Origin of the sequence: Burkholderia sp. BCC1998 (assembly GCF_905339875.1) — a bacterium.
In the GTDB taxonomy this organism is placed as follows: domain Bacteria; phylum Pseudomonadota; class Gammaproteobacteria; order Burkholderiales; family Burkholderiaceae; genus Burkholderia.
The window spans coordinates 113,887-226,337 of the sequence record NZ_CAJPHE010000010.1 but is presented as its reverse complement, the minus strand read 5'-3'; the positions used below and the strand labels follow the sequence as shown (position 1 = coordinate 226,337).

At 68.3% G+C, this 112,451-nt stretch carries 103 protein-coding genes, 2 tRNA genes and 3 riboswitches (2 of these 108 only partly in view); of the genes, 38 read left to right on the top strand and 67 right to left on the bottom strand.

What is annotated here, in order from left to right:
* A protein-coding gene (locus U5A56_RS19560) for a Mut7-C RNAse domain-containing protein (protein ID WP_124668272.1) crosses the window boundary here: on the top strand, positions 1–425 show its 3' portion. 343 nt of this gene lie to the left of the window's left edge; only the last 425 of its 768 coding nucleotides appear in the window; its start codon lies off the left edge, out of view; it ends in the stop codon at positions 423–425.
* 203 nt (positions 426–628) lie between these two features.
* Here the strand turns inward: U5A56_RS19560 and U5A56_RS19555 are convergent, their stop codons facing one another.
* A complete protein-coding gene (locus U5A56_RS19555; protein WP_044846339.1) occupies positions 629–862 on the bottom strand; it encodes a hypothetical protein in 234 nt (77 codons plus the stop codon).
* A gap of 368 nt (positions 863–1,230) precedes the next feature.
* On the opposite strand from U5A56_RS19555, the gene U5A56_RS19550 reads away from it, so the two are divergent.
* Genes U5A56_RS19550 through U5A56_RS19535 form a run of 4 tightly spaced genes read left to right on the top strand, consistent with a single transcriptional unit; the run spans position 1,231 to position 5,497 of the window.
* Positions 1,231–2,436: an efflux RND transporter periplasmic adaptor subunit gene (locus U5A56_RS19550; RefSeq protein WP_321924049.1), complete on the top strand. Its 1,206-nt coding sequence runs from the start codon at positions 1,231–1,233 to the stop codon at positions 2,434–2,436.
* 10 nt (positions 2,437–2,446) lie between these two features.
* Positions 2,447–3,145 carry an ABC transporter ATP-binding protein gene (locus U5A56_RS19545; protein WP_124520499.1) on the top strand — a complete coding sequence of 233 codons (699 nt, stop codon included), beginning with the start codon at positions 2,447–2,449 and terminating at the stop codon, positions 3,143–3,145.
* Positions 3,146–3,163: 18 nt separating this feature from the next.
* Positions 3,164–4,318: an ABC transporter permease gene (locus U5A56_RS19540; RefSeq protein WP_124571402.1), complete on the top strand. Its 1,155-nt coding sequence runs from the start codon at positions 3,164–3,166 to the stop codon at positions 4,316–4,318.
* Between the two features lie 12 nt (positions 4,319–4,330).
* Positions 4,331–5,497: an ABC transporter permease gene (locus U5A56_RS19535; protein ID WP_321821656.1), complete on the top strand. Its 1,167-nt coding sequence runs from the start codon at positions 4,331–4,333 to the stop codon at positions 5,495–5,497.
* A 13-nt stretch (positions 5,498–5,510) separates the two neighbouring features.
* Here the strand turns inward: U5A56_RS19535 and U5A56_RS19530 are convergent, their stop codons facing one another.
* The 3 genes from U5A56_RS19530 to U5A56_RS19520 all read right to left on the bottom strand — a co-directional run bounded on the left by U5A56_RS19530 (position 5,511) and on the right by U5A56_RS19520 (position 8,350).
* A complete protein-coding gene (locus tag U5A56_RS19530; protein WP_321924045.1) occupies positions 5,511–6,848 on the bottom strand; it encodes a carotenoid oxygenase family protein in 1,338 nt (445 codons plus the stop codon).
* A 16-nt stretch (positions 6,849–6,864) separates the two neighbouring features.
* Positions 6,865–7,491 carry a DUF2239 family protein gene (locus U5A56_RS19525; protein WP_321924043.1) on the bottom strand — a complete coding sequence of 209 codons (627 nt, stop codon included), beginning with the start codon at positions 7,489–7,491 and terminating at the stop codon, positions 6,865–6,867.
* Positions 7,492–7,618: 127 nt separating this feature from the next.
* On the bottom strand, positions 7,619–8,350 hold the full coding sequence (locus tag U5A56_RS19520) for a glutathione S-transferase (RefSeq protein WP_321924041.1): 732 nt from the start codon (positions 8,348–8,350) through the stop codon (positions 7,619–7,621).
* Between the two features lie 38 nt (positions 8,351–8,388).
* Between U5A56_RS19520 and U5A56_RS19515 the strand changes: the two genes are divergently transcribed.
* The 3 genes from U5A56_RS19515 to U5A56_RS19505 all read left to right on the top strand — a co-directional run bounded on the left by U5A56_RS19515 (position 8,389) and on the right by U5A56_RS19505 (position 12,411).
* A complete protein-coding gene (locus U5A56_RS19515; protein WP_321924039.1) occupies positions 8,389–9,363 on the top strand; it encodes a LysR substrate-binding domain-containing protein in 975 nt (324 codons plus the stop codon).
* Positions 9,364–9,610: 247 nt separating this feature from the next.
* Positions 9,611–10,951: an MFS transporter gene (locus tag U5A56_RS19510; RefSeq protein WP_321924037.1), complete on the top strand. Its 1,341-nt coding sequence runs from the start codon at positions 9,611–9,613 to the stop codon at positions 10,949–10,951.
* Between the two features lie 62 nt (positions 10,952–11,013).
* Positions 11,014–12,411 carry an enolase C-terminal domain-like protein gene (locus tag U5A56_RS19505; RefSeq protein ID WP_321924035.1) on the top strand — a complete coding sequence of 466 codons (1,398 nt, stop codon included), beginning with the start codon at positions 11,014–11,016 and terminating at the stop codon, positions 12,409–12,411.
* A gap of 69 nt (positions 12,412–12,480) precedes the next feature.
* Here U5A56_RS19505 and U5A56_RS19500 read toward each other — a convergent pair.
* The 5 genes from U5A56_RS19500 to U5A56_RS19480 all read right to left on the bottom strand — a co-directional run bounded on the left by U5A56_RS19500 (position 12,481) and on the right by U5A56_RS19480 (position 14,933).
* Positions 12,481–12,556, bottom strand: a tRNA-Ala gene (locus tag U5A56_RS19500).
* Between the two features lie 65 nt (positions 12,557–12,621).
* A complete protein-coding gene (locus U5A56_RS19495) occupies positions 12,622–12,981 on the bottom strand; it encodes a c-type cytochrome (protein ID WP_044846348.1) in 360 nt (119 codons plus the stop codon).
* On the bottom strand, positions 12,978–13,775 hold the full coding sequence (locus U5A56_RS19490; protein ID WP_044846349.1) for a BON domain-containing protein: 798 nt from the start codon (positions 13,773–13,775) through the stop codon (positions 12,978–12,980). Before U5A56_RS19490 ends, U5A56_RS19495 begins: the two co-directional genes overlap by 4 nt.
* Positions 13,776–13,792: 17 nt before the next feature.
* Positions 13,793–14,377, bottom strand: coding sequence for an SIS domain-containing protein (locus U5A56_RS19485; RefSeq protein WP_124520491.1), 585 nt, complete (start codon positions 14,375–14,377; stop codon positions 13,793–13,795).
* 127 nt (positions 14,378–14,504) lie between these two features.
* Positions 14,505–14,933 carry a YraN family protein gene (locus U5A56_RS19480; protein ID WP_124486891.1) on the bottom strand — a complete coding sequence of 143 codons (429 nt, stop codon included), beginning with the start codon at positions 14,931–14,933 and terminating at the stop codon, positions 14,505–14,507.
* Between the two features lie 46 nt (positions 14,934–14,979).
* Here U5A56_RS19480 and rsmI point away from each other — a divergent pair, with 46 nt between their 5' ends.
* Positions 14,980–15,858, top strand: coding sequence for a 16S rRNA (cytidine(1402)-2'-O)-methyltransferase (gene rsmI, locus U5A56_RS19475; RefSeq protein ID WP_044846352.1), 879 nt, complete (start codon positions 14,980–14,982; stop codon positions 15,856–15,858).
* A gap of 95 nt (positions 15,859–15,953) precedes the next feature.
* Here the strand turns inward: rsmI and U5A56_RS19470 are convergent, their stop codons facing one another.
* Positions 15,954–16,565, bottom strand: a complete 612-nt coding sequence (locus tag U5A56_RS19470; protein ID WP_321924032.1) for a septal ring lytic transglycosylase RlpA family protein — start codon at positions 16,563–16,565, stop codon at positions 15,954–15,956.
* A 662-nt stretch (positions 16,566–17,227) separates the two neighbouring features.
* Between U5A56_RS19470 and U5A56_RS19465 the strand changes: the two genes are divergently transcribed.
* From U5A56_RS19465 to U5A56_RS19455, 3 genes are all read left to right on the top strand, one after another.
* Positions 17,228–17,872 (top strand): MBL fold metallo-hydrolase, encoded by a 645-nt coding sequence (locus U5A56_RS19465; RefSeq protein ID WP_044846354.1) that lies wholly within the window; start codon positions 17,228–17,230, stop codon positions 17,870–17,872.
* Entirely contained in the window at positions 17,869–18,528 is a 660-nt protein-coding gene (locus U5A56_RS19460; RefSeq protein ID WP_044846355.1) for an exonuclease, read from the top strand. Before U5A56_RS19465 ends, U5A56_RS19460 begins: the two co-directional genes overlap by 4 nt.
* Positions 18,529–18,607: 79 nt before the next feature.
* Positions 18,608–19,078, top strand: a complete 471-nt coding sequence (locus U5A56_RS19455) for an Lrp/AsnC family transcriptional regulator (protein ID WP_006477376.1) — start codon at positions 18,608–18,610, stop codon at positions 19,076–19,078.
* A 27-nt stretch (positions 19,079–19,105) separates the two neighbouring features.
* Here the strand turns inward: U5A56_RS19455 and U5A56_RS19450 are convergent, their stop codons facing one another.
* From U5A56_RS19450 to U5A56_RS19435, 4 genes are all read right to left on the bottom strand, one after another.
* A complete protein-coding gene (locus tag U5A56_RS19450; protein WP_044846356.1) occupies positions 19,106–20,263 on the bottom strand; it encodes a cation diffusion facilitator family transporter in 1,158 nt (385 codons plus the stop codon).
* A gap of 238 nt (positions 20,264–20,501) precedes the next feature.
* A complete protein-coding gene (locus U5A56_RS19445; RefSeq protein ID WP_096508184.1) occupies positions 20,502–20,795 on the bottom strand; it encodes an H-NS family nucleoid-associated regulatory protein in 294 nt (97 codons plus the stop codon).
* Between the two features lie 353 nt (positions 20,796–21,148).
* Positions 21,149–21,808 (bottom strand): HugZ family protein, encoded by a 660-nt coding sequence (locus U5A56_RS19440; protein WP_321924031.1) that lies wholly within the window; start codon positions 21,806–21,808, stop codon positions 21,149–21,151.
* Complete coding sequence (locus U5A56_RS19435) at positions 21,805–22,062, bottom strand: hypothetical protein (RefSeq protein WP_044846359.1); 258 nt, start codon at positions 22,060–22,062, stop codon at positions 21,805–21,807. Before U5A56_RS19435 ends, U5A56_RS19440 begins: the two co-directional genes overlap by 4 nt.
* Positions 22,063–22,082: 20 nt before the next feature.
* On the opposite strand from U5A56_RS19435, the gene U5A56_RS19430 reads away from it, so the two are divergent.
* Positions 22,083–23,297 carry an MFS transporter gene (locus U5A56_RS19430; protein ID WP_321924029.1) on the top strand — a complete coding sequence of 405 codons (1,215 nt, stop codon included), beginning with the start codon at positions 22,083–22,085 and terminating at the stop codon, positions 23,295–23,297.
* Between the two features lie 83 nt (positions 23,298–23,380).
* Here the strand turns inward: U5A56_RS19430 and U5A56_RS19425 are convergent, their stop codons facing one another.
* Positions 23,381–24,523, bottom strand: a complete 1,143-nt coding sequence (locus tag U5A56_RS19425; RefSeq protein WP_044846361.1) for a branched-chain amino acid ABC transporter substrate-binding protein — start codon at positions 24,521–24,523, stop codon at positions 23,381–23,383.
* A 439-nt stretch (positions 24,524–24,962) separates the two neighbouring features.
* The gene (locus U5A56_RS19420) at positions 24,963–26,042 is read right to left on the bottom strand and encodes an NAD(P)H-dependent flavin oxidoreductase (RefSeq protein ID WP_321924027.1); all 1,080 of its coding nucleotides are present in this window, start codon (positions 26,040–26,042) and stop codon (positions 24,963–24,965) included.
* A gap of 270 nt (positions 26,043–26,312) precedes the next feature.
* Between U5A56_RS19420 and U5A56_RS19415 the strand changes: the two genes are divergently transcribed.
* Complete coding sequence (locus U5A56_RS19415; protein ID WP_044846363.1) at positions 26,313–27,005, top strand: dienelactone hydrolase family protein; 693 nt, start codon at positions 26,313–26,315, stop codon at positions 27,003–27,005.
* Positions 27,006–27,086: 81 nt separating this feature from the next.
* Positions 27,087–28,565, top strand: a complete 1,479-nt coding sequence (locus tag U5A56_RS19410; protein WP_321924084.1) for an amidase — start codon at positions 27,087–27,089, stop codon at positions 28,563–28,565.
* Positions 28,566–28,663: 98 nt separating this feature from the next.
* Here the strand turns inward: U5A56_RS19410 and metF are convergent, their stop codons facing one another.
* From metF to flhD, 25 genes are all read right to left on the bottom strand, one after another.
* A complete protein-coding gene (metF, locus tag U5A56_RS19405; RefSeq protein ID WP_044846364.1) occupies positions 28,664–29,494 on the bottom strand; it encodes a methylenetetrahydrofolate reductase [NAD(P)H] in 831 nt (276 codons plus the stop codon).
* Positions 29,495–29,518: 24 nt separating this feature from the next.
* Positions 29,519–29,872, bottom strand: a complete 354-nt coding sequence (locus U5A56_RS19400) for a phage holin family protein (RefSeq protein ID WP_006477367.1) — start codon at positions 29,870–29,872, stop codon at positions 29,519–29,521.
* Between the two features lie 182 nt (positions 29,873–30,054).
* A complete protein-coding gene (gene ahcY, locus U5A56_RS19395) occupies positions 30,055–31,473 on the bottom strand; it encodes an adenosylhomocysteinase (protein ID WP_044846365.1) in 1,419 nt (472 codons plus the stop codon).
* A gap of 34 nt (positions 31,474–31,507) precedes the next feature.
* Positions 31,508–31,624, bottom strand: a riboswitch (S-adenosyl-L-homocysteine riboswitch).
* Between the two features lie 77 nt (positions 31,625–31,701).
* A complete protein-coding gene (locus U5A56_RS19390; RefSeq protein WP_044846366.1) occupies positions 31,702–32,436 on the bottom strand; it encodes an RNA polymerase sigma factor FliA in 735 nt (244 codons plus the stop codon).
* Between the two features lie 22 nt (positions 32,437–32,458).
* Positions 32,459–33,277, bottom strand: a complete 819-nt coding sequence (locus U5A56_RS19385; protein WP_321924025.1) for an AAA family ATPase — start codon at positions 33,275–33,277, stop codon at positions 32,459–32,461.
* Positions 33,270–35,051, bottom strand: coding sequence for a flagellar biosynthesis protein FlhF (gene flhF / locus U5A56_RS19380; RefSeq protein ID WP_321924023.1), 1,782 nt, complete (start codon positions 35,049–35,051; stop codon positions 33,270–33,272). The genes U5A56_RS19385 and flhF overlap by 8 nt, the downstream gene beginning before the upstream one ends.
* Entirely contained in the window at positions 35,048–37,150 is a 2,103-nt protein-coding gene (flhA, locus tag U5A56_RS19375) for a flagellar biosynthesis protein FlhA (RefSeq protein ID WP_044846369.1), read from the bottom strand. Before flhA ends, flhF begins: the two co-directional genes overlap by 4 nt.
* Positions 37,147–38,346 carry a flagellar biosynthesis protein FlhB gene (gene flhB, locus U5A56_RS19370; RefSeq protein ID WP_321924021.1) on the bottom strand — a complete coding sequence of 400 codons (1,200 nt, stop codon included), beginning with the start codon at positions 38,344–38,346 and terminating at the stop codon, positions 37,147–37,149. The genes flhA and flhB overlap by 4 nt, the downstream gene beginning before the upstream one ends.
* 477 nt (positions 38,347–38,823) lie before the next feature.
* Positions 38,824–39,204 carry a DUF805 domain-containing protein gene (locus U5A56_RS19365; protein WP_321802078.1) on the bottom strand — a complete coding sequence of 127 codons (381 nt, stop codon included), beginning with the start codon at positions 39,202–39,204 and terminating at the stop codon, positions 38,824–38,826.
* A 362-nt stretch (positions 39,205–39,566) separates the two neighbouring features.
* A complete protein-coding gene (locus U5A56_RS19360) occupies positions 39,567–40,064 on the bottom strand; it encodes a VOC family protein (protein ID WP_044846372.1) in 498 nt (165 codons plus the stop codon).
* 146 nt (positions 40,065–40,210) lie between these two features.
* The gene (locus tag U5A56_RS19355) at positions 40,211–41,470 is read right to left on the bottom strand and encodes a DUF3443 domain-containing protein (protein WP_124893681.1); all 1,260 of its coding nucleotides are present in this window, start codon (positions 41,468–41,470) and stop codon (positions 40,211–40,213) included.
* Between the two features lie 16 nt (positions 41,471–41,486).
* A complete protein-coding gene (locus U5A56_RS19350) occupies positions 41,487–41,990 on the bottom strand; it encodes a DUF2844 domain-containing protein (protein ID WP_124486866.1) in 504 nt (167 codons plus the stop codon).
* A 281-nt stretch (positions 41,991–42,271) separates the two neighbouring features.
* Positions 42,272–43,003, bottom strand: a complete 732-nt coding sequence (cheZ, locus tag U5A56_RS19345) for a protein phosphatase CheZ (RefSeq protein WP_321802076.1) — start codon at positions 43,001–43,003, stop codon at positions 42,272–42,274.
* A 1-nt stretch (position 43,004) separates the two neighbouring features.
* Complete coding sequence (cheY, locus tag U5A56_RS19340; protein WP_006754880.1) at positions 43,005–43,400, bottom strand: chemotaxis response regulator CheY; 396 nt, start codon at positions 43,398–43,400, stop codon at positions 43,005–43,007.
* 67 nt (positions 43,401–43,467) lie between these two features.
* Positions 43,468–44,562: a protein-glutamate methylesterase/protein-glutamine glutaminase gene (locus U5A56_RS19335; protein WP_044846376.1), complete on the bottom strand. Its 1,095-nt coding sequence runs from the start codon at positions 44,560–44,562 to the stop codon at positions 43,468–43,470.
* On the bottom strand, positions 44,559–45,320 hold the full coding sequence (gene cheD / locus U5A56_RS19330) for a chemoreceptor glutamine deamidase CheD (protein WP_321802075.1): 762 nt from the start codon (positions 45,318–45,320) through the stop codon (positions 44,559–44,561). The genes U5A56_RS19335 and cheD overlap by 4 nt, the downstream gene beginning before the upstream one ends.
* Positions 45,317–46,330, bottom strand: coding sequence for a CheR family methyltransferase (locus tag U5A56_RS19325; protein ID WP_321924017.1), 1,014 nt, complete (start codon positions 46,328–46,330; stop codon positions 45,317–45,319). The genes cheD and U5A56_RS19325 overlap by 4 nt, the downstream gene beginning before the upstream one ends.
* A 3-nt stretch (positions 46,331–46,333) precedes the next feature.
* Positions 46,334–48,289 carry a methyl-accepting chemotaxis protein gene (locus U5A56_RS19320; protein ID WP_321924015.1) on the bottom strand — a complete coding sequence of 652 codons (1,956 nt, stop codon included), beginning with the start codon at positions 48,287–48,289 and terminating at the stop codon, positions 46,334–46,336.
* A gap of 37 nt (positions 48,290–48,326) precedes the next feature.
* Positions 48,327–48,842 carry a chemotaxis protein CheW gene (gene cheW / locus U5A56_RS19315; protein ID WP_031397017.1) on the bottom strand — a complete coding sequence of 172 codons (516 nt, stop codon included), beginning with the start codon at positions 48,840–48,842 and terminating at the stop codon, positions 48,327–48,329.
* Between the two features lie 48 nt (positions 48,843–48,890).
* Entirely contained in the window at positions 48,891–51,185 is a 2,295-nt protein-coding gene (gene cheA, locus U5A56_RS19310) for a chemotaxis protein CheA (RefSeq protein ID WP_321924014.1), read from the bottom strand.
* Positions 51,186–51,218: 33 nt separating this feature from the next.
* Complete coding sequence (locus U5A56_RS19305) at positions 51,219–51,596, bottom strand: response regulator (protein ID WP_044849175.1); 378 nt, start codon at positions 51,594–51,596, stop codon at positions 51,219–51,221.
* A gap of 107 nt (positions 51,597–51,703) precedes the next feature.
* A complete protein-coding gene (gene motB / locus U5A56_RS19300; RefSeq protein WP_044849176.1) occupies positions 51,704–52,723 on the bottom strand; it encodes a flagellar motor protein MotB in 1,020 nt (339 codons plus the stop codon).
* Positions 52,724–52,736: 13 nt separating this feature from the next.
* Positions 52,737–53,597, bottom strand: coding sequence for a flagellar motor stator protein MotA (gene motA, locus U5A56_RS19295; protein WP_124486860.1), 861 nt, complete (start codon positions 53,595–53,597; stop codon positions 52,737–52,739).
* A 189-nt stretch (positions 53,598–53,786) separates the two neighbouring features.
* Positions 53,787–54,341 carry a flagellar transcriptional regulator FlhC gene (gene flhC, locus U5A56_RS19290; protein WP_124520474.1) on the bottom strand — a complete coding sequence of 185 codons (555 nt, stop codon included), beginning with the start codon at positions 54,339–54,341 and terminating at the stop codon, positions 53,787–53,789.
* Between the two features lie 94 nt (positions 54,342–54,435).
* Positions 54,436–54,756: a flagellar transcriptional regulator FlhD gene (flhD, locus tag U5A56_RS19285; RefSeq protein ID WP_014895554.1), complete on the bottom strand. Its 321-nt coding sequence runs from the start codon at positions 54,754–54,756 to the stop codon at positions 54,436–54,438.
* A 665-nt stretch (positions 54,757–55,421) separates the two neighbouring features.
* Between flhD and U5A56_RS19280 the strand changes: the two genes are divergently transcribed.
* Positions 55,422–56,486: a glycosyltransferase family 4 protein gene (locus tag U5A56_RS19280; RefSeq protein ID WP_321924012.1), complete on the top strand. Its 1,065-nt coding sequence runs from the start codon at positions 55,422–55,424 to the stop codon at positions 56,484–56,486.
* 107 nt (positions 56,487–56,593) lie between these two features.
* Here the strand turns inward: U5A56_RS19280 and U5A56_RS19275 are convergent, their stop codons facing one another.
* The gene (locus U5A56_RS19275) at positions 56,594–56,890 is read right to left on the bottom strand and encodes an H-NS histone family protein (RefSeq protein WP_006489320.1); all 297 of its coding nucleotides are present in this window, start codon (positions 56,888–56,890) and stop codon (positions 56,594–56,596) included.
* A gap of 298 nt (positions 56,891–57,188) precedes the next feature.
* On the opposite strand from U5A56_RS19275, the gene aqpZ reads away from it, so the two are divergent.
* The gene (aqpZ, locus tag U5A56_RS19270) at positions 57,189–57,929 is read left to right on the top strand and encodes an aquaporin Z (RefSeq protein ID WP_044849180.1); all 741 of its coding nucleotides are present in this window, start codon (positions 57,189–57,191) and stop codon (positions 57,927–57,929) included.
* A 110-nt stretch (positions 57,930–58,039) separates the two neighbouring features.
* Here aqpZ and U5A56_RS19265 read toward each other — a convergent pair whose 3' ends face one another.
* Entirely contained in the window at positions 58,040–58,873 is an 834-nt protein-coding gene (locus tag U5A56_RS19265) for a Cof-type HAD-IIB family hydrolase (RefSeq protein ID WP_321924010.1), read from the bottom strand.
* A gap of 302 nt (positions 58,874–59,175) precedes the next feature.
* On the bottom strand, positions 59,176–60,057 hold the full coding sequence (locus U5A56_RS19260) for a BadF/BadG/BcrA/BcrD ATPase family protein (RefSeq protein WP_321802068.1): 882 nt from the start codon (positions 60,055–60,057) through the stop codon (positions 59,176–59,178).
* A gap of 141 nt (positions 60,058–60,198) precedes the next feature.
* On the opposite strand from U5A56_RS19260, the gene U5A56_RS19255 reads away from it, so the two are divergent.
* Positions 60,199–60,804: a DNA-3-methyladenine glycosylase I gene (locus U5A56_RS19255; RefSeq protein ID WP_124486856.1), complete on the top strand. Its 606-nt coding sequence runs from the start codon at positions 60,199–60,201 to the stop codon at positions 60,802–60,804.
* 289 nt (positions 60,805–61,093) lie between these two features.
* Here the strand turns inward: U5A56_RS19255 and rpsU are convergent, their stop codons facing one another.
* Positions 61,094–61,306 carry a 30S ribosomal protein S21 gene (rpsU, locus tag U5A56_RS19250; RefSeq protein WP_006401410.1) on the bottom strand — a complete coding sequence of 71 codons (213 nt, stop codon included), beginning with the start codon at positions 61,304–61,306 and terminating at the stop codon, positions 61,094–61,096.
* A 587-nt stretch (positions 61,307–61,893) separates the two neighbouring features.
* Here rpsU and U5A56_RS19245 point away from each other — a divergent pair.
* The 4 genes from U5A56_RS19245 (at position 61,894) to U5A56_RS19230 (ending at position 65,583) form a co-directional block, all read left to right on the top strand.
* Positions 61,894–62,721, top strand: a complete 828-nt coding sequence (locus U5A56_RS19245; RefSeq protein WP_321924008.1) for a flagellin — start codon at positions 61,894–61,896, stop codon at positions 62,719–62,721.
* 171 nt (positions 62,722–62,892) lie between these two features.
* Positions 62,893–64,359 (top strand): flagellar filament capping protein FliD, encoded by a 1,467-nt coding sequence (gene fliD / locus U5A56_RS19240; RefSeq protein ID WP_044849185.1) that lies wholly within the window; start codon positions 62,893–62,895, stop codon positions 64,357–64,359.
* 40 nt (positions 64,360–64,399) lie between these two features.
* Positions 64,400–64,705 carry a flagellar protein FliT gene (locus U5A56_RS19235; protein WP_044849186.1) on the top strand — a complete coding sequence of 102 codons (306 nt, stop codon included), beginning with the start codon at positions 64,400–64,402 and terminating at the stop codon, positions 64,703–64,705.
* A 98-nt stretch (positions 64,706–64,803) separates the two neighbouring features.
* Positions 64,804–65,583 carry a glycosyltransferase family A protein gene (locus U5A56_RS19230; protein WP_321924006.1) on the top strand — a complete coding sequence of 260 codons (780 nt, stop codon included), beginning with the start codon at positions 64,804–64,806 and terminating at the stop codon, positions 65,581–65,583.
* A gap of 57 nt (positions 65,584–65,640) precedes the next feature.
* On the opposite strand, the gene U5A56_RS19225 is transcribed toward U5A56_RS19230, so the two are convergent.
* The 3 genes from U5A56_RS19225 to U5A56_RS19215 form a co-directional block, all read right to left on the bottom strand.
* Positions 65,641–67,392 carry a tetratricopeptide repeat protein gene (locus U5A56_RS19225; RefSeq protein ID WP_321924082.1) on the bottom strand — a complete coding sequence of 584 codons (1,752 nt, stop codon included), beginning with the start codon at positions 67,390–67,392 and terminating at the stop codon, positions 65,641–65,643.
* Positions 67,393–67,679: 287 nt separating this feature from the next.
* Positions 67,680–71,249, bottom strand: coding sequence for a heme utilization protein (locus U5A56_RS19220; RefSeq protein WP_321924004.1), 3,570 nt, complete (start codon positions 71,247–71,249; stop codon positions 67,680–67,682).
* Between the two features lie 574 nt (positions 71,250–71,823).
* Positions 71,824–71,899: transfer RNA gene (locus U5A56_RS19215), tRNA-Arg, on the bottom strand.
* 265 nt (positions 71,900–72,164) lie between these two features.
* Here U5A56_RS19215 and U5A56_RS19210 point away from each other — a divergent pair.
* A complete protein-coding gene (locus tag U5A56_RS19210) occupies positions 72,165–73,064 on the top strand; it encodes a c-type cytochrome (RefSeq protein WP_321924002.1) in 900 nt (299 codons plus the stop codon).
* Between the two features lie 97 nt (positions 73,065–73,161).
* Here U5A56_RS19210 and U5A56_RS19205 read toward each other — a convergent pair whose 3' ends face one another.
* The gene (locus U5A56_RS19205) at positions 73,162–75,249 is read right to left on the bottom strand and encodes a UvrD-helicase domain-containing protein (protein WP_124486852.1); all 2,088 of its coding nucleotides are present in this window, start codon (positions 75,247–75,249) and stop codon (positions 73,162–73,164) included.
* 541 nt (positions 75,250–75,790) lie between these two features.
* Between U5A56_RS19205 and U5A56_RS19200 the strand changes: the two genes are divergently transcribed.
* The 7 genes from U5A56_RS19200 (at position 75,791) to U5A56_RS19170 (ending at position 85,205) form a co-directional block, all read left to right on the top strand.
* Positions 75,791–76,843, top strand: a complete 1,053-nt coding sequence (locus U5A56_RS19200; protein WP_321924001.1) for an oxidoreductase — start codon at positions 75,791–75,793, stop codon at positions 76,841–76,843.
* Positions 76,844–77,039: 196 nt separating this feature from the next.
* Positions 77,040–77,408, top strand: a complete 369-nt coding sequence (locus U5A56_RS19195; protein ID WP_044848372.1) for a hypothetical protein — start codon at positions 77,040–77,042, stop codon at positions 77,406–77,408.
* A 121-nt stretch (positions 77,409–77,529) separates the two neighbouring features.
* Positions 77,530–77,633, top strand: a riboswitch (glycine riboswitch).
* Positions 77,634–77,664: 31 nt separating this feature from the next.
* Positions 77,665–77,798: riboswitch (glycine riboswitch) on the top strand.
* Between the two features lie 86 nt (positions 77,799–77,884).
* Complete coding sequence (gene gcvT, locus U5A56_RS19190) at positions 77,885–79,003, top strand: glycine cleavage system aminomethyltransferase GcvT (RefSeq protein WP_321924000.1); 1,119 nt, start codon at positions 77,885–77,887, stop codon at positions 79,001–79,003.
* A gap of 126 nt (positions 79,004–79,129) precedes the next feature.
* Positions 79,130–79,510 carry a glycine cleavage system protein GcvH gene (gcvH, locus tag U5A56_RS19185; RefSeq protein ID WP_044848374.1) on the top strand — a complete coding sequence of 127 codons (381 nt, stop codon included), beginning with the start codon at positions 79,130–79,132 and terminating at the stop codon, positions 79,508–79,510.
* A 59-nt stretch (positions 79,511–79,569) separates the two neighbouring features.
* Positions 79,570–82,497 (top strand): aminomethyl-transferring glycine dehydrogenase, encoded by a 2,928-nt coding sequence (gcvP, locus tag U5A56_RS19180; RefSeq protein ID WP_321923998.1) that lies wholly within the window; start codon positions 79,570–79,572, stop codon positions 82,495–82,497.
* A 152-nt stretch (positions 82,498–82,649) separates the two neighbouring features.
* Positions 82,650–83,786, top strand: coding sequence for an alginate lyase family protein (locus U5A56_RS19175; protein ID WP_321923996.1), 1,137 nt, complete (start codon positions 82,650–82,652; stop codon positions 83,784–83,786).
* A gap of 30 nt (positions 83,787–83,816) precedes the next feature.
* Positions 83,817–85,205 (top strand): L-serine ammonia-lyase, encoded by a 1,389-nt coding sequence (locus tag U5A56_RS19170; RefSeq protein ID WP_321923994.1) that lies wholly within the window; start codon positions 83,817–83,819, stop codon positions 85,203–85,205.
* Positions 85,206–85,271: 66 nt separating this feature from the next.
* On the opposite strand, the gene U5A56_RS19165 is transcribed toward U5A56_RS19170, so the two are convergent.
* The 4 genes from U5A56_RS19165 to U5A56_RS19150 form a co-directional block, all read right to left on the bottom strand.
* The gene (locus U5A56_RS19165; RefSeq protein WP_321810766.1) at positions 85,272–85,673 is read right to left on the bottom strand and encodes a type II toxin-antitoxin system VapC family toxin; all 402 of its coding nucleotides are present in this window, start codon (positions 85,671–85,673) and stop codon (positions 85,272–85,274) included.
* Positions 85,673–85,909: a type II toxin-antitoxin system VapB family antitoxin gene (locus U5A56_RS19160; RefSeq protein ID WP_321924080.1), complete on the bottom strand. Its 237-nt coding sequence runs from the start codon at positions 85,907–85,909 to the stop codon at positions 85,673–85,675. Before U5A56_RS19160 ends, U5A56_RS19165 begins: the two co-directional genes overlap by 1 nt.
* Positions 85,910–86,045: 136 nt before the next feature.
* Positions 86,046–86,330, bottom strand: a complete 285-nt coding sequence (locus tag U5A56_RS19155; RefSeq protein WP_321923993.1) for a type II toxin-antitoxin system RelE/ParE family toxin — start codon at positions 86,328–86,330, stop codon at positions 86,046–86,048.
* A complete protein-coding gene (locus U5A56_RS19150; RefSeq protein ID WP_321923990.1) occupies positions 86,327–86,788 on the bottom strand; it encodes a hypothetical protein in 462 nt (153 codons plus the stop codon). Before U5A56_RS19150 ends, U5A56_RS19155 begins: the two co-directional genes overlap by 4 nt.
* 305 nt (positions 86,789–87,093) lie before the next feature.
* Here U5A56_RS19150 and U5A56_RS19145 point away from each other — a divergent pair, with 305 nt between their 5' ends.
* Entirely contained in the window at positions 87,094–88,797 is a 1,704-nt protein-coding gene (locus U5A56_RS19145; protein WP_321802057.1) for a thiamine pyrophosphate-binding protein, read from the top strand.
* Positions 88,798–88,799: 2 nt separating this feature from the next.
* Positions 88,800–89,888, top strand: coding sequence for an ADP-heptose--LPS heptosyltransferase (locus tag U5A56_RS19140; protein WP_321923988.1), 1,089 nt, complete (start codon positions 88,800–88,802; stop codon positions 89,886–89,888).
* Between the two features lie 66 nt (positions 89,889–89,954).
* On the opposite strand, the gene U5A56_RS19135 is transcribed toward U5A56_RS19140, so the two are convergent.
* The 3 genes from U5A56_RS19135 to U5A56_RS19125 form a co-directional block, all read right to left on the bottom strand.
* Positions 89,955–90,989 (bottom strand): helix-turn-helix domain-containing protein, encoded by a 1,035-nt coding sequence (locus U5A56_RS19135; protein ID WP_044848383.1) that lies wholly within the window; start codon positions 90,987–90,989, stop codon positions 89,955–89,957.
* Between the two features lie 185 nt (positions 90,990–91,174).
* Entirely contained in the window at positions 91,175–91,720 is a 546-nt protein-coding gene (locus U5A56_RS19130) for a hypothetical protein (protein WP_321923986.1), read from the bottom strand.
* A 330-nt stretch (positions 91,721–92,050) separates the two neighbouring features.
* Positions 92,051–93,577 carry an aldehyde dehydrogenase family protein gene (locus U5A56_RS19125; RefSeq protein WP_124486843.1) on the bottom strand — a complete coding sequence of 509 codons (1,527 nt, stop codon included), beginning with the start codon at positions 93,575–93,577 and terminating at the stop codon, positions 92,051–92,053.
* Positions 93,578–93,894: 317 nt separating this feature from the next.
* On the opposite strand from U5A56_RS19125, the gene U5A56_RS19120 reads away from it, so the two are divergent.
* Entirely contained in the window at positions 93,895–94,323 is a 429-nt protein-coding gene (locus tag U5A56_RS19120) for a pyridoxamine 5'-phosphate oxidase family protein (protein WP_321821689.1), read from the top strand.
* A 95-nt stretch (positions 94,324–94,418) separates the two neighbouring features.
* On the opposite strand, the gene U5A56_RS19115 is transcribed toward U5A56_RS19120, so the two are convergent.
* Positions 94,419–96,026 (bottom strand): MFS transporter, encoded by a 1,608-nt coding sequence (locus U5A56_RS19115; RefSeq protein ID WP_321923984.1) that lies wholly within the window; start codon positions 96,024–96,026, stop codon positions 94,419–94,421.
* A 150-nt stretch (positions 96,027–96,176) separates the two neighbouring features.
* On the opposite strand from U5A56_RS19115, the gene U5A56_RS19110 reads away from it, so the two are divergent.
* The gene (locus U5A56_RS19110) at positions 96,177–97,061 is read left to right on the top strand and encodes a LysR family transcriptional regulator (RefSeq protein WP_321923982.1); all 885 of its coding nucleotides are present in this window, start codon (positions 96,177–96,179) and stop codon (positions 97,059–97,061) included.
* 51 nt (positions 97,062–97,112) lie between these two features.
* Here the strand turns inward: U5A56_RS19110 and eutC are convergent, their stop codons facing one another.
* The 4 genes from eutC to U5A56_RS19090 all read right to left on the bottom strand — a co-directional run bounded on the left by eutC (position 97,113) and on the right by U5A56_RS19090 (position 102,499).
* Positions 97,113–97,904 (bottom strand): ethanolamine ammonia-lyase subunit EutC, encoded by a 792-nt coding sequence (gene eutC, locus U5A56_RS19105; protein ID WP_321923980.1) that lies wholly within the window; start codon positions 97,902–97,904, stop codon positions 97,113–97,115.
* A complete protein-coding gene (locus U5A56_RS19100) occupies positions 97,901–99,298 on the bottom strand; it encodes an ethanolamine ammonia-lyase subunit EutB (RefSeq protein ID WP_321923978.1) in 1,398 nt (465 codons plus the stop codon). Before U5A56_RS19100 ends, eutC begins: the two co-directional genes overlap by 4 nt.
* 106 nt (positions 99,299–99,404) lie before the next feature.
* Positions 99,405–100,817 (bottom strand): ethanolamine permease, encoded by a 1,413-nt coding sequence (eat, locus tag U5A56_RS19095; RefSeq protein WP_257775458.1) that lies wholly within the window; start codon positions 100,815–100,817, stop codon positions 99,405–99,407.
* 218 nt (positions 100,818–101,035) lie between these two features.
* Complete coding sequence (locus tag U5A56_RS19090; RefSeq protein ID WP_044848392.1) at positions 101,036–102,499, bottom strand: mechanosensitive ion channel; 1,464 nt, start codon at positions 102,497–102,499, stop codon at positions 101,036–101,038.
* A gap of 278 nt (positions 102,500–102,777) precedes the next feature.
* Here U5A56_RS19090 and U5A56_RS19085 point away from each other — a divergent pair, with 278 nt between their 5' ends.
* The gene (locus U5A56_RS19085; RefSeq protein WP_321923975.1) at positions 102,778–103,656 is read left to right on the top strand and encodes an AraC family transcriptional regulator; all 879 of its coding nucleotides are present in this window, start codon (positions 102,778–102,780) and stop codon (positions 103,654–103,656) included.
* 334 nt (positions 103,657–103,990) lie between these two features.
* Here the strand turns inward: U5A56_RS19085 and U5A56_RS19080 are convergent, their stop codons facing one another.
* Positions 103,991–104,356 carry a zinc ribbon domain-containing protein gene (locus tag U5A56_RS19080; RefSeq protein WP_321923974.1) on the bottom strand — a complete coding sequence of 122 codons (366 nt, stop codon included), beginning with the start codon at positions 104,354–104,356 and terminating at the stop codon, positions 103,991–103,993.
* A gap of 13 nt (positions 104,357–104,369) precedes the next feature.
* The gene (locus U5A56_RS19075) at positions 104,370–106,481 is read right to left on the bottom strand and encodes a heavy metal translocating P-type ATPase (protein WP_321923973.1); all 2,112 of its coding nucleotides are present in this window, start codon (positions 106,479–106,481) and stop codon (positions 104,370–104,372) included.
* Positions 106,482–106,586: 105 nt separating this feature from the next.
* On the opposite strand from U5A56_RS19075, the gene U5A56_RS19070 reads away from it, so the two are divergent.
* From U5A56_RS19070 to U5A56_RS19060, 3 genes are all read left to right on the top strand, one after another.
* Entirely contained in the window at positions 106,587–107,039 is a 453-nt protein-coding gene (locus tag U5A56_RS19070) for a hypothetical protein (RefSeq protein WP_321923972.1), read from the top strand.
* Positions 107,040–107,084: 45 nt separating this feature from the next.
* A complete protein-coding gene (gene cadR, locus U5A56_RS19065; protein WP_014895515.1) occupies positions 107,085–107,516 on the top strand; it encodes a Cd(II)/Pb(II)-responsive transcriptional regulator in 432 nt (143 codons plus the stop codon).
* Between the two features lie 68 nt (positions 107,517–107,584).
* Positions 107,585–108,157, top strand: coding sequence for a PadR family transcriptional regulator (locus tag U5A56_RS19060; protein WP_321923971.1), 573 nt, complete (start codon positions 107,585–107,587; stop codon positions 108,155–108,157).
* A gap of 24 nt (positions 108,158–108,181) precedes the next feature.
* On the opposite strand, the gene U5A56_RS19055 is transcribed toward U5A56_RS19060, so the two are convergent.
* The 4 genes from U5A56_RS19055 to U5A56_RS19040 form a co-directional block, all read right to left on the bottom strand.
* Positions 108,182–109,612: an FAD-binding oxidoreductase gene (locus tag U5A56_RS19055; protein ID WP_321923969.1), complete on the bottom strand. Its 1,431-nt coding sequence runs from the start codon at positions 109,610–109,612 to the stop codon at positions 108,182–108,184.
* Positions 109,613–109,625: 13 nt separating this feature from the next.
* On the bottom strand, positions 109,626–110,414 hold the full coding sequence (locus tag U5A56_RS19050; protein ID WP_044849065.1) for an ABC transporter substrate-binding protein: 789 nt from the start codon (positions 110,412–110,414) through the stop codon (positions 109,626–109,628).
* Positions 110,415–110,526: 112 nt separating this feature from the next.
* Positions 110,527–111,681, bottom strand: a complete 1,155-nt coding sequence (locus U5A56_RS19045) for a pyridoxal phosphate-dependent aminotransferase (RefSeq protein WP_321923967.1) — start codon at positions 111,679–111,681, stop codon at positions 110,527–110,529.
* Between the two features lie 227 nt (positions 111,682–111,908).
* On the bottom strand, positions 111,909–112,451 hold the 3' portion of the coding sequence (locus U5A56_RS19040; protein WP_321923965.1) for a TetR/AcrR family transcriptional regulator. The gene runs 126 nt beyond the window's last position; only the last 543 of its 669 coding nucleotides appear in the window; its start codon lies off the right edge, out of view; the stop codon is at positions 111,909–111,911.

Genomic DNA, 112,451 nt, shown 5'->3' with positions numbered 1-112,451 from the left:
GCTACGACAACCACTACCGCGACGACGAACTCGCGGCGCTCGCCGCGCGCGAAGGCCGGATCGTGCTGACCCGCGACCGCGAGCTGCTGAAGCGCCGCGCGGTCGTGCGCGGCTGCTACCTGCATGCGCAGCAGCCGGACGCGCAGCTGCGCGAGCTGTTCGCGCGGCTCGATCTCGCGCCGCACATGCGGCCGTTCCGGCTGTGCCTGCGCTGCAACGCGCCGCTGCACGCGCTCGATGCGGCGGACGCCGCGCCGCGCGTGCCGCCTGGCGTGCGCCAGCGGCACCGGCGCTTTGCCGCGTGCGACGTGTGCCGGCGCGTGTTCTGGGAAGGGTCGCACTGGCGGCGCATGCGCGCGGTGGTCGATGCGATGCGCGCGCCGCCGCCCGATGCCCTCGAGTTTCCGGACGTGGCGGACGCCTGAAAAAACAAAACCCCGCAGGCCGAAGCATGCGGGGTTTCGCGACGGCCGGCCGGCAGCGGCGACCCCGGCGGAGCGTGCTTAGTTCTGCGCGCCTGCGTCGTTCCCGACGTGGCTGACGCCCCTGAGAAAAACAAAACCCCGCAGGCCGGAGCGTGCGGGGTTTCGCGACAGGGGGCCGGCAGCGCCGGCCCGGTGAAGCGTGCTTAGTTCTGCGTGCCTGCGTCGTTCGTGCCGGCGGCCGAAGCGGCTGCAGCCTTCGCCTTGCCCTTGGCCGAACCGTGCTGCTTCAGCTGGTGCTTCGGCTTGCTGTGATCCTTCTTGGCCGGTGCCGGTGCAGCGGCCGACGTGTCGGCTGCCGGCGCCGACGCCTGTGCGAATGCCGAAACCGATGCGAGAGCGAATGCTGCGGTCATGATCGAAGCGAGCGTCTTCTTCATTGTTCTTCCTTTAGCGGAGAAAAAGTCAAACGTACCGGTAAGAGATGCGAGGCATCCGCATCGGAACATCAGTCGCGCCGGGTTGCCGGTCGCCGCCGGACGGGTCGGCTCTCGCCTTTCCGCCTCGGCAAATACTGACGCACAGGCTCCATAACGCATCGCCCGCGCGGCGAGTTGACATGCAGCTTGCATCGTTCGGGTTTCCCCGGGGGCACGGGTTTCGCGCCCGCGCGACGCGCCGCCGGGACCTGCGTCAATCGTCCGACAAACCGGCTCTCGCGCCCGTCGCCCCGACGCTATACTGGCCACCTTCCGTCCCAACCGGACGCGGCCGGTCACGAGACCGCCGCCGTCGCAAGGCGCCCAAATTGCCCGATCACAATCTGGACAAACTGAAAATCGACCGGCGTCCGATCGCACCCGCGCCACGCCGGCGCCGGTGGGTCCGCTACGCGGTCGCCGCCGCACTCGTCATCGTCGCGATCGTCGCCGCGCTGGCGCTCACCGGCCGGCCGACGGTCGACATGACCTCCGTCACGTCCGCCTACCCGTACCAGAACGACACCCAGCTCAACGCGACCGGCTACGTCGTGCCGCAGCGCAAGGCGGCGGTCGCGTCGAAGGGCCAGGGTCGCGTCGAGTGGCTCGGCGTGCTCGAGGGCACGCGCGTGAAGAAGGACGAGATCATCGCGCGGCTCGAAAGCCGCGACGTGCAGGCGTCGCTGGCACAGGCACGCGCGCAGGCGCAGGTCTCCCGTGCGAACCTCGGCGTCGCGCAGGCAGAGCTGAAGGATGCGGAGATCGCGCTGCGCCGCACCGCCGTGCTCGCGCCGAAGGGCGCGGTGCCGGCCGCGCAGCTCGACATCGACACGGCCCGCGTGAACAAGGCACGCGCGTCGGTCAACAGCGACGAAGCCGCGATCGCGTCCGCCGAAGCCAATGCGCAGGCCGCGCAAGTCGCGGTCGACCAGACGGTGATCCGCGCGCCGTTCGACGGGATCGTGCTCGCGAAGCACGCGAACGTCGGCGACAACATCACGCCGTTCTCGTCCGCGTCGGACAGCAAGGGCGCGGTCGTGACCATCGCCGACATGGACACGCTCGAGGTCGAGGCCGACGTCGCCGAATCGAACATCGCGAAGATCCGCGCGGAGCAGCCGTGCGAGATCCAGCTCGACGCGCTGCCCGACATGCGCTTCGCGGGCCGCGTGTCGCGCATCGTGCCGACCGTCGACCGCTCGAAGGCGACCGTGCTGGTGAAGGTGCGTTTCGTCGACCGCGACGAGCGCGTGCTGCCCGACATGAGCGCGAAGATCGCGTTCCTGTCGAAGCCGGCGTCGCCGCAGGACCGGCAGCCGGTGACGGCCGTGCAGGCGAGCGCGGTGGTCGAGCGCGACGGCCGCCCGGTCGTGTTCGTCGTGAAGGACGAAACGGTGCGTGCGACGGCGGTGACCCGAGGCGCGCGGATCGGCGAACTCGTCGCAATCCGCGGCGTGAAGCCCGGCGACACGGTCGTGCTCGCGCCAGGCGCGAAGCTGAAGGACGGCGCGAAAGTCGCCGTCGCGAAGAAGTAGCGTGGCGCGCGTGAACGACGCCTCGCCGCCCCTCGTCGAGATCAGCCACGTCGCAAAGTCGTACCGGCGCGGCAACCAGGTCGTGCCGGTACTGACCGACATCACGCTCGACATCGGCGCAGGCGACTTCGTCGCGCTGATGGGGCCGTCGGGTTCCGGCAAGAGCACGCTGCTCAATCTCGTCGCCGGCATCGACCGGCCCGACAGCGGCGAGCTGCGCGTGGGCGGCCTCGACATCTCGCGGCTCGAGGAAGCGCAACTGGCCGAATGGCGCGCGGCGAACGTCGGCTTCATCTTCCAGTTCTACAACCTGATGCCGGTGCTCACCGCGTTCGAGAACGTCGAGCTGCCGCTGATGCTCACGCACCTGTCGCGCCGCGAACGGCGCGAGCGCGTCGAGCTGGTGCTCGACATGGTGAATCTCGGCGACCGGACCAGCCATTACCCGTCCGAGCTGTCGGGCGGCCAGCAGCAGCGCGTCGCGATCGCGCGCGCGCTGATCACCGACCCGGTGCTGATCGTCGCCGACGAGCCGACCGGCGACCTCGACCGCGCGTCGGCCACCGACGTGCTCGCGATGCTGCAGCGGATGAACGCGGAGCTCGGCAAGACGATCATCATGGTGACCCACGATGCGCACGCGGCTGCCGCCGCGCAGTCGCTCGTGCATCTGGAGAAAGGAGAGTTGATCGATGGGCACGCCGTCTGACGGACGGGAGCGCGCACGATGATGGTGTTCAAGCTGATCGCGCGCAACGCGCTGCGGCACCGGCTGCGCACGCTGCTGACCGTGCTCGGGCTGACCATCGCGGTGCTGGCGTTCGGGCTGCTGCACACCGTCGTCGACGCGTGGTACGCGGGCGCGGCCGCCGCGTCGAGCGGCCGGCTCGTCACGCGCAACGCGATCTCGCTCGTGTTCCCGCTGCCGGTCAGCTACGAGAACCGGATCCGCGGCGTCGACGGCGTGACGGCCGTGGTCCGCTCGAACTGGTTCGGCGGCATATACCGCGACCCGAAGAACTTCTTCGCGAGCTTCGCGGTGTCGGAGAACTACCTCGACCTGTATCCGGAATTCATCCTCCCGGCACAGCAGCGCGCCGACTACGTCCGCGACCGCCGCGGCTGCCTGGTCGGGCGCCAGCTCGCGACGCAGTTCGGCTTCAAGGTCGGCGACGTGATTCCGCTGAAGGGCACGATCTATCCGGGTACGTGGGACTTCGTCGTGCGCGGCATTCTCGACGGCCGCGACGACTCGACGATCACGCGCCAGCTGGTGTTCCACTGGGACTACCTTAACGAGACGGTGCGCAAGCGCACGCCGAAGCAGGCCGACCAGGTCGGCGTGTTCGTGCTCGGCGTCGCGCACCCGGACGACGGCGCCGCGATCGCGCGCAACGTCGACGCGGTGTTCAGGAACTCGCTCGCCGAAACGCTGACCGAGACCGAACAGGCGTTCCAGCTCGGCTTCGTCGCGATGTCGAACCAGATCATCGCGGCGATCCGCGTCGTGTCGTACGTGGTGATCCTGATCATCATGGCCGTGATGGCGAACGCGATGGCGATGAGCGCGCGCGAACGCACCGCCGAATATGCGACGCTGAAGGCGCTCGGCTTCGGCCCCGGTTTTCTCGCGCTGCTCGTGTTCGGCGAATCGGTCGTGATCGCGGTGGCGGGCGGCGGGCTCGGGATGCTCGCGACGCCGCCGGCCGCGAGCCTCTTCAAGCAGGCCGCGGGCGGCATCTTTCCGGTGTTCAGGGTGTCGGACGGGACGATGGCGCTGCAGGCCGCGTGCTCGATCGCGGTCGGCTTCGCGGCCGCACTGGTGCCGGCGTGGCAGGCGGCACGCGTGCGCGTGGTCGAAGGCCTGCGGGCGATCGGCTAGAGGCGCGCATCGATGGCCATTCCGCTCACCTACATCGCGCGCAACCTGTGGACCCGGCGGCTCACCACCGCGCTCACCGCGGGCGGGATGGCGCTGGTGATCTTCGTGTTCGCGACCGTGCAGATGCTCGACGCGGGGCTCACGCAGACGCTCGTGTCGACCGGCGAACCGGACAACGCCGTGGTGATCCGCAAGGGCGCGGAAACCGAGATCCAGAGCGCGATCGACCACCAGCAGGCCAACGCGCTCGAGATGCATCCGGCCGTCGCGCTCGGCCCCGACGGCCGGCCGCAGGTGTCGAAGGAAGCCGTCGTGCTGATCTCGCTCGTGAAGACGTCGACCGGCAAGCCGTCCAACGTCGTGATCCGCGGCGTGTCGCCGGCCGGCCTCGCGCTGCGGCCGCGCGTGAAGCTGGTCGCCGGCCGCACGTTCGCGCCGGGCTCGTCGGAGATCGTCGTCGGCAGCGCGATCGCGAGAGGCTTCAGCGGCACGCAGCTCGGCGACCGCCTGCATTTCGCGCAGCGCGACTGGACCGTCGTCGGCATCTTCGACGCGGGCGGCAGCGGCTTCGATTCGGAGATCTGGGGCGACGTCGACCAGCTGATGCAGTCGTTCCGGCGCACCAGCTATTCGTCGATGGTGCTGCGCATCCCGAGCGCCGACGGTTTCGCGCGCTTCAAGGCCGACATCGACGTCGACCCGCGCCTCACCGACGAAGCGAAGCGCGAGCAGACGTTTTACGGCGACCAGTCGAAGGCGCTGTCGACCTTCATCAACATTCTCGGCATCACGCTGTCGACGATCTTCTCGATCGCCGCGATGATCGGCGCGATGATCACGATGTATGCATCGGTCGCGAACCGCACCGCCGAGATCGGCACGCTGCGCGCGCTCGGCTTCAAGCGCATGAACGTGCTTGCCGCGTTCCTGCTGGAGGCGCTGCTGCTCGGCTTCGTCGGCGGCGTCGCGGGGCTCGCGTGCGCGTCGCTGATGGAGTTCGCGTCGTTCTCGACGACCAACTTCCAGACTTTCTCCGACCTGTCGTTCCGTTTCGTGCTGACGCCCGCGATCGTCGTGAAGACGCTGCTGTTCTCGCTCGTGATGGGGCTCGTCGGCGGGTTCCTGCCGGCGATGCGCGCCGCGCGGCTGAGCATCGTCGACGCGCTGCGCGCGCAGTGACGCGCGCGGCCGCTCACGCGCGGCGCTCGCGCGGCACCCACGCGCCGTGGAACCCGGCCGGCACGCGGCGCGGCAGGTGCACGGTCGCGACCGGCGCCGCGTCGATCGCGCGCGCATCGAGGATCACGACGTCGCTCGTATCCGTCGCCGCGCGGTAGACCACAACCAGCAGCCAGCCGTCGTCCTCGTCGGTGCCGCCCGGGCGCGGCACGAACACCGGCTCGCCGTTCTGGTCGCCGGCCGGTACCGCGTAACGCGTCGTCGTGCCGCGCATGTGATCGAAGCGCATCACGCCGCGCATCTCGGTATGGTTCGGCTGCTCGGCCGCATACAGGTAACGGTAGCGGCGCCCGGTCCGGCTTTCGTTGATGCGCGGCAGCTCGATGCCCCCATCGGCGAGCGGCCCCTCGTCGACCAGCCCGTTCGCGGTATCGATCACGTAGCGCCACAGTTCGCCGACCGGGTTGTCGGCGAACCGGCCGGTGCGCGCGTCGAGACGCAGGAACCACGGATAGCGCACCGCATCGAGCACGATGCACGACGCATCGCAGTCGTACGCGTTCACCACGTGCTGGATAAAGCACGGCTCGATCCCGAACCAGCGCACGTCGCCGCCGTGGCGCGGCATCACGCCGATCCGCGCGTCGCGGTCGTCGTGCCAGCGCAGCGGCATCCGGTGCCCGTGCTTCAGCATCGCGAAGTCGTAACCCACGTTCAGGTCGAGCAGCAGGCTGCGGGTCTCGGTGATCGCGAGGTCGTGCATCATCGACGGCGCGCGCACGTCGACCGCGAGGTCGACGCGCTGCACGCCCTGCGCGTCCGCGACACCGTAGCGCAGCCACGGCGCGCGCCAGTCCGCGCGAAACAGGATCAGTTCGCCGGTCACCGGATCGACCTTCGGATGCGCGGTCATCGCGCCGCCGAACGCCGCGTGCCGCGCGGGCGCACCGAGCGTGTCGAGCGCGGCCGTGATCGCGAGCGGCGCGCCGCCTTCGGCCAGCGCGAGCAATTCGCCCGCGTGCTGCAGCACGTTCACGTTCGGATTCGTGTCGGGCAGATGCGGCGCCTGCTCCGGCGCGTGAACATCGGCCCAGCGGCGCGTGCGGGCCCAGCGGTTCCGGTAACCCGCGGCGCGGCCGCGTTCGAACGCGATCGCGTGCAGCATCGCCGCTTCCGGCCACCACGACAGCACGTCGTTGCCTTCGAAACGGCCGCCCGGCGGATTCGGGCCGTTGCGCAGCAGCGTGCCGTCGAGTTCGGGCGGGATCGTGCCGGTCACGCGCAGGTCGACGAGGTCGGCTTCGTCGACGACCGGCGCGATCGCGCCGTGGTTCAGATCGAACGTCGTCATCGCGTCGTGTGCTCCTTCAGCAGTCTTCGGTCGACGGCGGCAGATCGCCGCGCGCCAGCGCGAGCGCATGGTCGCGCACGTCGTCCGGCCAGCCGGCGACCCACTCGGCCAGCCGCGCGAGGTCGTTCGCATACAGCGCGCGCGCGGCCTCCTCGAAACCGGGCAGGTCGCCCGCGATCGCGGACATGAAGTGATAGGCGCGCGCCTGCGCGTCGCGGCGCCGGTCGGCCGCCGCATGCGTGCGCCGCGCGTCCTCGACGAGCTTGCGCAGCGCGACGGACGCGCCGCCCGGCTGCGCGGCGAGCCACTCCCAGTGACGCGGCAGCAACGTGACCTCGCGCGAGACGACGCCGAGCTTCGGACGGCCGCGGCCGCGTTGTTCGCCCGCCTCGCCTCCCTCCGCGGCGGGCGCGGATGCATCGCCCGGCGCAGCCGCGTAACGCGCGCGGATATCGTCCGCCGTGCCGCGCAGGTCGAGGTCGATCGAGCGGCCGGTCGCGTCGTCGAAGATCACGATCGTGCCGGACATGGCGTCGCCGGCCGCCTGCCGGACCGCGACCGCCACCGCCGCGAGCGGGCCCGACGCGACGCGCCGGTGGCCGTCGAACGCCGTGTAGGAAGGGAGAAGTGTGGAGAGCGTCATCGTGGTCGCCCGTGGGCAGAAATCGGAATGACGCTATTTTTATCCGGGTATAAATTGAATGTCAATATCACCCGGGTAAAAATTTGCCGACGCCGTGCGCGCGTCGGGTGAGCGCGCTGTCCGGTCTTCAGGGCGTCGCTGCCGGCATCGCGGTCACGCGCGCGCTGGCGAGCGCATCGTCGAGCGACACGTGTCCTTCGAAGGCCGACGACGCCGGTAGCGGCCGGTTTTCCTCGATCGCGTGAGCGAACTGCACGCCGGCGTCGTCGGCGAGCCGTGCGCGCAGCGCGGCGACGCGCGGAAACGCATCCTGCTCGAACACCGCGTGATAGTCGGCCCAGCGGGCGATTCCCGCGAAATACGCGTCGGCCAGCGTGCGTTGCGCGCCGAGCAACCACGGACCGTCGCCGCGCTCGAGCAGCGCTTCCAGGTGACGGTGCGCCTTCAGCACCTTGCCGCGACCGTATGCCTGCAGCACGGCTTTCTCGGCGCCTTCGGCGCCGTGTTCGTACACGTACCAGAGCGCGCCGAACGCGCTGAAGAACGTCGTGTTCAACCACGCGAGCATGCGGTTCAGACGGTCGAAATCCGCGCTGCCCTGGCGGAACGCGAGGCCGCTGTCGAGCGCCTGTGCGCCGACATGGCCGAGGATCGCGACGCTTTCGGTCAGCACGTCGCCGTTCGCGGTCACGAACGCCGGCGTCTCGGCGGCGGGGTTCAGCGCGAGGAACGCGTCGCTCGTCACGAGGCCCGGCATCGTGATGCGCGACAGCCGGTAAGGCCGGCCTGCCCATTCGAGCGCGACGATCGAGCCGAACGAGCAGCCGGCGGGAATGCCGTAGAGAAGGATCGGAGACATGGGGATTTCGCAGAAGTGGATCGAGCAATCATGCTCCCATGACGAACGATCGCGCAGTAGCCGCTAGAATCGAAACCCGTCGTTTCTTCTGGTGGACGCTGACAGTGAATCTGAACGATCTCTACCTCTTCGTACAGGCGGTCGACGCGGGCAGCATGTCGGCGGCCGCACGTCGGCTCGACCTGCCGAAATCAACGGTCAGCAAGCGCGTGGCCGAGCTCGAGCGCACGCTCGGCGCGCGGCTCGTGCATCGCACGTCGCGCAGCTTCCGGCTGACGCCGGTCGGCGCCGAATTCTTCGAGCATGCGCGCGCGGCGGTGATCGAGGCCGAAAGCGCGCGCGACGCCGTGCTGCGGCAGGCGGCCGAACCGGCCGGCGTCGTGCGGATCACGAGTTCGGTGCCGGTGGCGCAGCACATCCTCGCGCCATGCCTGCCGGCGCTGGCGATCGCGCACCCGAAGCTGCTGCTGCAGATTCACGCGAGCGACCGGCTCGTCGACATCGCGCAGGAAGGCTTCGACATCGCGGTCCGCAGTCATTTCGCGCCGCTCCCCGATTCCGCACTCGTGCAACGGCCGCTGGCCACGTCGCCGATCGTCGCCGTTGCGTCGCCGGCATATCTCGCGCGTGCCGGCACACCGGACGCGCCGACCGACCTCGCGCGGCACGACGGGCTTCATCCAGGTCCTCAACCATGGCGGCTGCAGCGCGCCGGCGACACCGTCGACGTCGCCCCGCGCATCCGAATGCAGGCGGACGAGTCGACGCTGCTGCTGCAGGCCGCGACGGCCGGCCTCGGGATCGCATGCCTGCCCGACTGGATCGCCGGCGCCGCGCTCGCGTCGGGCGCGCTCGTGCGCGTGCTGCCCGGCTGGCGGGCCGGCACCGTCACGACCACACTGCTGATGCCGCACCGGCGCGGCCAGTTGCCTGGCGTGCGCGCCGCGGTCGAGTTTCTCGCGGAACACGTCGCGGCCCACCACGGCACCGCCCCGGGCGACGCGCACGCGTGAACGAACCTTCCGGCGATTCACGCTCACAATTCTTCGCGCCCACATCCAATCGATTCAATTCCTGAATCGATCAAGTCAGTAATTGGCATGAAAGCGCATATTTCGCCGTGACAGAATGATCCGGACGCCGTGCCCCGGGCATCGGCGTCCAACGTCCGGCTTCAGGCCGGCAACACCGCCACGAAAAACGCGCGCACCCGACGCGCAGCCGCACGACGGCACCTTCCGCCCTTCGGAGGAGACACTGATGAATCCGCTTCACGCATTGCCGGCGTCCGCGTCGGCAACGGCCCGGCGCACCCGCGTGCGCTGGCTCGTGCTGACCGTGCTGTTCGCGGTCACGACGATCAACTACGCGGATCGCGCGGCGATCGCGATCGCGGGCCCGGCGCTGGCCCGCGCGCTGCACCTGAGCCACGTGCAGATGGGCTTCATCTTCTCGGCGTTCGGCTGGTCGTACGTGATCGCGCAACTGCCGGGCGGCTGGCTGCTCGACCGCTTCGGGTCGCGCATCGTCTATGCGTTCAGCATCTTCTTCTGGTCGCTGTTCACGCTGCTGCAGGGCGGCATCGGCTTTTTCGGCGGCGCGGCCGCGTTCGCGCTGCTGTTCGGATTGCGCTTCCTGGTCGGCGCGGCCGAGGCGCCGTCGTTCCCGGCCAACAGCCGGATCGTGTCCACCTGGTTCCCGGCCGCGGAGCGCGGCACCGCGTCGGCGATCTTCAATGCCGCGCAGTACGCGGCGACCGTCGTGTTCGCGCCGCTGATGGGCTGGCTGGTGCACGCGTACGGCTGGCAGTCGGTGTTCGCGGTGATGGGCGTGCTCGGCTTCGCCTTCGTGCTGGTGTGGAACCGCACGATATACGACCCGAAGGCGCACCCGCGTATCAACGATGCGGAGCTCGACTACCTCGCCGAAGGCGGCGCGCTCGTCAACATCGACCAGGCGACCGGCGCGCGCGACGGCGGGCCGTCGATGCGTCACGTGAAGGCGCTGCTGAGGAACCGGATGCTCGTCGGCGTGTACGTCGCGCAGTACTGCATCAACGCGCTCACCTACTTCTTCATCACGTGGTTCCCCGTCTATCTCGTGCAGGCGCGCGGGATGTCGATCCTCAACGCGGGGCTCGTCGCGTCGATCCCCGCCGTGTGCGGCTTCCTCGGCGGGATTCTCGGCGGCATCGTGTCCGACGCGCTGCTCAAGCAGGGCCAGTCGCTGTCGGTCGCGCGCAAGGTGCCGATCGTGATCGGCATGCTGCTGTCGATGTCGATGATCGTCTGCAACTACACCGACTCGCACGTGCTGGTCGTGCTGTTCATGGCGCTGTCGTTCTTCGGCAAGGGGCTCGGCGCGCTCGGCTGGGCCGTCAACGCCGACACCGCGCCGCGCCAGATCGCCGGCCTGAGCGGCGCGCTGCTCAACACGTGCGGCAATCTTTCCAGCATCACCACGCCGATCGCGATCGGCTATATCGTCGACCGCAGCGGCTCGTTCAACGGCGCGCTGGTGTACGTCGTCGCGCACGCGCTGGTCGCCGTGATCTGCTACCTGTTCGTCGTCGGCGAGATCCGCCGCGTCGAGCTGAACTGAACGGCGCGGGCCGCGCCGGCGGGTCCGGCGGCCCGTGCATCACCGGAACCAGGAGCGAACCGATGTCCGAATCCCGCCGTGCCGGCACGCCGCGCGTCACGCGCATGCAGGTGATCCCCGTCGCCGGCCGCGACAGCATGCTGCTGAACCTGTGCGGCGCGCACGCACCGTATTTCACGCGCAACCTCGTGATCCTCGACGACAGCAGCGGCCACACGGGCGTCGGCGAAGTGCCCGGCGGCGAAGGCATCCGCCAGGCGCTCGAGCGGATGACCGGCCCCGTGGTCGGCCAGTCGATCGGGCGTTACCAGGCGACGCTCAACGCGGTGCGCGCGGCGTTGTCCGGCGCCGGTGCGACGGCCGGCCGGACGATCCGGCACGAGGTGACGTCGGCCGGCGAGGCGGCCGTGCTGCGCCAGCCGCACGAGATCAACCTGCGGCTCGACAACGTGATCACCGCGATCGAGGCCGCGCTGCTGGACCTGCTCGGCCAGCATCTCGACGTGCCGGTCGCGGCGCTGCTCGGCGAAGGCCAGCAGCGCGACGCGGTGCCGATGCTCGCGTACCTGTTCTACATCGGCGAGCGGCGCCGCACCGACCTGCCGTATCGCGACGAGACGCACGCCGCCGATCCGTGGTTCCGGCTGCGCAACGAAGCCGCGCTCACGCCGGCCGCGATCGCGCAGCAGGCCGAGGCCGCGGTCGAGCGCTACGGCTTCGCCGATTTCAAGCTGAAGGGCGGCGTGATGGCCGGCGCGGACGAGATGGAAGCGATCGCGGCGATCAAGGCGCGCTTTCCCGACGCGCGCGCGACGCTCGACCCGAACGGCGCGTGGTCGCTCGACGAAGCGGTCGCGCTGTGTCGCGGGCAAGGTCATCTGCTCGCGTACGCGGAGGATCCGTGCGGGCCGGAAGCCGGTTATTCGGGCCGCGAGGTGATGGCCGAGTTCCGGCGCGCGACCGGCATTCCGACCGCGACCAACATGATCGCGACCGACTGGCGGCAGATGGATCATGCGGTGCGGCTGCAGGCGGTCGACATCCCGCTCGCCGATCCGCACTTCTGGACGATGCAGGGCTCGGTGCGGCTCGCGCAACTGTGCCGCGACTGGGGGCTCACGTGGGGTTCGCACTCGAACAACCACTTCGACGTGTCGCTGGCGATGTTCACGCAAGCGGCCGCGGCGGCGCCCGGCACGATCACCGCGATCGACACGCACTGGATCTGGCAGGAAGGCGACGCGCGGCTCACGCGCGAGCCGCTCGAGATCGTCGGCGGCCAGGTGGCCGTGCCGGAGCGGCCGGGGCTCGGGATCGAGCTCGACATGGCGCAGGTCGAGGCCGCGCATGCGCTGTATCGCGAGGTCGGCGGCACGGCGCGCGACGATGCGATGGCGATGCGGTATCTGGTGCCGGGCTGGACGTACGATCCGAAGCGGCCGAGTTTCGGGCGGGGGTGACGGCGGCGGAGCGGGACACGCGGAAAAACAAAAGGGCCCGGTCTTGCGACCGGGCCCTTCGGAATCCGTTGGTGGAGCGGAGGAGGATCGAACTCCCGACCTTCGCATTGCGAACGCGACGCTCTCCCAGCTGAGCTACCGCCCCAACAGACAACCATCATACACATGCATTTCCGCGCTTGGCAATAGGGGTTCCGTCACCCCGGCGCGTCACTTCGACGGCGCGCCGGCCAGCACCCATTCGACCACGGCGCGCAGATCCGCGTCGCTCATGCGCGGGTGTGCCGGCATCGGAATCGCGCCCCACACGCCGGAGCCGCCGTCCTTCACCTTCTTCGACAGCTTCGCGACGGCCTGCGGATCGGACTTGTAGCGCGCGGCGATGTCCTTGAACGACGGACCGACGAGCTTGCGGTCCACTGCGTGGCAGCCCATGCAGGCATTGCCGCGCGCGACCTTCAGGCCGTCGCCGACGTCCGCATGCGCCGTGCCGAGCGCGCCGGCCGCGAGCGCGGCCGCCGCGGCGCCCTGCACCATCCATTGCTTCAACTTCATCTGCGTCGACTTCATTGCGGCGTGGCCTTCGGGTTACCCGGATGCACGCTCGACGAATTCGAGATCGGCGCCGGCGGTTGCAGCGGCGTGGACTGGACCGACGCATCGGGCACGGCACCGACCGTCGCGGCATCCGCGGGCGCGGCGGCGGGCTGCGCGCCGGATGCCCCGCTCGGCGACGCGGCCTGCAATGCCTGCGCGTCCTGCGGCTGGATGTACTGGAACACCTTCACGACCTTCTCGACGCCCGGCACCTGGCTCGCCGCATCCGCGCCGCGATTGCCTTCGTCGACCGTCACGAGACCCAGCAGGTAGATGTTGCCGCGCTCGCTGACGACCTTGTAGTAGTTCGCCGACAGCCCCTTCGTCGCGATGAACTCGGACTTCACGCGTCCTTCGAGATACGAGTCGTTCGCGCGCGACGACAGCGACGATGCCGGCTCGACCGACAGCTCGTTGACGATGCCGTTCACGTTGTTGATGCCGCGCACGATTTCCTCGGCGCGCTGCTTCGATGCGTCGTTCGGCACTTCGCCCGTCAGCAGCACACGGCGGTTGAACACCGTCACGTTCACGTGCGACTGGTCCGGCAGCCCGTTGTTGATCTGCGTGAGCGACTTGACCTGGATCTCGCGATCCTCGGTCTGCGCGCCGAGCGTGCGGCGATCGGTCGCGATCAGCGCGCCGCCGCCGGCCGCCGCACCCAGCACGCCGAGCACGCAACCCTGCAGCGACATCGCGAGGCCCGCCGTCAGCGCGGCGAGCAACGTGGTTCTGACGAGCGTCTGTTTGACGCGGCTTTGGTTCATCGACGGCTCTCCTTCGTTCAATCCTCACCCAGCAGCATCGCGTCGATGCCGTCGCACAGGCAGTGGATGGTCAGCAGATGGACTTCATGGACGCGCGCCGCGCGCGAGGCGGGCACGCTGATCGGAATATCGGTATCGGACAGCGCGGCCGCGACGGCTTGGCCGTCGCCACCCGTCAGCGCGACGACGGTCATCTCGCGCTCGTGTGCTTCGTCGATCGCGGCCAGCACGCGCGGCGACGCGCCGCTCGCGTCGAGCACCAGCAGGATGTCGCCGGTCTGCCCGAGCACGCGCACCTGTTGCGCGAACAGCTGGTCGACGGCGGATGCCCCCATGAGGCCGCCCTGCGACGCATCGGTGGCCAGCGCGATCGCGGGCAGGCCCGGGCGCTCGCGCTCGAAGCCTCCGACGAGCGACACGGCGAGGTAGTGCGCGGCAGCGGCCGATGGGCCGTCGCCGCACGCGACGATCTTGTTGCCGTTCGCCAGCGCGGCGAACATCGCATCGACCGCGGCTGCGATCGGCAGCGACAGCGCGTCGGCCGCTTCGGCGTGTAGCGCGGCGCTGTCACGGAAATGTTGCTGAATACGTTCGACTGACATCGATTCCTGGTGAACTGGGCGCGTGGGCACACCGCGCGCAACGTCATGGGTGCGGCGAGTTTACCGCACTCCGGCACCCTCTCCGGGGGTATGACGAGAACTCTTTACATCTCGTCACAGCTCGCGGCTACGCATCGTCGGCACGAAATGCATCGCGCAGCCACTCGAGCCGGCCGGCCTCGAACGCGACGACGTCGAAACGGCACGCGGCCCCCGCGCCATGCCGTACCCAGAAATGAAGCGCGGCCGCGACCAGACGCCGCCGCTTACGCCAGCCGATGCTCGCGGCCGCGCCGCCGTGCCGCGTGCTGCGCCGCGCGCGCACCTCGACGAACACGAGCGTGCCGTCGGGCGTGCGCATCACGAGGTCGAGTTCGCCGCCGCGCATCGTCACGTTCGCCGCGACGAACGCGAGACCGCGGCGCTCCAGGAACTGCCGCGCGCGCTGCTCGAACGTCGCGCCGACCGACCTGGATCGCGTCGTGCCGGAAAAATTGCCGCCGCCGCGCGGCAAACCGCGCTCGCCGCCCGGCGCGGCCGGCGCCGCGTGGCACAATGCCGTCCTTGTTCCGCTTGCGCCGCGATTGCGCGCATTGCCTGCCATGACTGCCCTCCTCGAACTCGCGCAAACACAGCACTACCCGGACGCCGCGCTCTACGTGGTCGCGACGCCGATCGGCAACACCGCCGACATCACGCTGCGCGCGCTGCACGTGCTCGGCCTCGCCGACCGCATCGCGGCCGAAGACACGCGCAACACGGGCCAGCTGCTGGCCCGCTACGGGATCTCGAAGCCGCTCGTTGCCGTGCACGAGCACAACGAACGCGAAGCCGCGCTGCGCGTGATCGAGCTGCTGCGCGCCGGCGAACGCGTCGCGTACGTGTCGGACGCCGGCACGCCCGGCATTTCGGACCCGGGCGCGCGGCTCGTCGACGCCGTGCGCGCGGCCGGCTTCGCGGTGATTCCGCTGCCGGGCGCGAGCGCGGCCGTGACCGCGCTGAGCGTGGCGGGCGACTGGGCCGGCACGTTCACGTTCGCGGGCTTCCTGCCGCCGAAGGCGAAGCAGCGTGCGAGCGCGCTGCAGGCGCTCGTCCAGCACCCGTACGCGCTGGTGTTCTACGAAGCGCCGCACCGGATCGCGGACACCGTCGCCGCCCTCGCCGACGTGTTCGGCCCCGCGCGCCGGCTGCTGATTGCGCGCGAGCTCACCAAGCTACACGAGCAGCTGTTCCAGGGCACCCTGGCCGAAGGACAGAGCTGGCTCGACGGCGATGCGAACCGGCAGCGCGGCGAGTTCGTGCTGGTCGTGGAAGGCGCGCCGGCCGACGGCGGCGAAGCCGACGACACCGCGCACGACGCGCTGCTCAAGCTGCTGCTGGAAGAAGTGCCGGTGAAGAGCGCGGCGAAGCTCGCGGCCGCGCTGACGGGCGCGTCGCGCAACGCGCTGTATGCGCGCGCGCTGGTGCTGAAGGAAGGCTGACGCGCGAGCACGGACGGCCTCCGCCGCCCGGCACGCGGAAATGCAAAAGGGCTGCCCGAAGGCAGCCCTTTTGCGTAGGCGGACGAACCGCCGCGTTACCTCGCCGAGACCGACGCCAACATTTCGTCGCGTGCCTCGCGCGCTTCCTGCGGCGACAGCCCTTCGATCTTCACGCGGCCCGTGCCGGCGTGCACGAGGCCGATCATCCGGGCAGCGGCATACGACAGGTCGAGCACGCGGCCGCGCTTGTACGGCCCGCGATCGTTGACCTTCACGACGACCCACTTGCCGGTCGACGCGTTCGTCACCCTGATGTACGACGACAGCGGCAGCGTGCGGTGCGCGGCGGTCAGCGCGTTCATGTTGAAGCGCTCGCCGTTCGCGGTGCGGCGGCCGTGGAAATCCCGGCCGTACCACGATGCCCGGCCCGTCTGGCGGAAGTCGGACACATCCTTGCCGTCGATCGGCTCGGCGTCCGCCAGCGACGACTTCTTCGCGTCCTTGCTGTCGGCAGCCGGCATCGATGCCAGCGCGGAATCGAAATTCAGTTGCTGCTTGTCGTCATCCGCTTTCGCGGCCGCGGCCGTCTTGTTGGCCGCGTTCTTCTGGTTGGCGCTGCCGGTGGTCTGGCTGGGTGGCACCGCACAGCCCGTCAGCGCAAAAAATAAAGCAATGGTCCCGAATCGAGTCGGAAATCGAAAATTCATCGACGTGTCGCCTTCTGGTTCGGGCCGCACCGATACAACGCTGCTCAACAACGCAGATATGCGGCCCGGACGGCAAATGCGTGCACGCCCCGCTCGGCTACGCGAGCAGGCGGCTAGCATGGGCGCGGCTTTCGTCTCTGCCGCAACCGTCCTGATTAGTTTTCACGTCTGGCGCAACCTGTCCCCGGCAGCCTGACCAGACCCCACATGCCGCCATCGAACATGGCTTTCACGTTCGCGCGCGTCGCGTACGGCCAACGCACAGGAACGGCGGCACAGGCCTCATCCGGCGGCGCGGCAGCAGGGCCGCAGACGGGCGCGCAGCACCCGGCCGGACAAGACGTGAGCACCGAATGCTCGGTGCTGGATACACCGCCGGACTCCCCGGCGGTCGATGCTTGACGGTGAATCCGATACCCCATTTAACGGGGTCGAAACACCAGCGAATTGCGTGAAATTCACGCGCAATGGGGCGCATTATACATAAACCAAAAGCCTGTCTCGAAAAGGCCCCCGTCCGGACCATTGATTCTCGCTATGGCTGTAACAATCGGGATGCTCCGGGATTGCCCGCACGAGCGGCGTCCGACACCGCACCGCAGGGCCGGCATGCCGCGCGCGCGACCGGTACAATCGCTCCTTTCAGCCGCCGCGGTGCCTCCATGAAAGTCACGCTCATTCCGGTCACGCCGTTCCAGCAGAACTGCTCGCTGCTCGTCTGCGAAAAGACCGGCCGCGCCGCCGTCGTCGATCCGGGCGGCGATCTCGAACGGATCGAACAGGAGATCGCGCGGCAGAACGTTCAGGTCGAGAAGGTGCTGCTCACGCACGGCCACGTCGATCACTGCGCGGGCGCGAAGGCACTCGCGACGCACTACGGCGTGCCGATCGTGGGACCGCAGGAAGATGAGCGCTTCTGGATCGAGCAACTGCCGATGCAGAGCCAGCGCTTCGGCTTTCCGGCCGCCGAAACGTTCGAGCCGGACCACTGGCTGAACGACGGCGACACCGTGCAGTTCGGCGACGAGACGCTCGAGGTCTATCACTGCCCCGGCCACACGCCCGGCCACGTCGTGTTCTTCAGCCGCGCGCATCGGGTCGCGATCGTCGGCGACGTGCTGTTCGCCGGCTCGATCGGCCGCACCGATTTCCCGCGCGGCAACCACGCGGACCTCGTGCGCTCGATCAAGGAGAAGCTGTGGCCGCTCGGCGACGACGTCACGTTCGTGCCGGGCCACGGCCCGGTGTCGACCTTCGGCGACGAGCGCCGCACGAATCCGTTCGTGTCCGACAAGGTGTTCGGATGAACCAGACCGCCATCCCCGAAATCTACGTCAGCACCGACGTCGAGGCCGACGGGCCGATTCCCGGCCCGCACTCGATGCTGAGCTTCGCGTCGGCTGCCTATACGGAGGACAAGCAGCTGATCGCGACGTTCTCCGCGAACCTCGAGACGCTGCCCGGCGCGCAGGCCCATCCGGTGCAGGAAGCGTGGTGGAAGACGGAGCCGCAAGCGTGGGCCGCGTGCCGGCGCGACCTGCAGGCGCCGGCGGCCGCGCTCGTCGCGTACGTCGAATGGGTCGAGGCGCTGCCCGGCAAGCCGGTGTTCGTCGCGATGCCGGCCGGCTTCGATTTCACGTTCATGTTCTGGTACATGATGCACTTCGCCGGACGCTGCCCGTTCTCGTGGTCGGCGCTCGACATCAAGACGCTCGCGTTCGCGATGACGGGCCTGCCGTACCGCAAGGCGATCAAGCCGCGCTTTCCGAAGCACTGGTTCGACGATCATCCGCACACGCACGTCGCGCTCGACGACGCGATCGAGCAAGGCGCGCTGTTCTGCAACATGCTCGCCGACCTGCGCCGCCAGCAAGCCGCGCTCGCGGGCCTCGCGGTGGCCGACACCGACCGGTCGGAACAGGCGGGAGCGGGACAAAACCCAACGGATCCGCGGGCAAATTAGCGAATCTCGCTCAACGGCGCGCCGCCAGATTGCCTTTCCTTTCCCGGGCCTCTAACATTCAGCGTGTTGTAGCTGCCGCATGGAGGCGCAGGTGACGCTCGATTCCTTTTCGCAAAAAATCCTTCGCCTGTTGCAGCTCGACGCGCGCCGTTCCGTGCAGGAAATCTCCGACCAGGTCGGCCTGTCGAGTACGCCGTGCTGGCGCCGCATCAAGGACATGGAACAGTCCGGCGTGATCCAGCGCTACACCGCGCTGCTCGATCGCGAGAAGCTCGGCCTGCACGTCTGTGCGCTCGCGCACGTGCACCTGACCCGCCACAACGAAGGCGGCGTCGAACAGTTCGAGCGCGAGATCGCGACCTGCCCGGAAGTCACCGAGTGCTACAGCACGACGGGCGAAGCCGATTACATCCTCAAGATCGTCGCCCCCGACATCAAGGCCTACGACGTCTTCCTGCACGAACGGATCTTCAAGATCCCGGCCGTGTCGCAGGTGCGCACGAGCGTCGTGCTGCGCGAAATCAAGTTCGACACGCAACTGCCGCTGTAACGCGCGGCCCGCGGTCGCGGGCGCCGCTCACGCCTGCGCCGGCAGCCCGCGCGTGAAGCCGATCCGGCGCGCGCCGAACTGGCGCTTCAGCGCGTCGACATCGAGCCGGCCGGCCAGCGCCGCGTCGGTATCGCCCGCGCCGGCGTCGAGCGTCACGTCGATCTCGAGCCCCGTACTCAGGTAGTGCAGGTTGATCGCGGCCGGATGCAGCCCGCGCTGCGCGAGCGCGGCCTCGAGCCGCGCCGCGATCTCGGCGCGCGGCGGCAGCGCGAGCGCCGGACGGCGCGCCACATCGTTCTCGGGGTCGACGTGGATCAGCGCGTCGAGCACGCGCGGGTCACGCAGCACGCGCGCTCGTGCGGTTTCCGCGATGTAATGCCCTTCGGAGACGGAGATCATCGGATCGACGAGGATGTGCGCGTCGACGAGCGCCGCATCGCCCATCTTGCGCGTGCGCAGGTCGTGCACGTCGCGCACGCCCGGCGTCGCGGCGAGCAGCGCGCGGATCTCGGCCGTGTCGGTGGTGTCGAGTGCGCGATCCGACAGGTCCTGCAGCGCGTCATAGCCGAACGTCCAGCCCATGCGCGCGACCATGAAGCCGACGATCGCGGCGGCGATCGGGTCGAGCAGCCGCACGCCGGCGAGACTGCCGACGATGCCGATCGCGACGACGAGCGACGATGCGGCGTCCGAGCGCGCATGCCATGCGTTCGCGACGAGCATCGCCGAACGCACGCGCCGCGCCTCGCGCAGCATGTAGCGGAACAGCGCCTCTTTCGACACGAGCACCGTGAGCGCGACGATCAGCGCGGAAAAATGGACGGCCGGGATGTTTTCGAGATTCACGAGACGGTTGCCGGCGCGCCAGAGCATGCCGATGCCGACCGCGATCAGGATCGCGCCGAGAAACAGCGACGCGACGGTCTCGTAGCGGCTGTGTCCGTAATTGTGATCGGCATCCGGCGATGCGCCACTATGGCGATTCGCAACCAGTACGACAAAATCCGAGATCAAATCGGAAATCGAATGGATACCATCGGCAATCAATGCCTGCGAATGCGCAACCACGCCGACGACGATCTGAAACGTCGCAAGCACCACATTCAGCACGATACTGACGAGGGTGCTCTTGCGCGCGACCGCGTGCTTATCTGCGCTTTGTGCGTCGTCGGAAAACGTGGACATGAAATACGAGATATCGGTTGGGATACGTAATTCTACCAAACGACCCTCGCGGGGCATTCCGATAACCCCAAATTTTCCATTTAAATCAATCGCTTATGCGAACGGGTCGCATTTTCATTCACGCGCCGTTTCTGACATTTTCATGACAGAACGCATACATTCCGATCCCGCGATACAAAAAAGCCGCGCTCCTGCACGGATACGCGGCTCTTTTCGAGGCAATGATTTAAACAGTCGTTTAAATCGAGAACTGTTCGCGGTCCTTGCCGGCGATCCAGCGCGGCGGCTTGCCACGGCCCGACCACGTCGCGCCCGTTTCCGGATCGCGGTACTTCGCTGCCACGCCTGCGCGCGGACGACCGACCTTGCCTGCCTTCGCGCGGCTGAGGCCGAGTTCGGCGAGCGAAAAGCCGTAGTCGGCAATTTTCTGCTTCACGTCATTCAGCACTTCGGCGTATTCGCGCGACTTCGCTTCTTCGATTTGCTTCTCCAGCTTCTCCCGCTGGGCCAGCAGGTCCTTGTAAGAAGACATAGTTTCCCTTTCGATATGACCAATGGCGCCGATCTGCTGCCGGCTCACCATTCATGAAATATTTGTGCCTCGGATTTTGAAGGCAGAGATTAGCACAAAAAAGATTTGATAGAAGCAGGATTCATGAAAATCCCGAGACCAATTGTAATTCACGCATGTCATTTTGACCGGCCACGGCCTTTTCTCAAATTTTTACGCGCTTGCATAGAGATTAGGACATTACCGATCTGGAAATAGGTCTATCAACATACGCAATTACCCGCATTCGGAAAAATCAAAGCTTTCATCCGGCGACATGTTTGCGAAAATCGTACGGCGCGTGACGCTAAACAGACAAAGCTGAATCCGCGGCCTCACGTCACATCCCGCGCGCAGGCCATCAGCCGCTCGCGCAGCGCGCCGGCATCGCCGGGCACCGGGTCGAACGGCGTGCGCACACGGCGGCCGTCGCAGCGCCAGTCGGCGCCGTGGCGGTCGACGCCGAGCAGGTCGAGCCCGGCGCGGCGCGCAGCGCTCGAGTCGTATGCGTCCCACAGCGCCCGTTCGTCGTCGAACCCGAGCGGCGGCAGCGCATCGAGGCCGGCGCCGTCCACCCAGCCCATCCGGCCGAATCCGCCGATATAGCGCAGCCGCTCGATCTCGAGCGCCCAGAACGTGAAATCGCCGAGCGCGAGATAGCGCGCGGCGTCGGGTTCGTAGCGCAGGTAGCGCGCGGCGACATGCGGCGCGTCGCCGAGCGGCACGAAGCGGCCGAGCAGCGTCGCGCGCTCGGCGTTCAGCACGTCGCCGTCCGGCGCGTCGACGACCAGGAAGCCCGCGCGCGGATCGGCGGCGAGGTTGCGTGTGTGCTCGGCGAGGCCGCTCACGAGAATCACGGGCCGATGATCCGCATCGGGTGCGAACGGCACGACCGTCGGATAGGGAAAGCCTTGCGGGTCGCGCGCGTGGGTCGCGAGCGTGCCGAGCGCGCAGCGATGCAGCAGGTGCAAGGCAAGGACGGGATCGATGTTCACGGTGACTCCTGCGTTCGGAAGGCCTGGTGGCAAGGGTGGCGAAGGCGGGCCGCGCCGGAACGCGTCGGGCACGCCGCCTGCGCATCGATGTTACCCGCGGCGGCGGCTTGCCGGGCATCGGCCGGATGGCCGACGCGCCGCGTGAAGGCGAAGTGCGCGCCGATCACGACCGGCCGCACGGCCAGCGCGCCGGCAAGACCGTAAACGGTTCGATAGAATCGGACGAATCCGACGGGCGCGACGCGCCCGCGCATCGTCCATTCAAGAGCGTTCCGTGTCCGAATCCTCCTCCCGATCCTCGTCCGACTTTTCCGCGCCGCCCGACGCGCATCGCGTGCTGGCGTTGCCGGTCCGCCAGCGCGCACGCACGGCCACGATGGCGCTGTTCTTCGTCGCCGGCATGATGTACGCGTCGTGGGGCGTGCACGTGCCGACCGTGCGCGACAAGTTCGCGTTGAGCCCGGGCCTGCTGTCGATCGCGCTGTTCGCGGTCGCGGGCGGCTCCATCGCCGCGATGCTGACGATCGCGCGCTGGATCGCGCGCGTCGGCTCGCGCACCGCGTGCCTCGCGGGCGGGCTCGTGATGTCCGCCTGCGCGGCGCTGATCCTCGTGGTCCCCGATTACTGGATGCTGCTCGTCGTGCTCGCGCTGTTCGGCTTCTCGATGGCGACGCTCGACGTCGCGATGAATGCCGAGGCGAGCGCGGTCGAGATCGCGCTCGGCAAGCCGATCATGTCGTCGCTGCACGGGATGTTCAGCATCGGCGGGATGTCGGGGGCGGCGGCCGGCGGCGCGCTGCTGTCGGCCGGCATGGCGCCGGCCGTGCATCTCGCGCTCGCGGCGGCCGTCAGCGCCGCGGTGCTGCTCGCCGCGAGCCCGTCCGTGCTGCCGCACGTGCCGCATCACGAACACGCGCACGGCGGCGGCAACCGCTGGCGCTCGCCCGCGCTGTGGATGCTCGGCGGCATCGCGCTGATCGCACTGATCGCCGAAGGCGCGATGTACGACTGGGCGACCGTCTACATGCGCGACGTCGTCGCGGCGAGCCCCGCGCTCGCGAGCGCCGCGTATGCGGCGTTCTCCGGCGGGATGGCGGTCGCGCGTTTCGCCGGCGACGCGGTGCGCGCGCGCTTCGGCGCGCCGCAGCTCGTGTTCGCGAGCGCGTCGCTCGCGTGCGCCGGGATGATCGGCGCACTGCTGCTGCCGAACCCGATCGCCGTGCTGACGGGCTTCACGCTGATGGGTCTCGGCCTCGCGAACATGATGCCCGTGCTGTTCGCCGCCGCCGCGCGCGTGAAAGGCATCCACGCGGCCGAAGGCCTCGCGCACGTGGCCGGGCTCGCGTATTTCGGACTGCTGTTCGGTCCGGTCGTGATCGGCGCGGTCGCGCAGACGGCGAACCTGACCGTCGGGCTGGCGGTCGTCGCGCTGTGCGCGGCGCTCGTCGCGGCCGTCGCACCGAAGGTCCTCGCACACCTGAAGATCTGACCACGCGGCGGGCGCGCCAAAAAGAAAGCGCGCCTGCGTTGCCGCAGGCGCGCTTTCACCCCTTCTGTCGACCGCTGTTCAGCTTACATCTTCACTTCGTCGAGCAGCGTCTTCTTGCCGCTCTTGTAGTTGTACAGCGAGATCACGCCGTGCTGCAGGTCGCCCTTCGAGTCGAAGGTCGTCGTGCCGATCACGCCCGAGTAGTTCGTCGCCGGCATCGCAGCGAGAATCTTCGCCGGATCCGTCGAGTTCGAGCGCTTCATCGCATCGACGATGATGTACACGGCGTCGTACGTGAACGGTGCGTAGATCTGGATCGGCTGGCCGAAGCGCTTCTCGTACTTCGCCTTGAACGCCGCGCCGCCCGCCATCTTCTCGAGCGAAGCACCGGCTTCCGAGCACACGACGTTGTCGGTCGCGTCACCGGCCAGGTCGGCCAGCTTCTCCGTGCACACGCCGTCGCCCGCGAGGATCTTCGCGCGCAGGCCGAGCTGCTTCGCCTGTTTCGCGAACGGGCCGCCGGTGGCGTCCATGCCGCCGTACATGATCGCGTCCGGGTTCTCGCCCTTGATCTTGGTCAGAATCGCGCGGAAGTCGACCGCCTTGTCGTTGGTCGCGTCGTGCGACATCACCTTCAGGCCGAGCGCCTTCGCCTTCTTCTCGAACTCGTTCGCGAGACCCTGGCCGTAGGCGGTCGAATCGTCGACCACCGCGACGCTCTTGATGCCCTTCGAGTGCGCGTAGTTCGCGAGTGCCGGGCCTTGCTGCGCATCGGTCGCCACCACGCGATACGTGGTCTTGAAGCCTTGCTGCGTGTACGCCGGGTTGGTCGCCGACGGCGAGATCTGCACGATGCCCGAATCGCTGTAGATCTTCGAGGCCGGGATCGACGTGCCCGAGTTCAGGTGGCCGACCACCGCGACGACCTTGTCGTCGACGAGCTTCTGCGCAACCTGCGTGGCCTGGCGCGGGTCGGCCGCGTCATCCTGCGCGTCGAGTTGCAGCGTGATTTTCTGGCCGCCGATCGTGAGACCCTTGGCGTTGATCTCCTCGACTGCGAGACGTGCACCGTTTTCGTTGTCCTTGCCCAGGTGTGCAATACCGCCCGTCAAGGGCGCGACGTGGCCGATCTTGACGACTTGATCGGCGGCCGCGTTGCTTGCCGCTGCAACGCACAGCATCGCCGCTGCGGTGATAGGCAACAGCTTTTGCATCTTGATATTCATGTAAGTCTCCAGTTTCGGTCCCAATAAACGCCATCGCCCGGTGCCCCGCTGCCATCCCTGTGTTTGCATTCACTGGACGATTCGCCGGTTGCATCGTTCATGCACTTGGCCTCAAGCACGTGGGAAGCAACCGCTTTTAGCAGCCGCCCGCCCGTACTTGCGCGCAAGTGTAGGTGATCAAATTAATTTGTGGGACTTTTTTGGGGTAGTGGTAACACTACCGATACGGGCGCTTTGGAATGACTGCTCGAATGTCGCCGCAAGCCCCGCCGGATAAGGGTTTCCGCTAGTTCCACGCGGCCTGGCGAAAGGTTGATTTAAAGCATTCCCGTGTCATTTCGATTCGGTATTTTGTGCGCGGGATCATTGAATGAAACGCGCGTGACAACGCGCGCGTTTCGTGTGCCGACGCGAGCCGCTCCGGCGGCCGTCGAATCGTTTACGCAGGCACCGCGCGCCATTCGGCGTCGAGCGCGTCGACGAGCTGCGACGTCGTCAGCGCGGCGTCGCGCCGCCTGGCGAGCGGCGCGCCCTGCCCGGCCCACAGCGACAGGTAGTCGCCGTCATTCGCGCGCGCGGCGGCCTGGCGCAGCGGCTGCGTCAGCGCGTTCTGCACCGGATACGGCGCGGCATCGGCCACGCGCTCGCCGAGCCGCATCATCAGCGCATTGCGCAAGCCACGCGCATGGCGGCCGGTGATCGCTCGCGTGACCTGCGTCGACGTATCGGCGCTCGCGAGCAGCCGCGCCTTCCAGTCCGCCGCGATCGCGCTTTCCGCACACGTCAGGAAGGCGGTGCCGAGCTGCGCGCCCTGCGCGCCGAGCGCGAGCGCGGCGGCGATCCCGCGGCCGTCCATGATGCCGCCCGCGGCGAGCACGGGCAGCCCGGTCGCATCGACGAGCTGCGGCACCAGCGCGAGCGTGCCGATCAGCGCATCGTCGGCCGGGCCGATGAAGGTACCGCGATGGCCGCCGGCTTCGGCGCCCTGCGCGGACAGCGCGTCGGCGCCGGCCGCCCGCCACGCGAGCCCTTCGGCGACGTGCGTCGCGGTGCCGATCACGTAAGTGCCGGCGGCCTTCAGGCGCGCGACGTCGGCCGCGTCGAGCACGCCGAACGTGAAACTCGCGACCGGCACGCGCAGCGCGACGAGCGCGTCGAGCTGCGCGCGGAAGTCGGGTGCGTAACGCGCGGGCGCGCTGCCCGGCGGCAGCCCGAGCGTCGCGTTCAACGGATCGATCGCGGCGAGCGCGCGAGCGACGGTCGCCGCGTCGGGCGCGGCGTCGGGCAACACGAACAGGTTCACGGCGAACGGACGCGACGTCGCCGCGCGAATCGCGGCGACTTCGGTCGCGAGACGGTCCGGCTCGAACGCGCCGGCGCCGAGACTGCCGAGCGCGCCGGCATTGGACGCGGCCGCGACCATCGCGGCCGTGGTCGCGCCGACCATCGGCGCCTGCACGAGCGGCAGGCGCAGGCCGAAGCGTTCGGAAAACGGGGTGGAAAATGCAGGGGCTGGCATGGCGAATCCTTCGGGGCCGATGCGCGAAAGCGCTTTGTAAAGGCCGACACTTCGACTCTATCGAAGCCGCACACCGCCGAAAAATGAATAATCGAGATCGAAACGATCGCTGCGCGAGAAGCGGGTTCGGCACGCGGGTTCGAGCCGCGCACACCCGGCCGGCGCGCCCCTTGCGCGCGCTGCAGCGTCGCAGGATTGGTGGCACACTGGGCCGCCCCTTTTTCCATCCGCGGCGCGCATGTCGCGCGCCCGTTCGCCAGGAGTTCCAACGTGACAGCCCAATGGATCGACATCCCGACCGGTAACGACAGCTTCGGCGGCTATCTCGCGCTGCCCAAGCGCGGCAAGGGCCCCGCCGTCATCATCATCCAGGAAATCTTCGGCGTGAACGCGCACATTCGCGCGGTCGCCGACCAGTACGCGGCCGACGGCTTCGTCGCGCTCGCGCCGGACGTGTTCTGGCGCACGCAGCCGCGCGTCGAACTGACCTACGAAGGCGCCGATCGCGACAAGGGCATCGAGCTGATGAAGAAGACCGACGTCGGCCTCGCGGTCGCGGACATCGGCGCGGCCGCCGACGCGTTGCGCGCGCGCCCCGAAGTCGCCGGCAAGGTCGCCGCGATCGGCTACTGCTTCGGCGGCCAGCTCGCGTACCGCGCGGCCGCGGCCGGCAAGGTCGATGCGGCGGTCGCCTACTACGGCGGCGGCATCCAGAATGCGCTCGACCTCGCCGGCAAGATCACGCAGCCGATCCTGTTCCACTACGCGGAGAACGACCACGCGATCCCGCTCGCCGCCGTCGAGCAGGTGAAGGCCGCGTTCGCGGGCGGCCACAACGCGTCGTTCCACCTGTACCCGGGCGCCGAACACGGCTTCAACTGCACCGACCGCGCGTCGTACAACCAGCGCGCCGCGGCGCTCGCGCACGGCCGCACGCTGACGTTCCTCGCCGAACACCTGTAAAGGCCGCCGGCGGCGGATCCGGCGCGCCGGGCCCGCGTTATCCTCCTTTCATCGCCACGAGTCACAACGGGGGTGACTGCGATGCACTCGGACTATCTCGCGCATGACGCGATCGGCCTCGCCACGCTCGTGCGCGAACGCAAGGCGAGCCCGCGCGAACTGCTCGACGCCGCGATCGGCCAGGCCGAAGCGGTGAACGGCGCGATCAACGCGATCGTGCTGCAGGACTACGACGCCGCGCGCAAGCGGGCCGAGCAGGCCGGCGACACCGGCACCGACGCGCCGTTCGCGGGCGTCCCGTATCTCGTCAAGGATCTGGGCGCGGCGGTCGCCGGGCTGCCGCTGTCGATGGGCAGCCGGCACTACCGCTACTTCGCCCCCGCCGACGATTCGCCGCTGATCGCGCGCAGCCGCGCGGCAGGGCTCAACGTATTCGGCAAGACCAACACGTCGGAAATCGGCCAGATGCCGTACACCGAACCCGAGCTGTTCGGCGCGTGCCGCAATCCGTGGGACATCGATCACACGCCCGGCGGCTCGAGCGGCGGCGCGGCCGCGGCCGTCGCGGCCGGCATCGTGCCGCTCGCGCATGCGTCCGACGGCGGCGGCTCGATCCGGATCCCCGCGTCGTGCTGCGGGCTGTTCGGCCTGAAGCCGAGCCGCAATCCGGTGCTGGTCGACCTGCCGTCGAACGGCGAGCTGGTCGTCCAGCATGCGGTGTCGCGCAGCGTGCGCGACAGTGCGCTGCTGCTCGACGTGACGACCGGCCAGACGCTGCCGCCCGGCGCGCCCGGCACCTTTCTGGGCGCGCTCGACGCGCCGCCCGGCCCGCTGCGGATCGGCCTCGTCGTCGACCCGATGCTCGCGCCGGCGCTCGCCGGCGACACGCGCGCGGCGCTCGACGACGCGGCCGCGCTGGTCGAATCGCTCGGCCATCACGTCGAACCGGCGACGCTGCACATCGACTACGCGCGCGCGGCCGAAACCTTTCTCACGCTGTGGGCGACGATCGCCGAGGAGCTGGTGCTGGGTGCGCGCGCGCTGACCGGACGCACGCCGAAGCGCGCGGAGTTCGAGCCGGCGACGTGGGCGATGGCCGTCGTCGGCAGGCGCGTCGCCCGCGCGCGCCTGCCGGACGTGCTCGAATGGCAGCGCCAGCTCACCGTGCAGGTCGCGGGCCTCGTGTCGCGCTACGACGCGATCCTGTGCGCGACGCTCGCGGGGCCGCCGGTCAAGATCGGCGAGCTGCAGCCGACGCCGCTCGAAGCCGCGCAGATGAAGCTGCTCGGCGCGCTGCCGGTGAAACCGCTGCTGCGCGAGATGCTCGCGAAGGCGTCGGAGAAGGCGTTCGCGTGGGCCGGCTGCACCGAGCTGTTCAACCTGACGGGGCAGCCGGCGATGTCGGTGCCGCTCTGGTGGAACGCGCGCGGGCTGCCGATCGGCGTGCAGTTCGTCGCGCGCCACGCCGACGATGCGTTGCTGCTGAAACTCGCGCGCCAGCTCGAACAGGCGCGGCCGTGGTTCGACCGGCGCCCGCCGCTGATGCAGGCGCAGCGCTGACGCCGGCGCGGCGGGCGGACCGGCCGACCGGCAGCGAAAAAAAAAGCCCAGCCGGTTTTGCCGGCGGGGCTTTGACGCATGCAAGCGCGTGATGACGCTTACATGGAGAGCCGTTCGCAGATCGTCCGCGTCGCGGCCGCCGCGTTCAGCGTATAGAAGTGCAGGCCCGGCACGCCCGCGTCGATCAGGCGCTGGCACAGGCTCGTGACGACGTCCGCGCCGAACGCACGGATCGCGTCGCGATCGTCGCCGAAGCTCTCGAGCCGGCGCGCGACCCAGCGCGGCACTTCCGCGCCGCACATTTCCGAGAAGCGCATCAGCTGCGAGAAGTTCGTGATCGGCATGATGCCCGGCACGATCGGCACGTCCACCCCCAGCTTGCGCGCATCCTCGACGAAGCGGAAATACGCATCCGCGTTGAAGAAGTATTGCGTGATCGCGGAATTCGCGCCGGCTTTCACCTTGCGCGCGAAGTTCTCGAGATCGGCCTTCGGCGAGCGCGATTGCGGGTGGTATTCCGGATAGCCGGCGACTTCGATGTGGAACCAGTCGCCATGCTCGGCGCGGATGAAGCTGACGAGCTCGGACGCATAGCGCAGCTCGCCGACCGCGCCCATCCCCGACGGCAGGTCGCCGCGCAGCGCGACGATATGCCGGATGCCGTGCGAGCGGTACTGGTCGAGGATCGCGCGCAGGTTGTCGCGCGACGAGCCGATGCACGACAGGTGCGGCGCGGCCTCGAGGCCGTCCTTCTGCATGTCGAGCACGGTATCGAGCGTGCCCTGCTGCGTCGAGCCGCCGGCGCCGAACGTCACGGAGACGAATTTCGGCTTCAGCGGCAGCAGCTGCGCACGCGTCGCGCGCAGCTTCTCGACGCCCTCCGCCGTCTTCGGCGGGAAGAATTCAAACGAGAGTTCGATCGGTTTCATGATTCGCAAGAGTGGGCCCGGCCGTCAGCCGATGTCGCGCTGCCCGAAGATCAGTGCGGACAGCAGCCACGACACGATGCTGTACAGGATCGAACCGAAGAACGCCGACCAGAAACCCGACACCTCGAACCCTTTCAGCAGCGACGACGCGAACCAGAAGCACAGCGCGTTCACGACGAGGATGAACACCCCGAGCGTGACGATCGTGACGGGCAGCGTCAGCAGGATCAGCACCGGCCGGATCACCGTATTGATCAGGCCGAGCACGACCGCGATGATCAGCGCGGTGCCGAAGCTCTTGATGTGGATCGACGGCACGAGGTACGTGATGATCAGCAGCGCGAGGGCGTTGATGACCCAGGTGAGGATGACGCTCATGGAGGGCTCCGGTTCGGTTGTCGATCTGGTCGATCTGGTCGGTCAATGCTCGGTGACCGCCGCCGGCCGCCATGCGAGCCCGCGCAGCGGCGGACATGACGCGGCGGCCGGCGATCCGGCACCGTGCCGCCGTACCGCGCCCGCCCGATGCGGGACGCCCGCGGCACGGCGGCGACGGCGCATCAGTAGCGGTAGTGGTTCGGCTTGAACGGGCCGTCCTTCTGCACGCCGATGTACGCAGCCTGCTCGTCCGACAGCACGGACAGGTTCGCGCCGATGCGCGCGAGGTGCAGGCGCGCGACCTTTTCGTCGAGATGCTTCGGCAGCACGTACACCTTGTTCTCGTACTCGTTGCCGCGCACGAACAGCTCGATCTGCGCGAGCGTCTGGTTCGCGAACGAGTTCGACATCACGAACGACGGGTGGCCGGTCGCGCAGCCGAGGTTCACGAGGCGGCCTTCGGCCAGCAGGATCACGCGCTTGCCGTCCGGGAAGATGATGTGGTCGACCTGCGGCTTGATGTTTTCCCACTGGTACTGGCGGGTCGACGCGACGTCGATTTCCGAGTCGAAGTGGCCGATGTTGCAGACGATCGCGTTGTGGCGCATCGCCTTCATGTGATCGTGGTTGATCACGTGGTAGTTGCCGGTCGCCGTCACGAAGATGTCGGCCTTGTCGGCCGCGTATTCCATCGTCACGACGCGGTAGCCTTCCATCGCCGCCTGCAGCGCGCAGATCGGGTCGATTTCGGTGACCCACACGGTCGCGCCCAGGCCGCGCAGCGACTGCGCGCAGCCCTTGCCCACGTCGCCGTAGCCCGCGACGACCGCGACCTTGCCCGCGATCATCACGTCGGTCGCGCGCTTGATGCCGTCGACGAGCGATTCGCGGCAGCCGTACAGGTTGTCGAACTTCGACTTCGTGACCGAGTCGTTCACGTTGAACGCCGGGAACGGCAGGCGGCCGTCCTTTTCCATCTGGTACAGGCGGTGCACGCCGGTCGTGGTTTCCTCGGTCACGCCCTTGATGTGCGCGAGGCGCGTCGAGTACCAGGTCGGGTCCGCGTCGAGGTGCTTCGCGATCGACTTGTACAGCGCGACTTCTTCCTCGTTGGTCGGCTTCGCGATCACCGAACGGTCCTTCTCGGCCTTCGAGCCGAGGATCAGCAGCAGCGTTGCGTCGCCGCCGTCGTCCAGGATCATGTTCGCGAATTCGCCATTCGGCCATTCGAAGATGCGGTGCGAGAACTCCCAGTATTCGTCGAGCGACTCGCCCTTGAACGCGAACACCGGCGTGCCGGCTTCGACGATCGCCGCTGCAGCGTGGTCCTGCGTCGAGAAGATGTTGCACGACGCCCAGCGGACATCGGCGCCGAGCGCCTTCAGCGTCTCGATCAGCACGCCGGTCTGGATCGTCATGTGCAGCGAACCGGCGATGCGCGCGCCCTTCAGCGGCTGCTGCGCCTTGTATTCGTCGCGGATCTGCACGAGGCCCGGCATTTCGGTCTCGGCGATGTTCAGTTCCTTGCGGCCCCAGCCTGCAAGCGCCATGTCGGCGACGATGTAATCGGTGGAAGCCTTGGAATCGATAATGGCGTTCATCACGCCCTCCTTTCTAAAAAAGTTCTAGAAATTGGTGACGTGAGCGCCGTTCAGGAAGCGGGGCCGGTGCAAATATCGCCGCACGGCTGCTTGGTGAAGCTTTCCGAGCCTGGCGGACGCAGGATGGTCCGTCGCAACGCTCCTCGGAAAACGGGAGGGATTGTAGCAAATCGGCGCGGGAAATGCGCGCCGCGCGCGGCATCGGCGCGCGTGGGCGCAATGAAAGGGTCAGTTCTCCGCGCCGACCCACGCCTGTTCGCGCAACCGCGCGCGCAGGCGCGCGACGGCCTGGCTGTGCAGCTGGCACACGCGCGACTCGCTGACCTCGAGCACCGCACCGATCTCGCGCAGGTTCAGCCCGCGCTCGTAGTACAGCGACATCAGCAGCTTCTCGCGCTCGGGCAGCCGGTCGATCGCGTCGACGAGCGCCTCGCGCAGGTGGTCGTCGAGCAGCGCCGACAGCGGATCGGCGTGATCGACGCGATAGCGGTCGAGGAACGGCTCGTCGTCGGCCGCGCGGTCGAAATCCTCGTAATAGATGAGCTGGCTGCCGTGCAGGTCCTGCAGCATCCCCTGGTATTCGTCGAGCGGCATCTTCAGGTGCTGCGCGATCTCGGTCTCGCTCGCCGAGCGGCCGAGCTGCTGCTCGACCTGGTGCACCGCGTGCTCGACCTCGCGCGACGTCTTGCGCAGGCTGCGCGGCAGCCAGTCGTTGCTGCGCAGCTCGTCGAGCATCGCGCCGCGGATGCGCTGGGTCGCATAGGTCTCGAACTGCGCGCCCTGGTCTTCCTTGTAGCGGCCGGCCGCGTCCATCAGGCCGATCATGCCGGCCTGGATCAGGTCGTCGAGGTCGACACTCGCCGGCATCTTCGCGACGAGCTGCAGCCCCAGGCGCCGCACGAGCGGCGCGTATTGCGCGAGCACGTCGGCCTGGGTCATCTTTCCCTGAGCGTTGTACATCATGGCTCTCTCCTTGCGGTGGCGCTCACGCGGCGTGCGCCGCACCCGCCTCGTAAGACGGCTTGCCGCCCGCATGCACGGCGCGCCCCGCGCCCGTGCCCGGGCGCATCGGCCAGTACAGCAGGTCGGCGGCAATCTGCCGGTAATCGCGCGCGGCGGCCGACGACGGAAACGCGTCGACCGCGGTATGCATCAGGTCGCGCGCATGCTCGACGAGCGGATCGGCGTTCACGCAGCCGGCGTCGGCGATCGACACCGTCAGGTAGCGGCTCGCGACGCCCGCGAGGTTGTCGAATGCGGTCCTCGCGTCGGCGTGGCTGCCGACGTGATTGGTCAGCACGCGGAACTGCGCGACCGCGTGCGCGAAATGCAGCCGCTTCATGCACGCGTACGCCTCGGTGATCGCCTGCGCGGCGACCCGCGTGACGATCAGCACGTCGTGCGCTTCGCGCGCGAGCGCGGAGAACCCGCCGTCGGCGCCGAGCTGCGCGTCGACCAGCACGATGTCGGCCTGGCCGTCGATGAAGTCGCTCAGCTCCGTATCGTCGTAGCCGTCGCGTGCGAGCCGCGCGGCCGCGCACAGGCCGAAGCCGGCGGCGACGCGCGTGCGTTCGCCGTCGCGCAGCCACGCGCCCGCGAGCGTCGCCGTGGCCGACTGCACGTCGGCGCGCTCGTCGACGACGAGCACGTCCTTGCCGAGCGCGGTCAGCGCCGCCGCGAGGTTCACGACGGTGGACGTGCAGCCGACGCCCGCCGGCCCGCCCGTCACCGCGACGATGCGCGACGCGCGCCCGGCCAGCAGGCGCCGCAGCCCTTCGGCCTGATCGATGATCCGTTTATCCAAATCGCACCTCGTGCAGCTCGGCGGTGGAACGTGCGGTCAGTGCGGACAGCAGCGTCGGCATGTCTTCGTCTTGCGGCACGAAGGGCGAGCCGTCGCGCGGCACACAGAACGCGCTCTTCAGCAGGAATTTGGTCGACGCGACGTACAGGTTCTCCGGCACCTTCTGGCCGGTCGACACGTAGTGGACCGGCAGCTTGTAGCGGATCACCGTGTCGAGCACGCCGCCGAGGTGGGTCGCCTCGTCGAGCTTGGTCAGGATGCAGCCGGCGAGATCGGGATGTGCCGCGTGCGGATGGTCGGCCGCGCTGCGGTAGGCCTGGACGACCTCGTTGAGCGTGTCGCCGTGGCTCGTCGCGTTGAGCAGCAGCAGGCGCTGCACCGGCGCGTTCGCACCGTGCAGCATCGCGATCTGGTCGGACAGCGCGCGGTCGCGCTGGCTCATGCCGATCGTGTCGATCAGCACGATGTGCTTGTTGCGCAGCTCGGACAGCGCGAGCTCGAGATCGCCCGCATCCTTCACCGCATGCACGGGGACGCCGAGGATCTTGCCGAAGATGCGCAGCTGCTCGTGGCCGCCGATCCGGTAGCTGTCGGTGGTCAGCAGCGCGACCTTGCTCGCGCCGAAGCGCATCACGCAACGCGCGGCGAGCTTCGCGGTGGTCGTCGTCTTGCCGACGCCGGTCGGCCCCATCAGCGCGAACACGCCGCCGCGCTCCATCAGCGCGTCTTCGCTCTCGAGCACCGGCAGGTTCGCCGCGAGCACCGACTGCGCCCAGTCGGCGGCCTGCTCGAAGGTCTGCGCGCCGTCGCCGGACGGCAGGTTGTCGACCAGCATGCGCACCAGCTGCGCGGAGAAGCCGGCCGAGAACAGGTGCCGGGTCAGCGCGCCGTGCACCGGGCTGCGGCGCTGGCGGTCGTGCCACATCAGGCTGTCGAACTGCGCTTCCATCATCCCGCGCATCGCGCCGAGCTCGTGCATCACCGTGTCGTTGACGATGCTCTCGACGCGCGCCTTCACCGCGTCGGCCACCGCGGCGGCAGCCTCGGCGGACAGGCGCGTGCGTTCGGCCGGCTTCGCGGCGCCCGTTTCGCCCTGGCGGGCCGTCGCGGCGGCGGCCGGCGGCATCCGGCGCTCGGCGTCGCGCACGATGTCGCGCGCCCAAGCGGCCGGCGTCGCGGGTGCGGCGTCCTGCTGCATGCGGGCCGGCGCTTGCGGGGCGGCCGGGGCGCGGGCGATCAGCGCTTCGCGCTGCTGGGTCAGGCGTTTCGCGTGCTCGACGAGCCACGGCGCGGGTTCGGACGCTGCCGACGGCGTGCCGGCAGCGGTGATCGGCGCAACGGGCGCAACCGGCGCAGGCGATGCCGCGGCCGTTGCGTGCGCGTCGGCATCCGCGTCGAAGGCGGTCGATTCCGCGGCCGGCTCCGTCGCTTCGGCGCGCGCGCCGAACACCGAGGAAAACACGTCCGGGAGCCCGCCCTCGCCTGCCGCATACGGATTGACGGCCGGGCGCGCGAGCCCGGCACCCGGGCGCGACACGATGCCCGGCACGGCTGCGGCCGGCACGGATTCCGGCGTGCGCGGCGGAAGGCTGCGCGCCCGGGCCGCGGCCGGCGGCGCGACCGCGGCGAGATCCGAATCGGCGAGCGCGACGATTTCGACACTGCCGTCATCGAGCGTGCGGTTCGACAGCACGACGGCGTCGGCACCCAGTGCCTCGCGCACGAGGCGAAGCGCGTCGCGGCTGGTCGCGCCGGTGAATTTGCGAATGTTCAAGCGGAACCCCCGATGACGTTAACGACTTTGATCGTGCGCGTGTCCGGCACTTCGGCATACGACAGCACTTTCAGTTGCGGCAGGCTGCGGCGCAGGAAACGCGCGAGCATCGCGCGCAGCGCGTGCTGCACCAGCAGCACGGGCGGCAGCCCGAGATTCTGTTGACGCAGCATCGCTTGCTGCGTGCCGGTCAGAAGGTTGTGCGCGAGGCCGGGTTCGAGGCCCGGATTCGCGCCGGTGGCGAGCGCCTGCGACAGCACGCGCTCGAGATTCGAATCGAGGCCCATCACCTGCATCTCGCCCGCGCCCGGATACCACTGCTGCGTGATCGCCCGGCCGAGCGACAGCCGCACCGCGGCGGTGATCTCGTACGCGTCGCCGCGGCCCGCGTGTTCGGACACGGCCTCGAGGATCGTGCGCATGTCGCGGATCGGCACGCCTTCCTCGAGCAGGTTCTGCAGCACTTTCTGCAGCGTCGTCAGCGAGATCGTCTTCGGCACGAGGTCCTCGACGAGCGACGGCGCATCCTTGCCGGTGCGCTCGACGAGCGACTGCACTTCCTGGCGGCCGAGCAGCTCGGCCGCGTGCTGCACGACCAGATGGTTCAGGTGGGTCGCGACGACCGTGCTCGCATCGACGACCGTGTAGCCGTACACCTGCGCCTGCTCGCGCATCGCGACGTCGATCCACACGGCCGGCAACCCGAACGCCGGATCCTGCGTCGTGGCGCCCGGCAGCGCGGCCGTCACCTGGCCCGGGTTGATCGCGAGCCACTGGCCCGGGAACACTTCGCCCGTGCCGATCTCGACGCCCTTCAGCGCGATCCGGTAAGCATTCGGCCGCAGCTCGAGGTTGTCGCGGATGTGGATCACCGGCGGCAGGAAGCCGATTTCCTGCGCGAATTTCTTGCGGATGCTCTTGATGCGCTTGAGCAGCTCGCCGTCGCTGTTCTTGTCGACGAGCGGGATCAGCCGGTAGCCGACTTCGAGGCCGAGCGGATCGATCAGCTGCACGTCGTCCCAGGTCGCCTCGTGGCTGTCGCCCGGCAGCGCGGCGGGCGGTGCGATCTCGGTCACGTCGCCGGCCGCCACGCGGGCCGCCGCGCGACGCGTCTGCGTGCGGGCCAGCCAGATCGCGCCGCCGCCGAGCGCGAGGAACGCGACGTGCGGCATGCCCGGGATCAGCCCCATCAGCACGATGATCGCGCCGGTGATGTTGAGCACGCGCGGGTTGGTGAACAGCTGGCCGGTGATCTGCGTGCCGATGTCCTCGTCGGTCGCGACGCGCGACACGATCACGCCGGCCGCGGTCGAGATCACGAGCGACGGGATCTGCGCGACGAGGCCGTCGCCGATCGTCAGCAGCGTGTAGTTGGTGCCGGCCGCGGCGAAGCTCATGTCGTGCTGCACCATCCCGACGATCAGCCCGCCGATCACGTTGATCGCCATGATGATCAGGCCCGCGATCGCGTCGCCGCGCACGAACTTCGACGCGCCGTCCATCGACCCGTAGAACTCGGCTTCCTGCGACACGGCGAGGCGGCGCTTGCGGGCCTGCTCCTCGTTGATGAGGCCGGCGTTCAGGTCGGCGTCGATCGCCATCTGCTTGCCGGGCATCGCGTCGAGCGTGAAGCGCGCGGAGACTTCGGCGATCCGCCCCGCGCCCTTCGTGATCACCATGAAGTTGATGATCATCAGGATCACGAACACGACGATGCCGACCGCGAAGTTGCCGCCGACGAGGAAGTGACCGAACGCCTCGATCACCTGGCCGGCCGCGTCGGGGCCGGTGTGGCCTTCGAGCAGCACGACGCGCGTCGACGCGACGTTCAGCGACAGCCGCAACAGCGTCGAGAACAGCAGCACGCTCGGGAACGCCGCGAAGTCGAGCGGCTTCATCGTGTACATGCTGACGAGCAGCACCATCACCGACAGCGCGATGTTGAACGTGAACAGCAGATCCAGCAGCAGCGGCGGCAGCGGCAGGATCATCATCCCCAGGATCATGCAGATGAGGATCGGGCCCGCGAGCGCGCGCAGGTTGGTGCCCGCGAACGGGTTCGGGCGTTTGGCGAACAGGCCGGTGGTCGGGGTGCTCATGCTGCGTTCCCTTGCTTGCCGAGCGTGTCTTCGGCTTCTTCACGCTCGTCGTCGGCGGCGACCGACGACCCCTTGTCGAGGTCGGCCGGCACGTCGAGATCGACCGGCGCGGCCGGGAACGCGCCGCCTTCCGAGCGGAAACGCTTGAGCTGGTAGACCCACGCGAGCACTTCGGCGACGGCCGAGTACAGCGAGCCGGGAATCTCGCGTTCGAGTTCGACGTTGTGATACAGCGCACGCGCGAGCGGCGGCGCCTCGAGCAGCGGCACGTTGTGCTCGGCCGCGAGTTCGCGGATGCGCGCGGCGACGAGGTTCACGCCCTTCGCGACGACCTTCGGCGCACGCATCTCGCCGTCCGTGTACTGCAGCGCGACGGCGAAGTGCGTCGGGTTCGTGACGACCACGTCGGCCTTCGGCACGGCGGCCATCATCCGGCGCCGCGCGATCGCGCGCTGCTGCTGGCGGATGCGGCCCTTCACGTGCGGATCGCCTTCGTTCTCGCGATGCTCGCGCTTCACTTCTTCCTTCGTCATGCGCAACTTCTTGTTGTACTGCCAGAGTTGGTAAGGCACATCGAGCGCGGCGACCACCAGCATCCCGGCGACCGTCGTGCCGCAGCACACGGCGACCAGGTGCAGCGCATCGGCGAGCGCCGAGCCGAGCGGCTGGGTCGCGAGACCGAGCAGCTCGTCCTTGCTGCGCCAGATCGCGATCCCGCCGATCCCGCCGACGACGAGCGTCTTCGCGAGCGACATCCCGAGCTGGATCGGCCCCTGGATCGAGAACATCCGGCCCAGGCCCGAGATCGGGTTCAGGCGGTCGAACTTCAGCTCGAAGGTCTTCTGCGAGATCAGCCAGCCGCCGAGCGCCATCGGCGCGAGCAGCGCGGCGAGGCCGGTGAGCGCGAGGATCGGCAGCAGCGCGGCGAGACCCTCGAGGCTCGCGCTGCCGGCCGCCGACAGCATCCGGTGCGGGTCGAACGCGGTCGCGCGATCGAACGCGAACGCACCGCGCAGCATCGCCTGGAGGTGGGCGCCCGACGGACCCGCGAGCAGCCACGCGCCGTAGAACCCGGCCGCGAGCAGCGCGAACGAAGCCAGCTCGCGCGAACGCGCGACCTGCCCCTCCTCGCGCGCCTTCTCGCGGCGCCTCGGAGTGGCGGCTTCGGTTCTGTCGAGATCGCTCTCGTCTGCCACGGGGCCTCCAGTCGGGTACGGCGAAATGCCGTTCTCCAGTGACACCGATTATTCATGCGCCCGTCAAACGCCGATCGGTCGAGCAAAGCCGGGAAAGGGGGGTATTTCGAGGAATCGGGCAAGCGGGGGCGGCGGACAGCCGGCGGGCGGGTGCGGCGCGCGGGGAGACGATGGAAACCGCGTTCGCGGGCACGGCGGCGCGGCGGCGCGGCGGCGCGGTGGCGCGGTGGCGCGGTGGCGCGGTGGCGCGGTGACGTGGTGACGTGGTGACGTGGTGACGTGGTGACGTGGCGATGTGGTGATGTGGTGATGTGGATGAAGGTGTGACGCGGGGAAGCGGCGAAGCGGGGAAACGGGGAAACGGGGAAACGGTGAAGCGTGGGATCTGCCAAGCACCGAAGCAAGGCAGCCGTGAAGCGATCGTCGGCCCGCCCCGACACGACGGCGTCGCGCGTCGCGCGTCGGGGCGGGCGGCGCTCAGATCGCCGGAATCGGATCCGAGCCGAAACGATTCGGGCCGTTGGTGCCGCGCGAGCACATCCACACGAGCAGCAGAATCCCGCCGACGAGCGGAATGAGCGCGATCAGCAGGAACCAGCCCGAGCGGCCCGTATCGTGCAGGCGGCGGACGGTGACCGCGAGGCTCGGCAGCACCAGCGCGAGCGACACGACGGCCGCGACGATCATCAGCAGCAGCGAGATCGCGCTCGTGTCGCGCCCCACCATGGTGATCGCCTGGCAAATGATCGACACGACGCTCGTGAGCAACGCGAAATACCAGTATTCCGCGCGGCGCGCGCGGCCCTCGAATTTCGCGTATTGATTGAGTGCGGCACGAACGGCTTCACTGAAACTCATCTTATTGCCCTCATGTTTTATATCGACGACCTCGGAAACAACGCGGGCATTATAAGTTTGAATTTCTTCGCATCGCATCTCCTTTCGCATGCTGACCGTCTCTCACGCCGTCTTTCGCATTACTGGAGCGGCCGCAGCGGCGGCGTGCCGTATCGCCAACGCGCATGTCACGTCATTTTTATAATCGCGACGACCTGACGTAAATAGCAGCAAGATAATCCACGACTTGATTACACCAGCGTGAAACGCATCTCGCTCGATAATCGAAACGATCGTTCTGCGCTGATTGACCGACCGGCCGGGAATATCGCCGGACGTCGCGCGCGCACGTCGAAAACGGCGCGTCCCCCGGCCGGCGTTCGCTAGCCGGCCGCCGCCTGCTGCAACGCGCCGAGATCGAGCTTCTTCATCTTCATCACCTGCGCCATCACACGTTCGGCGCGTGCCGGGTCGCCCGCCATCAGTTCGGGCATCTGCACCGGCACCACCTGCCACGACACGCCGAAGCGGTCGCGCAGCCAGCCGCACTGCTGCGCGCGCTCGTCGCCGCCTTCGGCCAGGGCCGCCCAGTAGCGGTCGATCTCCTGCTGGTCGCGGCAGTTGACGACGAACGACACGGCCGGTGTGAGCGGGAACGCCGGGCCGCCGTTCAGCGCGAGAAACGCCTGCCCGTCCAGTTCGAACGACACCGTCATCACCGCGCCCTCCGCCTGCCCCGACGCCTGCGCGCCGGACTTGCCGTAACGGGCGACGTGCAGGATGCGCGCGTCGTCGAACACCGACACGTAGAAGCGGGCGGCCGCCTCGGCGTCGTGGTCGAACCACAGAAACGGCGTGATGCGTTGGATACGCTGGCTCATGGCGCTGTCTCCTCGATGTCGTGCCGGCACCGGTGCCGGTCTTATATCGTAGGCGCTGGCGCGGCGTTCCCCGGGAATCCGCGACGAACCTAAAAAAAAAGGGGGCGATCGCTCGCCCCCTTCCTGCTGCTGCCGTCCGTGCGCGATCAGAACGCGACGTAAGGCTGCGCGCCGCCGGTCGCGGTCCGGTCCATCCCGAAGTAAATCGTCTTGCCGTAGAAGTGCGGCATGCCGAGATCGAGCCAGCCGGCCGCGCCGAACGGGCCGGCGATGTCGTTGAACGCGAACGTCGACGCATTCGCGAACAGCGAATCGGCGTTCGCGACGGGCATCGACACGCCGCCCGACTTCCCGTTCTGGCCGGTCAGCGTCGCCGTATAGGTGGTCGTCGACGACGGGCAGTAGAACTGCGTGTTGGTCGTACAGGCCTTCTGCGCCGAATCGTTGAAGAAGTACGCGTTCGAGCCCGTATCGAAGAACGCGGTCACGTTGCCGCCGAGGAACGTCGCACTCACGTCGCCCGTCGTCGTCGACGTCAGCACCGTCGACGCCCCCAGCGCATTGTTGCCCTGCGTGCCGATCCCGAACGTCAGCAGGCCCGTCGCGCTGCCCTGCCCGCTGCTCGAGATGTTCGGCATCTGCACGATCACGCCGTTGTTGTCGGTCGCGAAGCGATGGACCGGGTTGGCCACCTGCTGCGCGACCGGCACCAGCGCCACGGCGCAGCTCGCATTGCCGTTCGGGCACGCGTAGTAGTTGTTGGACGTCGCCGACGTCGACGTCGCGCAGCTCGTGCCGCAATCGACCGGCGCCGGCCCGATGCCGAGGATGCCGTTCGCGCCGAGGTCGCTCGCCGTGTTGGCCGACGTCCTGGCGCCGTTGTTCGAGCACGAGCTCGGCACGTTGGTCGTGCCGAGATCGCCGATGATCTGCACCGGCAGCGAACCCGCCTGCTCGGTACCGATCGACAGGTCGACGGTACGCACCGAGCCCCACGTGAAGCTCGACACGAACTTGCCGCACTCGGCGACCGGCGCGCCGCCGCTCGTCGTCTGCGGCAGGTTGTTCAACACGCCCGACGACAGCGCGCTGCTGACGAGCCGCAGCCCGTACGACGCGGTGTCGACGAGCACGTTGTTGACCACCTGGCAGTTCGTCGTGCCCGGCACGCAGATCTTCACGTTGACGGTCGGGATGTTGATCACGTGCGCGACGCCGGTGCCGACCGTAATCACGGCCGTGTTCGCGGTATTGCCGTCCGATACGTTGGAGCCATTGCCGCCGCCGCTGCCGCCGCTGCCGCCGCCGTTGTCATCGCCGCCGCCGCAGGCGGTCACGAGCATGGCCGTCACGGCCGCGACGCTCAGCAGCCCGAGCCAGCGCCTGAAGGTACGAGGAATTCTCAAGATCGCTCTCCCGCTGTCACTGGATGTCGTTGCCGGTCAGCCCGGCAGGCAGCGCCGCCGGCAGCCATGCCTGGCCCGCGAAGGCGCCCATGTGGCCGCCCGTGCGGATCACGAGGCCGCTCGTGTCGACGGACACGGGCGCGCGCCAGCCGCGCGCCGCATGCGCCGCCTGGACGCCGGCGGTGTACTGCGGGAAATAGCTGCCGAGCAGCGACTCGAGATCCGGCATGCTCGGCCCGCGCCAGGCGAGGCCGAACACGGTGCCGGCCGCGCTCGCGTATTCGTGGATGACGGTGCCCGATCCGAGCGTGATCTCGCGGACGGTGTAGGCGGCCGCGCTCGCCTGCGCGCCGTCGGCGGAGCGCATCGCGCGCTGCAGCGCGCGCACCGTGGCGGCGTGATCGTCCGCCGGCGGCGACATCGGTGCGCCGCCCAGTTCGGCCTGTGCGTGGACGGCCCACAGCACACCCATTGCAGCCGTCGCGTGCGCGGCGGCCCAGCCCAAGCGTTTCAGCTTCACGTTCCCCCCCAAAGGGACTGGCTTCGTTGCCGGCGGTGCCGCCATCAGGCACGGCGCCGCGGGCCAACAAATCAAAGTCTTAAGAATGACGCTTCGTTGCTGCTGATGCGTAGTATGCCTGCGGAGTGTGTCGGAGTGTCAAATCAACGATGCATGACGCGGCGCAGCATGACGAGCGGCACGGCCCGCGCGGGGGGCTCGGCGGGAGAGGCAGGGTGAGAGCCGCGCACACCGGGCGCTCCGCGAACGGAAGCGGCCTGGTGGCGTGCGGTGCGGCACGGTCAGAAGCCGAGACTCGCGAGCAGGTCGTCGACCTGCGCCTGGTCCTGCACGACGTCGGACTTGCCTTCCGGTGCGATCTGCGGCCCGTTCAGCAGCGACTCGGGGCTGCCGGTCGCGCTGATCTGCTCGGCCGCGAGCGCGGCCGCGGTCGCCGCGAACTGCTCGCGCCGCTCGGGCGCGATGTTCTCGACGAGCACGGTGAGCAGCTGCTGCTCGATCAGATAGACCATGTCCATGATCTTCTTGATCACCTGCCCGGTCAGGTCCTGAAAATCCTGCGCGAGCATGATCTCGAGCAGCTGCGCGCTGGTCGCGGACGTCGCTTCGGGCAGCGCGCGCAGGAACGTGCGCGTGTCGTCCATCAGCGCGCGCACGTCCGCATGCTCGATCGGCGCCGCGTACCACTGCGCCCAGCGCGCGTCGAGCGCCTCGGCCTCGTTCTGGATGCGCGCCTGCACCGGCTTCGCGACCTCGATCGCGTTCAGCACGCGCTCGGCCGCCTGCTCGGTCATCGTCGCGACGTAGCGCAGCCGGTCGCGTGCATCGGGCACGGCTTCCGCCGCGCGCTCGACATGCTTGTCGAGCCCGAGCTCGCGCATCGAATCGCGCAGCGTGCGCGTGACGTGGCCGATGCGCGCGAGGATCCGGTCGCTCGCGTAATCGGCGCCTTCGGCGTGGCCGTCGGCGCTGAACGCAGCGCCGGCGAGCGCCGCATGGATCGGCTCGTTCACGTCAGCTCCCGGCCTTGGCCATCTTGTCGATGATCTTGTTCAGCTTCTCGTCGAGCGTCGCGGCCGTGAACGGTTTCACGACGTAGCCGCTCGCGCCGGCCTGCGCGGCCGCGATGATGTTCTCCTTCTTCGACTCGGCCGTGACCATCAGCACCGGCAGATGCGTGAGCGTCGCGTCCGCGCGGATTTCCTTCAGCATCGCGAGGCCGTCGAGGTTCGGCATGTTCCAGTCCGAGATCACGAAGTCGAAGCCGCCGCCGCGCAAGCGCGCGAGGCCGGCCGCGCCGTCCTCGGCTTCGTCGACGTTCGTGTAGCCCAGTTCCTTGAGCAGGTTGCGGACGATCCTGCGCATCGTCGGGAAATCGTCCACCACCAGGATTTTCATGCTCTTGTCCATCGTCGTTCCTTTGCAGATTCGTTACCGTCGGGGCCCGCGGCTTCGCACGCGCCCCGTGACATTTCATTCAGACGCGTTGCACGCGGTCACCCATCGTCGCCAGCCGCGCCATCACGCGCCGGCTCATCTCGGCAAGCGGCGCGACCTCGTCCGCGCCGCCGAGCGCGATCGCCTCGCGCGGCATCCCGAACACGATGCAGCTCGCCTCGTCCTGCGCGAACGTGTGGGCGCCCGCGCGCTTCATGTCCAGCAGGCCGGCCGCGCCGTCGCGCCCCATCCCCGTGAGGATCACGCCGATCGCGTTCTTGCCCGCGTGCTGCGCCGCCGAGCGGAACAGCACGTCGACCGACGGCCGGTGGCGGTTCACCGGCGGCTCGTCGGACAGCTGCGCGATGTAGTTCGCGCCGCTGCGCGCGAGCAGCAGGTGCGCATGGCCCGGCGCGATGTACGCATGGCCCGGCAGCACGCGCTCGCCGTGCTCGGCTTCCTTCACCGCGATCCGGCACAGGCCGTTCAGCCGCTGCGCGAACGACTTCGTGAAGCCGGGCGGCATGTGCTGCGCGATCAGCACCGCCGGCGCATCCGGCGGCAGCGGCGTCAGCACCTCGCGGATCGCCTCGGTGCCGCCCGTCGACGCGCCGATGATGATCAGCTTCTCGGTACTGACGAGCGGGTTGTTGATCATCGGCGCGGCCGGCTGGCCGCTCGCGGTGCGCGCGGCGGCCGCCTGCGGCTGCGGTGCCTGGCGCACGCGGGCGCGCGACGCCGCGCGGATCTTGTCCGCGAGCTTTTCCGCGTAGTCGAGCATGCCGTCGCGGATCCCGACGCGCGGCTTCGTGACGAAATCCACCGCACCGAGTTCGAGCGCGCGCAGCGTGATCTCGGAGCCGCGCTCGGTCAGCGACGACACCATCACGACCGGCATCGGCCGCAGGCGCATCAGCTTCTCGAGGAAGTCGAGGCCGTCCATGCGCGGCATTTCGACGTCCAGCGTCAGGACGTCCGGGTTGTGCTGCTTGATGAGCTCGCGCGCGACGAGCGGATCCGGCGCGGTCGCGCATACCGTCATGTCGGGCTGGCTGTTGATGATCTCCGTCATCAGGCTGCGGATCAGCGCCGAATCGTCGACGCACAACACTTTGATCTTCTGCACTGCGGTCATGCCTCCTGCTTTCTCGAATGGTTGGCCGCGTACGGGCTGCCGGCGTTCGGGCTGGTGGCCTTCGCGGTCGCCGGCTGCGCGCCCGCGCCGCCGCGTGCGCCGAACAGCTCGATGCGCGGGCGCGCCGGCGGCGGCGCGGCCGGGCGCTTCGCCGCGAACAGCTCGACGTGCGCGCGCGTCCGGGCGGCGTGCACGCGGTCGGCCTCGCGCGCCAGCGCGGCTTCGCGCTCGGTCACGCCCGGCACCTGCAGCCGCAGCTTCTTCACCATCGCGCGCCCGCTGCGCGGCATGAACGCGACCTTGCGCGGGTGCACGCCCTGCAAGTCCTCCGCGGTGATGCGGATGCGCTCGAGCGCGAGATAGCGGCGCACGAAATCCGCGTTGCGGTCGCCGATGTTGATGGTCGTCATCCCTGCCAGCACGGCCGCGCCGCCGAACACCTTCGCCTCGAGGCGCTCGCGGCGCCCGCCGGCCTTGATCAGTTCGTTCATCAGCACTTCCATCGCATACGCGCCGTAGCGCATCGACTCCGATGCGGCCGCGCCGGCGTCGGCGCCGTCGTCGGGCAGCATGAAGTGATTCATTCCGCCGATGCCCGCGATCGGGTCGTGCAGGCACGCGGCGACGCACGAGCCGAGCACGGTCATCAGCACCATGTCCTCGGACGTCGTGTAGAACTCGTTCGGCAGCAGCTTCACGCCGGGGCGCTCGAAGTGGTTGTCGAAGTAACGATTGGTGGCGATCGGCAGCGCGCTCATCCGCGTTCTCCGTAAGCGGGCGCGACGCCCGCGGCACGCGCATGGGCGCGCGGCGGCACCGCCGCGGCCGGCGCCGCGCCGCGCGGGCGCAGGCCCGGCGCGGCATCGTGCCCCAAGGGCACTTCCTTCGGGGCGCGCGTCAGCTCGTACACCGTCTGCCCGCGCAGCCGGAACGCCTGCGAGACGTAGGTGAAATTCTCCGAATGCCCGGCGAACAGCAGCCCGCCCGGTTTCACGAGCGGCTCGAAGCGCGACAGCACCTGCCCCTGCGTCGGCTTGTCGAAATAGATCATCACGTTGCGGCAGAAGATCGCGTCGAACGGCTTCGCGATCCCGTAGTCGGCATCGGTCAGGTTCAGCTGCTCGAAGCGGATCATCGCGCGCAGCTCCGGGCGCACCTTCACGCGGCCGGCCTGCGCGCCGGTGCCCTTCAGGAAGAAGCGCTTGAGCCGCTCCGGGCTCAGGTGCTTGACCTGGTCGTACGTATAGATGCCGGCCTCGGCCTTCGCGAGCACCTGCGTGTCGAGGTCGGTCGCGAAGATCGATGCGCCGCGCGCGGCCGATTCGCCGAGCGCCTCGATCAGCGTGATCGCGATCGAATAGGGCTCCTCGCCGGTCGACGCCGCCGAGCACCACACCGACACGGGCGCCGCGCGCCCCTTCACGAAGTCGGCCAGGATCGGGAAATGGTGCGACTCGCGGAAGAACGCGGTCAGGTTCGTCGTCAGCGCGTTGGTGAACGCCTCCCACTCGAGCGGATCGTCCTCCTGCTCGAGCAGGTCGAGGTAGTCGCGGAACGTGTCGAGGCCGCGGGCGCGCAGCCGGCGCGCGAGCCGGCTGTACGCCATGTCGCGCTTGTGCTCGGACAGCGAGATGCCCGCGCGTTGATGAATCAGCGCGCGGATGCGTGCGAAATCCGCGCCGGTGAACGCGAAGTCGCGCCCCGGCTCGCCCGCGCGGGGCGAGGCATCCGGTGCATCGGGTCGAAACGGTGCGCGCGCGGACGGCATGGCTTAGAAGGTCTCCCAGTCGTCATCGGACGTGCCGGCCGCGGCCAGCGCCGGCTTCTCGCTGCTCAGCGCCGGACGCACCAGCGCGGGCTTGTCGGCCGGCTTGTGCGCCGGTGCGGCGGCCGCCTTCGCGAGACGCGGGCCGTAGCCGCCCGCGGCCGGCGCTTCCTTCGCCGCGCGTGCGGCGGCGTCCGGCGCACGCTTCGTTTCGTGGCTCGCGGCCGGTGCCGATGCATGCGACGCGGGCGCAGGCGACGCGCGGCGCGCCGGCTGAGCGGCCGTCTGCGGTGCCGGCAATGCGGCCGGCGCGGTTTCATGGCGGCGTTCCGACGGCGACGCCAGCGCCGGCGCCGCTGCGTGCGCGGCCGGGCGTGCGGCGCCGCGCGCCGGCGCGAGCGCGATGCCGCCCGCGACGCGCCACGCCGACACGACCGCCTTCATCTGGCGCGTCTGCTCCTCGAGCGACGCGGCGGCGGCCGCGGCCTGCTCGACGAGCGCCGCGTTCTGCTGCGTGACGGAATCCATCTGGCCGACCGCGCGATTGACCTGCTCGATGCCGGTCGACTGCTCGTCCGACGCGGCGCTGATCTCGCCCATGATGTCGGTCACGCGGCGCACGGCCTGCACGATCTCGTCCATCGTCGAGCCGGCCCGCGCGACGAGCGCCGACCCGCTGTCGACCTTCTCGGCCGAATCGCCGATCAGCTGCTTGATTTCCTTCGCGGCGCTCGCGCTGCGCTGCGCGAGCGAGCGCACTTCGCCCGCAACCACCGCGAAGCCGCGGCCCTGCTCGCCCGCGCGCGCGGCTTCGACCGCCGCGTTCAGCGCGAGGATGTTGGTCTGGAAGGCGATGCCTTCGATCGTGCCGATGATGTCGACGACCTTGCCCGAGCTGGCCGCGATGTCCTGCATCGTCGATACGACCTGGCCGACCACCTCGCCGCCCTGCGTCGCGATGTCGGACGCGTTCACCGCGAGCTGGCTCGCCTGCCGCGCGTTCTCCGCGTTCTGCCGCACGGTGCCGGTCAGCTGCTCCATGCTCGATGCGGTTTCCTGCAGCGACGCGGCCTGCTCCTCGGTGCGCTGCGACAGGTCGGTGTTGCCGGTCGAGATCTCACGCGCACCGACGTCGATCGATTCGGTGCCGCGATGCACGGCCTGCACCATCGCCGTCACGGCGTCCTGCATCCGCTTGATGCCGCCGAACAGGCGGCCGATCTCATTGTTGCTGAACACGGTCACCGGCTGCGTGAGGTCGCCGCCGGCGATCCGCTCGAAGTGCGCGACCGCGTCCTCGAGCGGCTTCACGATCAGCCCGCGCAGCACGAAGCGGATCGCGATCACGACGACGAACGCGATCGCGATGCCGGCCGCGATCAGGCCGATCATCAGCGAGATCTGCGACTGCGTCGTGGTCTGGCGTTCCTCCGCGCGCTTCTGCAGCGACGCGACCACGACCGATGCCGCCTGGTCGTACGCGACGAACATCGGGCTGATCTTCGTGTCGGCGACCGCGTGATACGCGGCCATGTCGCCCGCGCGCGCCGCCGCGAATTCCGGCTCGACGCCTTCCTTCACGATCGTCGCGTAGCGTGCGGAGAGCTCGTCGACGAGTGCCTGCTCGATGCCGAGCTTCGGCGTGGCCTGGAACGCCTGCCAGTTCTGGTTCGACTTCGCGTACAGCTCCTGCGCGCGGTCGAGCACCTTGCCCGCGTCGGCCGTGTTGCCGGCTTCGGTCAGCGAGCGGAAGCGGTCGAGCGACACGCGCGCGCGCAGCAGGTACGACGACGTGTCGTCGAGCGTGTGGATCGCCGGCAGGTCGACGTGCGCAATCTCGTCGAGCGAGCGGCTCGCGTGATTCAGCGCGTACAGGCCGAGCCCGCCGACGGCTGCGGCCAGCGCCACGAGGATGAGTCCGACCGCCGTGAGCGTCGTGCGGATCGACCAGTTATGCAACATTGCAGATTCTCCCGAAATTGCTGCGCGCGCGGCGCGCTTACCCGCCGAGCGTCTCGATCAGCGCCATTTCCCGGCTCGACATCAGCTTCTCGATGTCCATCAGGATCAGCATCCGGCCGTCGACCGTGCCGAGGCCCGTCAGGTACTCGGTCGTCAGCGTCGCGCCGAATTCGGGCGCCGGCATGATCTGGTCGGTCTGCAGCGTCAGCACGTCCGACACGCCGTCGACCACCATCCCGACCACGCGGTTCGACACGTTCAGGATGATCACCACCGTCTGGTGGTCGTACTCGACGCGGCCGAGATGGAACTTGATCCGCATGTCGACGATCGGCACGATGATCCCGCGCAGGTTGATCACGCCCTTGATGAAGTCCGGCGCGTTCGCGATGCGCGTGACGCTGTCGTAGCCGCGGATTTCCTGCACCTTCAGGATGTCGATCCCGTACTCCTCGTCGCCGAGCGTGAAGACGAGGAATTCCTGGCCCGTCGCATCGCCCTGCTCCGCATCGCGGCGGCTGGTTGCCGCGTTCGCCGCGGCCGGATTGATCATTTGGACTTCAGCGGACACGTTTGCCCCCAATCGGTTGAATGGCGAGAGTCAGAAAATGGCGAGCTCGGCGCCGGCTCGGGCGCCGTGCGTCGCACGGGTTTCGCGGTTCAGCGCCGCGACGTCGACGATCAGCGCGACACTGCCGTCGCCGAGAATGGTCGCCGCAGAGATGCCGTGCACCTTGCGGTAATTGGTTTCGAGGTTCTTCACGACCACCTGCTGCTGGCCGACCAGCTCGTCGATCAGCATCGCGAAGCGGCGCCCCTCGGTTTCCATGATCGTGACGATGCCCTGGGTCGGATCGGTGCGCGCGTCCTCGACCGAGAACACCTCGTGCAGCGCGACGAGCGGCAGGTATTCGCCGCGCACGCGCACCACGCGCTCGCCGTTGCCGACCGTGTAGATGTCGTCGTTCGACGGCTGCAGCGACTCCATCACGAAGTTCAGCGGCAGGATGAAGATCTCGCTGCCGACCTTCACCGACATCCCGTCGAGGATCGCCAGCGTGAGCGGCAGCACGATCCGCGTGGTCGTGCCGCGACCGGCCTGCGACGTGATCTCGACATGGCCGCCCATCGACTGGATGTTGCGCTTCACGACGTCCATCCCGACGCCGCGGCCCGACACGTCGGTCACGGTTTCGGCGGTCGAGAAGCCCGGCGCGAAGATCAGCTGCCAGACTTCGTCGTCGCTGATGTTTTCGGAAATCTGCATGCCTTGCTTCGCGGCCTTCGCGAGGATCCGCTCGCGGTTCAGGCCCGCGCCGTCGTCGCTGACCTCGATCACGATGTTGCCGCCGTGATGCGCGGCCGACAGCACGAGCTGGCCGACGCCGTCCTTGCCGGCGGCGACGCGCTTGTCGACCGTCTCGATCCCGTGGTCGAGGCTGTTGCGCACAAGGTGCGTGAGCGGGTCGATGATCCGCTCGATCAGGCTCTTATCGAGCTCGGTCGCCTGGCCGAACGTGACCAGCTCGACCTGCTTGCCGAGCTTGCCGGCGAGGTCGCGCACGAGCCGCGGGAAGCGGCTGAACACGTAGTCCATCGGCATCATGCGGATCGACATCACCGCTTCCTGCAGGTCGCGCGCATTGCGCTCGAGCTGCGCCATCCCGTTGAACAGGCGGTCGTGCAGCGCCGGATCGAACGCGCTCGCGGTTTCCGCGAGCATCGCCTGCGTGATCACGAGCTCGCCGACCAGGTTGATCAGCTGGTCGACCTTCTCGACGCCGACGCGGATCGAGCTGCCTTCGGCGCCCGATGCGGCGGCGGCCGGGCGCGGACGCTTGTCGTCGTGGTGCGCGGCAGCCTGGGCAGCCTGCGCGGCGGGTTCTGCGTGCGGTTGCGATGCCTGTTGCGATGCCTGTTGCGATGCCTGTTGCGATGCCTGTTGCGGCGCCGGTTGCGCGGCGGCGCTCGGCTGCGCTTGCGGTGCGGCGGCGGCCGGGGCGGCACCGGGGGCTTGCGCGAAGACCTCGACCCGCGCGGCCGGCTCCGGCGCGGCGACCGGTTCGACGGCGGCCGGTTCGGCGGCGGCCGGCGTGGCGGCAGGCGCCGCCGGTGCGGCCGGCGCGGTGCCGCGCGCGATGCGGATCTGGCTGTCGTCGATCACGAAGCAGCACACGGCGACGATGTCGTCGGACGGCACGTCCGATTCGAGCCACAGCGTCAGGTCGGCGCCCGCTTCCTCGCGGCCGACGATCCGGCCGAGATTGCCGAGCTCCTCAGTGAGCAGCGCCTGGTCCTTCGCGTCGACGCCGACGAGCGTGATCTTCAGGTGCGGGCCGTCCGTGCCGGCAGCCGCCGCCGGATGCGCGGCCGCGACCGCCTGTTCGACCACGTGATCGGGCGCGCGGTCGCTGGCGGAGGTAGCGGCGGCCGGCGCCGGTGCCGGTGCCGGTGCAGTCTCCACGGCAGGCGCGGCAGGTGCGACGTCCGCGGGGGCGCCCGCGCCGCTCTCGGCCTTCAGGCGTTCGAGCTTCGCGCAGATCGTCGCGGCAGCCGCCGCGTCCGGTTCCGCGCTCGCGCGATAGTCGACCAGCTGGTCGGACAGCACGTCCTTGGTCTCGAGGAACGCGTCGACCATTTCCTTGGTCAGCGTCAGCTCATGGTTGCGCGCGCGGTCGAGCAGCGACTCGAGGATGTGGGTCGTCTCGGTCAGCGCGGAAAAGCCGAACGTCGCCGCGCCGCCCTTGATCGAATGCGCGGCGCGGAAGATCGCGGCCAGGTCCTCGGGGTCCGGCGAGCCGACGTCGAGGTTCAACAGCAGTTGCTCCATCTGCGCGAGCAACTCGTCCGCTTCGTCGAAAAAGGTCTGGTAGAACTGCGTGATGTCGAGAGTCATGCCCGGTCACCGGTTGGATTCGTCGCGTTCATGTCAGGAGGCGGTCTGCTCGGACAGCGTCGCGACCAGGTCGATCAGCACGGCCGGGTCGATCGGTTTTTCGATCCAGCCGGTCGCGCCCGCGTCGCGCGCGGCGTCCTTGAACGCATCGCTGCCTTCGGTCGTCAGTACGAGAATCGGCGTGTCCGCATACGCCGTCAGCTTGCGCAGCGCGGCGATCACCTCGAGGCCGTTCCTGCGCGGCATGTTCTGGTCGGTCAGCACCAGGTCGTACGGCACGGTGGCCGCCATGTCGAAGCCGGCTTCGCCGTCCGGCGCCACCGTCACGTCGTAGCCGGCCTGCGCAAGCGTCGCCTGCAGCAGCGCACGCATGGTCGCGGAGTCGTCGATGGCGAGAATGGTTCGGATCATGTCGGGCTCCGCAGGACCGCTCCAGGGTGGCTGACCGCCCCCTCGGGGGGCAGCGAACGAAGTGAGCGTGAAGGTTGTTTCATACGCGTCTCGAAATCTTGGAAACGTCAGGGTTTCGGCACCACGGCGACGGCGCTCGCGAGCACCGGTCGCGCGGCCGGCGCCGTGCCGTCGAGCTGCTGGGCCAGTTGCTTCGAGCCCGCGGCGTCGGCCGACAGCGTCGTGGTCGTCGTGTCGTCGCGCATCAGCGCGTCTTCGGATTTGCGGTTCAGCACGATCACGCTGATCCGGCGGTTTTCCGGATCGAGCGGATCGGCCTTGTTCAGGTTCTGCGTCGACGCGAGGCCGAGCACGCGCAGCACCTTCGACTCGTCCATGCCGCCCGCGATCAGCTCGCGGCGCGACGCATTCGCGCGATCGGCCGACAGTTCCCAGTTGCTGTAGCCGCCCTCGCCGCCCGCGTACGGCACCGCGTCGGTGTGGCCCTGGACGATGATCCGGTTCGGCACGTCGTTCAGCGTCTTGCCGATCTCGCGCAGGATGTCGCGCATGTACGGCTCGACGTGGTCGCTCGACATCGCGAACATCGGCCGCTTCTGCGAATCGACGATCTCGATGCGCAGCCCCATCAGCGTCGAATCGATGCGGATCTGCTGCTTGAACTGGCGCAGCGTCGGATTCGCCTCGATCGCCGCCATCAGCTTGATCTGCAGGTCGTGCAGGCGCGCCTGCTCGAGCCGGTCCTGTGCGCCCTGCGCCTGCGAGCGCGTCCTGTCGTCGCCGGCCTTCGCGACGCGATCGGCGAGCGACGTCGTGCCGTCGGTACGGCGCAGCGTGCCGGCATCGAGGCTCGACAGGTCGCGGCCGCCACCGTTGATGATGCTCGAGTCCTGCGAGCTGCGATCGCCGCTGCCGAACAGCGCGGCCTTCAGCGGCGTGTTGAAGTACTCGGCGATCCCCTTCAGCTGCACCGGCGTGACCGAACTCAGCAGCCACATCAGCAGGAAGAACGCCATCATCGCGGTCATGAAGTCCGCATACGCGAGCTTCCAGGCGCCGCCGTGGTGGCCCTTCTTCTGCGGGGCCACCCGTTTGACGACGATCGCGCGATCCTTGCTCTTGCTCATTGAATGCTCCGCGTCACTTCGCCTTCACGCGGCGCACATGCTCTTCGAGCTCGGTAAACGACGGCCGCTCGGTCGAGAACAGCACCTTGCGGCCGAACTCGACCGCGATCGCCGGCGCATAGCCGTTCAGGCTCGCGAGGATCGTCACCTTGATGCACTGGAACATCTTGGTCGACTCGGCGACGCGCTGCTCCGCGAGGCTCGCGAGCGGCCCGATCAGCCCGTACGACAGCAGGATCCCGAGGAACGTGCCGACCAGCGCCTGCGCGATCATCGCGCCGAGCACCGCGGGCGGCTTGTCGGCCGACGCCATCGTGTGCACGACGCCCATCACCGCCGCGACGATCCCGAACGCCGGCATCGCGTCGCCGACGCGCATCAGCGCGTGCGCGGGGCCTTCGCCTTCCGCGTGGTGCGTCTCGATTTCCTCGTCCATCAGGCTCTCGATCTCGAACGCGTTCATGTTGCCGCCCACCATCAGGCGCAGGTAGTCGGTCAGGAATTCGACGATGTGGCGATCCGCGAGGATCTTCGGGTATTGCGTGAAGATCGGGCTCTTGTCCGGATCGTCGATGTCGGCCTCGAGCGTCAGCGTGCCTTCCTTGCGGGCCTTCGCGAGCAGCACGTACAGGAGCGCCATCAGTTCCATGTAGACGTCCTTGGTGTACTTCGAGCCCTTGAAGAGCGTCGGCAGCACGCGCAGCGTCGCCTTGATGGTCTTCATGCCGTTGCCGAGGATGAACGCGCCGACGCCCGCGCCTGCGATCATCAGGATCTCGAGCGGCTGGACCAATGCGCCCAGATGCCCGCCTGCCAGCGCGTAACCGCCGAAGACGGACAACAGTGTCACGAGTGTTCCCACGATAATCAGCACTGCCTGTCCCTCACGAAAGACCGGCGGGGAGACCGCCGTTAATCAGGTTTACGGCAGTCGGCAGGAAAACTTTGGCGGTCGCGCCGCGACCGCGCGGCGGTGTTTACCAGCAGGCCCCGGCCGATTCGCGCGGCGCGCGGCAGGCGTGCGGAAGGCGTGCGGCTCCCGCCCGGCCCCGCCCGGCGGCGTTCAGGCCGCGGCGGTGGCCAGCCCGGCGCGTGCGGCGGCCGCCTTGCGGGTCTTGCCCGCGCGCGACGGCGGCTGGCACAGGCCGCACACGAAACCTTGATGCGGATCATGCGCATGCGCGACGAAATGGCCACCGCAGCGCGTGCACGGCGTCATCTGCAGCATCCCCGAGTCGAAGAAGCGCACCAGCGTCCACGCGCGCGTGAGACTCAGCGCGGCCTCGTCGCCGGACAGGTTCACGTGCTCCAGATAGAGCCGGTACGCCTTCACGATCGACTGGATCGGCTCGCAGCGGCCGTGGTCCTGCATGAACCGGTAGATGTTGTAGAACAGCGACGAGTGGATGTTCGGCTGCCACGTCATGAACCAGTCGGTCGAGAACGGCAGCATCCCCTTCGGCGGCGACGCGCCCTTCAGTTCCTTGTACAGCTTGATCAGGCGGTCGCGCGACAGGCTCGTCTCCGCCTCCAGCAGTTGCAGCCTGGCGCCCAGTTCGATCAGTTCGATGGCGAGGGTGATTTCCTTCACCTCGATCACGACGCTTTTGCTTGCCATGGTGAATAACCGTCCGCTTGACGTTGTTCGGATGAATCGCCAATACGCCGCCCGCCGACGCGGCGCGCCGGCACGAACGCAAGGCGGGGAGAGATCAGCGGACGCTTTCGACCGGCTGGCCGGCCATCAGGATCGCGGAATGCGCATGCGTGACGACATCGCTGCGGCCTTTGTCGGCGAGCGACGACAGCAGCGCGTGATCGTCGAAGCGGAAACGGCACAACATCTGGTTCGATGCCGCGAGCTTCACGGTCTGGGCGAGCGTGAGGTTCGCGAGCACGTCGGCCAGTTCCTGGGAAACCCCCATGCGGAACATGCCCATCGCCTTGTCTTCCCGCAGCAGGCGCTGCGCGAGGAGGAGGTACGACAGGTTGACCTCTTTGATCTCACTGAGCATTTCGCTGGTGGCGCTCATGATTCCCCCGTTAAGAGCTTTTGCTTTGGCCTTTCATTGTGAAAACGTTTGCTCGATCGGGCGCCTGCTGACGCGCTGCCGGCACGTTTATAGTCTTACAGGGCGAATTCTGGCCAAACGGCATTTATGCCGGTATCAGCGAAGTGGCGCACGCCACGCAGGAATTGTCTGTAAACCGTGTAGGAATTTTTCCGACAAGGCGAATTGAAAGGGAACGAACGGCGGGGGCGAATGGGGCGCGAATGCGTCGGCGATGCGGTCCGCATGGGACGAATCCGGCTGGAGGCCATCCGGCAAGGCTGCCGGAAGTTGAATCGGTAAAAATTATAGTGGTTTTTCATGATAGCGCAACAATTGTGATGGCTATCTCGTTTTATGTTTTCGCACCCTTTTTATCGGGGTTTTCTCGTATTTCATGGTGTAACAAGCCTTAAGTGTTTGAAAAAACACTCGAACCCCTGAAGGCGATATCGATAATGGACTCAAATGGGCGGCGGCGGGAGCCGCGCCGGCCCGCCCCGCAGCTTGCCGCCCGGCGTCCCGCGCACCCCGCCACGGACCCGGCCACGCACCGCAGACAGCGTGCGTCGGCGAGTTCCGCAACCCTGCAGCGGACCAGCATGCGCGCTCGAGCGCTTTGCGCTGGTCGACACCGGAGAACGTCCATGCGTATTGCCCAGATCGCGCCGCTTTACGAAGCTGTCCCGCCGAAACTCTATGGCGGCACCGAGCGTGTCGTGTCCTACCTCACCGAGGCGCTCGTCGAGCTGGGGCACGACGTGACGCTGTTCGCGAGCGGCGACTCCGTCACGTCCGCCCGTCTCGAGGCGGCATGGCCGCGCGCACTGCGGCTCGACCCGTCGATCCGAGACTCGATGGCGCCCCATATGCGCCTGATCGAGCAGGTCGCCCGTGTCGCGCACGAATTCGACGTGCTGCACTTCCACCTCGACTACCTGCCGTTCCCGCTGATGTCGCGCCTCGACACGCCGTACGTGACGACGCTGCACGGCCGCCTCGACCTGCCGGAGCTGCAACCGGTGTTCGACGCGTTCCCGGACGCGCCGGTCGTGTCGATCTCGAACAACCAGCGCAAGCCGCTGCCGCAAGCCGCGTGGGCCGGCACCGTGTATCACGGGCTACCCGACACGCTGCTCACGCCGCAACCGGACGTGAAGCCCGAATATCTCGCGTTCCTCGGCCGGATCTGCCCGGAAAAGCGGGTCGACACCGCGATCCGGATCGCCGCGCAAAGCGGGCTGCCGCTGAAGATCGCCGCGAAGGTCGACAAGGCCGACGCCGACTACTTCAAGGAAGTGATCGAGCCGCTGCTCGGCGAGGCGCATGTCGAATTCATCGGCGAGATCAACGAGGCGCAGAAGCCAGCGTTCCTGTCCGGCGCCAGGGCGCTGCTGTTCCCGATCGACTGGCCGGAACCGTTCGGCCTGGTGATGATCGAGGCGATGGCCTGCGGCACGCCGGTCGTCGCGTTCAACCGCGGCTCGGTGCCGGAAGTGATCGAGGACGGCGTGACCGGCTTCATCGTCGAGGACGTCCAGGGCGCGGTCGGTGCACTGCACCGGATCGACAGCCTGTCGCGCGACGCGATCCGCGCGCGCTTCGATACGCGCTTCAGCTCGAAAGCGATGGCACGGCGCTATGTCGAAACTTACGAATCGCTTTGCGCGACGGCAAAGCGGCCGACCTTGCGTCGCGTCGCGAGCGCGTGACGGCGAAATTCGTCAGAAATATTCGGTGAAATTCGCGCCGAAATCGGCGCGTAAAACCCAAAGGCGCCAAAGAGCCGCAGTCGATGCGGCTCTTTCTTTTTGCGCGCTCATTCGATCAGGAAACGATCGCGGTTTTTTCCGACGATCCAATTCGGCGGCTTGCCGCGCCCGCTCCAGGTTGCACCCGACTTCGGGTCGCGGTATTTCGGGGGGAGCGGTGCCTTTTTCGGCGGACGGCCGCGCCGCGCTCGCTCCGCGAAGCCCAGATCCTGGGCCGTCAGGCCATATTCGGCAATCATTCGCTGGACGTCGGCGATCACCGCCGCCACTTCCTGGCGACGCACGTCATCCGCCTGGGCCTGCAGATCGGCGATCTGCGCCTTGAGTTTCGCGTATTGAGACATTTTTCGGCTCCCTTTTCCATGATGCGGCGCCGGCAGTTCCGGCCGGAACGCCAACACCCGTTACGTCATCCGCACTGCCGCCCTGCCCTTCAAAATTAATGCTGCCATCTTTAACCGAATCGGCTATATCGAGAATGCGGACTTATTCTAATAAAAGCCATTCGTCAGCCATTCGAATTTAACAATCGTTGACCCTCACCCAGCCGATTCATTTCCTATAATCCAGACCAATTCGGGGTGACGGAATAAATCATCCGGTCATCCGTTTGTCTTCAACCCACTTGAACGGGATCCTTACATGAATCTTTCTCAGCGTCTGGCTGCAGAGGTATTCGGCACGTTCTGGCTGGTGCTCGGCGGGTGCGGAAGCGCCGTGCTGGCCGCAGCCTTTCCGGGCCTCGGCATCGGCTTCGCCGGCGTCGCGCTCGCCTTCGGCCTGACCGTGCTGACGATGGCATTCGCGATTGGCCATATTTCGGGTTGCCACCTGAATCCGGCCGTCAGCGTGGGCCTGACGGTCGCCGGCCGCTTCCCGGCACGCGATCTCGCGCCGTATATCGTTGCGCAGGTCGTCGGCGCGACGCTCGGTGCGTTCGTGCTGTACCTGATCGCGACCGGCAAGCCGGGCTTCGACGTCGTCGGCAGCGGCTTTGCGACGAACGGCTTCGGCGAGCGCTCGCCCGGCCACTACTCGCTCGGCGCGGCGTTCATCTGCGAAGTCGTGATGACGGGCTTCTTCCTGTTCGTGATTCTCGGCGCCACCGACAAGCGCGCGCCGGCCGGCTTTGCGCCGATCGCGATCGGCCTGTGCCTGACGCTGATCCACCTGATCTCGATCCCGGTCACCAACACGTCGGTGAACCCGGCCCGCTCGACCGGCCCCGCGCTGTTCGTGGGCGGCGAGGCGATCGGCCAGCTGTGGCTGTTCTGGGTCGCGCCGATCATCGGCGCGGCAATTGCGGGGATCGTCTACCCGCTGATCGCGGGGCGCGACGATGCCGTCGGCCTCGTGCCCGCATCCGCTCGCACTAGCGAATAAAACACTACGGGGTCACGCGAGCAGAGCAGCGAGCCTCACGCTGTCGAACAACATCGAGGCAGGTAATTTGAACGGGCGCCGCTGGCGCCCGTTTTTCATGGCCGCTCAGCTCAGGAAGCGGCGACGCCGTCGCGCGTGCCTTCGAGCGCGAACAGCGTGCGCAGGTGGCGGGCGACGCCCGCATCGAAGTTGTTGCCGATCCGCGGGATGTGCGGCAGGTGCGCGATCAGGTCGGGGTTCGCGTTGTTCATCATGAACGCGTGGCCGGCCGTTTCGAGCAGGTCGATGTCGTTCATGTTGTCGCCGAACGCGATGCAGTGGCCGGCGTCGACGCCGAGTCGCGCGAGCACCGTACGCAGCGCGCGGCCCTTCGACACGTTGGCGGTCATCACTTCGAGACAGTCGGGCAGCGAGTACGTGACGTACAGCGCATCGCCGAACCGCACGCGCATCTGCTCCGCGACCACCGCCAGATCGGCCGGCGCGCCGATGTACAGCACCTTCGCGATGTCGGCGCCGTCGTGCGCGGCCATGTCGATCACGTCGTACCGGAAGCCCGAATCCTGGTGGAATTCGAGCAGGTGCGGCGCGTCGCGGTCGATCAGCCAGCCGCGGTCGGTGAACAGGTTGACGATCACGCGCCCGTGCGCGCCGGTCACGCCCGGCTGCACGAGGCCGCGGACGATCGCGGGATCGATGTCCTGCGCATGGATCGCCGTGTCGTCCGGCGCATGCACACGCGCGCCGTTCGACGTGATCAGGTACGGCCGGATGCCCAGCACGTCGCGGATGCCGGCGACGTCCGCGTAGTGACGCCCCGTCGCGATCACGAACTGCAGGCCGTCGCGGTCGAGCCGGCGGACGGTCTCGATCGTGTACGGATCGAGCTGGTGGTCGCTGTTCAGCAGGGTGCCGTCGAGATCAGTGGCGATGACTTTGTACATGGGGATGGGGGAGTGGCGCGCAGGACGCTGCGGAGCCGTCATTTTAACGTCGTGCCCGGGGGCGCGCCGGGTGGTTGGGAAATGGGGGGCGGGTTTCAGGCCGTTCGGGTTTCAGGCCGTTCGGGTTTCGGTGCGTCGCTGGTTCGGTCGGGGCAGGCTGTTTGCTCGGTTTGCTCGGTTTGCTCCGTCAGCTCGGTCCAGTTTGTCCGCTCAACGTGCCCGCCCGTCGCTTTACCCGATCAGCCCGATCGGCCCGCCCGGTCTGCTCGGCCCACTCATCGCACGCCGCCCATGCGCCCCTCTCACCCCGCTTCAGCCGCCCTCAACGCCTGCAGCGCGAGCCGCAGCGCGCCGTGCGCGGAATCGTCGAGCGGCGCGCGCAGCCGCGCCGCATGGCGTGCCGGCACGGCCGGTGCCAGCGCGTCGGCCAGCCCGCCGCACAACGCGACCGGCAGCGCCTGCTGCGGATCGAGCGCGTCGATCATCTTGCCGATCTCGTCGCCGGCCTGCGCGATCAGCGCCGCCGCATAAGAATGGTCGCGGTGCGCGAAGACGATCGGCGCGAGGCGCGCGTAGATCGTCTGGTTCGCATCGCACGACCACTGGACGAGCGCGTCGCGATCGTGCGCGCCCGTTTCCGCGAGCAGCGCGCCGGCAAACGCGTCGCGCGGCACGCGGCCGTCGAGCGCCTGCTGCGCGTACGCGAGCGCGCGCATGCCGAGCCACGCGCCGCTCGCCTCGTCGCCGGACGGAAAGCCGAAGCCGCCCGCGATGCGGCAGTCGCCCGCCGCGTCGAGCGCCGCCGCGATGCTGCCCGTACCGAGCGCGACGATGAGCCCCGGCGCACCGCCGTGCGCGCCGACGACGGTCGTATAAGCGTCGCTTTCGATCGCCAGTGCGTCGAGCGGCGCCTGCGCGCGGAACGCGGCGAGCCACGCGGCATTGTTGACGCCCGCGAGCCCGCAGCCGAGCGCGCACTGCGACCAGTCGAACGCGAGCCCCGCCCGCGTGAATGCGTCGGCACAGGCCGCGCCGATCGATGCCCACGCGCGCTCGATGCCGAGGCCGAGCCCCGACGGGCCGCCGCGCCCCTGCGCGAGTTCGCGCCCGTGCCGGTCGGCGAGTACCACGCGGGTACCCGTGCCGCCGCCGTCGATGCCGATCGCAAAAAGGAATGCCGTCATGCGTTGATCCTGCTGATTCGAACAGGCGCCAAGCTTAACCGGATCGGCGCCGCGCGCCCATCTGCCGTTCGGCCAGCTATACCGTGAATGGGCGTTCCGCTATGCTGGCACGATCGAATCGACACTGGAACGAGGCCGGCGATGTCGCAGCGGTGCAATTGGGTAAAGACGGAAGCGGATGCTCACTATCACGATACCGAGTGGGGCGTGCCGTCGCATGACGATCGCCATCTGTTCGAAATGCTGATTCTCGAAGGCGCGCAGGCGGGGCTGTCGTGGTCGACGATCCTGAACAAGCGCGCCGGCTATCGCGAGGCGTTCGCCGACTTCGATGTCGACGCGGTCGCGCGCTTCACGCCGAAGCGCATCGAGAAGCTGCTCGAGAACCCCGGCATCGTCCGCAATCGCGCGAAGGTGGAATCCGCGGTCACCAATGCACGGGCCGTGCAGCGCATTCGCGAGGATCACGGATCGCTCGCGCAATTCCTGTGGTCGTTCGTCGACCACACGCCGGTCCAGAACGCGTGGCAGTCGTATCGCGACGCGCCCGCGTCGACTGCCCAGTCGGATGCGCTCAGCAAGGCGCTGAAGGAGTACGGCTGCAAATTCGTCGGCTCGACGATCTGCTATGCGCTGATGCAGGCGACCGGGATGGTCAACGACCATGAGACCGGTTGCCCGTGTCACGCCCAATGCGCGGCGCTCGGCGGCAAGCAGCAGCCGGCACGGCGCCGCAAGGCGGGCTGACGGCGAAGCTCACGGGCTGGTCGGCTTGCCGCACCGGCACGTCAGCACGCGCCGCCAGGTGATCCGCGCAAGGCGAGCCCGAACGCGGCGCCGATTTCCCGGTGAACACGTCGGCGGCCTTGCCCCGTTGGCTGCCGGCGGAACCGCCGTGCGGCCATTCGACCGTCCGGCAGTCGATCGGCCACTTTTCCGCCACGATCTGCAACCTTTTCCGGCCCCGAAAAGCAAAACGGCGGAGCGGCTTCTTTCGAAGCACGCTCCGCCGTTTCGCGGCGAACCGTAGACGCTCTTAGTGGAGCTTCTTCGGCAGCATCTGGCTGCGCAGGCGCTTGTGCAGGCGCTTGACGGCTGCTGCCTTCTTGCGCTTGCGGACTGCGGTCGGCTTTTCGTAGGACTGGCGTTCGCGCAGTTCAGCGATCAGGCCATTTTTTTCGATAGCACGGCGAAAGCGGCGAATCGCCACTTCGAACGGCTCGTTTTCCTTCAGAAGAATCGTCGTCATGTCGTTCCTAAATTGCTTAAACGGTCAAAAACGTAGCGGCCAAGCGCCACGCACCGGCCATCCGGGCGTCCCCACAACAGGCGAAACGAGCGGAAATACGGCCTCGGAGGCCGGAAAAGAGAGGCACAAAGCACCGCGGGTACGCTTCACAAGCCGCGTGCAGCGCCGCGTTTGACTGCCAGCAGGAATGCCGAGACGGCATAGGCGTGACAGAAAATCTCAATTCAGCCCGCCATCATACCAGTTAAACGCAGCTTCGCCTACAGGTTTACCGCTTTTCCGTTGCAATTCAGCACGAGCCGCTCACCACGTCCGATCGGCGAAGGCCAGGCGCGCCCTCCCATGCGTGCCGACCTCACTGCCCGACGAAGCGCATTGCCGCGCCACGATGCGCCGCACCCCACCGAGGCGACACGCACGAGACACGTGCGCGGCATCGCGCCGCAAGAATAGTGTTCGATGCGGCCCTAAAGTTTCCCCGAATCAGCGCCGACAACCAGGAAAGGCGGGCAGCGCGGGACACGGAAAGCGCGACGCCGAACCCCGAATCCAGTCAATCAAACGGCGTTTTCCAAACGAGGATCCAAATGCTGAACATCAACACCAACATCTATTCGCAGACCGCTCAAACGAACCTCTCGTCGACGCAGAACGCGCTGTCGCAAGCGATCAACCGCCTGTCGTCGGGCAAGCGCATCAACTCCGCGGCAGATGATGCGGCAGGCCTCGCGATCTCGACGACGATGCAAGCGTCGATCAACGCATACACGCAGGGTGTGTCGAACGCGAACAACGCCGTGTCGATGGCTCAGACCGCATCGAGCGGCCTGTCGGCAATCACCGCCAACCTGCAGCGTATCCGCCAGCTCGCTGTTCAGGCATCCGATTCGTCGATCGGCACCGCTGCTGCAAGCAACCTCGACACCGAAGTGCAAGCGCGTATCACCGAAATCGGCCGTATCGCGAGCCAAACGACGTTCAACGGCATCAACCTGCTCGACGGCACCGCGAACAACGCAGGCACGCCGCTGACCTTCCAGATCGGCGAAAAGTCCGGCCAGCAACTGTCGCTCGACCTGAGCGGCAAGTACGACACGACGACGCTCGCCCTGACCGGCGGCGTGACGACCGTCACCGCCGCGCAAACGATGATGAACACGATCGACACCGCGCTCGGCACCGTCAACACCGCGCAAGCTCAGCTCGGTTCCGACATCAACATCTATCAGGCAGCGATCTCGCAGACCACGGCGCAATCGACGAACCTGAACGCAGCAAGCGCGCAGATCACCGACGCGAACTTCGCGCAGGAGACCGCCAACCTGTCGAAGGCACAGGTGCTGCAACAAGCCGGCATTTCGGTTCTCGCACAAGCGAACTCGATGCCGCAGCAAGTGCTGAAGCTCCTGGGCTAAGCACGCCGGACGGCGCGCGCCGCGGGATCGCGAACGACGCGGCGGCGCCATCGGAACGGGAACGCCCTTCCTCCCAATGCTTATCCGATTACGTCGGGTAAGCATTTTGCTTTTCGTGCTTCGCGCATTACGTCGCCCTGCCCGACCGTTGCGCAGGACTAATCTCATCGAATGGAGTCCTACATGTCGACGACTACCACCACATCGGCGAACAGCGCACTGGCGGCAGCCGCCCAATCGATCATCAGCGGTGTGACGAATTCGAACACGGACGTCTCGTCGCTCGTGTCCGCGCTGGTCGCAGCGAAGACGGCCGCACAAACGACCCAGAACACCAATCGGCAAACGCTCGACAACACGACGCTGTCCGCGATCGGTTCGCTCAAGTCGTCGCTTTCGTCGCTGCAAAGCGCACTGTCCGGCCTTACGGACGGCTCGGCGCTGTCAAAATTCACGGCATCCGCGAGCGGCAGCGGCCTCACGGCCACGACGTCGACGGGGGCGGTCGCGGGCAGCTATTCGGTCGCAGTGACGCAGGTAGCGACGGCGCAAAAGCTCTCGTCGATCACGGGAATTCCATCGACGAACCAGGTCGGCACCGGCAACCTGACGATCCAGCTCGGCAGCGGCACGCCGATGACCGTCGCGATCAAGTCCGGCACCAACACGCTCGCCGACATCGCAAATGCGATCAACACGGGAAGCGGCAATCCGGGCGTGACCGCCACGGTCGTCACCGGCACGGACGGCTCGCACCTCGTGCTGACGTCCAACGTCACGGGCGCGGCGAACACCATCAAGGTGTCGACCAATTCGACGGACGGGCTGGCTGCGCTGGCAACCGTCGATAACACGGGCGCAGCGACAAACAATTACAACGAGACGATCCCCGCGCAGGACGCGCAGCTTTCGATCGACGGCACCAGCGTGGTTAGCGCGAGCAACACCATCACGGGCGCGATTACGGGCGTGACGATCAACCTGTCTGCTTCGTCGGCCAAGACGACCCAAACGCTCTCGGTCTCGCCGGACAACACCTCCGCCACCAATACGATCAACGCGTTCGTCTCCGCATACAACTCGTTCGTCAGCACCGCATCGTCGCTGTCGAGCTTCAATTCGAGCGCAGCCGCCGGTAGCCAGGGGGGCCCGCTCATCGGCGACTCGATGCTGAATTCGATCGTCAACACGCTGGCCACCAAGGTGGCCCAGGGCGTAACGAGCGGCGGCAGCACGATCAGCCTGAGCGCGATCGGCCTCAATCTTCAGCCGGACGGCACGCTCAGCGTCGACAGCGCGGCCCTGTCGTCGGCGCTGGCGAACAATCCGTCATCCGTGGCGACCGCGTTCAACGCGACCAACGGCGTAGGCGCGACGCTCAACAGCAACATCACGACATTCCTGCAGACGGGCGGCATCATCGACACGCGCGTCACGGCGTTGAACCAGGATCTCGCCGCTGCGAAAACGCAGGCCACGGCGCTGCAGGCATACGCCAGCCAGCTCACCGATCAGTACAATACGCAATTCACCGCGCTCAATACGCTGATGGCAAAGATGCAAAACAATTCGCAGTACCTGACGCAACTGTTCGGCGGCACCAACAGCGCGGGCGCGCTGGCCACGAACAAGGCATAGCGGCAGGCGATGCCGCGGCCGGATCAACATGGGAGAGAACATGACGACGGACCCGATCACTCTGCTGGAGCGCGTGTGGTCGCTCACGCAGGCAATCGAACATGCGGCATCGATGGCCGACTGGCCGGGCGCGGCGAGCCTCGTCGAACAGCGCTCGCCGCTGCTGATGTCCCTGGCCGCCCCGCAATCGCCCGACGCGCTGGCGATCCTGAAGCGCATCGAGGCGATCGACGCGGCCGTGATGGCGGACGCACAAACGACACAACGGGAGCTGCAGGCCGAGTTCAAGACGGCCATCGGCCGCACGGAAGCAGCGCTGCAATATCAGCGGATCGCGGGTTTCTAAACGAACGCCCCGGTGCCCGCCGCGCCTGATGATCTCGCGTCATCGCCCGGCGGGAATCGCTCGCCGGGCGAGCGGATTCCACTCATTACCGGTTCATCGTGTTTACCGTCATCATCGCCACCCACGACCGGCCACTGCTGCTGCGCCGGACGTTGCAGTCCCTGATCGACCAGACGTGGCAGGACTTCACCGTCATCGTCGTCTCCGATAGCGCGACATACATGCCGCCATTCGAGGAGCTTTCCGCATTGCAGGGGCGCTACCTCCACGTGATCCGCAGCGGCGCGCCCGGGCCGGCCGAAAGCCGCAACATCGGACTCTCGCTCGCCAAATCGCGCTACGTCATGTTCCTCGACGACGACGACACGCTTGAGCCGACGCACCTCGACGCGCTGGCCCGAAGCATCGGCGCCGACGAGCCGGAAATCGTGTTTTGCGATTTCAAGGTGTGTTACGAGGATCGCACGACGCATCCGCCACGCACGACCTCGATCGAAACGGTGCGCATCGGCGATGTCGACGCGGACAGCGTCTACGTGCTGAATCGCGCGCCGAACAGCTGCATCGCGTATCGCGACGACGTCGTCGCGCGCGTCCGATATGCGACCGATCTCGAGATTTACGAAGACTGGGACTTCCTGCTCGCGTGTCTTTCCGGACGCGCAATGGTTCATGTCCCGCTCAGCTCAGTCGTCATTCACAAGAGCCCGGCCGGCGCGCAGGAGAATATGCGACGCGGCAATACACGCGACGACCTGATCGCCTCGACGATGCTCGCGCTTTACCAGCGGCATCCAGCCCCCAATACGGACGTCCGCCTGAACCGCCAGCGGCTGATGGCTTCGGCGGGCATCGTGCTGGATCTCGACCACTTCTGACCTGCGGCGCGATCCGGCGATCGGCCTGCCCGGGGAGGCGGCCGACCGGCGCGCCGATCAGTCCAGCGCGCCGACGAGACGCGAAAAATGCGCCTCGAGATTGTTGACGAATCGCGGCGTGTCGAACAATACGCCATCCCTGCGCTCGGCGTTCAGCACCTTTCGCAGGCGCTCGCACTCATCCGGCGCACTGGCGAGCGCCACCGCCTTCTCCTCGTATGCCTGCAGATCGTAGGTGATCAATTCCTCGATGCCCGCGGCGGACAACATCGCACCCGCCATCCGCGATGCGAAGCTCCTGCCCGAGAGTGTCAGAACCGGCAGCCCCATCCAGAGCGCGTCGTTCGCCGTCGTGCCGGCGTTGAACGGGAAGGAATCGAGGAACAGATCCGCGACCGCAAACCGGGCAAGATAATTCTCGGGCGAGACGCGAGACGCAAACACGAGGCGTCCGCCGTCGATGCCGTGTCTGGCCGCTTCCTTTCGCAGATTGGCTTCGGCCCATGGATTGTCGGCAAGCAACCAGAGCACGCTTGCCGGCACCCGCTGCAGGATCCGCATCCAGGCGCCGAACACCTCGGGCGTGAACTTGTAATTGTTGTTGAACGAACAAAAGACGAAGCCGTCTTCCGGCAGGCCGCAGCTTGCGCGCGACGGCGCCGGCGCACTGACCCGCTTGCGATCGCTGACCTGGTAGATGTCCGGCATGTACAGCGGCTTCTCCGAGTAGAAGTGCGCGTACGCTTCCGGAATCAGGAACCGGTCGGCGATCACATAATCGATGTACGGCAGGCCGGTCGTGGCCGGCAAGCCCAGATACGTGATCTGGATGGGCGCCGGCCGATAGGCAAGCAAGTCCGTGCGTGCGCCGAGCGTCTGCCCGTGCAGGTCAACGACGATGTCGATCTCGTGTTCACGGATCAGCCGAGCGGCGGCCTCGTCGCTCATCGCGTCGATGCGATGGAAATGATCCATCGACTGGATAATCCGCTTGCGCAGCGCGGAGCCGTCGTCGCGCGACCAGCAATAGCCGTACACCTCGAAACGCCGCCGGTCGTGCAATTCGAACAGCTCGGCCGTGAGCATCGAAACGGGATGCAGACAGAAATCCGACGAAAGATACGCGATCCTGATCTTCTCGTGACCGTATGCCTTCTTGCCGGACAATGCGGGCACGTCGACGTTGATCTTGGTGTCGACGTAATGCCGGGCCGCCGACAATTGCTCCGCCGGATCGTCCGACTGGCTGATCATCGCCAGCGCGGAAGTCGACTGTCGCATGAGGTCCGGATCGACGCCCTCGACGGGCGCAAACACGGGCCACTCGCACTGCTTGCCCCGCAGGAACACCCAGTGGTGCAGCACGTCCGGCTGGTTCGGCTCCATCCGCAAACTTTCCGTCAGGCACGCCAGCGCATCGGCGTAACGCCGCTGGTTTTCATGGACGCGCCCGAGGTTGTTGAGCGCGGACAGCCGCAGCGGCCGTTGCTCGGGATGATCAGCCGACGCGTGCTCCACGACCCACGTCCATTCCGCGATCGCCGTGTCGAGCTCGTTGATGCGCTCACACATGACACCCAGATTGAAATGCGGATGAATGAAATCGGGCGCGAGCTCGATGGCCGTGTAGTGTGCCTTTTTCGCGGCCTCGATGTCATTGGCGTTGAAAAGCGCGACGCCAAGGTTGAAGTACACGAAATGATTGAACGGCGCGACGTTGCGCTCGAGCCAGGTCCGGTAAAGGACCGCCGCCAGCTCGAACTGCCGGTTCGCTTCGAGCGCGCCCGCGCGCTCGAAGAGACCCGTCATGTCGATCTTGCCGTGCCACGCGAGCAGAAGATCGGCAGCAAAATTTTCTTCAGACGAAACCATGACTTCACTCATACGCAATACCGTAAAGTACGGCAGTCCGCCGGACGGCTGCCCGTCAGCCGCCGCGCGGGCACGACGGCGCGCCGCCTCCTCGCCTGCCCGTGACGCGCGGCTGCCGCCACGTCACGCGTGGCCGGCAGTTTAACCTGCCAGTACTCACGCCTTGCCCGATGCCGGCGAGGCGGGATGGCGCCGGGAACCCCGGCGCCATGCAACGCGACTGATCAGAAGTGGAGCTGCTGGATCTGATCGGTCGTCATTGCCCCCACCTGCGCCGACGTCAGCGCATGCACCTGGGTCGTCGTGAACGCAGCCACCTGATCGGTCGTCAGGTTATGCACCTGGGCCGTCGTCAGCGCAATCACCTGGCTCGTCTTCAACGCCACGATCGACGCCGTGGACAGCGCCGCGGTCTGCGTCGTCGTCAGCGCCGCGAGGTCAGCCGTCGTCAGTGCCGCCACCTGCCCCGTCGTCAGCGCCTTGACCTGATCGGTCGACAGGCCGTTCTGTACCTGGGCCGTCGTCAGCGACGCGATCTGCGTGTAGCTCAGTGCTGCCGCCTGAGCCGTCGTCAGGTTCTGCAGCTGGTCCGTGCGCAGTGCCGCAACCTGATTCGTCTTCAGCGCGGCCACGTCAGCCGTCGTCAGCGCGCTCGATTGCGCCGTCGTCAGCGCCACGACGTCGGCCGTCGTCAACGCGGCCGCCTGCGCGGTCGTCAGCGCCTTGACCTGGTCGGTCGTCAGGCCGTTCTGCACCTGATTCGTCGTCAACGCAGCCACTTGCGCGGTCGTCAGCGCGCCGGCCTGCGCCGTGCTCAGGTTGGCGATCTGCGCCGTCGTCAGTGCCGCGACCTGCGTCGGCTTCAGCGCCGCGAAGGCGGCCGTCGTCAGCGCGTTCACCTGATCGGTCGTCAGCGACTTGACCTGATCGGTCGTCAGCGACGTCACCTGCGCGCTCGTCAGTGCCTTGACCTGGTCGGTCGTCAGGTTCTGCACCTGCGTCGTCGTCAACGCTGCGATCTGCGTCGCCTTCAGCGCCGCGACGTCGGCCGTCGTCAACGCCGACGCCTGCGCGGTCGTCAGCGCCGCGACGTCAGCCGCCGTCAGTGCCGCTGCCTGCCCCGTCGTCAGCGCCTTGACCTGATCGGTCGACAGGCCGTTCTGTACCTGGGCCGTCGTCAGCGATGCGATCTGCGTGTAGCTCAGTGCTGCCGCCTGAGCCGTCGTCAGGTTCTGCAGTTGGTCCGTGCGCAGTGCCGCAACCTGATTCGTCTTCAGCGCGGCCACGTCAGCCGTCGTCAGCGCGCTCGATTGCGCCGTCGTCAACGCGGCGACCTGCGCGGTCGTCAACGACGCCGCCTGTGCGGTCGTCAGCGCCTTGACCTGGTCGGTCGTCAGGCCGTTCTGCACCTGATTCGTCGTCAACGCAGCCACTTGCGCGGTCGTCAGCGCGCCGGCCTGCGCCGTGCTCAGGTTGGCGATCTGCGCCGTCGTCAGTGCCGCGACCTGCGTCGGCTTCAGCGCCGCGAAGGCGGTCGTCGTCAGCGCGTTCACCTGATCGGTCGTCAGCGACTTGACCTGATCGGTCGTCAGCGACGTCACCTGCGCGCTCGTCAGTGCCTTGACCTGGTCGGTCGTCAGGTTCTGCACCTGCGTCGTCGTCAACGCTGCGATCTGCGTCGCCTTCAGCGCCGCGACGTCGGCCGTCGTCAACGCCGACGCCTGCGCGGTCGTCAACGCCGCGACGTCAGCCGCCGTCAGTGCCGCTGCCTGCCCCGTCGTCAGCGCCTTGACCTGATCGCTCGACAGGCCGTTCTGCACCTGAGCCGTCGTCAGCGCCGCCACCTGCGCGCTCGTCAGCGCACCTTCCTGCGCCGCGCTCAGATTGGCGATCTGCGCCGTCGTCAGTGCCGCGACCTGCGTCGGCTTCAGCGCCGCGAAGGCGGCCGTCGTCAGCGCGTTCACCTGGTCGGTCGTCAGCGCCGCGACTTGCGCCGTCGTCAGCGCGCCCGCCTGCGCGGTCGTCAGCGCCTTGACCTGATCGGTCGTCAGGTTCTGCACCTGCGTCGTCGTCAGCGCGACGATCTGGGGCGTTTTCAGCGCCGCGATGTTCGCCGTCGACAGCGCCGTGACTTGCGCCGTCGACAGCGCCGTTACGTCAGCGGCCGTCAGCGCCGCGGCCTGTGCGGTCGTCAGCGCCTTGACCTGATCGGTCGTCAGGCCGTTCTGCACCTGACTCGTCGTCAGCGCGGCCACCTGCGCGGTCGTCAATGCACCTTCCTGCGCCGCGCTCAGATTGGTGATCTGCGTCGTCGTCAGCGCCGCGACCTGCGTCGGCTTGAGCGCCGCGAACGCGGCCGTCGTCAGCGCGTTCACCTGGTCCGTCGTCAGCGCCGCCACTTGCGCCGTCGTCAACGACTGCGCCTGCGCGGTCGTCAGCGCCTTGACCTGATCGGTCGTCAGGTTCTGCACCTGGGCCGTCGTCAGCGCCACAATCTGGCCCGTCTTCAGCGCCGCCACGGCGGACGTCGTCAGTGCGGTCGCTTGCGCGGTGGACAACGCCGTCACGTCAGCCGCCGTCAGCGCCGCGGCTTGCGCGGTCGTCAGCGCCTTGACCTGATCGGTCGTCAAGCCGTTTTTCACCTGCGCGGTCGTCAATGCCGCGACCTGGGCGGTCGTCAGCGCGCCTTCCTGCGCCGCGCTCAGGTTGGTGATCTGCGTCGTCGTCAGCGCCGCCACCTGCGTCGGCTTCAGCGCGGCGAATGCGGCCGTCGTCAGTGCGTTCACCTGGTCCGTGCTCAGCGCCGCGATCTGCGCCGTGGTCATGGCCGACGCCTGCGCCGTCGTCAGCGCCTTGACCTGATCGGTCGACAGGCCGTTCTGCACCTGCGCCGTCGTCAGCGCGGCGATTTGCGTGCTCGTCAGCGCCGCAGCCTGAGCAGTCGTCAGGTTCTGCACCTGGGCCGTCGTCAGCGCCGCAATCTGAGTCGCTTTCAACGCGACCACATCGGCCGTCGTCAGCGCGCTCGACTGCGCCGTCGTCAGCGCGGCGACCTGCGCCGTCGTCAACGCCGCGGCCTGCGCCGTCGTCAGCGCCTTGACCTGGTCGGTCGTCAGGCCGTTCTGCACCTGATTCGTCGTCAGCGCCGCCACCTGCGCGCTCGTCAGCGCACCTTCCTGCGCCGCGCTCAGATTGGCGATCTGCGCCGTCGTCAGTGCCGCGACCTGCGTCGGCTTCAGCGCCGCGAACGCGGCCGTCGTCAGCGCATTCACCTGATCGGTCGTCAGCGCCGCCACTTGCGCCGTCGTCAGCGAGGCCGCCTGCGCGGTCGTCAGCGCCTTGACCTGATCGGTCGTCAGTTTCTGCACCTGCGTCGTCGTCAACGCAGCGACCTGGTTCGTCTTCAGCGCCGCGACATCGGCCGTCGTCAGCGCCGTGACTTGCGCCGTCGTCAGCACCGCGACGTCGGCCGTCGACAAGGCAGCGGCCTGCGCCGTCGTCAGCGCGTGAATCTGGTCCGTCGTGAGGCCGTTCTGTGCCTGGCTGGTCGTCAGCGCCGCCACTTGAGCGCTCGACAGCGCACCGGCCTGGGGCGCGCTCAGCTTCGAGAGTTGATCGGACGTGAGTGCTGCAATCTGGTTCGTCTTGAGCGCGGCAATGTCCGCCGTATTCAGCGAGCCGAGCTGGTCGGAGCCGAGAATCGCGACAGCCGTCGTGCTGAGGCTGACGACTGCCGACGTGGTCAGCGCAGCCACCGAGTCGGTCGTCAGCGCCTTGACCTGGTCCGTCGTCATTGCACCGATGTCAGTCCCTGTAAGCGCGTGCGCCTGCGCCGTCGTAAGCGCCGCGATTTGCGCCGTAGACATGCCCGTTACGATCGAAGTCATGCTTCATCCTTTCCAAGTTCGTTGTTCAGAAGCGGCATGTCCGAGACTGCCCCCCGTCAGCCGACGCTTTACTTTGATTTGGCCCTATCCTGCACCCGACTGATTAACGACCATGGAGCGACAAACTTTAGATAGATCAGGCGATCGATCGCATGTCACCGGGACATGCGCGAGACGCTGCCGATGCAGCGGCAGGGTTTGAATGCGTTCTGAAAGATTTCACGAGCGCGTGACGGCCATTTCGCACCCGGCGTCGGCGGGTGGCTGCGCGCGCAATGGGCTTGCGTTGAAGTGAAGCGGCGGAAGCGTCTGGATCGCTCGCGCACGGGCTAGCGGCGCGGCGCAAGCTGCCGTATCAGTGACTCGCGCGCTGTCGATGCCCGAGCCAACCGGCGCGCGTTGCCCTCACGTTGCCCTGGTCAGGCACGCGAGATGAACGATCAAAAAAAGGGAATCGATACGAAGAATGCTCGATCAGGCTTGGTGCGCCCGGCTGGGATCGAACCAGCAACCCCTGCCTTCGGAGGGCAGTACTCTATCCATTGAGCTACGGGCGCATATGACAGTGACGACAGTGAAACGACCCCAATAAACTGGCCGCCCACCATTGACAAGACCGCAAGGATACCCGGTTTCCCAAAACGCGTCCACCTTGCCCGCCGAAACCCCGTCAGGCCCGCAATTCGTGCGGGTAAACACGCGCCTTCGCGCCGCTCGCCGTGATGTAAACGTTCCGTCTATAATCGTCCGGACTCATTGGATCGCCAGCCATTTTGCCGTTGCACCGCGCTCACAATTCCTAATCACGGAGACGAGGCAAGCATGAGCGAAGCACCCCACGAATCTCCCGTCAAAACCCCCGGGCAGCTGATTGCCGTCGTCATCGCCTCATTCGCGATTCCGATCGCCCTGATTGTCCTGTTTGCCACCTATGCCAACCATGCGTTCCGTTCGGGCGCGGGCACGGATGCGCTATCCGACGAACAGGTCGCCGCGCGGATCGCACCGCTCGCTAAAGTCGACGTGAAGGACGCCAATGCGCCCCGCACGTACAAGACCGGCGAGGAAGTCTACAAGGCCGTGTGCGTGACCTGTCACGGCACGGGCGCCGCCGGCGCGCCGAAGTTCGGCAACAAGGACGACTGGGCACCGCGCATCTCGCAGGGCTTCGACACGCTGCTGAAAACGGCGCTGTCGGGCAAGGGCGCGATGCCGCCGCGCGGCGGCACGAGCCCCGACGACGTCAGCGACTATGAAATCGCGCGTGCGATCGTTTACATGGCGAACAACGACGGCGCGAACTTCCCCGAGCCGGCTGCCCCGGCCGCCAACGCGGCCTCGGCGGCGAGCGGCGCGGCGGGTGCGGCAGGCGCCTCGGGCGCCGATGCATCGAACGCGCAGGCCGCCGCTGCAATGGCCGCGATCGCCGCGATTCCGAAGGCCGGCGAAAAGCCCGCGGCCGCGCCGACCAGCGCCGACGCCGCCTCCGCCGGCAAGGCGCTGTACACGCAGGTCTGCCAGGCGTGCCACGCGGCCGGCGTGCTCGGCGCGCCGAAGTTCGGCAGCAAGGAAGACTGGGCGCCGCGCCTGAAGGACTCGATGGATACCGTCTACAACTACGCGCTGCACGGCAAGGGCGCGATGCCGCCGAAGGGCGGGGCGAACGCGTCCGACGCCGACGTGAAGGCGGCCGTCGACTACATGGTCAACGCGTCGAAGTAACGCCTGCCGGCCAGAAAAAACCCCCGCGGCGCACACGCATCGCGGGGGTTTCGTTTATCCGGATCGCCCGGGCGCCAGGGCGCCGAAGCGCACCGCCTCACTTCTGCAACAGCGCCTTCAGGCTCGCGAGCCGGTCCTTCGGCGTCATCGGCGCTTCCTCCGGCGTCGGCGGCGGCGCTTCGTCGAGCCCCATCTCGGGAATGAAGCGCGACGGCTCGCACACGACCGTCTCGCGCGCCCGCTTGCGCTTCTTGCACCAGTTCAGGTGCAGGCTGCGCTGCGCGCGCGTGATCGCGACGTACATCAGGCGGCGCTCCTCCTCGATCCGCTCGTTGTCGATCGGGCCGTCGTCCTCGCTGCCGCCGCGGTGCGGCATGATGCCCTCCTCGACGCCGACCAGGAACACGTGCGGATACTCGAGCCCCTTCGACGCATGGACGGTCGACAGCCGCACGGCGTCCGGATCCTCGTCCTTGCCTTCGAGCATCGACATCAGCGCGACGGTCTGGATCAGGCCGAGCAGGTTCTTGCCGGTATCCGCAAGCCCGTCCGCGTTGTGGAAGCCGTCGGCCTCGCCGTCGACGGCTTCGGTCTCGGGCTTGGTGCCCTTGCGCTTCAGCCATTCGAGGAATTCGAGCACGTTCTGCCACTTCGACTGCGCCTGCCGCTCGTCGAACGCGTCGTACAGGTAGGCCTCGTAGTGGATGGCCTCCATCATGTCGTCGAGCACGACGGTCGCGGGCTCCTTGTCCGCGCGATCGGTCAGGCGCTGGATGAAGTCGCAGAACATCCTGAGCGGCTCGACCTGCCGCGCGGACAGCCGCGCCTCGATCCCGCCCATGTACACGGCCTCGAACAGCGACACCTTCGCCTGGCCCGCGAACGAGCCGAGCGCCTCGAGCGTCGTGTTGCCGATGCCGCGGCGCGGCGTCGTGACCGCGCGGATGAACGCGGGATCGTCGTCGGCGTTCGCAATCAGCCGCAGGTACGCGCACAGATCCTTGATCTCGGCCTTGTCGAAGAACGACTGGCCGCCCGACAGCACGTATGGAATCCGCTCGCGCCGCAGCACCTGCTCGAAGATCCGCGCCTGGAAGTTGCCGCGATACAGGATCGCGTAGTCGCGGAACTGCGCGCGCCGCTCGAATTTGTGCGCGGACAGCCGGAACACGACCGATTCGGCCTCATGCTCCTCGTCGTTGCACGGCGTGACGGTGATCGAGTCGCCCATCCCGTGCTCGGACCACAGCTTCTTCTCGAACAGCTTCGGGTTGTTCGCGATCACGTTGTTGGCAGCGGTCAGGATCCGCACCGTCGACCGGTAGTTCTGCTCGAGCTTGATCACGTGCAGCTTCGGGAAATCCTTGCCGAGCTGCGCGAGGTTCTCGAGCGTAGCGCCGCGCCAGCCGTAGATCGCCTGGTCGTCGTCGCCCACCGCCGTGAACGCGGCGCGCGGGCCGGCGAGCAGCTTCAGCAGCTCGTACTGGCACGCGTTGGTGTCCTGGTATTCGTCGATCAGCAGGTAGCGCAGCTTGTTCTGCCAGCGGTCGCGCACCTGCTCGTTCTTCGCGAACAGCTCGGCCGGCAGGCGGATCAGGTCGTCGAAGTCGACCGCCTGGTACGCATGCAGCGTCGCGACGTAGTTGCGGTAGACCAGCGCCGCCTGATGCTCGTCCTCGTTGGCCGCGATCGTCATCGCCTCCTCGGGCATGATCAGGCCGTTCTTCCACAGCGAGATGGTGCTCTGGATCTTGCGGATCAGGCCCTTGTCGGTGGTGCCGATCTGCTCCTGGATCATCCCGAAGCAGTCGTCCGAATCCATGATCGAGAACTGCGGCTTCAGGCCGACGTGCTCGGCCTCCTGGCGCAGGATCTGCACGCCGAGCGAGTGGAACGTACACACGGTGAGCTGGTTGACGGGCACCTTGCGGCCTTCCTTGCCGGGCGTGGTGAGCGTCTTGCCCTCGAGCAGCTTCGACACGCGCTCGCGCATTTCGGCGGCGGCCTTGTTCGTGAACGTGACGGCCGCGATGTGGCGCGGCTCGAAGCCTTTCGCTTCGATCAGGTGCGCGATCTTCTGCGTGATCACGCGGGTCTTGCCGCTGCCCGCGCCGGCGAGCACGAGGCAGGGACCGTCGAGGTAGCGCACCGCTTCGTTCTGAGCGGAGTTGAGGCCTGCGGACATGATGGCGGATGATGTTGCGGTTGACGGCGAACGCCGGGAGGATGCCGCGCGCGACGGGCCTGGAATGCAGGCGGACACGCGGGGCAGGACGCGCATGTTAACACGTCGGCGACGCGCTTTTCGGGAGCGCCGCCGGACGGGGCCGGGCGGGCAGGCGGTCGTTTCTCGGGCGGGCGTGTGCCGGCTTTTCGTGCGGGCAAGCTGCCGTTTCGCCTTCTTGTCGGGTTCTTTATCCAGTCCTCGCCGATCCTTGTCCGGACGGCCAATCCGGCCCCATCCACGGCCCGATCGGTCACAATGGGCGGCCGTCGCGGTGGCAAGCCCGCGGCGGGACGCGCCCCCAACGCCGCCCGCGGGGTCGATGCGCGCAGCGCCGGCGGCCCGACGCAAATTGCGGGCTGCGGCCGCGCGCATGCCGTGTCCTGCCGGGCATTTTGCCGAACGCGTCGGTGTGCGCCGCCGCGCCATGCCAAAATAGCCGGTCGTCCTCGCGCCCCAGCGGCGCGCCCTCTTTTCGTTTCGTACGCAGCCAGGGATTGCCATGTCGTCATTGCTCAGGATTGGTTTGATGGGTTTCGGTTTCGCCGGCGCGACGTTCCACGCGCCCGTGATCACCACGAGCGGCCGCACCGAGGTCGCCGCGATCGCGACGGGGCAACCCGATCGCGCGCGCGCCGCCTTTCCGGGCGCCCGCATCGTCCCCGATCTCGACACGCTGCTCGGCCTCGACGATATCGACTGCGTGGTGATCGCCACGCCGAACGACACGCACTTCGCGCTCGCGCGCCAGGTGCTCCAGGCCGGCCGCCACGTCGTCGTCGACAAGCCCGTCACGCTCACGGCCGACGAAGCGCTCGCGCTCGCGCGGCTCGCGAATGCGCGCAGCCGCCTGTTCGCACCGTTCCACAACCGCCGCTGGGACGGCGACTTCCTCACCGTGCGCCGCATCGTCGAATCCGGCGAACTCGGCCGGCTCACCTATTTCGCGTCGCACTTCGACCGCTTCCGGCCGACGCCGCGCACGCGCTGGCGCGAGGAGCCCGCACGCGGCGGCGGCCTGCTGCTCGATCTCGGCCCGCACCTGATCGATCAGGCGCTCGCGTTGTTCGGGCTGCCGGAAACGGTCAGCGCCACGGTCAAGACACGCCGCGACAACGGCACGGCGCCCGATTTCGTACACCTGCTGCTCGGTTATCCGGACAAGGACGTCGCGCTGCACGCGAGCGCGCTATCGGCGATCGAGCCCGCGCGCTTCACGCTGCACGGCACGCGCGGCAGCTACCAGAAGTTCGGGCTCGACACGCAGGAAGACCAGTTGAAGGCCGGCCTCACGCCGGATCACGTCGAGTTCGGCGGCGGCAACCCGCCCGGCGTGCTGCGCGTGCTCGACGGCGAGGTCGAGGTCGAGCGGCCGGTGCCGACGCTCGACGGGCAGTACGCGGAGTTCTATCGCGCGCTCGCCGCGTCGGTCCACGACGGCGCGCCGTTCCCGGTCACGCCGCAGGACGCCGTCGACGTGATGACGATCATCGAGCTCGCCGCGCAGAGCGAGCACGAAGGCCGCCGGGTACCGTTCGTGCGTCGTACCGTCTGACGGCCGCGGGCCGGGTCGTCGCCCCGGCCGCAGCCGCCACCTCGCGCCGCGCCCGGCTGCGCGCCCCCGTCAGCCGCCACGGCGCCACGATCCCGAACATTCCGTTACAAATGGTGCGGGAACGAAAGTCAGCGGTCGTCCGGTCTGACGCGTTTCTCAAAAAGTCGATCCGACACCAAACCGTCAGGAGAATGTGATGCAACGGTTGATTCGCGCAGCGGCATGCTGCGTCCTGGTTTCCTCGCTCGCGGCCTGCGTCGTGCAGCCGCAGCGGCCGGCCCGACAGGCGCCCCCGCCCCCGCCGCGGCCGAATCCGCAGGTCGTCGCGAACGATCGCCTGCAGGAGGTCCAGGGCCGGATCGACAACCTGCACCGCCGCATCGACGCGCGCGTGAACGGCGGCTACTACCCGCCGCCGTACGGCGCGCAGCTGCACCACCGCCTCGACGTGATCCGCCAGGAAGCGAACGACATGTCGGGCCAGCACAACGGCGGCCTGTCCGGCGACGAGCAGCGCGTGCTGAACCAGGAACTCGACACGGCCGCGCGCGCGATCGGCGAGTAATCCCGGCCATGCCGGCGCCCGCCGGTGCCGGCAGAAGCGGCGGCGCCGCACGCCGCCGCTTGTCGCGAAGCGACATTCTTTTGCTCAAATTGACAATGCCCACCCGCTCGCGTACAGTCGCCCGCACGCGTCGGGAGAGCGTGTGACCGCGTAGCAGCAACGCCGGTCGCGCCGCCGAAGGGGCACACCCGCAAACTCTCAGGCAAAAGGACCGACCGCGTCGGGGAATCCCGTCCGCGCATTGCGCGGGCCGCACTCCCCGCACTCTGGAGAGCGGCAGTAGCCCGCAGCACATTGGCTGCGCGGGCAGGCTGCCCACCGAAGGGGCGCGCGTTCGCCGGCTCGTGGCCGCGGCGCAATCTCTCAGGTATCGAGGACAGAGGGGCATGTACCGGATCGTTTCGCAGGCCCCAAGGCCGCGACGGTCGGCACATGGCCGTTCTGACCCGCGCGCAAGCGCCTTGCCTGAGGCCTCGATGACTGCACTGAATCAAACCCCGCTCAACGCCGCGCACCGCGCGCTCAATGCCCGCATGGTCGACTTCGGCGGCTGGGACATGCCCGTCAACTACGGCTCGCAGATCGAAGAACACGAAGCCGTGCGCACCGACGCCGGCATGTTCGACGTGTCGCACATGTGCGTCGTCGATTTCACCGGCAGCCGCGTGCGCGCGTTCTTCGAGCACGCGATCGCGAACAACGTCGGCAAGCTCAAGATCCCCGGCAAGGCGCTCTACTCGTGCCTGCTCAATCCGCAGGGCGGCGTCATCGACGACCTGATCGTCTATTACTTCACCGAAGACTTCTTCCGCGTCGTCGTCAACGCCGGCACGGCCGAGAAGGACATCGCGTGGTTCAACCAGCTCAACGAACAAGGCGGCTACGGCCTGACCATCGCGCCGCGCCGCGATTTCGCGATCGTCGCCGTTCAGGGCCCGAACGCCCGTGAAAAGGTCTGGACGACGGTGCCCGCCGCGCGCGCCGCGACCAGCGAGCTGAAGCCGTTCAACGCCGCGCAGGTCGCCGGCACGCCGTTCGGCGACCTCACCGTCGCGCGCACCGGCTACACGGGCGAAGACGGCTTCGAGGTGATCGCCCCGGCCGTGCACGTCGAAGCGCTGTGGAACGCGCTCCAGCAAAACGGCGTGCGCCCGTGCGGGCTCGGCGCGCGCGACACGCTGCGCCTCGAGGCCGGCATGAACCTGTACGGCCAGGACATGGACGACACCGTGTCCCCGCTCGACGCGGGCCTCGCATGGACGGTCGACCTGTCGGCGCCGCGCGAGTTCGTCGGCCGCGCCGCGCTCGAGGCAAACGGCACGCGCGCCGCGTTCGTCGGCCTGATCCTGCAGAAGGAAAACGGCAAGGCAGGCGGCGTGCTGCGCGCGCACCAGAAGGTCGTCACGCCGCACGGCGAAGGCGAGATCACGAGCGGCACGTTCTCGCCGTCGATGCAGGAGTCGATCGCATTCGCGCGCGTGCCGGCGGCCGTCCAGGTCGGCGACACGGTCCATGTGCAGATTCGAGACAAGCAACTTCCCGCGCGCGTGGTAAAACTGCCGTTCGTGCGCAACGGCAAGGTCCTCGCTGCGTAACGACCGGGAGGCGACCGGGAGGCCGCCTGCCGCGAAGCCGGGAAATGGCGCCCGGCGCAACCACACCCGGCGCGCCCCGGCGGCGCGCCAGCATAACGAACACACCCTTTTATCCAGGAGCATCCGATGAGCAACGTCCCGGCCGATCTGAAGTACACCGACGAACACGAGTGGGTCCGCACCGAAGCCGACGGCACGCTGACGGTCGGCATCACCGATCACGCGCAGAGCACGCTCGGCGACATCGTCTTCCTCGAGCTGCCGCAAGTCGGCAAGTCGGTGAACGCGGGCGACGCCGTCGGCGTCGTCGAATCGGTGAAGGCGGCATCCGACATCTACTCGCCGGTGTCCGGCGAAGTCGTCGCCATCAACGAAGAAGCCGCCGACTCGCCGGAAGAAGTGAACAGCGACGCATACGGCGTGTGGCTCTTCAAGATCAAGCTCGCGGCCGGCGCGTCGACCGACAAGCTGATCGACGCTGACGCCTACAGCAAGCTGATCGACTAATTTTCCTTACCCGAACCGCGCGGGGCCGGCCTCGGCCCGCGCGGGACCAGAGTCACGCCATGAAGCTCGAACACCCGGACCGCCTGATGAACCGCACGCCCCTCTCGCTCGCCGCGCTCGAAACGCACGACGCGTTCGCAGAACGCCACATCGGCCCCGATGCCGCCAGCCAGCAGGCCATGCTCGACACGCTCGGCTTCGCGTCGCGCGCCGCCCTGATCGACGCCGTGATCCCGGCCTCGATCCGCCGCGCCGAAACGCTGCCGCTCGGCCCGTTCGCGCAACCGAAGAGCGAGGCCGAAGCCCTCGCCGCGCTGCGCGCCCTCGCGGACAAGAACCAGGTGTTCCGCTCGTATATCGGCCAGGGCTATTACGACTCGCACACGCCGGCCGTAATCCTGCGCAACGTGCTCGAAAACCCGGCGTGGTACACGGCCTACACGCCGTACCAGCCCGAAATTTCCCAGGGTCGTCTCGAGGCGCTCCTGAACTTCCAGCAGATGGTCGCCGACCTCACGGGCCTCGCGATCTCGAACGCCTCGCTGCTGGACGAAGCAACCGCCGCGGCCGAAGCGATGACGCTGCTGCAGCGCACCGGCAAGCCGGCGTCGAACGTGTTCTACGTCGCCGACGACGTGCTGCCGCAGACGCTCGAAGTGATCCGCACGCGCGCGCTGCCGATTGGCATCGAGGTCAAGACGGGCCCGGCGGCCGACGCCGCGCAGGCGAACGCGTTCGGCGTGCTGCTCCAGTACCCGGGCGTGTACGGCGACGTGCGCGACTACCGCGCGCTCACTGAAGCGATCCACGCGGCCGGCGGCCATGTGGTCGTCGCGGCCGACCTGCTCGCACTGACCGTGCTGACGCCGCCCGGCGAATGGGGCGCGGACGTCGCGGTCGGCAACACGCAGCGCTTCGGCGTGCCGATGGGCTTCGGCGGCCCGCACGCCGCTTACATGGCCGTGCGTGACGAATTCAAGCGCCAGATGCCGGGCCGCCTGGTCGGCGTGACCGTCGACGCGCAGGGCAAGCCCGCGCTGCGCCTCGCGCTGCAGACGCGCGAACAGCACATCCGCCGCGAGAAGGCGACGTCGAACGTGTGTACCGCGCAGGCGCTGCTCGCGATCATGGCGAGCATGTACGCGGTCTACCACGGCCCGCACGGCCTGAAGACGATCGCGCTGCGCGTGAACCGCATCGCGGCGCTGTTCGCCGCCGGCGTGAAGCAGCTCGGCTTCGCGACCGTCAACGACACGTTCTTCGACACGCTGACGATCGATACCGGCGCGCGCACCGCGCAGGTCCACGAATTCGCGACGGCCAAGCGCATCAACCTGCGTCGCGTGAGCGACACGCAAGTCGGCGTGTCGGTCGACGAAACGACGACCCGCGACGACCTCGCCGATCTCCTCGCCGTGTTCGCGCAGGCCGCGGGCGGCACCGCGCCGGCCGTGGACGCGCTGGACGCGGGCCTCGGCGGCGTCGCCGTGCTGCCGGCCGGCCTCGAGCGCACGAGCGCGTACCTGACGCACCACGTGTTCAACCGCCACCATTCCGAAACCGAAATGCTGCGCTACCTGCGCAGCCTGTCGGACAAGGATCTCGCGCTCGACCGCTCGATGATCCCGCTCGGTTCGTGCACGATGAAGCTGAACGCGACGTCGGAAATGCTGCCGGTCACGTGGCCCGAATTCGGCCGGATCCATCCGTTCGCACCGGCCGAGCAGACCGTCGGCTACCGCGAGATGATCGACCAGCTCGAGCAGATGCTCGTCGCCGCGACCGGCTATGCGGCCGTGTCGCTGCAGCCGAACGCCGGCTCGCAGGGCGAATACGCGGGCCTCTTGATCATCCACGCATACCACGCATCGCGCGGCGAAGCGCATCGCGACGTGTGCCTGATCCCGGCCTCCGCGCACGGCACGAACCCGGCGTCGGCGCACATGGCCGGCATGAAGGTCGTGGTGGTCGCGTGCGACGCGCAGGGCAACGTCGACATCGCCGACCTGAAGGCGAAGGCCGAGCAGCACGCGAACGACCTCGCGGCGATCATGATCACGTATCCGTCGACGCACGGCGTGTTCGAGCAGAACGTCCGCGAGATCTGCGAGATCGTGCATGCGCACGGCGGCCAGGTGTACGTCGACGGCGCGAACATGAACGCGATGGTCGGCCTGACCGCGCCGGGCCAGTTCGGCGGCGACGTGTCGCACCTGAACCTGCACAAGACCTTCTGCATCCCGCACGGCGGCGGCGGCCCGGGCGTCGGCCCGGTCGCGGTCGGCGCGCACCTCGCGAAGTTCCTGCCGAACCAGCGTTCGACCGGCTACGCGCGTGCGGAAGACGGCATCGGCGCGGTGTCGGCCGCGCCGTACGGCTCGGCGTCGATCCTGCCGATCTCGTGGATGTACATCGCGATGATGGGCGCGAAGAACCTGACCGCCGCGACGGAAACCGCGATCCTCAACGCGAACTACATCGCGAAGCGCCTCGCGCCGCACTATCCGGTGCTGTATTCGGGCCCGGGCGGGCTGGTCGCGCACGAGTGCATTCTCGACCTGCGTCCGCTCAAGGAAACGAGCGGCATCAGCGTCGACGACGTCGCGAAGCGCCTGATGGACTACGGCTTCCATGCGCCGACGATGAGCTTCCCGGTGCCGGGCACGCTGATGGTCGAGCCGACGGAATCGGAATCGCAGGAAGAACTCGATCGCTTCATCGCCGCGATGATCGCGATCCGCGAGGAAATCCGTGCCGTCGAGGAAGGCCGCGCCGACCGCGAGGACAACCCGCTGCGTCACGCGCCGCACACGGCAGCCGTCGTCACCGCGAACGAATGGCCGCACGCGTACTCGCGCGAGCAGGCGGCGTACCCGGTCGCGTCGCTCGGCACGAACAAGTACTGGCCGCCGGTCGGCCGTGCGGACAACGCCTACGGCGACCGCAACCTGTTCTGCTCGTGCGTGCCGGTGTCGGACTACGCATAACGCTCGCCGCGCTCCGGAGTCCGGCCGTGACCACACCGCACGCAACCCTCGGTTGCGTGCGGTTTTTGCGTCCGCTGCCTGCCCGATCGATTCACGCTTGCCCGCCAATCCGGCTAACATCACACGCGATCCAGCCAATCAAGGAGTTCCGCATGGTGCGTCCGATGTTTCCGGGCCAGGGTGCCACGCAGGAGCGGCCGCGCACGCGCCGCGTCGTGCCGCTGCTCGTCGCGTCGCTGTCGTTGGCCGCCGCCGGCCTCGGCACGGCCGGCAGCGCGCGCGCGGCGATGAATTTCTGCGCGGCGCCCGCGTTGCAGGCGAGCGAGACGACGCAGGCCGAGCCGGGCGTGCAGGCATTGATCCGCAGCGTCGACGCGCGCATCGGCGAGCAGCCGAAGGCAATGGCGCGCGTGCACACCGAGGGCACGCTGCCGCACGAAGGCATCTACGACCAGAGCGCCGACGCGCTGAAGGACATGGAGCTGATGCGCGACGCCGCGCTCGCGTGGCGCGTGACGAACGCGCCGCGCTATCTGCAGCTCGTCGACCGCTTCCTGTCCGCGTGGGTGTCGACCTATCAGCCGGGCTTCAACCCGATCGACGAGACGCGCTTCGACAGCCTGATCGTCGCGTACGACATGACGGCGAGCGCGCTGCCGGTCAAGACGCGTAACGCGACGGCGGCGTTCATCGCGAAGCTCGGCGCCGGTTACGTCGCGCAGATCGACGCGCAGAAGCGCCCGCTCGCCGGCACCTGGCGCAACAACTGGCAGAGCCACCGGATCAAGCTGATCGCGCTGTCCGCGTTCACGCTCGGCGACCGCAAGATGATGAACGCCGCGCAGCGGCTGTTCGTCGAGCATCTCGCCGACAACATCGGCCCGGACGGCAAGACCTGGGATTTCGAGGAACGCGATGCGCTGCATTACGCGGTGTACGACTTGCAACCGCTGGTGACGGCCGCGCTCGCCGCGCGCCGCTTCAACCGCAACTGGCTGCGCGAGCACGGCGCGAACGGCGCGACGCTCGCGGCCGCGCTCGACTGGCTCGTGCCGTACGCGCTCGGCGAGAAAACGCACGAGGAATTCGTGAATTCGCCCGTGCCGTTCGACGCGAAGCGCCGCGAGGCCGGCTTGCCGGGTTATACGGGGCAGTGGGACCCGAAAAACGCCACCGAACTCTTTCATCTGGCCGCGCGTCTCGACGGGCGCTATGCGCGCGTCGCGCGGCAACTCTCCCCCATGCCGCCCGCATGGCTCGCCGCGTGCCTGCCATTGCAGGCGCGCTAGCATTATTCTTAAAGCAAGGCAGGTATCAAGATGGCAGTCAGCGTGTTTGACCTCTTCAAGATCGGCATCGGCCCGTCCAGTTCGCATACGGTCGGACCGATGCGCGCGGCGCTGATGTTCGTGCAGGGCCTCGAGCGCGACGGGATGCTCGACGCGACGGCCAGTGTGAAGGTCGAGCTGTACGGCTCGCTCGGCGCGACGGGCAAGGGCCACGGCACCGACCGCGGCGTGATGCTCGGCCTGCTCGGCGACGCGCCCGACACCGTCGATCCCGAGACGATCGACGCGCGTCTGGAAGACGTCCGCAAGTCGAAGAAGCTCGCGCTGCTCGGCACGCATCCGGTGCCGTTCGTGCTGAAGGAGAACATCGCGTTCTACCGGCAGGCGCTGCCCGAACACCCGAACGGCATGAAGCTGCGCGCGTCCGACGCGAACGGCGACGTGCTGGTCGAGCGCACCTACCTGTCCGTCGGCGGCGGCTTCGTCGTGACGGCCGGTGCGCCGAACACGAAGGTGCTGAGCGCGGCCGAGCAGATGACGCATCCGTTCCGCACCGGCGCCGAGCTGCTCGCGCTGACCGAGTCGACCGGCAAGTCGATCGCGCAGCTGATGTGGGAAAACGAGCGCGCGTGGCACACCGAGGAAGAGACGCGCGACGGGCTGCTGAAGATCTGGGCCGTGATGCAGTCGTGCGTGTCGCGCGGCTGCGGGATCGGCAACCCGGAAGCCGACGGGAACCTGCCCGGCCCATTCCAGGTCAAGCGCCGTGCGCCGCAGCTGTATCGCGCGCTGACTGGCAATCCCGAGCGTGCGCTGCAGGATCCGCTGTCGATGGTCGACTGGATCAACCTGTATGCGATCGCGGTCAACGAGGAAAACGCGGCCGGCGGCCGCGTCGTCACCGCGCCGACCAACGGCGCAGCCGGCATCATCCCGGCCGTGCTGCACTACTACACGCGCTTCTCGCCGGGCGCGAACGAACAGGGCGTGATCGACTTCCTGCTGACCGCCGCCGCGATCGGCATTCTGTACAAGCTCAACGCGTCGATTTCGGGTGCGGAAGTGGGCTGCCAGGGCGAAGTCGGCGTCGCGTGCTCGATGGCGGCCGGCGCGCTCGCGGCCGTGCTCGGCGGCACGCCGCGCCAGGTCGAGAACGCGGCCGAGATCGGGATGGAGCACAACCTCGGCCTCACCTGCGACCCGGTCGGCGGGATGGTGCAGATCCCGTGCATCGAGCGCAACGCGATGGCGTCGGTGAAGGCCGTCAACGCGGCGCGCATGGCGCTGCGCGGCGACGGCTCGCACTACGTGTCGCTCGACTCGGTGATCAAGACGATGCGCGAGACGGGCGCCGACATGAAGACGAAATACAAGGAAACGTCGCGCGGCGGGCTGGCGGTGAATATCGTCGAGTGCTGATGCAGGGTCCGGCGGTCATGCGTGTGGATCGATATCCCGCATGACCGTCGGACACAATCACCGCCATCAATCGTTCAGCCAGTTCTCCAGCCGCAATCCCGGATAGCTGACGAAATCCCGCTCGTTGTTGGTCACGAGCGCGACATCGAGCGACACCGCGTGCGCGGCGATCAGCTTGTCGAGATGATCCTTCTTCCGCTCGCGGGTTGCGTCGCGGACCGGACCATACGCTTGCGCCGCCGCGACGTCGAACGGAGCAACGGGGATATCGTCGATCAGCGCGGCGAGATGGCGACGCTCCCGCGCAGGATTCGCACATGCGGCGACGCCGTACTCGAGCTCGGCATACGTGATCGCCGACATCACCACATCTCCCGTGTAGCACTGCGCAAATCGTTTCGCGACTTGCTCAGGCTGGTTCTTCATCAGATAGATGCACATGTTGGTGTCGAGCATGTAGCGCGGCATTACAGCTCCTCGCGATCGACCTGCTCCTGGTCGCCGCGCCCTTCGGCCATGAAATCCGGCCCGAATTTCGCGAATTTCTCGAGTACGCGGGTCAACGGCCGCCGTATCGGTCGAATACGGATTTCGTCACCGATACGCTCGATTTCCAGTTCGATATCGCTGCGCTCGTAGGCGAGGTCGGCAGGAATTCGCACGGCCTGCGAGTTGCCGTTCCGAAATACCTTCGTCGTGTGCATGTCGATCTCCGCATGGATGTACATGGGATGTACATTATCCGATGCGGTCTGCGATGTAAATCCATGTGTGTACATAACATGCGTTCCCTTGAAATCCTTCATCCGCCGCTCGACGCCGACTTGCGGATATCGGGCATCACGGCCACTGCCGTCGCGCATGCAGCACGCGGAGGATCTCGACGATCCCCTCAGCCGGTCTGATGCGATACACGAGCACGTAGTTCGGCGCGACCACCAGTTCGCGCGTGCCGGCCACTCGCCCTTGCCGATACAGCTCTGCACGGGCCGGCAACGTGGCGGCCCTTTGTTCCAGCAGTTCGTCGAGTTCGATTGCGGCCTGCGGGTCGTCCTCGCCGATGTAGTCCATGATCGCGGCGCGATCCTCGTACGCCTTCGGATTCCAGTGCAGCGCGAAGGTCAAGAAGCATCCCCTCGCCTGCCCGCGAGCCGTTCACGCAGCGCCGCACGGCGCGACGCGAAGTCGGCGCTCACCTCCGCGTCGGGAATCGGCGCGCGCGGATCGTCCAGCGCCTGCTGCACCTGCTCGCGAAACCAGCGATCGTGGGCCGCTGCCTCGTGTGCCGCCCTCATCGCGGCCGCCCGATCGGGCCGGGTCGCCCGGCCGGCCGCATCCGGGTCGAACTCCGACGCATCCACATCGAAACGGCTGATGCCGATGTCGCGCAGAAAGCCGACCAGCGTTTCAAAGCGGCGAAACACCCGCACGTCGCCGCGTTTGGCCGACAGAAAGCGCTCGTTCGTGCCGCAACGAGCCGAGATCGTCCAGCCGCTGCCGCAGCCAACTACACGGGCCGCGTGCACGGCGCCGGCTTCGACCAGTTCCGTCAGCGTCTTTTGATCGATCGTTTCGGTTGCCATGGTGATCCTCGATCCAGTTAACCATCCGTTGGCCAAAATTTTACTATTGAATGGCATCCCACTTTATTATTGCTTGGGGTTCGATTTCCCTGCCGGGACAAGCATTCATCCCGACTCCCCATCGTGTCCACTTTTCACTCTTGGCCCAGCGCGCACAAGCTGGCCGTTCGGCGAGCCGCACCGGCGAACGTGCAACATCCACGCCCCGAGCTCCCCGCGTTCCGACACTTTTCACCGGCCAGCGTGCCGGCGCCCCGACAACAGGCGTAATCTGTACATCCCGCTACCCAGGGAGACGGCAGCCCATGTCGCATTCCAAGGATCTCGAGCCGCGCGCCACCACCGGCGCGCGACTGCTCGTCGATGCGTTGCTCGCCAATCACGTCGAACGCGTGTTCTGCGTGCCGGGCGAGAGCTTTCTCGCCGTACTCGATGCGCTGGCGGACGACACCGCGCGGATCCAGACGGTCGTCTGCCGCCACGAAGCGGCGGCCGCGAACATGGCGGAAGCGGTCGGCAAGCTGACCGGCCGCCCCGGCATCGCGTTCGTCACGCGCGGGCCCGGCGCGACCCACGCGTCGATCGGCGTGCACACCGCGTTCCAGGATTCGACGCCGATGATCCTGTTCGTCGGCCAGTGCGCGCGCGAGCACCTCGACCGCGAAGCCTTCCAGGAAATCGACTACCGCCGGATGTTCGGCCAGATGGCGAAATGGGTCGCGCAGATCGACGACCCGCGCCGCATTCCCGAATACCTGAGCCATGCATTCCACGTCGCGACGTCCGGCCGGCCCGGCCCGGTCGTGCTCGCGCTGCCCGAGGACGTGCTGTCCGACGCGTGCGCGCCGCAGCCCGTCGTGCCGGCCGCGAAACGCGTCGCGGCGTCGCCGTCGGCCGCGCAGGTCGACGAGCTGCGCGAACGGCTCGCGCGCGCCGAGCGGCCGTTCGCGATCGTCGGCGGCAGCGGCTGGACGCCCGACGCCTGCGCGAACCTGCGCACCTTCGTCGAGCGCTGGCAACTGCCGGTCGCGTGCGCGTTCCGCTTCCAGGACACCTTCGACAACGCGCACCCGAACTACGCGGGCGACGTCGGCCTCGGGATCAATCCCGCGCTCGCCAAGCGGATCCGCGACGCCGACCTGCTGCTGGTGCTCGGCCCGCGTCTCGGCGAAGCGACGACGGGCGGCTACACGCTGCTCGACATCCCGAAGACGCGCCAGACGCTGATCCACGTGCACCAGGGCGCGGACGAGCTCGGCCGCGTGTATGCGGCCGACCTGCCGATCGTGTCCGGGATGCCGGAAATCGCGGCGCCGCTCGCGGCGCTCGAACCGCCGGCGCACCCCGCGTGGGCCGGCACAGCCGCCGACGCGCACCGCGCGTACCGCGAATGGCACGCGCCGCTGCCGATGCCCGGCGACGTCCAGCTCGGCGACGTGATGGTGCAGTTGCGCGAGCGCCTGCCGCACGACGCGATCCTGACCAACGGCGCCGGCAACTACGCGATCTGGCTGCATCGCCACTTCGCGTACCGGCACTTTCGCTCGCAGCTCGCGCCGACCAGCGGCGCGATGGGCTACGGGCTGCCCGCCGCGCTCGCCGCGAAGTCGCTGTATCCGTCGCGGGCCGTCGTCGCGCTCGCCGGCGACGGCTGCTTCATGATGGCCGGCAACGAACTCGCGACCGCGATGCAGTACGGGCTGAACATCGTCGCCATCGTCGTCAACAACGGGCATTTCGGCACGATCCGCATGCATCAGGAGCGCAACTATCCCGGGCGCGTGCACGGCACCGGGCTCACGAACCCCGATTTCGCCGCGTATGCGCGCGCGTTCGGCGCGCATGGCGAGACGGTCGAGCGCACCGCCGACTTCGCGCCGGCACTGGAGCGCGCACTGACCTGCGGGCTGCCGGCGCTGATCGAGATCCGCATCCCGCAGGACGCCAGCACGCCGGCCGCGACGCTCGAGCAGATCCGCGAGCAGGGCCGCCGCGCGCGCGGCGCGTGACCATGGAAATGCGCGCCGCGCCGGCCAGCCTCGCGCTGTCGCGCGACGACGCGCTGACGCATCCGGGCACGCTGCTCGCGCCCGACGGCACGCTCGTCGCCCCCTACGACCTCGAGCACGGCGGCGCCGCCGCGGAGGATCACGTGCCGGCCGCGCTGGCGCTCGGCCTGCTGCACGCCGCCCACCGGCCGTTCCGGCTCGACTACGGCCGCACGGCGGACGTGTACGTGATCAACGGAATGGGCGTCGCGCTCGGCGACTCGGTGATCGGGCTGACCGCGCTCGCCGCGCTGCGCGCGATGCATCCCGGCCTGCGCTTCACGCTCTACCGGCCGGCCCGCGCGCCGCGCTACGTCGCCGCGCTGTATGCGCTCGCCGCCGACGTCGTCGCGCCGTCGCGTGCGCTGCCGTGCGCCGCCGACACACTGCCCGAGCACGCGCCGCGCATCGATCTCGGCAATCACCTGTACTGGCCCGCTTTCGCGCGACAGCCGATGATCGACTTCTTCCTCGACGCGCTCGGCACGGACCCGGCCACGGTGCCGGCCGCCGCGAAGCGCAATCGCTGGCTCGCGCGGCTGGCCCTGCCCGCCCTGCCGGCCGAATGGCGGCGGCCGTACGTGCTGTTCTGCCCGAGCGCGAGCACCGCGGTGCGCAGCGTGCCGCCGGCGCTGCGCGCGGCTTTCGTGGAGCGGCTCGCGCGGCGTTACGAGCTGCCGGTGGTCGGCTTCGGCCCCGTCGCGCATCCGGCCTATGTCGACGTGAGCCGCGACGCGGCCGATACCGCGCACTTCATTGCCTGGGTCAGGGGGGCGAGCGTGCTGTTCGCGCCCGACACGGCCGCGCTGCATCTCGCCGACGGTTTCGACGTGCCGACGCTCGGCTGTTTCACGACGATCGGCCCGGCGCTGCGCGTGCGCGACTATCCGCACTGCGTACCGGTCGCGCTCGATGTGCCGGACGCATTGCACGGGCTGCATCGCAGCGAGCGGCCGGACGACCTCGCGGCGGTCGAAGCCGCTTACCGGGCGATCGACTGGGATGCCTTGCCGTGGCCTGCGCCGCGCGAAGCGGCGGCTACCGCCGGATAGGGATGGAGAAAAGGGAGTCGCCCGGATGACCGGACGCACCGCGGCATCCGCGCGCCGCCGCCCGCCTCACCCGGCTGCCACCGTCACCGCCCGCTCGCGCAGCGTCTCCGACGGCCGCTTGCCGAACAGCCGCCGATAGTCGGTCGCGAACTGGCTCAGGTGCCAGAAGCCCCACGCCTCCGCGACGTCCTGCACGGAACCGGCCGCCCGCCCGCACAGGTCGCGCCGCGCACCGTTCAGCCGCAGCGTGCGCAGATAGGTCGCTGGCGCCATGCCGAGCACGTCCTGGAAACAGTACTGCAGCGTGCGCCGGCTCACGTGCAACTGCTCGCACAGCTCGGGCACGCCGACCGGGCGCGTGCGGTGTGCGAGCACGTACTCGCGCGCCTGCTCGACAATCCAGCGCCGTGTCGACGGGGCGCCGCCCGCCCCGTCGTCAGCCGGTTGCGCGCACGCGTCGAACAGCGCGGCCAGCACCTCGGCCTGCAGGTCGTCGCGCTGTGCGTCGGGCAGCGGCCCGCCCGCGGCCGCCGCGCCGTCGAGGCGGCCGCCGAGCAGCGCACACAGGCGCGCGAGCCGCATATCGCCGATCTGGATCACGCGCTGCGCGAACAGCCGCTCGTCGAGCGCACGGTGTTCGACTTCCTCCGCGTAGCGGCGCAGCACGTCGCCGCGCACGACCACGCCGTAGATCGAGAACTGCGCGGGTGTCAGCAATTCGAATTCGACGTTGCCGGGCCGGAACGCGAGCGCGCCGGGGCCGATGCGGCACGCATCGACCCGCGCGGTGCCGTCGCTCGTCAGCGGGATGCCGAACCAGTATGCGTCGCCGCGCACCTCGCACGCCTGCCGCAGCAGGTGACTCGTCGATTCGCGAAACAGCTTCATCGTGTCGAGCGGCAGCTCGGTCAGCGTGCCGACGAAGCGGCCGGCCGCGAGCTGGTCGTAGGTCTGCCGCCAGCCGATCAGGTTGCGCGCCTGCTCGTCGGCGTCGTGCGCGACGCTGACCACGGCCTGGCCGGCCAGCGCGTCGTCGCCCTGCGCGCTGCACCGCGTGTCCTCGGCCGTCGGCTCGGCCATGCACTCCACTCGTTGACCCATCATGTTCTCCTCACCCGCCCGGGACCACGTCCAACACGCAAGTCCCGTGCCGATCCGCGTTGTCCGGCGACAAGCCCGTCATTCAACGCCGTGCGGCCGATGCGCGCCATGCGGGCGCACCCGGAGGCGGCATGCCGCGCACCGCGCGGGTGCGGCATGCGTGCCGCCGGCCGCCCGGCGACGCGCTACGCGCCCGGCCGCAACCGCACGACCCGCGTGCCGCAATTGCCGTACGCCTGCGCGACCGCCAGTTCGACGATCGGACTGCCCGTCGGCCAGGGCGCCGCGTCCGCTTCCGGCAGATCGGTGCGCAACGTCGCGCGGCCGTTGATCCGGTAGCGGATGCCGCGCACGAAATCGATGAACAGCAGCCCGACGCCGCAGCCGTCGCACGCCAGCGCATCGAGCCGGTGGCCGCCGTGCGCCGGCAGCGCGAAGCGCAGCGTCTTCGTGTCGATCACGCGCACGACCGGCCATAGATCGCCGTTCGCGTCGCGCATGCCCTGCACGATGTCGCAGGTCATGCGCGCCGGGGCCGGGCCGCCGCTCGTCGTGCCGACGAACATGAACGGCTGCGATTCGACGAACTGGCGCACACCGATGCTCAGCCGCGTCGTCACGACGTCGCTCATCCGCTCGGCTTCGTCGGCGACGCCGAAGCGGTGATGCGCGTCGAGCTCGCCCGCGTGAAACACCGGGTGACGCGGATAGGATCCGGGCAGTTCTGACATGCTGGTTTCCGTCGGGGCCATCGGGGTGCGATACGGGCACGATACGGGCGCGAACGCGCACCGGCCGGTGCGAATGCCGACGCCCGTATCGAAGGTCGGAACACGAAAACGGCGAAGTGCCGGACGAACCGGCGCCAGCGCATTGCCGGCTTGCCGCGGACGCCGCCCGACGGCCGAAGGCCGAAGGCCGGACAGCCAGCGCCCGACCGCCGCACCTTCCACGGCAAGCCGGCACCGGACGCGTCGCCGCCGTCCGGCACCGGCCGCCGTACCGGGCAGCGTTGCGCTGCCGCCCGGCCGGCCCCGGCACTTCGCCCCCTGCTGCGGCGATCAGAAGAACCCGAGCGCTTCGGCCTGGTAGCTGACCAGCAGGCACTTCGTCTGCTGATAGTTCGACAGCGCCATCTTGTGCGTCTCACGGCCGATGCCGGACTGCTTGTAGCCGCCGAACGCCGCGTGCGCCGGGTACAGGTGGTAGCAGTTGGTCCACACGCGGCCGGCCTCGACCTCGCGGCCCATCCGGTACGCACGCGTGCCGTTGCGCGTCCACACGCCCGCGCCGAGCCCGTAGAACGTGTCGTTCGCGAGTTCGATCGCCTCCTGCTCGTCCTTGAACGTCATCACCGACGCGACCGGCCCGAAGATCTCTTCCTGGAACACGCGCATCTTGTTGTTGCCGAACAGCATCGTCGGCTTCACGTAATAGCCCGTGCCAAGGTCGGCGGCCGGTGCCGTGCGCTCGCCGCCCGTCAGGCATTGCGCGCCTTCGTCGCGGCCGATGTCGATGTACGACAGGATCTTGTCGAGCTGCTGCTGCGACGCCTGCGCGCCGATCATCGTCTGCAGGTCGAGCGGGTGGCCGCCCTTGATGCGCTCGACGCGCGCGACGGCCTTCTCGATGAAGCGTTCGTAGATCGATTCCTGGATCAGGATCCGCGACGGGCACGTGCACACTTCGCCCTGGTTGAGCGCGAACATCGCGAGGCCTTCGAGCGCCTTGTCGAGGAACGCGTCGTCCTGGTCGAGCACGTCGGCGAAGAAGATGTTCGGGCTCTTGCCGCCCAGTTCGACCGTCGACGGGATCAGGCTCTCGGCCGCCGCGCGCAGGATGTGCTTGCCGACCGGCGTGGAACCGGTGAACGCGATCTTCGCGATCCGCTTGCTGGTCGCGAGCGCCTCGCCCGCTTCCTTGCCGAAACCGCTGACGATGTTGATCGTGCCGGCCGGGAACAGGTCGCCGATCAGCTCCATCAGCACCAGCACCGACGCGGGCGTCTGCTCGGCCGGCTTCATCACCACGCAGCAGCCGGCCGCGAGCGCCGGTGCGAGCTTCCACGCGGCCATCAGCAGCGGGAAGTTCCACGGGATGATCTGGCCGACGACGCCGAGCGGCTCGTGGAAGTGATACGCGACGGTGTTGTCGTCGATCTCGGAAATGCCGCCTTCCTGCGCGCGGATGCAGCCCGCGAAATAGCGGAAGTGGTCGATCGCGAGCGGCAGGTCGGCCGCCATCGTCTCGCGCAGCGGCTTGCCGTTGTCGATCGTCTCGGCCACCGCGAGCAGCTTCAGGTTCTTTTCCATCCGGTCGGCGGCGGCGAGCAGCAGGTTCGCGCGCTCGGTGACCGACGTCTTGCCCCACTTGCGGCGCGCGGCGTGCGCGGCATCGAGTGCGACCTCGATGTCGTCGGCGCTGGAGCGCGGCACGCGGCAGAACGGCTTGCCGTTGATCGGCGACACGTTCTCGAAATACTCGCCCTTCACCGGCGGAACCCACTTGCCGCCGATGTAGTTGTCGTATTGCTGACGGTACGGGTATTCGACGTCGAGGCCCAGTTGTTTCAGGTCAAACGGGTTCATACATGTCTCCTGTTCATCGTGCTTGTGTGAATGCAGCGCCGGTTGGATCGCGCTGCACGGTTTACGCAACATGCGTGCCAAACCGGGCGAAAACGGAACAGGAGCGGTGCGTCCGGGCGCCCGCCGGGGACGATGCCGGCGCATCGAACACGAGTGTCCCGATTCTGAACACCGGGACGGCACAGCGGGTACGACGGGTGTTCGGATTTTTCACAGCGCAGATGCGCACGCACCGCCGCGCGCCACGCTCGCCGCATGGCATGTCGCTTGCGTGCGGAACGCGGATCCGCACGCATCGGCCACGCGCCGACCGAACCATGAACCAACCGGGCCCCTTGAGCGACGATGTCGTCGCGTTCATCCATGAACAGGCATTCCTGATCGTCGCGACCGCGAACGCGGCGGGCGACGCCGACTGCTCGTATCGCGGCCGGCAGCCGCGCGCGGACGGTTCGTTCGCCCCGCTCGTCGACCTGCCCGATCGCCGCACGCTCGTGCTGCCCGACTTCGCGGGCAACAACCTGTTCAACACGATCGGCAACCTGCTCGTGAATCCGGCGATCGCGCTGCTGTTCGTCGATTTCGTCCGGCAGACGACGTGGCTCGTGCAGGGGCGCGCGACGATCGACGAAGACGCGGGAAGCCGCGCGCAGCTGTGGCCGGATGCGCTGCGTTATGTGGTCGTTGACGTGGAAAGCGCGCACGCGCGGGCCGATGCGGAATTGCCGCCGCTCGTGCTGGCGTGAGGCGCCGCACCATGCCGTCGTTGCGGCGCGGCGCGCGTGCCTGGGCCGGTGAGGCGCTGCGGCCGCTTGCGCAAACGCGCCCGCTCACCGCACACTCACCGCCCGCTTGCTTCCACGCAAGCCGGTTCGGTCCGGCGACGCGCCCGCGCGTCGGTATGCGCCTGTTCGCCGTCATCGCCGCGCGCTTCCGCCACTGCCGGCCGTGCACCGAGAAACGCGAACACCACCACCGCACACAGCACCGTGACGACCGCGAGCCCGATCAGCAGCCGATCGAATGCATGCACATAGCTCGCGAGCAGCGCCGCACGACCGACGCCCGGCAACCCGGCCGCCGCACCGGCGAGATCGCCGGTCGCGAGGCGCGCGGCCGCCCGCAGCGTCGCGTCGGAGGTCCCCGCCGCCGCCTGCCGCAAATCGGCGTGCGCGAGGGTCGCCAGCACCGCGCCGGCGATCGCGAGCGCGATCCCCTCGCCCGCCACGCGCGTCGTGCTGAAGATCCCGGTCGCCATCCCCGCGCGCTCCTTCGGCACGACGCTGACCGACAGCCCGTCCATCAGCCCCCACGGCATGCCGGCCCCGATGCCGATCGCGAGCATCGGCGCGATCGCCGCCGGCCCCGCGCCGCCGCGCAGCGCGACGCCCAGCCATACGAGGCCCGCCGCCGCGAGCAGGAGCCCGAGCCCCGAGATCACGCCGGCCGACAGCCAGCGCGTGAGCGTCGCCGCGACGAGCGGCACGACGAGCATCGGCGCGGAGATCGCGAGCATCAGCCAGCCCGCGTCGATTTCGCTGAAACCGTCGATGCCGATGAAGCGCAGCGGCAGCACGACGAGCAGCACGATGTAACAGCAGCAGGTCGACACCGGCAGCACCTGCACGCCGACGAAGCGCGGAATCCGGAACAGCGAGAGGTCGAGCATCGGCCGCGCGACGCGCGTCTCGATCGCGACGAATGCGCACGCGCCGAGCACCGCGCCCGCCAGCAGCACAACGACGAGCGGATGCGTCCAGCCGCGCGCGGGTGCCTCGATCACGCCGAACGTGAACAGCGTGAGCGCGGCGGTGAACGCTGCGGTGCCGGGCCAGTCGAGCCCCGTCGCGTGCGGATCGCGCGACTCGTGCATGCGCGGCAGCCCGAACCCGAGCGACGAGGCGCCCGCCGCCGCGCCCGTGACGAAGATCGCACGCCAGCCACCGTGCGCGATCAGCCAGCCGGCGAGCACCGGCCCGAACGCGAGCCCGATGCCGAAGGTCGTGCCGAGCAGGCTGAACGCACGCGTGCGCGCCGCGCCGTCGAACTCCTGCGCCAGCGCGGCCGTGCCGCCCGCGAGCGCCGCGGCCGCCGCGAGCCCTTGCGCGGCGCGCAGCAGGTCGACCGCGAGCATCGACGGCGCGAACGCGAGCGCAACCGACATCAGCGTGAAGCCGCCGACGCCGATCGCGAACACGCGCTTGCGGCCGAACTGGTCGGCCAGCGCGCCAGCCGCCATCAGGAAACTGCCGAACGCGAGCATGAACGCGTTGGTGATCCAGTTCATCGCGACCGGGCCGCCGTGCAGGTCGCGGCCGATCGCGGGCGTCGCGACCGCGCCGCCCGAAAACGACAGCGGCAGCGCGACGGCGGCCATGCAGACGGCGGCCAGCACCCACGCGCGCCGGCGTGCCGACGTGGCTGAATCGGCTGAAAACGGGTGATCCATCATTGCTCCTCGAAAAGCCGGCGCGGATGCGCCTCAAGCGCGATCAAGGATAATTTCGATTCAATCACCGAAAAACAATGCGTTGCTCCGTATATAACGGACTAAAATTCCTCAATTCACCGCATCGCATCCGCTCGCCCGCCTACGTCGATGGAAAACCTGAACGGCATCGCCGCCTTCGTCCGCACCGCCGAAGCGCTCAGCTTCGTCGCGGCCGGCCGCGCGCTCGGCATCTCGGCGTCCGCCGTCGGCAAGACGATCGCACGGCTCGAGCAGTCGCTCGGCGTGCGCCTGTTCAACCGCACGACGCGGCGCGTCACGCTGACCGACGAAGGGCGCCATTTCTACGAACGCTGCCAGCGGATCCTCGAGGATTTTCGCGACGCGGAGGCGACCGTGACGGCCGCCGCGCAGCACCCGCGCGGCAAGCTGCGCGTGAGCCTGCCGGTGATCGGCTACCGGTTCCTGCTGCCGGTGCTGCCCGAATTCAGGCAGCGCTATCCGGACGTCGAGCTCGACCTGGATTTCAACGACCGGATGGTCGATGTCGTCGAAGGCGGCTTCGACGCGGTGATCCGCAGCGGCCCGCTGTCGGACTCGAGCCTGATGTCGCGGCGGCTCGGCCCGTTCGCGTTCGTGCTGTGCGCGACGCCCGCGTATCTCGCGCAGGCCGGCACGCCGCGGGCGCCGCGCGATCTCGAAGCGCACGATTGCGTGCGCTACTGTTTCCCGACCACCGGCAAGCTGCAGGACTGGGCGCTCGCCGCCGACGACGGCACGCCGCTGAAGCTGCACACCGCGATGACCTGCAACAACATGGAAGCGCTGCGCGGCGCGGTGATGGCGGGGCTCGGCATCGGCTACATGCCCGATTTCCTCGCGCGCGACGCGCTGGACACGGGCGCGCTCGTCACGGTGCTCGACGACTACCGGATCGCGCCGGGGCAGTTCTCGATCGTGTGGCCGTCGAGCCGGCAGCTGTCGCCGAAGCTGCGCGTGTTCGTCGACTTCCTGTGCGAGCGGCTGTTCAAGTAGACGGACGGCGCAGTCGCGTCATCAATCCGCATCAATCCGGGCCGATCCGAATCAATCCGCGCCGATCCGCTCCGCTTCCGTCTGCGGCAACAACGCATCGCTGTCGTCCTTCAGCCCGACGCCCGTGAGGCCGAGCCGGCGCGCGTGCGTCATCAGGTAATGCAGCTTGTGCGCGGCCGCGGCGTGCGGCAGCCCTTCGGGCCGCACGTTCGAGATGCAGTTGCGCAGCGCGTCGTGACAGCCGACCTTCGGCGCCCAGGTCAGGTACACGCCGAGGCTGTCCGGCGAGCTGAGCCCCGGCCGTTCGCCGATCAGCATCGCGACGACCTGTGCGCGCAGCAGTTCGCCGATCTCGTCGCCGAGCGCGACGCGCGCCTGCGTCGCGACCACCACCGGGCCGATCCGCCAGCCGTCCGCTTCGAGCCGCGGGCACACGGCCTGCAGCAGCGGCAGCGCCTGCTTCGCGGCCGCGAACGCCGACAGCCCGTCGCCGACCACGAACACCACCTCCGGCGCGTCGTCGAGCGCCGCGCCGTAGCCGGCCAGCAGCGCGCGTCCGTCATCGGACAGCTTGCGGCCGAGATCGGGCCGGCGCAGGTAATGCTGGCGGTCGGGCGCCGCGCTCTGCACGCCGAGCGTCGCGAAGCCGGCCGCGTCGATCTCGCGGCGCAGCGCGTCCGCGTCGAGCGGCTGGTGCACCGCGTCGCGCGCCTGCGCGTGCGACAGGTTGAACGCGAGCAGCGGCGCGGTCGGCAGGCTGCTGCCCGCGCGGCCGAGCGCGATCCGCGCGTTCGTGAACGACTTCAGCTGCGCCCACGGGTTCTTTTCGACGGCGTCGCTCATGCCGAAATCCCCATCCAGTCGTTCGCGCCCGCGAGCAGCGGCACGCGCGCGCTCGCGGCGCGCAGCGCGCCGCGAGCGTCGGCGATCTCCATCGTCTCCAGCCATTCCTCGAACTCGGGCGCGCGGCGCAGGCCGAGCACCTCGCGCACGTAGAGCTGGTCGTGAAACGACGTGCTTTGATAGTTCAGCATCACGTCGTCCGCGCCCGGGATGCCCATGATGAAGTTGATGCCGGCCGCGCCCAGCAGCGTCAGCAGCGTGTCCATGTCGTCCTGGTCGGCTTCCGCGTGATTCGTGTAGCAGATGTCGCAGCCCATCGGCACGCCGAGCAGCTTGCCGCAGAAGTGATCCTCGAGCCCCGCGCGGATGATCTGCTTGCCGTCGTACAGGTATTCGGGCCCGATGAAGCCGACCACCGTGTTCACGAGGAACGGGTCGAACTTGCGCGCGACCGCATACGCGCGCACCTCGCAGGTCTGCTGGTCGACGCCGAAATGCGCGTTCGCCGACAGCGCGCTGCCTTGCCCCGTCTCGAAGTACATCAGGTTGTTGCCGACGGTGCCGCGCTTGAGCGACAACGCGGCCTCGCGCGCTTCGCCGAGCAGCGCGAGCGAGATCCCGAAGCTCGCGTTCGCCTTCTCGGTGCCCGCGATCGACTGGAACACCAGGTCGACCGGCGCGCCCTTCTCGATCGCCGCGATCGTGTTGGTCACGTGCGTGAGCACGCACGACTGCGTCGGCACGCCGTAGCGTTCGCGGAACCCGTCGATCATCGCGAGCAGCTTCACGATCGCCGCGAGGCTGTCGGTCGCCGGGTTGATGCCGATCATCGCGTCGCCGCAGCCGTACATCAGCCCGTCGAGCATCGACGCGGCAATGCCCTTCACGTCGTCGGTCGGATGGTTCGGCTGCAGCCGCACCGACATCCGGCCGGCCAGCCCGACCGTGTTGCGAAAGCGCGTGACGACGCGGCGCTTGCGCGCGGCCGCGATCAGGTCCTGGTTGCGCATCAGCTTCGACACGGCCGCGACCATCTCGGGCGTGAGGCCCGGCGCGATCCGTTCGAGCGCGGTGCCGTCGGCAGCCGGCGACAGCAGCCAGTTGCGGAAGTCGCCGACGGTGAGATGCGAGATCTCCGCGAACGCGGCCGCGTCGTGATCGTCGAGGATCAGGCGCGTGACCTCGTCGTGTTCGTACGGAATCAGCGCTTCGTTCAGGAACGCCTTCAGCGGCACGCCCGCGAGCGCGATCTTCGCGGCCACGCGCTCCTCCTCGCTCGCCGCCGCGACGCCGGCGAGCTGGTCGCCCGAGCGCAGCGGGCTCGCCTTCGCGAGCAGCGTCTTCAGGTCCGCGAAACGGTACGTGCGCGGACCGATCGTCTCCGTGTAGGACATCGTTCGAATCTCCTTGCCAGTCCTTGCCTTGCCTGACGCCGACGGCGCGCCCGTTCGACGGGGCGCGCCGCATGCCGTCACGAACGGCCGTTCGGGTCGGCCATCCTCATTCCTCGAGCAGCGCGTCGCCCGGTGCGCTCGCACGCTGCGAACGGGTCGCGAGGAAGTACGCGTAGCCGAGCGCGAGGAACGCGACGAACACCATCGCCACCAGCCCGTTGAAGTACACCATCGTCGCAAGGCAAATCAGGGCTGCAACGATCGCGAACGCCGGGAAGAACGGGTACAGCGGCGCGCGGAACGGTCGCTCCAGGTTCGGCTGCGAGCGGCGCAGCTTGAACAGCGCCGCCATGCTTACGATATACATCACGATCGCGCCGAACACCGACATCGTCACGATGTTCGCGGTGAGCGTCTGGCCGCCGAACTGGATCAGCTCGTCGCTGTAGATCGCGGCGATGCCGACCACGCCGCCCGCGAGAATCGCGCGATGGGGCGTCTTGAAGCGCGGATGCACCTTGCCGAGCCATTCCGGCAGATAACCTTCGCGGGCCAGCGCGAAGATCTGGCGCGAATAGCCGAGGATGATCCCGTGGAACGACGCGACGAGCCCGAACAGCCCGAGCCACACGAGCATGTGCATCCAGCCGCTGTTCGCACCCACGATGTACTTCATCGCCTGCGGCAGCGGGTCGTTGATGTTCGCGAGCTTGGTCCAGTCGCCCGCGCCGCCGGCGAACACCATCACGCCGATCGCGAGCGTGACGAGCGTCAGGATGCCGGCCACGTACGCGATCGGGATCGAGCGCTTCGGGTTCTTCGCCTCCTCGGCGGCCATCGCGACGCCTTCGATCGCGAGGAAGAACCAGATCGCGAACGGGATCGCGGCGAACATGCCGTGGAATGCGCCGACGCTGAAATGATCGGCGCCCGACCAGCCGCCCTTCATGAAGTTGCTCCACGCGAAGCCCGGCGACACGACGCCCATGAACACCAGCAGCTCGAAGATCGCGAACAGCGTGACGACCAGCTCGAACGTCGCGGCGATCTGCACGCCGACGATGTTCAGCGCCATGAACACGAGATACGCGCCCATCGCCGCGTGTTTCGGTTCGAGCCCCGGAAACTGCACATGCAGGTACGCGCCGATCGCGAGCGCGATCGCGGGCGGCGCGAACACGAACTCGACGAGCGTCGCCGCGCCGGCGAGATAGCCGCCCGCCGGGCCGAACGCGCGGCGCGCATACGCGAACGGGCCGCCCGCGTGCGGGATCGACGTCGTCAGCTCGGTGAAGCTGAAGATGAAGGTGGTGTACATCGCCGCGACGAACAGCGCGGTGACGACGAAGCCCAGCGTGCCGGCACTCGCCCAGCCGTAGCTCCAGCCGAAGTATTCGCCTGAAATCACGAGGCCGACCGCGATGCCCCACAGTTGCCAGGTCCCGAGCGTCTGCTGCAGCGCGGGCTGGCCGGACGACTTGGCGCCGGCGGCGGGCCGGCCATTCGACTCTGCTTTCATCGGATTCTCCTGAAAGGCGCCGGCCTGCGGGCCCGCGCGACTGAGAATCGATGCTAGAGAGTCATTAAACGACGTGTTATCGAAATTCGGCAAAGATGACGGCTGACGTTTCGCTGACGGCAACGGTGGGCGGTGGGCGGTGGGCGGCTCTCCACGAGCGTCGTGCACACACCGTCCGGCCGCGCGAAGCGGCCGGACGGGCCGACGCGTCACCGGCGTTACTGACCGCCGCCGCGCTGGTTGAACCAGCGGTCGAGCAGCTTGCCGGCCGCCTCGCGGCCGCCGAGGCCGAACGACAGCGCGACCGCCACCGCGATCGCGCCGAGCACGAGACCGAACGCGAGTTGCACGATCTCGTTCGCGATGCCCATCGCGCGCAGCCCCATCGCAAACACCAGACCGAGGATCGCGAACTGCGCGATCCGTGCGAACAGCACGCTGTGCTCGCGGTCGGCCTGCTCGATCACGCGGCGCGCGAGGCCCGCGAGCCACACGCCGATCACGAGGATCACGCCGCCCGTCAGCACATGGCCGCCGAATTCGATGAACAGCGTGACGACGTCGCGCACCTGCGTGAAGCCGAGCCGGTTCGCGGCCTCCACCGACGCGAACAGCATCGCGAAGAACACGATCAGCCGCGCGACCAGCACCGACGGCTGCAGGATCCCCGAGAACACGCGCTCGACGCCGAGCACGGCCGGCAGCCCGTCGGCGCCGGCGGCTTCCAGCAGCTTCTGCGCGAGCGACGCGACGAAGCGCGCGAAATAGAACGTGACGAGCACGATCACGATCGCCGCGACGATGTCGGGCACCGCGCCGAGGAACTGGTTCAGCATGTTGGTGGCGGGAATCGAGATTGCGTCGATCTTCAGCGCGTCGAGCGCGGAGATCAGCGTCGGCACGAACACGAACACGTAGACGATGGTGCCGATCAGGCTCGACACGCGCACCGGCGTCGGGCTGTCGAGACCCTGCGTGAGGCGATCGGCGCCGGCGGCAACCAGCAGGTTCGTCACGAGGCCGCGCAGCACGCGCGCGACGACCCAGCCGACGAAGCCGATCACCGCGGCCGCGAACAGGTTCGGCACGATCGCGAGCAGCCTGTCGACCATCCCCTGCACCGGCGACAGCAGGCCGGACAGCGCGAACGACGCGAGAATCGCCGGCAGGAACATCAGGATCACGAGCCAGAACAGCACGTCGCCCAGATAGCCGCTCATCGGCTGCATGCCCGCGCTTTCGGACAGCTTGTCGTCGACCTTGCTCGCCTTCAGCGCACGGTTCGCGAGGCTGCGCAAGAGCGACGCGATCAGCCACGCGATCAGCGTCAGCGCCGCGCCGCCGATCAGGTTCGGCAGGTAGTTGACGATGTGGGTGACGAGCAGCGAGAACGGATTGGACACCGCGTACAGGTTGAGCACGTTGAAGATGCCCACCGCGGTGACGAGCAGCACGAGCCAGAACAGCCCGCCGGCGATGATCCGCTCGACGCACGCGCCCTGGCCGGTGCTTTCGTTGATCCGCTGATCGACCTTCAGCGCGTTGAGCAGCCGGAGCGCGCCGGCCCGCACCGCGACGGCGATCAGCCAGCCGATCACCAGGATGCCGATCGCGCCGGCAATCTTCGGCAGGTATCCGCCTAGCGTGGTCTGCAGCGACGTGATGAAGCTGGAAGCATCCATTTCTTCTTCTCCCGAAAAACGTGGCGTTGCGATTGAACATCGACGAACTACCTGCGTACTTCGAAAACCGTGCGTTGCCGCCCCAAGCAACTTACCCGAGAAAAATGACGCGATCACCCGATTTCACCGTCTTTAACTTTAGACATATCTCGACGGGGACGAGACCCCATTTCGGCGAAATTAAAAAGGGGCAGATTTTGTTCGTCTACGCATCTCCGCAAGATTTATCAATCGGCGGCGTGCTACCGTGACGTCGATTCCTGCGGGGGAACGCACGCATGACCGTCGACACGAAAGCCGAAACGCCCGCGTGGGCCCGCTATGCAGCACGCATCGCGCGCGTTCACGACCACATCCGCACGCACCTCGACGACACGCTCGACCTGAACCGGCTCGCCGACATCGCGTGCCTGTCGCCGTATCACTGGCAGCGCGTCTATCGCGCGCTGTACGGCGAGTCGATCGTGCTGACGGTGCGGCGGATGCGGATCGTGCGCGCATCGGAGGACCTCGTCTGCACGGCGCTGCCGCTCGACGCGATCGCCCGGCGCGCCGGCTACGGTTCGACGCACGCGTTCGCACGCGCATTTCGGGATGCTTACGGCCTGCCGCCCGCGCAGCACCGGCGCGCCGGGGTCCACCGGCCGATCTATCCGTTACAGCGAGGAGAGGAAGACATGTTCAAGCATGAAGTCGAGATCCGGCGGCAGCCGGAATTGCGCGGTTATGCGGTGGCGCATACGGGCGCTTACCTGAAGGTCGGCGACGCGTTCGGACAGATCGGCGCGTGGGTCGGGCAGCACGGGTTGATCGGCCCCGGCGCGAAGATGATCGGGATCTTCTACGACGATCCGGATACCACGCCCGAAGCGCAATTGCGAGCGAAAGCGTGCTTCGTGCCGGCCGGCGGCGCGCCGGACGTCGAGCCGACGCCGCCGGTCGAGCGCGTCACGATCGCGGGCGGCGAGTATGCGGTGCTGCTGCATACCGGACCGTATGCGGACCTCAAGACCGCTTACCAGTGGCTGTATGGCGACTGGCTGCGTCACTCGGGCCGCGAAGCCGCCGATGCGCCGCCGTTCGAGCTGTATCTGAATACGCCGATGGATGCGGCGCCGGCCGACCTGCGCACCGAGATTCATTTGCCGCTGCGTTGAGCGGCAGGTCCCGGGTTCGGGGCCGGGGCTCGGGGCTCGGGGCTCGGGGCTCGGGGCTCGGAACTCGGAACTCGGAACTCGGAACTCGGAACTCGGAACTCGGAACTCGGAACTCGGAACTCGGAACTCGGAACTCGGAACTCGGAACTCGGAACTCGGAGACTCGGAGACTCGGAGACTCGGAGACTCGGAGACTCGGAGACTCGGAGACTAGAAGACTCGGAAGCTCGCTCGGAGCGAGCCCGCACGCCGTGGCCCGGCGACGCCCGTTGCAGGCGCCACGCCGCCCTTGGAGATCAGCCGTCACGCCGGCATCGAGGCCGACGATCGAGCCTTACCCGGCCTGCGTGCCGCAGCCCGGACAGAAGCGCGCGTCAGCGGCCAGCGCCGCGTGGCAGCGGCTGCATGCCTTGCCCCGCTGCGCTACACCACACTGCGCGCAGAATCGCGCATCCGCCGCGTTGATGGCGCCGCAGCCCGCACAGGCGAGCTGACGCAGCGGCACGTTGCTGCCCGGGCCGCCCTGCGCGTCGGCCGACGGCTGCCAGCCCCAGCCGTGACGATCGCGGCCGCGCGCATCGTGGCCGCCATGGCCTTCCCGGCCCGCTCCGCCGTGATGCCCGCCGCCACCGTGGCCGCTTCCATGCCCACCGCCATGACCGCCACCGTGGCCACCCAGGATCCGTTTCAGAAAGCTCATCGCCAGCTCCTCGTCACTGCGTCCGCGCGCTGTCGAACACGCCCGTCTTCGACAGCAGCCGCAAGCCGTTGCCGACGACGATCAGGCTCGCACCCGCATCGGCGAACACGGCCATCCACATCGTGCCGAGCCCGGCGACCGTCAGGCCGAGGAACACGATCTTCACGCCGAGCGCGAAGCCGATGTTCTGCACCAGCACGCGGTGCGTCGCGCGCGACAGCCGCACGAACGCGGGAATCTTGCGCAGGTCGTCGTCCATCAGCGCGACGTCGGCCGTCTCGATCGCCGTGTCGGTGCCCATCGCGCCCATCGCGAAGCCGATGTCGGCGCGCGCGAGCGCCGGCGCGTCGTTGATCCCGTCGCCGACCATCCCGACCGCGCCCGCACCCGCGCCGCCCGCCGACAATTCCTCGACCGCCGCGAGCTTGTCCTCGGGCAACTGGTTGCCGCGTGCATCGTCGATGCCGGCCTGCTGCGCGATTGCCTGCGCGGTGTGCGGGTTGTCGCCGGTCAGCATCGCGGTGCGGATGCCGAGCGCGTGCAGGTCGGCGATCGCCGCGCGGCTGGTGTCCTTGATCGTGTCGGCCACCGCGAAGATGCCGAGCACGCGCGTGTCGTCGACCAGCATCACGACGCTCTTGCCCTGCCGCTCGAGTGCGTCGAGCTTCACCTCCAGCGCCGGCGAGCAGCGTTCGAGCTCCTCGACGAGCCGGTGGTTGCCGAGCCAGTAGCGCGCGCCGTCGATCGTGCCGCGCACACCGCGCCCGACGAGTGCTTCGAACTCCTCTACGTCGGCAAACGCCGCCGTCTGCGCGTCACGCGCCGCCGCGGCGATCGCCTGCGACACCGGATGATCGGAGCGCGCCGCGAGGCTCGCGCCGAGGTGACGCACGCGCGCCGCCTCGAGGTCCGTCGCATGCAGGTCGAAATCGGTCTGCACCGGCTTGCCGTGCGTGATCGTGCCGGTCTTGTCGAGCGCGAGCCACGCGAGCTTGCGGCCTTCTTCCAGATACACGCCGCCCTTCACGAGAATCCCGCGCCGTGCGGCGGCCGCGAGCCCCGACACGATCGTCACCGGCGTCGAAATCACCAGCGCGCACGGGCACGCGATCACGAGCAGCACCAGCGCGCGGTAGATCCAGTCGTGCCACGCGCCGCCCATGACGAGCGGCGGCGCCACCGCGACCAGCAGCGCGATCGCGAACACGATCGGCGTATAGACGCGTGCGAACTGGTCGACGAAGCGCTGCGTCGGCGCCTTCGCGCCCTGCGCTTCCTCGACCGCGTGGATGATCCGCGCGAGCGTCGAGTTGGCGGCAACCGCCGTCACGCGATAGTCAAACGAACCCGCTTCGTTGATCGTGCCCGCGTACACCGCATCGCCTGCCGACTTGTCGACCGGCAGGCTCTCGCCGGTGATCGGCGCCTGGTTCACCGTCGAGCGGCCCGCGACCACTTCGCCGTCCAGCCCGATCCGCTCGCCCGGCTTCACGCGCACGATCGCGCCGAGCGCGACCCGCGCGGCCTCGATCGTGCGCCACGTGCCATCGATGTCCTGCACGGTCGCGGTGTCCGGTGCGAGCTGCATCAGGCCCTGGATCGCATTGCGCGCGCGATCGAGCGACTTCGCCTCGATCAGCTCGGCGATCGTGAACAGCACCATCACCATCGCGGCTTCCGGCCACTGGCCGATCGCCATCGCGCCCGTCACCGCGATGCTCATCAGCGCGTTGATGTTCAGGTTGCCGTTGCGAATCGCGATCCAGCCTTTCTTGTAGGTGGTCAGCCCGCACGTGAGCACGGCAGCGAGCGCCAGCACCGCCGACAGCCACACCGGCAGGCCGGCCCAACTCACGGCCTCGGACGCGATCGCGGCGACGCCGGCGACCGCGAGCGGCCACCACGGCTTCGCGGGCGGCGGCGCGACCGGCGTTGCCGGCGCGTCGGCCGACGCGGCCTCCGGCGTCATCCCGAGCGTACGGATCGCGCTTTCGATCGCAGGCTGCGCACCGGCCACGTGGTCGACGGTCAGCATCCGCTGCATCAGGTTGAATTCGAGCGCCGACACCTGCTGCATCCCGCCGAGCTTCTTGCGGATCAGCGTTTCCTCGGTCGGGCAGTCCATCTGCATGATCCGGAACGCGGAGCGCACATGACCCGACGCGGTCGCGCGCGCGGCCGGCAGCGGTGCGAGCGTCAGCGCGGCCGGCGCGCAGCAGGCACCGGCCGCGTGGTCGTGGTCGTGGTCGTGATCGTGATCGTGATCGTGATCGTGATCAGCATGGTCATGCGCGGCATGGTCGTGTGCCGCGTGGTCGTGCGAGCACGCCGCGCCGTGCCCGTGCCCGTCGTCGTGCGCGTGGCCGTGCGCATCGCCATGCCCGTCGCCGTGCGCGTGGCCGGCATGGCCACCGTGGTCGTGCCCAGCGAGGTGCGCCGATGCCTGATCGTGGTCATGGTCGGGGCCGCATCCACGCGACTGCCCGTCGCGCGCCGCCGCGTCGCCGTGCGCGTGCGCGTGCTCGCCGGCCGCCGACGCCGCGTCGCCAACGGTCGCCGCCTGCGGGTCGCACGCATCGGCGCAGCAGGTCTCGGCGCCGCCGGCATGACGGTGTCGTGGGTCGTGGGTACGCTGCGCGTCGGTCATGACAACCTCCTCTATGGCTTGACGGAGTACAGTTAACACCCTGAAGCCACTACAAGGTCAACCCTTGCAAAGGAGAAAGCCATGAAGATCGGCGAACTGGCCAAGGCGGCCCGCTGCACGCCCGAAACGATCCGCTTCTACGAGAAAGAGGGGCTGATGCCGGATGCGGAGCGCACCGATTCGAACTACCGCAACTACACCGACGTGCACGTCGAGCGGCTGCGCTTCATCCGCAACTGCCGCGCGCTCGACATGGCGCACGACGAAATCCGCGCGCTGCTGCAGCTCACCGACACGCCCGCCGACCCATGCGATTCGATCAACGCGCTGCTCGACGAACACATCGGCCACGTCGATGCGCGCCTCGCGGAACTGACGCATCTGCGCGACCAGCTCACCGAATTGCGCCGCCAGTGTGTCGGCGAACATTCGGTCGAGGACTGTGGAATCGTGCACGGTCTCGCGACGATGGAAACCGTCGCGCCGGCCGCAAAGCGCTCGCACCTCGGCTGAAACCCTTGTGGAATATGATAGTCTAGCGGATACTAGTTATATTCTTACTAGACATAACATAACTATTCATGCCCACAAGCCGCCCGTCTCCGCTCGCACTCGCGGTCCTCGCGACGCTCACCGAAACGCCGATGCATCCATACGGAATGCTGCAGCAGTTGAAGGCGCGCGGCTACGACGAAGTCGTCAACGTGCGGCAGCGCACGAGCCTGTATCAGACGATCGACCGGCTGCTGCGCGACGGGTTGATCGCCGTGCACGACACCGAGCGCGACGGCGCGTTTCCCGAGCGCACGCTGTACACGCTGACCGAAGCCGGACATACGGCCGGCCAGGCATGGCTGCATGCGCTGCTCGCGGAGCCCGCGCGCGAGTTTCCGGCATTCGGCGCCGGCCTCGCGTTCCTGCCGCTGCTCGATGCCGACGATGCACGCCGGCAACTCGAGCGACGCATCGCCGCGCTCGAAGCCGAACGCGAACGTCTCGAGTCGCTGCGCAACGCCGCGCAGAACGACCAGGTGCCGCGCCTGTTCCTGCTGCACAACGAGCATGCGCTCGTGCTGCTGAACGCGGAACTCGACTGGGCGCGCAGCGTCGTCGAACACCTGAAGATCGGCGCGCTGCGCTGGGTCGACGGCTGACGCGCAGCCATCGACGCGCGTCGCTCAAAGCACCTTGCCGGGGTTGAGCACGCCGACGGGATCGAGCGCGGCCTTCAGGCGCCGCATCAGGCCGATTTCGGCTTCGCTGCGCGTGTGCGCGAGATAGGCGCGCTTGAGCATGCCGATGCCGTGCTCCGCCGACACCGAGCCGCCCATGTCCCGGACGACCGTGTAGACGCAGCGATCGATCGCATCGGCGTTGGCGTCGCCCATGCCGTCGAGCGATACGCCGACATGCACGTTGCCGTCGCCGACGTGGCCGAAGAAGAGACACACGATGTCGGGCCAGGCCGCGCGCAATGCCGCTTCGCAGCGCTCGGCGAACAGGCCGAGTTCGCCCGTCGGCAGGCTCACGTCGAAGTTCACCAGATGCGGCAGCGCATCGATTGCGAGCCCTTCGCGCAGCGTCCACAAGTCGCGCGCCTGCCGCTCCGACGTCGCCAGCGCCGCATCGTCCACGAGCCCCGCGTCGATCGCATCCGCCAGGCCGTTTTCCAGCGCCGCGCGCGCATCGCCGCCCGGTGCGCTCGTCGCGCACTCGATCAGCACCGCGAAGCCGCCGTCGCCCGAGAACGGCGCGACGACGCCGGGAGTATGACGCGCCACGTAGTCGTAGAAGGCCGGCCACATCGCTTCGAAACTGACGAGCTCGGGCAGTGCGCGCAGACGGTTCCACAACCCGACCACGGCATCGTAGCCGTGCACGCGACAGAGCGCGGTGGCCGGCGCGGCCAGCTTCGGATGCAGCCGCAGCACGGCACGCGTGACGATGCCGAGCGTGCCTTCGCTGCCGATGAACAGCTGCTTCAGGTCGTAGCCCGCGTTGTTCTTCAGCATCCGGTTCATCGACGACACGACGGTGCCGTCGGCGAGCACGGCTTCCAGGCCGAGCACCTGCTCGCGCATCATGCCGTAACGGATCGCGCGCGTGCCGCCCGCGTTGGTCGCGAGCATGCCGCCGATCTGGCACGAACCGCGTGCGCCGAGATCGACGCCGAACGTGAAACCCGCCGCGTCCGCTGCCTCCTGCACCGTCTGCAGCGGCGTCCCGGCGCGCACCGTCATCGTGCCCGCCGCCGCGTCGATCGACTCGACGCCCGCGAAACGCTCCATCGACAGCACGATCTCGCCGCCCAGCGCGACCGCGCCGCGCGCGAGCCCGGTGAGGCCGCCCTGCGGCACGACCGGCTGCCCGAGCCGCGTGCACAGCGCGAGCGTGCGCGACACGTCGTCGACGCTGCGCGGCCGCACCAGCGCACGCGGCCGCACGCCGGCCGGCTCGTTGTACGCGGTGAAGTAGCGCGGATCGATCTCGGCCGCCCGCGTGACCAGCGTGTCGCCCAGCGCGGCGACGAGCGCCGCCTCGAGCGCGTCGTCCGCCGGCGCGGCTACATCGTGGCCGCCACGCGCGGCGGCCGTCTCCAGGTTCTGCATCGTGCGCGTCCGCTTACTTGGTGGAGATGTCGATGTCGCCGAAGTACTTCTGGCCGAGCGACTTCACCGTGCCGTCCGCCTTCAGCTTGTCGATCGCCGCATCGAGCTTCCCCTTCAGCGCGTCGTCGCCCTTGCGCAGGCCGAACGCGATCCCGCTGCCGAGAATCCGGTCGTCGCGCACCGGCTGGCCGACGAACGCGAAGCCCTTGCCGTCCGGGCGCGACAGGAAGCCGCGCTGGCCGGCCGGCGCGAGCACCAGCGTCGCGTCGAGGCGGCCCGACACGAGGTCGGCGTACACCTGGTTCTGGTCCTGGTACGCGACGATCGACACGCCGGCCGGCTCCCAGTGCGCCTTCGCGTAGGTTTCCTGGATCGACGCCTGCAGCACGCCGACGCGCTTGCCCTTCAGCGCTTCCGGCGTCGGCAGCAGGCCGCTGCCGGTGCGCGCGATCAGCTGCGTCGGCACGCGGTAGATGATCGTCGTGAAGTCGATCGCCTGGCGCCGCTGCTCGGTCGCGTTCATCGCCGAGTTGATCGCGTCGAACTTGCGGCCCTGCAGCGCGGGAATGAGCCCGTCGAACGACGTCTCGACCCACTTGCACGACAGCTTCGCGGTCTGGCAGACGGCATTGCCGACGTCGATGTCGAAGCCCTGCAGGTCGCCGTTCGGCGCCTTCGACTCGAACGGGGGATATTGCGCCTCGAGGCCGAAACGCAGCGTTTGCCCGTCGGCCGATGCCGCGCCGGAGCCGAGCGCGCACGCGAATGCGAACGCGAGTTTGAGGGTGTGTGCATGCTTCATCGTGATCTCCTGGCTGGCCGGTCGGCGCCGCGCTTCGGCACGTGCGCCGGTCCCGTCCGTGACTTTCGGTGCGACGTACACGTCGCCTGCTTGGGTGCGGGCGCGCCCGCGATTACAGCGAACGCAACCGCCGCGCGCCCTCGATCAGCGTCGCGTCGTCCTTCGAGAAACTGAGGCGGATCACGCCCGCGTCGGTGCCGTCGGTGTAGAACGCCGACAGCGGAATCGTCGCGACGCGCGCATCGCGGATCAGGCGCAGCACGAAATCGCTGTCGCGCTCGTCCGAGAAGTGGCGGAACCGCGCGAGCATGAAGAACGAGCCTTCGCTCGGCAGCAGCTCGAAGCGCGACCCGGCCAGCTCGCGCGCCAGCAGGTCGCGCTTGGCCTGGTAGAACGCCGACAGGCGGAGATAGCTTTCCGGCCGCGCGAGGATCTCCGCGAACGCGACCTGCATCGGCGTATCGGCCGAAAACACCATGAACTGGTGCACCTTGCGGATCTCGTCCATCAGTTCGGCCGGCGCGACGCAATGCCCGACCCGCCAGCCCGTCACGTTGAACGACTTGCCGAACGACGACACGATCACGCTGCGCTCGGCCAGCTCGCGGTGACGCGCGACGCTCTGGTGCTGCGCACCGTCGAACACGACATGCTCGTAGACCTCGTCCGACAGCACCACGATGCCGGTATCGCGCGTGAGCTGCGCGAGCCGTTCGAGATCGTCGGCGGAGAACACGGTCGCGGTCGGGTTGTGCGGCGTATTGACGACGATCATCCGCGTGCGCGGCGTGATCGCGGCGGCCACTTCGTCCCAGTTCACGCGGAAATGTTCGGGCGACAGCTTGATCGCGACCGGCGTCGCGCCCTGCATCCGCACGATCGGCGCATAGCTGTCGAACGACGGCTCGAAATAGATCACTTCGTCGCCCGGATGCACGAGCGCGCTGATCGCCGCGTAGAGCCCCTCGCTCGCGCTCGCGATCACCGTGATCTCGGTGCCCGGGTCGTAGCGCGTGCCGTACAGCGCCTCGGTCTTCTCCGCGAGCCGTTCGCGCAGCGACGCGAGGCCGGCCATCGGCGCGTACTGGTTGTGGCCGTCGCGCATCGCGCGCGCGACGCCGTCGACGAGCGCCGGATCCGGCGCGAAATTCGGCGCGCCCTGCGACAGGTTCAGCGCATCGTGCTGTGCGGCAAGCTGGCCGATCACCGTGAAGATCGTCGTCCCGACGTCCGGCAGTTTCGAACGGGGCCTGGTGGCGCTTCGCATGAGTTCTCCTTCTGATGTCCTTCGGGCCGGCCCGTGCGATGCGCGCGGCCGGTCTCATCGGGAATGATTTAGCCCGAGCCAATATCGGCGGACAACCGAAAGTTCGTCATGGCGGCCATGCATTTTTCTCATGAGCGGCCATACGCTTGGCTCGACGCCAAGGCCGAGTGACCGGCAATGCATGCGAATCGGGCATTTCCCCTGGACGCGCGCGGCCACGCCGCGCGTCACGCGCCCGCGGCCGCCAGATAGGCGCTCAGCACGGCGTGCAACTCGCCGCGCAACGCTTCGAGGTCCAGTGCCGGCCCGAGCGTGAGCAGCGCCTGGGACACGCCGCCGTAGCAGACCGCATGCGCCATCCGGGCGATCCCGTCGAGCCGCGCGGCCGGCGGCGGATCGGCGGCCTGCGCGAGCGCGTCGCGCCACAGCGCGACATAGGCGTCGTAATGCCGCCGGTACGCGGCGAGCGGCGACACGTGCCGCTCCAGCGCGAAAAACGCGCTCCACAGCGCGGCGTCGGCGCCGATCGCGTCGACCTGCAGGTCGGCGAGCGCGGCCGCGAGCTCGGCGCGCGGCGCGCCGCGCAGCCCGTGCGCCGCATCGCGCAGCCGGTCGGCCAGCGCCAGCACGCGCCGGTGGATGCACAGCGCGGCGAGGCTCTGCTTGTCGCCGAAGTATTCGTAGAAGGTGCCGACGCTCACGCCCGCGACGGCCGCGATCTCGCGAATCGTCGCCTTCGCGTAGCCGCGCTCGAGCAAAAGCTGAACGAA

What these genes read in the sequence shown, in the direction of transcription:
- U5A56_RS19555 (WP_044846339.1), bottom strand. Translation starts at nt 862, where the DNA reads ATGAAGAAGACGCTCGCTTCGATCATGACCGCAGCATTCGCTCTCGCA.
- U5A56_RS19540 (WP_124571402.1), top strand. Translation starts at nt 3,164, where the DNA reads ATGATGGTGTTCAAGCTGATCGCGCGCAACGCGCTGCGGCACCGGCTG.
- U5A56_RS19535 (WP_321821656.1), top strand. Translation starts at nt 4,331, where the DNA reads ATGGCCATTCCGCTCACCTACATCGCGCGCAACCTGTGGACCCGGCGG.
- U5A56_RS19530 (WP_321924045.1), bottom strand. Translation starts at nt 6,848, where the DNA reads ATGACGACGTTCGATCTGAACCACGGCGCGATCGCGCCGGTCGTCGAC.
- U5A56_RS19525 (WP_321924043.1), bottom strand. Translation starts at nt 7,491, where the DNA reads ATGACGCTCTCCACACTTCTCCCTTCCTACACGGCGTTCGACGGCCAC.
- U5A56_RS19520 (WP_321924041.1), bottom strand. Translation starts at nt 8,350, where the DNA reads ATGTCTCCGATCCTTCTCTACGGCATTCCCGCCGGCTGCTCGTTCGGC.
- U5A56_RS19515 (WP_321924039.1), top strand. Translation starts at nt 8,389, where the DNA reads ATGACGAACGATCGCGCAGTAGCCGCTAGAATCGAAACCCGTCGTTTC.
- U5A56_RS19510 (WP_321924037.1), top strand. Translation starts at nt 9,611, where the DNA reads ATGAATCCGCTTCACGCATTGCCGGCGTCCGCGTCGGCAACGGCCCGG.
- U5A56_RS19505 (WP_321924035.1), top strand. Translation starts at nt 11,014, where the DNA reads ATGTCCGAATCCCGCCGTGCCGGCACGCCGCGCGTCACGCGCATGCAG.
- U5A56_RS19495 (WP_044846348.1), bottom strand. Translation starts at nt 12,981, where the DNA reads ATGAAGTCGACGCAGATGAAGTTGAAGCAATGGATGGTGCAGGGCGCC.
- U5A56_RS19490 (WP_044846349.1), bottom strand. Translation starts at nt 13,775, where the DNA reads ATGAACCAAAGCCGCGTCAAACAGACGCTCGTCAGAACCACGTTGCTC.
- U5A56_RS19485 (WP_124520491.1), bottom strand. Translation starts at nt 14,377, where the DNA reads ATGTCAGTCGAACGTATTCAGCAACATTTCCGTGACAGCGCCGCGCTA.
- rsmI (WP_044846352.1), top strand. Translation starts at nt 14,980, where the DNA reads ATGACTGCCCTCCTCGAACTCGCGCAAACACAGCACTACCCGGACGCC.
- U5A56_RS19470 (WP_321924032.1), bottom strand. Translation starts at nt 16,565, where the DNA reads ATGAATTTTCGATTTCCGACTCGATTCGGGACCATTGCTTTATTTTTT.
- U5A56_RS19465 (WP_044846354.1), top strand. Translation starts at nt 17,228, where the DNA reads ATGAAAGTCACGCTCATTCCGGTCACGCCGTTCCAGCAGAACTGCTCG.
- U5A56_RS19460 (WP_044846355.1), top strand. Translation starts at nt 17,869, where the DNA reads ATGAACCAGACCGCCATCCCCGAAATCTACGTCAGCACCGACGTCGAG.
- U5A56_RS19455 (WP_006477376.1), top strand. Translation starts at nt 18,608, where the DNA reads ATGGAGGCGCAGGTGACGCTCGATTCCTTTTCGCAAAAAATCCTTCGC.
- U5A56_RS19450 (WP_044846356.1), bottom strand. Translation starts at nt 20,263, where the DNA reads ATGTCCACGTTTTCCGACGACGCACAAAGCGCAGATAAGCACGCGGTC.
- U5A56_RS19445 (WP_096508184.1), bottom strand. Translation starts at nt 20,795, where the DNA reads ATGTCTTCTTACAAGGACCTGCTGGCCCAGCGGGAGAAGCTGGAGAAG.
- U5A56_RS19435 (WP_044846359.1), bottom strand. Translation starts at nt 22,062, where the DNA reads ATGCGCGGGCGCGTCGCGCCCGTCGGATTCGTCCGATTCTATCGAACC.
- U5A56_RS19425 (WP_044846361.1), bottom strand. Translation starts at nt 24,523, where the DNA reads ATGAATATCAAGATGCAAAAGCTGTTGCCTATCACCGCAGCGGCGATG.
- U5A56_RS19420 (WP_321924027.1), bottom strand. Translation starts at nt 26,042, where the DNA reads ATGCCAGCCCCTGCATTTTCCACCCCGTTTTCCGAACGCTTCGGCCTG.
- U5A56_RS19410 (WP_321924084.1), top strand. Translation starts at nt 27,087, where the DNA reads ATGCACTCGGACTATCTCGCGCATGACGCGATCGGCCTCGCCACGCTC.
- metF (WP_044846364.1), bottom strand. Translation starts at nt 29,494, where the DNA reads ATGAAACCGATCGAACTCTCGTTTGAATTCTTCCCGCCGAAGACGGCG.
- U5A56_RS19400 (WP_006477367.1), bottom strand. Translation starts at nt 29,872, where the DNA reads ATGAGCGTCATCCTCACCTGGGTCATCAACGCCCTCGCGCTGCTGATC.
- ahcY (WP_044846365.1), bottom strand. Translation starts at nt 31,473, where the DNA reads ATGAACGCCATTATCGATTCCAAGGCTTCCACCGATTACATCGTCGCC.
- U5A56_RS19390 (WP_044846366.1), bottom strand. Translation starts at nt 32,436, where the DNA reads ATGATGTACAACGCTCAGGGAAAGATGACCCAGGCCGACGTGCTCGCG.
- flhA (WP_044846369.1), bottom strand. Translation starts at nt 37,150, where the DNA reads ATGAGCACCCCGACCACCGGCCTGTTCGCCAAACGCCCGAACCCGTTC.
- U5A56_RS19365 (WP_321802078.1), bottom strand. Translation starts at nt 39,204, where the DNA reads ATGAGTTTCAGTGAAGCCGTTCGTGCCGCACTCAATCAATACGCGAAA.
- U5A56_RS19360 (WP_044846372.1), bottom strand. Translation starts at nt 40,064, where the DNA reads ATGAGCCAGCGTATCCAACGCATCACGCCGTTTCTGTGGTTCGACCAC.
- cheY (WP_006754880.1), bottom strand. Translation starts at nt 43,400, where the DNA reads ATGGACAAGAGCATGAAAATCCTGGTGGTGGACGATTTCCCGACGATG.
- U5A56_RS19335 (WP_044846376.1), bottom strand. Translation starts at nt 44,562, where the DNA reads ATGACCGCAGTGCAGAAGATCAAAGTGTTGTGCGTCGACGATTCGGCG.
- cheD (WP_321802075.1), bottom strand. Translation starts at nt 45,320, where the DNA reads ATGAGCGCGCTGCCGATCGCCACCAATCGTTACTTCGACAACCACTTC.
- U5A56_RS19325 (WP_321924017.1), bottom strand. Translation starts at nt 46,330, where the DNA reads ATGCCGTCCGCGCGCGCACCGTTTCGACCCGATGCACCGGATGCCTCG.
- U5A56_RS19320 (WP_321924015.1), bottom strand. Translation starts at nt 48,289, where the DNA reads ATGTTGCATAACTGGTCGATCCGCACGACGCTCACGGCGGTCGGACTC.
- cheW (WP_031397017.1), bottom strand. Translation starts at nt 48,842, where the DNA reads ATGATCAATCCGGCCGCGGCGAACGCGGCAACCAGCCGCCGCGATGCG.
- cheA (WP_321924014.1), bottom strand. Translation starts at nt 51,185, where the DNA reads ATGACTCTCGACATCACGCAGTTCTACCAGACCTTTTTCGACGAAGCG.
- U5A56_RS19305 (WP_044849175.1), bottom strand. Translation starts at nt 51,596, where the DNA reads ATGATCCGAACCATTCTCGCCATCGACGACTCCGCGACCATGCGTGCG.
- motB (WP_044849176.1), bottom strand. Translation starts at nt 52,723, where the DNA reads ATGAGCAAGAGCAAGGATCGCGCGATCGTCGTCAAACGGGTGGCCCCG.
- flhC (WP_124520474.1), bottom strand. Translation starts at nt 54,341, where the DNA reads ATGGCAAGCAAAAGCGTCGTGATCGAGGTGAAGGAAATCACCCTCGCC.
- flhD (WP_014895554.1), bottom strand. Translation starts at nt 54,756, where the DNA reads ATGAGCGCCACCAGCGAAATGCTCAGTGAGATCAAAGAGGTCAACCTG.
- U5A56_RS19280 (WP_321924012.1), top strand. Translation starts at nt 55,422, where the DNA reads ATGCGTATTGCCCAGATCGCGCCGCTTTACGAAGCTGTCCCGCCGAAA.
- U5A56_RS19275 (WP_006489320.1), bottom strand. Translation starts at nt 56,890, where the DNA reads ATGTCTCAATACGCGAAACTCAAGGCGCAGATCGCCGATCTGCAGGCC.
- aqpZ (WP_044849180.1), top strand. Translation starts at nt 57,189, where the DNA reads ATGAATCTTTCTCAGCGTCTGGCTGCAGAGGTATTCGGCACGTTCTGG.
- U5A56_RS19265 (WP_321924010.1), bottom strand. Translation starts at nt 58,873, where the DNA reads ATGTACAAAGTCATCGCCACTGATCTCGACGGCACCCTGCTGAACAGC.
- U5A56_RS19260 (WP_321802068.1), bottom strand. Translation starts at nt 60,057, where the DNA reads ATGACGGCATTCCTTTTTGCGATCGGCATCGACGGCGGCGGCACGGGT.
- U5A56_RS19255 (WP_124486856.1), top strand. Translation starts at nt 60,199, where the DNA reads ATGTCGCAGCGGTGCAATTGGGTAAAGACGGAAGCGGATGCTCACTAT.
- rpsU (WP_006401410.1), bottom strand. Translation starts at nt 61,306, where the DNA reads ATGACGACGATTCTTCTGAAGGAAAACGAGCCGTTCGAAGTGGCGATT.
- U5A56_RS19245 (WP_321924008.1), top strand. Translation starts at nt 61,894, where the DNA reads ATGCTGAACATCAACACCAACATCTATTCGCAGACCGCTCAAACGAAC.
- fliD (WP_044849185.1), top strand. Translation starts at nt 62,893, where the DNA reads ATGGAGTCCTACATGTCGACGACTACCACCACATCGGCGAACAGCGCA.
- U5A56_RS19235 (WP_044849186.1), top strand. Translation starts at nt 64,400, where the DNA reads ATGACGACGGACCCGATCACTCTGCTGGAGCGCGTGTGGTCGCTCACG.
- U5A56_RS19225 (WP_321924082.1), bottom strand. Translation starts at nt 67,392, where the DNA reads ATGACGGGTCTCTTCGAGCGCGCGGGCGCGCTCGAAGCGAACCGGCAG.
- U5A56_RS19220 (WP_321924004.1), bottom strand. Translation starts at nt 71,249, where the DNA reads ATGACGACGGACCAGGTCAAGGCGCTGACGACCGACTCGGTGGCTGCG.
- U5A56_RS19210 (WP_321924002.1), top strand. Translation starts at nt 72,165, where the DNA reads ATGAGCGAAGCACCCCACGAATCTCCCGTCAAAACCCCCGGGCAGCTG.
- U5A56_RS19205 (WP_124486852.1), bottom strand. Translation starts at nt 75,249, where the DNA reads ATGTCCGCAGGCCTCAACTCCGCTCAGAACGAAGCGGTGCGCTACCTC.
- U5A56_RS19200 (WP_321924001.1), top strand. Translation starts at nt 75,791, where the DNA reads ATGTCGTCATTGCTCAGGATTGGTTTGATGGGTTTCGGTTTCGCCGGC.
- U5A56_RS19195 (WP_044848372.1), top strand. Translation starts at nt 77,040, where the DNA reads ATGCAACGGTTGATTCGCGCAGCGGCATGCTGCGTCCTGGTTTCCTCG.
- gcvT (WP_321924000.1), top strand. Translation starts at nt 77,885, where the DNA reads ATGACTGCACTGAATCAAACCCCGCTCAACGCCGCGCACCGCGCGCTC.
- gcvH (WP_044848374.1), top strand. Translation starts at nt 79,130, where the DNA reads ATGAGCAACGTCCCGGCCGATCTGAAGTACACCGACGAACACGAGTGG.
- gcvP (WP_321923998.1), top strand. Translation starts at nt 79,570, where the DNA reads ATGAAGCTCGAACACCCGGACCGCCTGATGAACCGCACGCCCCTCTCG.
- U5A56_RS19175 (WP_321923996.1), top strand. Translation starts at nt 82,650, where the DNA reads ATGGTGCGTCCGATGTTTCCGGGCCAGGGTGCCACGCAGGAGCGGCCG.
- U5A56_RS19170 (WP_321923994.1), top strand. Translation starts at nt 83,817, where the DNA reads ATGGCAGTCAGCGTGTTTGACCTCTTCAAGATCGGCATCGGCCCGTCC.
- U5A56_RS19165 (WP_321810766.1), bottom strand. Translation starts at nt 85,673, where the DNA reads ATGCCGCGCTACATGCTCGACACCAACATGTGCATCTATCTGATGAAG.
- U5A56_RS19160 (WP_321924080.1), bottom strand. Translation starts at nt 85,909, where the DNA reads ATGCACACGACGAAGGTATTTCGGAACGGCAACTCGCAGGCCGTGCGA.
- U5A56_RS19150 (WP_321923990.1), bottom strand. Translation starts at nt 86,788, where the DNA reads ATGGCAACCGAAACGATCGATCAAAAGACGCTGACGGAACTGGTCGAA.
- U5A56_RS19145 (WP_321802057.1), top strand. Translation starts at nt 87,094, where the DNA reads ATGTCGCATTCCAAGGATCTCGAGCCGCGCGCCACCACCGGCGCGCGA.
- U5A56_RS19140 (WP_321923988.1), top strand. Translation starts at nt 88,800, where the DNA reads ATGGAAATGCGCGCCGCGCCGGCCAGCCTCGCGCTGTCGCGCGACGAC.
- U5A56_RS19135 (WP_044848383.1), bottom strand. Translation starts at nt 90,989, where the DNA reads ATGGGTCAACGAGTGGAGTGCATGGCCGAGCCGACGGCCGAGGACACG.
- U5A56_RS19130 (WP_321923986.1), bottom strand. Translation starts at nt 91,720, where the DNA reads ATGTCAGAACTGCCCGGATCCTATCCGCGTCACCCGGTGTTTCACGCG.
- U5A56_RS19125 (WP_124486843.1), bottom strand. Translation starts at nt 93,577, where the DNA reads ATGAACCCGTTTGACCTGAAACAACTGGGCCTCGACGTCGAATACCCG.
- U5A56_RS19120 (WP_321821689.1), top strand. Translation starts at nt 93,895, where the DNA reads ATGAACCAACCGGGCCCCTTGAGCGACGATGTCGTCGCGTTCATCCAT.
- U5A56_RS19115 (WP_321923984.1), bottom strand. Translation starts at nt 96,026, where the DNA reads ATGGATCACCCGTTTTCAGCCGATTCAGCCACGTCGGCACGCCGGCGC.
- U5A56_RS19110 (WP_321923982.1), top strand. Translation starts at nt 96,177, where the DNA reads ATGGAAAACCTGAACGGCATCGCCGCCTTCGTCCGCACCGCCGAAGCG.
- eutC (WP_321923980.1), bottom strand. Translation starts at nt 97,904, where the DNA reads ATGAGCGACGCCGTCGAAAAGAACCCGTGGGCGCAGCTGAAGTCGTTC.
- U5A56_RS19100 (WP_321923978.1), bottom strand. Translation starts at nt 99,298, where the DNA reads ATGTCCTACACGGAGACGATCGGTCCGCGCACGTACCGTTTCGCGGAC.
- eat (WP_257775458.1), bottom strand. Translation starts at nt 100,817, where the DNA reads ATGAAAGCAGAGTCGAATGGCCGGCCCGCCGCCGGCGCCAAGTCGTCC.
- U5A56_RS19090 (WP_044848392.1), bottom strand. Translation starts at nt 102,499, where the DNA reads ATGGATGCTTCCAGCTTCATCACGTCGCTGCAGACCACGCTAGGCGGA.
- U5A56_RS19085 (WP_321923975.1), top strand. Translation starts at nt 102,778, where the DNA reads ATGACCGTCGACACGAAAGCCGAAACGCCCGCGTGGGCCCGCTATGCA.
- U5A56_RS19080 (WP_321923974.1), bottom strand. Translation starts at nt 104,356, where the DNA reads ATGAGCTTTCTGAAACGGATCCTGGGTGGCCACGGTGGCGGTCATGGC.
- U5A56_RS19075 (WP_321923973.1), bottom strand. Translation starts at nt 106,481, where the DNA reads ATGGACTGCCCGACCGAGGAAACGCTGATCCGCAAGAAGCTCGGCGGG.
- cadR (WP_014895515.1), top strand. Translation starts at nt 107,085, where the DNA reads ATGAAGATCGGCGAACTGGCCAAGGCGGCCCGCTGCACGCCCGAAACG.
- U5A56_RS19060 (WP_321923971.1), top strand. Translation starts at nt 107,585, where the DNA reads ATGCCCACAAGCCGCCCGTCTCCGCTCGCACTCGCGGTCCTCGCGACG.
- U5A56_RS19055 (WP_321923969.1), bottom strand. Translation starts at nt 109,612, where the DNA reads ATGCAGAACCTGGAGACGGCCGCCGCGCGTGGCGGCCACGATGTAGCC.
- U5A56_RS19050 (WP_044849065.1), bottom strand. Translation starts at nt 110,414, where the DNA reads ATGAAGCATGCACACACCCTCAAACTCGCGTTCGCATTCGCGTGCGCG.
- U5A56_RS19045 (WP_321923967.1), bottom strand. Translation starts at nt 111,681, where the DNA reads ATGCGAAGCGCCACCAGGCCCCGTTCGAAACTGCCGGACGTCGGGACG.